This is a genomic window from Mycoplana sp. BE70 (assembly GCF_031455855.1).
Lineage (GTDB): Bacteria > Pseudomonadota > Alphaproteobacteria > Rhizobiales > Rhizobiaceae > Mycoplana.
In genome coordinates this window covers 1-114,691 of the sequence record NZ_JAVDTM010000008.1, presented here as the reverse complement: position 1 = coordinate 114,691, position 114,691 = coordinate 1, and the positions used below count along the sequence as shown (strand labels likewise).

The 114,691-nt window shown below is 63.8% G+C and carries 98 protein-coding genes, 1 tRNA gene and 1 pseudogene (1 of these 100 cut by a window edge); 47 read left to right on the top strand and 53 right to left on the bottom strand.

The window, feature by feature from the left end; translation table 11 throughout:
• Window positions 1–307, bottom strand: partial view of an ABC transporter substrate-binding protein gene (locus J2Y48_RS16180; protein WP_310420345.1) — the start only. Its footprint begins 908 nt before the window's first position; only the first 307 of its 1,215 coding nucleotides appear in the window; its start codon is at window positions 305–307; the stop codon falls past the left edge of the window.
• Between the two features lie 411 nt (window positions 308–718).
• On the opposite strand from J2Y48_RS16180, the gene J2Y48_RS16175 reads away from it, so the two are divergent.
• Window positions 719–1,738 carry a LacI family transcriptional regulator gene (locus J2Y48_RS16175; protein WP_310420343.1) on the top strand — a complete coding sequence of 340 codons (1,020 nt, stop codon included), beginning with the start codon at window positions 719–721 and terminating at the stop codon, window positions 1,736–1,738.
• Between the two features lie 44 nt (window positions 1,739–1,782).
• Here the strand turns inward: J2Y48_RS16175 and J2Y48_RS16170 are convergent, their stop codons facing one another.
• The 5 genes from J2Y48_RS16170 to J2Y48_RS16150 are packed head-to-tail and all read right to left on the bottom strand — an operon-like array spanning window position 1,783 to window position 7,729.
• A complete protein-coding gene (locus J2Y48_RS16170) occupies window positions 1,783–3,291 on the bottom strand; it encodes an aldehyde dehydrogenase family protein (protein WP_310420022.1) in 1,509 nt (502 codons plus the stop codon).
• The gene (locus J2Y48_RS16165; protein WP_310420020.1) at window positions 3,291–4,070 is read right to left on the bottom strand and encodes an enoyl-CoA hydratase/isomerase family protein; all 780 of its coding nucleotides are present in this window, start codon (window positions 4,068–4,070) and stop codon (window positions 3,291–3,293) included. Before J2Y48_RS16165 ends, J2Y48_RS16170 begins: the two co-directional genes overlap by 1 nt.
• Window positions 4,063–5,676, bottom strand: a complete 1,614-nt coding sequence (locus J2Y48_RS16160) for an acyl CoA:acetate/3-ketoacid CoA transferase (protein WP_310420018.1) — start codon at window positions 5,674–5,676, stop codon at window positions 4,063–4,065. The genes J2Y48_RS16165 and J2Y48_RS16160 overlap by 8 nt, the downstream gene beginning before the upstream one ends.
• 8 nt (window positions 5,677–5,684) lie before the next feature.
• Window positions 5,685–6,686: a Gfo/Idh/MocA family oxidoreductase gene (locus J2Y48_RS16155; protein WP_310420016.1), complete on the bottom strand. Its 1,002-nt coding sequence runs from the start codon at window positions 6,684–6,686 to the stop codon at window positions 5,685–5,687.
• A complete protein-coding gene (locus tag J2Y48_RS16150) occupies window positions 6,683–7,729 on the bottom strand; it encodes a LacI family DNA-binding transcriptional regulator (RefSeq protein WP_310420014.1) in 1,047 nt (348 codons plus the stop codon). Before J2Y48_RS16150 ends, J2Y48_RS16155 begins: the two co-directional genes overlap by 4 nt.
• 538 nt (window positions 7,730–8,267) lie before the next feature.
• Here J2Y48_RS16150 and J2Y48_RS16145 point away from each other — a divergent pair.
• Window positions 8,268–9,434: a dihydrodipicolinate synthase family protein gene (locus J2Y48_RS16145; protein WP_310420012.1), complete on the top strand. Its 1,167-nt coding sequence runs from the start codon at window positions 8,268–8,270 to the stop codon at window positions 9,432–9,434.
• Window positions 9,435–9,642: 208 nt separating this feature from the next.
• Here the strand turns inward: J2Y48_RS16145 and J2Y48_RS16140 are convergent.
• From J2Y48_RS16140 to J2Y48_RS16130, 3 genes and pseudogenes are all read right to left on the bottom strand, one after another.
• Window positions 9,643–12,824 (bottom strand): annotated as a pseudogene (locus J2Y48_RS16140) (efflux RND transporter permease subunit).
• Complete coding sequence (locus J2Y48_RS16135; protein WP_310420010.1) at window positions 12,821–13,783, bottom strand: efflux RND transporter periplasmic adaptor subunit; 963 nt, start codon at window positions 13,781–13,783, stop codon at window positions 12,821–12,823. Before J2Y48_RS16135 ends, J2Y48_RS16140 begins: the two are co-directional and overlap by 4 nt.
• 104 nt (window positions 13,784–13,887) lie before the next feature.
• Window positions 13,888–14,088 carry a DUF2892 domain-containing protein gene (locus J2Y48_RS16130; protein ID WP_310420009.1) on the bottom strand — a complete coding sequence of 67 codons (201 nt, stop codon included), beginning with the start codon at window positions 14,086–14,088 and terminating at the stop codon, window positions 13,888–13,890.
• 231 nt (window positions 14,089–14,319) lie between these two features.
• On the opposite strand from J2Y48_RS16130, the gene J2Y48_RS16125 reads away from it, so the two are divergent.
• Window positions 14,320–14,613: an ArsR/SmtB family transcription factor gene (locus tag J2Y48_RS16125; protein WP_405030242.1), complete on the top strand. Its 294-nt coding sequence runs from the start codon at window positions 14,320–14,322 to the stop codon at window positions 14,611–14,613.
• 206 nt (window positions 14,614–14,819) lie between these two features.
• Window positions 14,820–15,515, top strand: a complete 696-nt coding sequence (gene ung, locus J2Y48_RS16120) for a uracil-DNA glycosylase (protein ID WP_310420004.1) — start codon at window positions 14,820–14,822, stop codon at window positions 15,513–15,515.
• 3 nt (window positions 15,516–15,518) lie between these two features.
• Here the strand turns inward: ung and J2Y48_RS16115 are convergent, their stop codons facing one another.
• The 6 genes from J2Y48_RS16115 to J2Y48_RS16090 form a co-directional block, all read right to left on the bottom strand.
• Window positions 15,519–16,472 carry a nucleoside hydrolase gene (locus J2Y48_RS16115; protein ID WP_310420002.1) on the bottom strand — a complete coding sequence of 318 codons (954 nt, stop codon included), beginning with the start codon at window positions 16,470–16,472 and terminating at the stop codon, window positions 15,519–15,521.
• Window positions 16,473–16,503: 31 nt separating this feature from the next.
• On the bottom strand, window positions 16,504–17,742 hold the full coding sequence (locus J2Y48_RS16110) for an FAD-binding oxidoreductase (RefSeq protein ID WP_310420000.1): 1,239 nt from the start codon (window positions 17,740–17,742) through the stop codon (window positions 16,504–16,506).
• Window positions 17,743–17,906: 164 nt separating this feature from the next.
• Window positions 17,907–18,770, bottom strand: coding sequence for a metal ABC transporter permease (locus J2Y48_RS16105; protein ID WP_310419998.1), 864 nt, complete (start codon window positions 18,768–18,770; stop codon window positions 17,907–17,909).
• On the bottom strand, window positions 18,767–19,597 hold the full coding sequence (locus J2Y48_RS16100; RefSeq protein WP_310420341.1) for a metal ABC transporter permease: 831 nt from the start codon (window positions 19,595–19,597) through the stop codon (window positions 18,767–18,769). Before J2Y48_RS16100 ends, J2Y48_RS16105 begins: the two co-directional genes overlap by 4 nt.
• 32 nt (window positions 19,598–19,629) lie before the next feature.
• Window positions 19,630–20,526, bottom strand: coding sequence for a manganese/iron ABC transporter ATP-binding protein (locus J2Y48_RS16095; protein ID WP_310419996.1), 897 nt, complete (start codon window positions 20,524–20,526; stop codon window positions 19,630–19,632).
• A complete protein-coding gene (locus J2Y48_RS16090; RefSeq protein WP_310419994.1) occupies window positions 20,523–21,377 on the bottom strand; it encodes a metal ABC transporter substrate-binding protein in 855 nt (284 codons plus the stop codon). Before J2Y48_RS16090 ends, J2Y48_RS16095 begins: the two co-directional genes overlap by 4 nt.
• 302 nt (window positions 21,378–21,679) lie before the next feature.
• On the opposite strand from J2Y48_RS16090, the gene J2Y48_RS16085 reads away from it, so the two are divergent.
• Window positions 21,680–22,327, top strand: a complete 648-nt coding sequence (locus J2Y48_RS16085; RefSeq protein WP_310419992.1) for a hypothetical protein — start codon at window positions 21,680–21,682, stop codon at window positions 22,325–22,327.
• 181 nt (window positions 22,328–22,508) lie between these two features.
• On the opposite strand, the gene lysS is transcribed toward J2Y48_RS16085, so the two are convergent.
• The 5 genes from lysS to J2Y48_RS16060 all read right to left on the bottom strand — a co-directional run bounded on the left by lysS (window position 22,509) and on the right by J2Y48_RS16060 (window position 29,392).
• A complete protein-coding gene (gene lysS / locus J2Y48_RS16080; protein ID WP_310419990.1) occupies window positions 22,509–24,005 on the bottom strand; it encodes a lysine--tRNA ligase in 1,497 nt (498 codons plus the stop codon).
• Between the two features lie 88 nt (window positions 24,006–24,093).
• Entirely contained in the window at window positions 24,094–25,557 is a 1,464-nt protein-coding gene (gltX, locus tag J2Y48_RS16075) for a glutamate--tRNA ligase (protein ID WP_310419988.1), read from the bottom strand.
• A 182-nt stretch (window positions 25,558–25,739) separates the two neighbouring features.
• A complete protein-coding gene (locus tag J2Y48_RS16070; RefSeq protein ID WP_310419986.1) occupies window positions 25,740–27,512 on the bottom strand; it encodes an SLC13 family permease in 1,773 nt (590 codons plus the stop codon).
• A 265-nt stretch (window positions 27,513–27,777) separates the two neighbouring features.
• Window positions 27,778–28,536 carry a TerC family protein gene (locus J2Y48_RS16065; RefSeq protein WP_310419984.1) on the bottom strand — a complete coding sequence of 253 codons (759 nt, stop codon included), beginning with the start codon at window positions 28,534–28,536 and terminating at the stop codon, window positions 27,778–27,780.
• A 115-nt stretch (window positions 28,537–28,651) separates the two neighbouring features.
• On the bottom strand, window positions 28,652–29,392 hold the full coding sequence (locus J2Y48_RS16060; protein WP_310419981.1) for a TetR/AcrR family transcriptional regulator: 741 nt from the start codon (window positions 29,390–29,392) through the stop codon (window positions 28,652–28,654).
• Between the two features lie 152 nt (window positions 29,393–29,544).
• Between J2Y48_RS16060 and J2Y48_RS16055 the strand changes: the two genes are divergently transcribed.
• From J2Y48_RS16055 to xylA, 6 genes are all read left to right on the top strand, one after another.
• Window positions 29,545–30,744: an HlyD family secretion protein gene (locus J2Y48_RS16055; RefSeq protein ID WP_310419980.1), complete on the top strand. Its 1,200-nt coding sequence runs from the start codon at window positions 29,545–29,547 to the stop codon at window positions 30,742–30,744.
• A 101-nt stretch (window positions 30,745–30,845) separates the two neighbouring features.
• On the top strand, window positions 30,846–32,429 hold the full coding sequence (locus J2Y48_RS16050) for a DHA2 family efflux MFS transporter permease subunit (RefSeq protein ID WP_310419978.1): 1,584 nt from the start codon (window positions 30,846–30,848) through the stop codon (window positions 32,427–32,429).
• Between the two features lie 154 nt (window positions 32,430–32,583).
• Complete coding sequence (locus J2Y48_RS16045; protein ID WP_310419976.1) at window positions 32,584–33,639, top strand: metallophosphoesterase; 1,056 nt, start codon at window positions 32,584–32,586, stop codon at window positions 33,637–33,639.
• A gap of 318 nt (window positions 33,640–33,957) precedes the next feature.
• Window positions 33,958–35,022 carry a LacI family DNA-binding transcriptional regulator gene (locus J2Y48_RS16040; RefSeq protein ID WP_310419974.1) on the top strand — a complete coding sequence of 355 codons (1,065 nt, stop codon included), beginning with the start codon at window positions 33,958–33,960 and terminating at the stop codon, window positions 35,020–35,022.
• Window positions 35,023–35,031: 9 nt separating this feature from the next.
• Window positions 35,032–36,486: a xylulokinase gene (gene xylB / locus J2Y48_RS16035; RefSeq protein ID WP_310419972.1), complete on the top strand. Its 1,455-nt coding sequence runs from the start codon at window positions 35,032–35,034 to the stop codon at window positions 36,484–36,486.
• Window positions 36,487–36,693: 207 nt separating this feature from the next.
• Window positions 36,694–38,004 (top strand): xylose isomerase, encoded by a 1,311-nt coding sequence (gene xylA / locus J2Y48_RS16030; protein WP_310419970.1) that lies wholly within the window; start codon window positions 36,694–36,696, stop codon window positions 38,002–38,004.
• Here xylA and J2Y48_RS16025 read toward each other — a convergent pair.
• A complete protein-coding gene (locus J2Y48_RS16025; protein WP_310419967.1) occupies window positions 37,988–38,917 on the bottom strand; it encodes a LysR family transcriptional regulator in 930 nt (309 codons plus the stop codon). The two genes, xylA and J2Y48_RS16025, sit on opposite strands and share 17 nt — an antisense overlap.
• 180 nt (window positions 38,918–39,097) lie before the next feature.
• Between J2Y48_RS16025 and J2Y48_RS16020 the strand changes: the two genes are divergently transcribed.
• The gene (locus J2Y48_RS16020; protein ID WP_310419965.1) at window positions 39,098–40,012 is read left to right on the top strand and encodes a DMT family transporter; all 915 of its coding nucleotides are present in this window, start codon (window positions 39,098–39,100) and stop codon (window positions 40,010–40,012) included.
• A 53-nt stretch (window positions 40,013–40,065) separates the two neighbouring features.
• Here J2Y48_RS16020 and J2Y48_RS16015 read toward each other — a convergent pair whose 3' ends face one another.
• Entirely contained in the window at window positions 40,066–41,103 is a 1,038-nt protein-coding gene (locus J2Y48_RS16015; RefSeq protein ID WP_310419963.1) for a LacI family DNA-binding transcriptional regulator, read from the bottom strand.
• Window positions 41,104–41,269: 166 nt separating this feature from the next.
• Here J2Y48_RS16015 and J2Y48_RS16010 point away from each other — a divergent pair, with 166 nt between their 5' ends.
• From J2Y48_RS16010 to J2Y48_RS15995, 4 genes are all read left to right on the top strand, one after another.
• A complete protein-coding gene (locus J2Y48_RS16010) occupies window positions 41,270–42,796 on the top strand; it encodes a sugar ABC transporter ATP-binding protein (RefSeq protein ID WP_310419961.1) in 1,527 nt (508 codons plus the stop codon).
• Window positions 42,797–42,870: 74 nt separating this feature from the next.
• The gene (locus tag J2Y48_RS16005; protein WP_310419959.1) at window positions 42,871–43,881 is read left to right on the top strand and encodes an ABC transporter permease; all 1,011 of its coding nucleotides are present in this window, start codon (window positions 42,871–42,873) and stop codon (window positions 43,879–43,881) included.
• Window positions 43,882–43,993: 112 nt separating this feature from the next.
• Window positions 43,994–44,944, top strand: coding sequence for a substrate-binding domain-containing protein (locus J2Y48_RS16000; RefSeq protein WP_310419957.1), 951 nt, complete (start codon window positions 43,994–43,996; stop codon window positions 44,942–44,944).
• 158 nt (window positions 44,945–45,102) lie between these two features.
• Window positions 45,103–46,155: a sugar phosphate isomerase/epimerase gene (locus J2Y48_RS15995; protein WP_310419954.1), complete on the top strand. Its 1,053-nt coding sequence runs from the start codon at window positions 45,103–45,105 to the stop codon at window positions 46,153–46,155.
• Window positions 46,156–46,157: 2 nt separating this feature from the next.
• On the opposite strand, the gene J2Y48_RS15990 is transcribed toward J2Y48_RS15995, so the two are convergent.
• A complete protein-coding gene (locus tag J2Y48_RS15990; protein ID WP_310419952.1) occupies window positions 46,158–46,793 on the bottom strand; it encodes a CatB-related O-acetyltransferase in 636 nt (211 codons plus the stop codon).
• A 189-nt stretch (window positions 46,794–46,982) separates the two neighbouring features.
• On the opposite strand from J2Y48_RS15990, the gene J2Y48_RS15985 reads away from it, so the two are divergent.
• Complete coding sequence (locus tag J2Y48_RS15985; RefSeq protein WP_310419950.1) at window positions 46,983–48,167, top strand: Gfo/Idh/MocA family oxidoreductase; 1,185 nt, start codon at window positions 46,983–46,985, stop codon at window positions 48,165–48,167.
• 199 nt (window positions 48,168–48,366) lie between these two features.
• On the opposite strand, the gene J2Y48_RS15980 is transcribed toward J2Y48_RS15985, so the two are convergent.
• The 6 genes from J2Y48_RS15980 to J2Y48_RS15955 form a co-directional block, all read right to left on the bottom strand.
• Window positions 48,367–49,122, bottom strand: coding sequence for a DUF1194 domain-containing protein (locus J2Y48_RS15980; RefSeq protein ID WP_310419948.1), 756 nt, complete (start codon window positions 49,120–49,122; stop codon window positions 48,367–48,369).
• 168 nt (window positions 49,123–49,290) lie between these two features.
• Window positions 49,291–49,674, bottom strand: coding sequence for a VOC family protein (locus tag J2Y48_RS15975; RefSeq protein WP_310419946.1), 384 nt, complete (start codon window positions 49,672–49,674; stop codon window positions 49,291–49,293).
• Between the two features lie 146 nt (window positions 49,675–49,820).
• A complete protein-coding gene (locus tag J2Y48_RS15970) occupies window positions 49,821–50,285 on the bottom strand; it encodes a cupin domain-containing protein (RefSeq protein ID WP_310419944.1) in 465 nt (154 codons plus the stop codon).
• Between the two features lie 195 nt (window positions 50,286–50,480).
• Window positions 50,481–51,425: a rhodanese-related sulfurtransferase gene (locus tag J2Y48_RS15965; protein ID WP_310419942.1), complete on the bottom strand. Its 945-nt coding sequence runs from the start codon at window positions 51,423–51,425 to the stop codon at window positions 50,481–50,483.
• Window positions 51,426–51,487: 62 nt separating this feature from the next.
• The gene (locus tag J2Y48_RS15960) at window positions 51,488–52,390 is read right to left on the bottom strand and encodes a CHAD domain-containing protein (protein ID WP_310419940.1); all 903 of its coding nucleotides are present in this window, start codon (window positions 52,388–52,390) and stop codon (window positions 51,488–51,490) included.
• Window positions 52,365–52,862 (bottom strand): CYTH domain-containing protein, encoded by a 498-nt coding sequence (locus J2Y48_RS15955; RefSeq protein ID WP_310419938.1) that lies wholly within the window; start codon window positions 52,860–52,862, stop codon window positions 52,365–52,367. Before J2Y48_RS15955 ends, J2Y48_RS15960 begins: the two co-directional genes overlap by 26 nt.
• A 181-nt stretch (window positions 52,863–53,043) precedes the next feature.
• Between J2Y48_RS15955 and J2Y48_RS15950 the strand changes: the two genes are divergently transcribed.
• The 4 genes from J2Y48_RS15950 to J2Y48_RS15935 all read left to right on the top strand — a co-directional run bounded on the left by J2Y48_RS15950 (window position 53,044) and on the right by J2Y48_RS15935 (window position 55,564).
• On the top strand, window positions 53,044–53,682 hold the full coding sequence (locus J2Y48_RS15950; protein WP_310419936.1) for a 2-dehydro-3-deoxy-phosphogluconate aldolase: 639 nt from the start codon (window positions 53,044–53,046) through the stop codon (window positions 53,680–53,682).
• Between the two features lie 153 nt (window positions 53,683–53,835).
• The gene (locus tag J2Y48_RS15945; RefSeq protein ID WP_310419934.1) at window positions 53,836–54,552 is read left to right on the top strand and encodes a tellurite resistance TerB family protein; all 717 of its coding nucleotides are present in this window, start codon (window positions 53,836–53,838) and stop codon (window positions 54,550–54,552) included.
• Between the two features lie 107 nt (window positions 54,553–54,659).
• A complete protein-coding gene (locus J2Y48_RS15940) occupies window positions 54,660–55,349 on the top strand; it encodes a GNAT family protein (RefSeq protein WP_310419932.1) in 690 nt (229 codons plus the stop codon).
• Window positions 55,349–55,564, top strand: coding sequence for a hypothetical protein (locus J2Y48_RS15935; RefSeq protein ID WP_310419930.1), 216 nt, complete (start codon window positions 55,349–55,351; stop codon window positions 55,562–55,564). Before J2Y48_RS15940 ends, J2Y48_RS15935 begins: the two co-directional genes overlap by 1 nt.
• Before the next feature lie 6 nt (window positions 55,565–55,570).
• On the opposite strand, the gene J2Y48_RS15930 is transcribed toward J2Y48_RS15935, so the two are convergent.
• From J2Y48_RS15930 to J2Y48_RS15920, 3 genes are all read right to left on the bottom strand, one after another.
• The gene (locus J2Y48_RS15930; protein ID WP_310419928.1) at window positions 55,571–56,644 is read right to left on the bottom strand and encodes a nickel/cobalt transporter; all 1,074 of its coding nucleotides are present in this window, start codon (window positions 56,642–56,644) and stop codon (window positions 55,571–55,573) included.
• Window positions 56,638–57,279 (bottom strand): DUF1007 family protein, encoded by a 642-nt coding sequence (locus J2Y48_RS15925; RefSeq protein ID WP_310419927.1) that lies wholly within the window; start codon window positions 57,277–57,279, stop codon window positions 56,638–56,640. The genes J2Y48_RS15930 and J2Y48_RS15925 overlap by 7 nt, the downstream gene beginning before the upstream one ends.
• A gap of 111 nt (window positions 57,280–57,390) precedes the next feature.
• Window positions 57,391–58,305 carry a LysR family transcriptional regulator gene (locus tag J2Y48_RS15920; RefSeq protein ID WP_310419924.1) on the bottom strand — a complete coding sequence of 305 codons (915 nt, stop codon included), beginning with the start codon at window positions 58,303–58,305 and terminating at the stop codon, window positions 57,391–57,393.
• A 556-nt stretch (window positions 58,306–58,861) separates the two neighbouring features.
• Between J2Y48_RS15920 and odc2 the strand changes: the two genes are divergently transcribed.
• The 4 genes from odc2 (at window position 58,862) to J2Y48_RS15900 (ending at window position 62,000) form a co-directional block, all read left to right on the top strand.
• Window positions 58,862–59,995, top strand: a complete 1,134-nt coding sequence (gene odc2 / locus J2Y48_RS15915; protein ID WP_310419922.1) for an ornithine/lysine decarboxylase — start codon at window positions 58,862–58,864, stop codon at window positions 59,993–59,995.
• 93 nt (window positions 59,996–60,088) lie between these two features.
• Entirely contained in the window at window positions 60,089–60,679 is a 591-nt protein-coding gene (locus tag J2Y48_RS15910) for an N-acetyltransferase (protein WP_310419920.1), read from the top strand.
• 112 nt (window positions 60,680–60,791) lie between these two features.
• On the top strand, window positions 60,792–61,196 hold the full coding sequence (locus tag J2Y48_RS15905; RefSeq protein WP_310419918.1) for a hypothetical protein: 405 nt from the start codon (window positions 60,792–60,794) through the stop codon (window positions 61,194–61,196).
• Between the two features lie 366 nt (window positions 61,197–61,562).
• A complete protein-coding gene (locus tag J2Y48_RS15900; protein WP_310419916.1) occupies window positions 61,563–62,000 on the top strand; it encodes a glyoxalase superfamily protein in 438 nt (145 codons plus the stop codon).
• A gap of 113 nt (window positions 62,001–62,113) precedes the next feature.
• Here J2Y48_RS15900 and J2Y48_RS15895 read toward each other — a convergent pair whose 3' ends face one another.
• The 3 genes from J2Y48_RS15895 to J2Y48_RS15885 all read right to left on the bottom strand — a co-directional run bounded on the left by J2Y48_RS15895 (window position 62,114) and on the right by J2Y48_RS15885 (window position 65,151).
• The gene (locus J2Y48_RS15895) at window positions 62,114–63,103 is read right to left on the bottom strand and encodes a WD40 repeat domain-containing protein (RefSeq protein ID WP_310419914.1); all 990 of its coding nucleotides are present in this window, start codon (window positions 63,101–63,103) and stop codon (window positions 62,114–62,116) included.
• Between the two features lie 58 nt (window positions 63,104–63,161).
• Window positions 63,162–64,265: a GTP-binding protein gene (locus tag J2Y48_RS15890; protein ID WP_310419912.1), complete on the bottom strand. Its 1,104-nt coding sequence runs from the start codon at window positions 64,263–64,265 to the stop codon at window positions 63,162–63,164.
• A gap of 91 nt (window positions 64,266–64,356) precedes the next feature.
• Window positions 64,357–65,151: a creatininase family protein gene (locus J2Y48_RS15885; protein ID WP_310419910.1), complete on the bottom strand. Its 795-nt coding sequence runs from the start codon at window positions 65,149–65,151 to the stop codon at window positions 64,357–64,359.
• A gap of 81 nt (window positions 65,152–65,232) precedes the next feature.
• On the opposite strand from J2Y48_RS15885, the gene J2Y48_RS15880 reads away from it, so the two are divergent.
• From J2Y48_RS15880 to J2Y48_RS15865, 4 genes are all read left to right on the top strand, one after another.
• On the top strand, window positions 65,233–65,754 hold the full coding sequence (locus J2Y48_RS15880; RefSeq protein WP_310419908.1) for a MarR family transcriptional regulator: 522 nt from the start codon (window positions 65,233–65,235) through the stop codon (window positions 65,752–65,754).
• Between the two features lie 52 nt (window positions 65,755–65,806).
• A complete protein-coding gene (locus J2Y48_RS15875) occupies window positions 65,807–66,841 on the top strand; it encodes a LacI family DNA-binding transcriptional regulator (RefSeq protein ID WP_310419906.1) in 1,035 nt (344 codons plus the stop codon).
• 31 nt (window positions 66,842–66,872) lie between these two features.
• Window positions 66,873–67,829 (top strand): 2-hydroxyacid dehydrogenase, encoded by a 957-nt coding sequence (locus J2Y48_RS15870; protein WP_310419904.1) that lies wholly within the window; start codon window positions 66,873–66,875, stop codon window positions 67,827–67,829.
• A gap of 100 nt (window positions 67,830–67,929) precedes the next feature.
• The gene (locus tag J2Y48_RS15865; RefSeq protein WP_310419902.1) at window positions 67,930–68,349 is read left to right on the top strand and encodes an AprI/Inh family metalloprotease inhibitor; all 420 of its coding nucleotides are present in this window, start codon (window positions 67,930–67,932) and stop codon (window positions 68,347–68,349) included.
• A 93-nt stretch (window positions 68,350–68,442) separates the two neighbouring features.
• Here J2Y48_RS15865 and J2Y48_RS15860 read toward each other — a convergent pair whose 3' ends face one another.
• Complete coding sequence (locus tag J2Y48_RS15860) at window positions 68,443–69,222, bottom strand: gamma-glutamyl-gamma-aminobutyrate hydrolase family protein (RefSeq protein WP_310419899.1); 780 nt, start codon at window positions 69,220–69,222, stop codon at window positions 68,443–68,445.
• Between the two features lie 520 nt (window positions 69,223–69,742).
• Between J2Y48_RS15860 and J2Y48_RS15855 the strand changes: the two genes are divergently transcribed.
• The 6 genes from J2Y48_RS15855 (at window position 69,743) to J2Y48_RS15830 (ending at window position 76,452) form a co-directional block, all read left to right on the top strand.
• On the top strand, window positions 69,743–72,055 hold the full coding sequence (locus J2Y48_RS15855; RefSeq protein WP_310419897.1) for an EAL domain-containing protein: 2,313 nt from the start codon (window positions 69,743–69,745) through the stop codon (window positions 72,053–72,055).
• 170 nt (window positions 72,056–72,225) lie between these two features.
• Window positions 72,226–73,005, top strand: coding sequence for an N-acyl amino acid synthase FeeM domain-containing protein (locus J2Y48_RS15850; RefSeq protein ID WP_310419895.1), 780 nt, complete (start codon window positions 72,226–72,228; stop codon window positions 73,003–73,005).
• Window positions 73,006–73,172: 167 nt separating this feature from the next.
• Entirely contained in the window at window positions 73,173–73,397 is a 225-nt protein-coding gene (locus tag J2Y48_RS15845) for an aa3-type cytochrome c oxidase subunit IV (RefSeq protein ID WP_310419893.1), read from the top strand.
• A gap of 85 nt (window positions 73,398–73,482) precedes the next feature.
• Window positions 73,483–74,634, top strand: coding sequence for a Re/Si-specific NAD(P)(+) transhydrogenase subunit alpha (locus tag J2Y48_RS15840; RefSeq protein ID WP_310419891.1), 1,152 nt, complete (start codon window positions 73,483–73,485; stop codon window positions 74,632–74,634).
• A complete protein-coding gene (locus J2Y48_RS15835) occupies window positions 74,634–75,044 on the top strand; it encodes an NAD(P) transhydrogenase subunit alpha (protein WP_310419890.1) in 411 nt (136 codons plus the stop codon). Before J2Y48_RS15840 ends, J2Y48_RS15835 begins: the two co-directional genes overlap by 1 nt.
• A 10-nt stretch (window positions 75,045–75,054) precedes the next feature.
• Entirely contained in the window at window positions 75,055–76,452 is a 1,398-nt protein-coding gene (locus tag J2Y48_RS15830) for an NAD(P)(+) transhydrogenase (Re/Si-specific) subunit beta (protein ID WP_310419888.1), read from the top strand.
• Window positions 76,453–76,772: 320 nt separating this feature from the next.
• Here J2Y48_RS15830 and J2Y48_RS15825 read toward each other — a convergent pair whose 3' ends face one another.
• Both J2Y48_RS15825 and rpsU read right to left on the bottom strand, forming a co-directional pair.
• A complete protein-coding gene (locus J2Y48_RS15825) occupies window positions 76,773–77,657 on the bottom strand; it encodes a tetratricopeptide repeat protein (RefSeq protein ID WP_310419887.1) in 885 nt (294 codons plus the stop codon).
• 270 nt (window positions 77,658–77,927) lie between these two features.
• On the bottom strand, window positions 77,928–78,155 hold the full coding sequence (rpsU, locus tag J2Y48_RS15820; protein WP_037155834.1) for a 30S ribosomal protein S21: 228 nt from the start codon (window positions 78,153–78,155) through the stop codon (window positions 77,928–77,930).
• A gap of 327 nt (window positions 78,156–78,482) precedes the next feature.
• Here rpsU and J2Y48_RS15815 point away from each other — a divergent pair, with 327 nt between their 5' ends.
• The 4 genes from J2Y48_RS15815 to J2Y48_RS15800 are packed head-to-tail and all read left to right on the top strand — an operon-like array spanning window position 78,483 to window position 83,666.
• Complete coding sequence (locus J2Y48_RS15815; protein ID WP_310419883.1) at window positions 78,483–79,736, top strand: sarcosine oxidase subunit beta; 1,254 nt, start codon at window positions 78,483–78,485, stop codon at window positions 79,734–79,736.
• A gap of 54 nt (window positions 79,737–79,790) precedes the next feature.
• Window positions 79,791–80,135 carry a sarcosine oxidase subunit delta gene (locus J2Y48_RS15810; RefSeq protein ID WP_310419881.1) on the top strand — a complete coding sequence of 115 codons (345 nt, stop codon included), beginning with the start codon at window positions 79,791–79,793 and terminating at the stop codon, window positions 80,133–80,135.
• The gene (locus tag J2Y48_RS15805; RefSeq protein WP_310419880.1) at window positions 80,132–83,125 is read left to right on the top strand and encodes a sarcosine oxidase subunit alpha; all 2,994 of its coding nucleotides are present in this window, start codon (window positions 80,132–80,134) and stop codon (window positions 83,123–83,125) included. The genes J2Y48_RS15810 and J2Y48_RS15805 overlap by 4 nt, the downstream gene beginning before the upstream one ends.
• Window positions 83,118–83,666 carry a sarcosine oxidase subunit gamma gene (locus tag J2Y48_RS15800; protein WP_310419878.1) on the top strand — a complete coding sequence of 183 codons (549 nt, stop codon included), beginning with the start codon at window positions 83,118–83,120 and terminating at the stop codon, window positions 83,664–83,666. Before J2Y48_RS15805 ends, J2Y48_RS15800 begins: the two co-directional genes overlap by 8 nt.
• A gap of 36 nt (window positions 83,667–83,702) precedes the next feature.
• Here J2Y48_RS15800 and J2Y48_RS15795 read toward each other — a convergent pair whose 3' ends face one another.
• The 10 genes from J2Y48_RS15795 to J2Y48_RS15750 all read right to left on the bottom strand — a co-directional run bounded on the left by J2Y48_RS15795 (window position 83,703) and on the right by J2Y48_RS15750 (window position 98,792).
• Window positions 83,703–84,191, bottom strand: coding sequence for a MaoC family dehydratase (locus J2Y48_RS15795; RefSeq protein WP_310419876.1), 489 nt, complete (start codon window positions 84,189–84,191; stop codon window positions 83,703–83,705).
• Window positions 84,192–84,322: 131 nt separating this feature from the next.
• Window positions 84,323–86,317: a glycogen debranching protein GlgX gene (gene glgX, locus J2Y48_RS15790; protein WP_310419874.1), complete on the bottom strand. Its 1,995-nt coding sequence runs from the start codon at window positions 86,315–86,317 to the stop codon at window positions 84,323–84,325.
• A gap of 1 nt (window position 86,318) precedes the next feature.
• Window positions 86,319–87,947 (bottom strand): alpha-D-glucose phosphate-specific phosphoglucomutase, encoded by a 1,629-nt coding sequence (locus J2Y48_RS15785; RefSeq protein WP_310419872.1) that lies wholly within the window; start codon window positions 87,945–87,947, stop codon window positions 86,319–86,321.
• Window positions 87,948–87,950: 3 nt separating this feature from the next.
• Complete coding sequence (gene glgA / locus J2Y48_RS15780; protein WP_310419870.1) at window positions 87,951–89,390, bottom strand: glycogen synthase GlgA; 1,440 nt, start codon at window positions 89,388–89,390, stop codon at window positions 87,951–87,953.
• Window positions 89,391–89,402: 12 nt separating this feature from the next.
• On the bottom strand, window positions 89,403–90,665 hold the full coding sequence (gene glgC, locus J2Y48_RS15775) for a glucose-1-phosphate adenylyltransferase (protein ID WP_310419867.1): 1,263 nt from the start codon (window positions 90,663–90,665) through the stop codon (window positions 89,403–89,405).
• A 19-nt stretch (window positions 90,666–90,684) separates the two neighbouring features.
• The gene (gene glgB / locus J2Y48_RS15770; RefSeq protein ID WP_310419866.1) at window positions 90,685–92,889 is read right to left on the bottom strand and encodes a 1,4-alpha-glucan branching protein GlgB; all 2,205 of its coding nucleotides are present in this window, start codon (window positions 92,887–92,889) and stop codon (window positions 90,685–90,687) included.
• Entirely contained in the window at window positions 92,889–95,351 is a 2,463-nt protein-coding gene (locus tag J2Y48_RS15765) for a glycogen/starch/alpha-glucan phosphorylase (RefSeq protein WP_310419864.1), read from the bottom strand. The genes glgB and J2Y48_RS15765 overlap by 1 nt, the downstream gene beginning before the upstream one ends.
• A gap of 211 nt (window positions 95,352–95,562) precedes the next feature.
• Window positions 95,563–96,822, bottom strand: a complete 1,260-nt coding sequence (locus J2Y48_RS15760) for a pilus assembly protein (RefSeq protein ID WP_310419862.1) — start codon at window positions 96,820–96,822, stop codon at window positions 95,563–95,565.
• Window positions 96,823–97,183: 361 nt separating this feature from the next.
• Window positions 97,184–97,951 (bottom strand): VOC family protein, encoded by a 768-nt coding sequence (locus J2Y48_RS15755; RefSeq protein WP_310419860.1) that lies wholly within the window; start codon window positions 97,949–97,951, stop codon window positions 97,184–97,186.
• Between the two features lie 121 nt (window positions 97,952–98,072).
• A complete protein-coding gene (locus J2Y48_RS15750; protein WP_310419858.1) occupies window positions 98,073–98,792 on the bottom strand; it encodes a thioredoxin family protein in 720 nt (239 codons plus the stop codon).
• A 303-nt stretch (window positions 98,793–99,095) separates the two neighbouring features.
• Here J2Y48_RS15750 and J2Y48_RS15745 point away from each other — a divergent pair, with 303 nt between their 5' ends.
• Both J2Y48_RS15745 and J2Y48_RS15740 read left to right on the top strand, forming a co-directional pair.
• Window positions 99,096–100,163, top strand: coding sequence for an SDR family oxidoreductase (locus tag J2Y48_RS15745; RefSeq protein WP_310419856.1), 1,068 nt, complete (start codon window positions 99,096–99,098; stop codon window positions 100,161–100,163).
• 87 nt (window positions 100,164–100,250) lie between these two features.
• Entirely contained in the window at window positions 100,251–101,174 is a 924-nt protein-coding gene (locus tag J2Y48_RS15740) for a glycosyltransferase family 92 protein (protein WP_310419854.1), read from the top strand.
• A 105-nt stretch (window positions 101,175–101,279) separates the two neighbouring features.
• On the opposite strand, the gene ilvD is transcribed toward J2Y48_RS15740, so the two are convergent.
• Complete coding sequence (gene ilvD, locus J2Y48_RS15735) at window positions 101,280–103,115, bottom strand: dihydroxy-acid dehydratase (RefSeq protein WP_310419852.1); 1,836 nt, start codon at window positions 103,113–103,115, stop codon at window positions 101,280–101,282.
• Window positions 103,116–103,665: 550 nt separating this feature from the next.
• On the opposite strand from ilvD, the gene speB reads away from it, so the two are divergent.
• Together speB and J2Y48_RS15725 are read left to right on the top strand one after the other, a co-directional pair.
• A complete protein-coding gene (gene speB / locus J2Y48_RS15730; RefSeq protein WP_310419850.1) occupies window positions 103,666–104,628 on the top strand; it encodes an agmatinase in 963 nt (320 codons plus the stop codon).
• A gap of 554 nt (window positions 104,629–105,182) precedes the next feature.
• Window positions 105,183–106,865, top strand: a complete 1,683-nt coding sequence (locus tag J2Y48_RS15725; protein ID WP_310419848.1) for an arylsulfatase — start codon at window positions 105,183–105,185, stop codon at window positions 106,863–106,865.
• A gap of 160 nt (window positions 106,866–107,025) precedes the next feature.
• Here the strand turns inward: J2Y48_RS15725 and J2Y48_RS15720 are convergent, their stop codons facing one another.
• Window positions 107,026–107,292, bottom strand: coding sequence for a hypothetical protein (locus J2Y48_RS15720; protein ID WP_310419846.1), 267 nt, complete (start codon window positions 107,290–107,292; stop codon window positions 107,026–107,028).
• A gap of 146 nt (window positions 107,293–107,438) precedes the next feature.
• Window positions 107,439–108,968, bottom strand: a complete 1,530-nt coding sequence (locus J2Y48_RS15715) for an altronate dehydratase family protein (protein WP_310419844.1) — start codon at window positions 108,966–108,968, stop codon at window positions 107,439–107,441.
• A 205-nt stretch (window positions 108,969–109,173) separates the two neighbouring features.
• Here J2Y48_RS15715 and J2Y48_RS15710 point away from each other — a divergent pair, with 205 nt between their 5' ends.
• The 4 genes from J2Y48_RS15710 (at window position 109,174) to J2Y48_RS15695 (ending at window position 113,268) form a co-directional block, all read left to right on the top strand.
• Window positions 109,174–109,932 (top strand): FadR/GntR family transcriptional regulator, encoded by a 759-nt coding sequence (locus J2Y48_RS15710; protein ID WP_310420339.1) that lies wholly within the window; start codon window positions 109,174–109,176, stop codon window positions 109,930–109,932.
• A gap of 74 nt (window positions 109,933–110,006) precedes the next feature.
• On the top strand, window positions 110,007–111,155 hold the full coding sequence (gene dgoD / locus J2Y48_RS15705) for a galactonate dehydratase (protein ID WP_310419842.1): 1,149 nt from the start codon (window positions 110,007–110,009) through the stop codon (window positions 111,153–111,155).
• 229 nt (window positions 111,156–111,384) lie between these two features.
• Complete coding sequence (locus J2Y48_RS15700) at window positions 111,385–112,623, top strand: alpha/beta hydrolase (RefSeq protein WP_310419840.1); 1,239 nt, start codon at window positions 111,385–111,387, stop codon at window positions 112,621–112,623.
• A gap of 420 nt (window positions 112,624–113,043) precedes the next feature.
• Window positions 113,044–113,268 carry a hypothetical protein gene (locus tag J2Y48_RS15695; RefSeq protein WP_310419838.1) on the top strand — a complete coding sequence of 75 codons (225 nt, stop codon included), beginning with the start codon at window positions 113,044–113,046 and terminating at the stop codon, window positions 113,266–113,268.
• 147 nt (window positions 113,269–113,415) lie between these two features.
• Here the strand turns inward: J2Y48_RS15695 and J2Y48_RS15690 are convergent, their stop codons facing one another.
• A complete protein-coding gene (locus J2Y48_RS15690) occupies window positions 113,416–113,784 on the bottom strand; it encodes a hypothetical protein (protein ID WP_310419836.1) in 369 nt (122 codons plus the stop codon).
• A 420-nt stretch (window positions 113,785–114,204) separates the two neighbouring features.
• Window positions 114,205–114,279 (bottom strand) — tRNA-Val (locus tag J2Y48_RS15685).
• Window positions 114,280–114,691 lie beyond the last annotated feature (412 nt).

Sequence of the window (114,691 nt, the reverse complement as noted above, 5' to 3'; positions counted from 1 at the left end):
AGCCTTCCTTGCCGGCGATGTCGTCGAGGTTGCCGAGCGCGCCTTCCTTGGCCCAGTCGAGAATGTCGAAGCCGAGCATCTGCACGGCCGTCGGCGCGTTGCCGGCGGTGACGCGGGCGCGCAGGACGGTCATCGCCTCAGTGCCGCCGCCGCCGGCGACCGGCATGTCGGTCCAGGTGATGCCCTTGGATTCGAGGTCCTTCTTCAGCACGTCAAGCGCCGCGGCCTCGCCGCCGGACGTCCACCAGTGCAGGACCTCGACGTTTTCCGCAGCGCGCGCGGAAACGCCGCCGCCGAGTGTCATCATCACCGCGGCAATTGCCGTTGTCGTTACGAACTTGCGCATCGATTTCCTCCCGTTTTGCAAGTTTCTCTGGCGGGATCCTCCTCCCGCCCATCTCAGCCGCCGCCGGACCTCCGGCGAAGACGTTGGAGCCACGGCCTCACGCCGCTGGCTCAATTTAAAACGTTATAAGTCCCGCCAAGTCAAGCACGCCGCGACCGCCGCCGGCGATCCTTCGATATGCCGTGAATTTCCAAGTTTAATCGTCATGTGACGATGCGGACGGAAAGATGTGCAGGGCACCCGATTGGATTTAAATCGTTTGCAGTGCAGGATTGCCTCAGGCCCAGCCTGTTTGTAATGTGCCGCCGAATTTGCGACCTCAAGCTGAAGAAGAACGACGTGCCACGCCGAGCAACGCTTTCCGACACCGAGATGACGAAGACCGGCTCGCGCGGCGGAAAGCCGACCCTGAAAACCATCGCCGATTTGACCGGGCTTGCTGTCACGACCGTTTCGCGCGCGCTCGGGAATGCGCCGCAGATCTCGGAAGCCACGCGCAAGCGGGTGCACGAAGTGGCAAGTCAGATCGGCTATCTGCCGGATCGCGCCGCGCAGCGCCTGAAGACCGGGCGCACCAACGTCATTTCCGTTCTGCTCGACCCACACGAGGAAATCCTCGGCTACGGCACGTCGCTGATGCATGGTCTGGCGCGCGCCCTGCAGTCGACGCCCTACCACCTGATCGTCACGCCGAACTTCATCAGTGGCAGCAATGTCGACGCCGTTAATTACATCATTCGCAACGGCATGGCCGACGGCCTGATCTTCTCGCGGACCGAGCCATTTGACCCGCGTGTGCGGCTGCTGCTGGAGAACGGCTTTCCCTTCGTCACCCACGGACGGACGGAGTTCACGACACCGCATCCCTATGTCGACTACGACAACTACACCTTCGCCTATGAGGCGGTGCGCCGGTTGATCACCAAGGGCCGCCGCAAGCTGGTACTCATCCCGCCACTGAAGCGGCTGACCTTCTATCAGCACATGCTGCACGGCTTCATGACCGCGGTGCGTGAGGCAGGGGTCGCCTTCGATGTTCCGGAGGCCATCGACCTCGACTGCCCGCCTGACCAGATCCGCGATCATATGCGCAGGCGCGTGACGCAGGCCGACGCGCCGGACGGCATCGTCTGCCCTGGCGAGGTCTCCGCGCTGGCCTCGATCACCGGCATGAGCGACTGCGGCCTTTCGCTCGGCGTCGAGTATGACATCGTTGCCAAGCAGACATCCCGATTGCTGACGCAGATCCAGCCCAAGGTGGAGACGATCTATGAGGACCTGACCGCGACGGGTGAGGCGATGGGCGACATTCTCCTCAGGCGCATCGCCGGCGAGGATGCGACGGACCTGCATGTGTTGCTGGCGCCGCAACTGAACTTCCCGACGCCCTGAAGGGGCGCAGGCGCCTCCCGCGATGAGGGTCGGAAGCGTTGCGTTCATCGCGGCATCCACCAATTCGTGCGGGCGCCGATGTGCATGTTGAGCGTCTTAGTCTCGGTGTAGTCCTCGACCGCATGCCGGCCGAGCTCGCGTCCGAGCCCGGACTGCTTGTAACCGCCGAAGGGCAGTTCGGAGGCGCCGTCCATGAACGTGTTCATCCAGATGGTGCCGGCGCGCACCCGGCGGCCGATCGTCAGGCAGGTGTCGAAGTCGCGGCTCCAGACGCCGGCGGAAAGCCCGTAATCGATGGAATTGGCGATGCGGATCGCCTCGTCGGTCGTCTCGAAGGTCAAAACGGAGAGGACCGGCCCGAACACCTCTTCGCGCGCCACGGCCATTTCCGGTTTGACGCCGGACAGGATCGTCGGCGCCATGAACTGGCCGAGGCCGAGATCGAGTGCTTCGCCGCCAAGGGCGACGTCGGCGCCGGCATCCCGGGCGCCGGACACGTAGCCGGCAATCTTTTCCAGGTGCAGTGGCGTGATGATCGCGCCGACCTGCGTCGACGGATCGAGCGGGTCGCCGACCTTCACCTTCTTCGACAGCTCGGCGATGCGGGCCGTCACCTCGTCGGCGATGTCACGGTGCAGGATCAGCCGCGAGCCGGCGTTGCAGCATTCGCCGGCGTTGAAATAGGCGCCGAAGACGGCGGCGTCCACGAACTCGTCAAGGTTGGCGTCCGGGAAGACGATCTGCGGATTCTTGCCGCCGAGCTCGAGCGAGACCTTCTTGAGCGTCTGTGCGGCGTTCGCCATGGTCAGGCGGCCGACGCCGGTCGAGCCGGTGAAGGAGACCATGTCGACGTCCGGATGCGTCGTCATCGGGGCGCCCACCTCGGGGCCGGTGCCGGTGACGATGTTGACGACGCCCGAGGGTATGCCGGCCTCGGCCAGGATCTCGCCGAGCACCAGCGTCGATCCCGAGGTGAGTTCCGACGGCTTGACGACGGTCGTGCAGCCGGCCGCGAGCGCGAACGGCAGCTTCTGGCTGACGATCAGGAAGGGGAAGTTCCAGGGCGTGATGATCGAGACGACACCGATCGCCTCGCGCAGCACGACACCGAGCGTGCCCTGTCCGAGCGTGTTGTAGCTCTCGCCGTGCAGGTCACGGGCCAGCGCTGCGGCATAGCGCCAGATGTCGACGGCGCCACCGAGCTCGGCCTTGGCCTGGCTGATCGGTTTGCCGGATTCGATGGCGTCGAGATGGGCGAGTTCATCGGCGCGCGCGGCAATCAGGTCGGCGGCCTTGAGCAGGAGGTTGGAGCGTTCGGCGCCGGTCATGTTCGGCCACGGACCGTCGTCGAAGGCGCGGCGGGCGGCGGCAATGGCGCGCTCGGCATCGGGTTTCGTGCCGGCCTGGTAGCGGCTGACGATGACGCCGTGGCCGGGGGCGACGCGCTCCAGCGTGCTGCCGTCTTCGGTCTTGACCCAGTTGCCGTCGATCAGCATACGGAAGTCGCGCGCCTTGTAGTTCGTCAGCGCCTTCGGCTGCACCGTGACCGTCATCACCATTCTCCCTTGAATTCGGCGGGGCGCTTTCCGGTGAAGGCGGCGACGCCTTCCTTCAGGTCGCCGGTCTTGGCGACGAGGATCGAGCCGAGGGCTTCCACCGCGCTGCCATTGTCCTCGCCGTTGGCGACGGCGATCATCAGCTTCGAGATTTCCGTCGCGGCCGGGCCACGCGCGGCGATCCGCGCCGCATACTCCCGTGCAGCCTCGACGGACGTACCGGTGTCCACTACCCGGTCGACAATCCCGAGCTTCTCAGCCTCCGCCGCCGTCAGCACCTCGCCGCCGAGCAGCATGCGGCGCACGGCTTGCGCGCCAAAACGCTTCACCAGCCGCTGCGTGCCGGACCAGCCGGGCACCATGCCGAGCCCAGCCTCCGGCAGGCCGATCTTTACCTGGCTTTCGGCGATGCGGATGTCGGCGGCGGCGGCAAGCTCCAGCCCGCCACCGAGCGCATGGCCGTTGACAGCGGCGACCAGCGGCATGCGCAGGCTCGCCAGCCGCTCGAACACGCGGTGGCCGAAGCGGACCCAGGCATGGCCGAATTCGTTCGGCTCCATGCCGGCCCAGGCGCGGATGTCGCCGCCCGCGGAAAAGGCCTTGCCTTCGCCGGTGAGGATGGCGACGCGCACGCCGGCGTTCGCCTCGATCGCATCGCAGGCAGCGGCAAGCTCCTTCAGCATGTTGATGTCGAAGGCGTTCAGCTTTTCCGGCCGCGCCACGGTCAGCGTGGCGATCGGGCCGTCGATTTCGATGCGGATGCGCTCGTCAGCCACGCTCGCCTCCTGCAATCTGTCGCACGGCCTTGGCCGGCAGTTCCAGCCCCAGCGGCGCCTCGTGGAACAGGGCCGCATCCATCGTATTAAGCTCGTCGGAAACGATCAGCGGGAATTCCGACTGGTCGAGGACATGCGTTTTGAGGTTGACGCCTGGCGCGATCTCGGTGAGCACGATGCCCTTGCCCGTCAGCTTCATCACGCAGCGCTCGGTGACATAGGTGATGTCCTGTCCCTGCTCGATGGCGCGGCGGCCGGAGAAGGTGACGTGCTCGACCTCGTTCACCAGCTTCTTCAGCTTGCCCTCCTTCTCGATGACGAGCTTGCCGTCCGCAGCGGCGAGCTTGGCACCCGCATTGAACATGCCGGAGAAGACGATCTTCTTCGCCCTTGCGGTGATGTCGACAAAGCCGCCGGCGCCGGCGGTCACATGCGGGCGGAACGAGAGCTTGGAGACGTTGACGGAACCATCGCGGCCGATTTCCAGGAAGGAGAGCAGCGAAGCGTCGAAGCCTGCGCCCTGGAAGTAGGTGAACTGGTAGGGCGAGGGCATGAAGGCGTCGGCGTTCGAGGCGCAGCCGAAGGCGAAGTCGAGCAGCGGCACGCCGCCGACGGCGCCCTGCTCGATCACCCAGGTAACGGCGCCATGCAGGCCTTCCTCCAGGAGGATGCGCGGCACGTTGGCAGAGATGCCGAAGCCGAGATTGACGCAGCTTCCCGCCTCAAGCTCCTGCGCGACGCGGCGGGCGATCACCTTCTGGATATTGAACTCAGGGACGCGGAACGTGTCGAGCGGACGCATGATCTCGCCGGAGATCGCCGGGTCGTAGAGGGTCTGCGTCGTCTGCTTCTGGTCGGGGTCGACGACGACATAGTCGACCAGCATGCCGGGCACGCGCACGTCATGGGGGCGCAGCGAGCCGGCCTTGGTGATGCGCTTGACCTGGGCGATGACGATGCCGCCGTTGTTGCGGGCGGCGAGCGCCTGGTCGAGCCCGCCGAGATAGGCGCCCTCGTGCTCATAGGTGAGGTTGCCGCGCTCGTCGGCGGTGGTGGCGCGGATGATCGCCACCTGCGGCAGGATCGCAGGGAAATACAGCCACTCCTCGCCCTCGAATTCGATCTTCTTCACGACCGGCTCGGCGGCGGCCTTGTCGTTCATAGCGCAGCCCTGCCGGGTCGGATCGACGAAGGTATCGAGGCCGACCTTGGTCAGCACGCCGGGACGCTTCGCTGCCGCCTCGCGATGCATATCGAACAGGATACCGGAGGGGATGTTGTAGGCCGGGATGTCGTTGCCGGTGATCATCTGCCAGATCAGCGGCGGCTCGGCGGAGGAGGGGCCGGACGGATAGGAACCGCCGATGATCCTAGCAAGCAGTCCCTTCCTGGCGATGTAATCAACGCCCTTGATGCCGCTCATGTCGCCGGCGGCAATCGGGTGCAGGGTGGTGATGTTCTTTGGGTGGCCAGACGCCTCGAAGCGCTCGCCGATCGCCTTCAGCATCAGGTCCGGGCAGCCGAGGCCGGACGACGACGACACCGAGACAATGGCACCGTCAGGGATCAGCTTTGCCGCTTCGGCGGGGGAAATGTGCTTGCTCATGATGCTACTCAAAGTCCGGGTTCGATCTTGACGGCCTTGCCAGTCTGCGCCGCCTCGACGACAGCAAGGCCGGTCGCCAGCGACCAGACGCCGTCCTCGCCGGTGGCGGCGGGTTTGCCCTTACCGGCGATGGCGGCATGGAAGGCGGCAAGCGCCGTCTCGTAGAGATTGCGGTGGTCGAGCGGCAGGTCCTGCTCGCCCTCGGCATTGCGCAGCGTCACGGTGCCGACCGGCCGCTGGGTCATCACGTTGCGGCCGATCAGCGAACCGTCGGTGCCGTGGACCTCCAGTCCGGTCTCGGCAAATTTGGTGGTGAAGCCGTCATGGAACTGGGCGATGACGCCTGACTTGAAGCGCAGCACGCCCATCACCGCGTCCTCGAGGCCGGCCTTGCCCAGGCCGGCCATCTGCGAAAAGGCGATCGCCTCGACCGGGTCGTCGCCGAGGATGAAGCGCAGCGTGTCGGTGTCGTGGACGGTGATGTCGAGGATGACGCCGCCGCCGGCCTCCGGCCGCTCGAGGCGCCAGCCCTGCAGGTGCGGCGGCAGGTAGACGGCATGGAAGACGCGGGCGGCCAGCGGCTTGCCAATCCGGCCCGCCGCAATCGCATCGCGCATGGCGCGATGGGTTGCGGCGTTGCGCAGGTGGTGGTTCGTCGCCATGACGACGCCGGCCTCCTTGGCCGCCTTCACCATCGCCTGCGCATCGCTCAGGGAGGTCGCCAGCGGCTTTTCGCAGAGGATATGCTTGCCGGCGCGGGCGGCGGCGATGGCCTGGTCGCGGTGCAGCTCGTTGGTCGTGGAGATATAGACGGCGTCGACCTGCGGATCGCCGACGAGATCGGCGGTGGTCGTGACGGCTTTGCCGATGCCGTGGTCGGCGGCGTATTTCTGGCCGCGTTTGGCGCTGGTGCTCATGACGGAGACGATGTCGCCGCCGGTGGCCCGGATCGCCCCGATCACCCATTCATGCGCGATCGTGCTCGCGCCGATCAGTCCCCATCGTGTCATCCGATGTTCCTCCGTCCCATGTCTTTCATCGCCGCGCCGCAACTCTGGCGCACCACCAGCCGAACCGAGGAGACGATCGCCTCGGCCTCGACCCGGCCGGAATTGATCTGCTTCAAAAGCATCTGCGCCGCTCGCCGGCCCATGCCTTGCGGATCGACGGAGACCGTCGTCAGGGCGGGTACGGCCGATTCCGCCTCGATCACGTCGTCGAAGCCGACCACCCCGAAGTCTCGGCCCGGCTCGAGGCCGCGGGCGCGCAGGCCGTCACAGACGCCGAAGGCGACCGTGTCGTTGAAGCACAGCGCCGCCGTCGGGCGATCGGGCAGGAGCATGGCACGCTCGATCGCGGCAACGCCGCCGGCGCGCGAGGGTGCGGAATTGACGACGAGGGCGTCGCCGACGTTCCCGCCGGCGTCCTTGAGCGCGTCGCGATAGCCCTGCATGCGCTCGCCGGAGACGGCCGTGTCGGCGAAGCCCCCGAGGAAGGCGATGCGGCTGTGGCCGAGCGAAATCAGGTGCTCCGTCGCCTCGCGCGCGCCGACATAGTTGTCCGATGTCAGCGAGGAGACCTTGGCGCCGGCGATGTTGCGTACGACGACGACGACCGGGATGCCGGCGGCCGTCAGCGGCTTGAAATCGGCGGCCTCGGTACCGCGCGCCGGCGAGATGATCAGGCCGGAAACGCCGTGCTCGCGCATCGAGGCGATCACCTCGCGCTGGCGGTCGACGCTTTCACCGGTGTTGGCCAGGAACTGCACGAAGCCGGCCGACTGCATGACCATGTCCATGCCGACGGCGAGCTCGGCGAAGAAGGGGTTGGTGAGGTCGTTGACGACGATGCCGACGATCTTCGAGGCGGCCGTCTGGCGCAGGTTGGCGGCGCCGCGATTGTAGACGTAGCCGAGTTCGCGGATGGCGGCGTTGACCTTGGCGCGGGTCTGCTCGTTGACGAGCGGGCTTGCCTGCAGCACGAGCGAAACGGTCGACTTCGACACGCCGGCGGCGCGCGCAATATCGACGACGGTCACCCGGCTCTTGGTCACGACTTCCTCCCGTTCGGGCTTTGCCCCTGTTCTTGAATTTAAGAATAATTGGATCGTTCCAAACTTGTCAAGCGGCTTGTTGGAGGCGCAGCAAGGGGCGGTGGAGCGAGGTGCAGGGGCAGATGCTTCCTCCGATTACCATGAGCGCCTTCGGGTGATCGACAGATTGTGCAGGGCGAGACGCGGCTCTCCGGTGCGAGAGTGCGTGTTTCGCTCATCCTCCCATTCCTCTCCTCGGGTCTGCGCGAGAATCAGTTCCGTTGAAAGACGACGGAATATCAAGGCATTACGGAGGGTGGAGTTTTCAATGCGCGGATCGGGCCGAGCACGACGGAGGGCAAGGACGGTAGCGCCACGGCGAGCAAGGCAGCGGCGAGCCAGGCAGGGGAGGCTGGGAGCGTTCCTCCCGAGTCCAATTTTTTGTCGCCGGTCAGATTGCTGCGCCTGCCCGTATAGATGTCGTCGTCGCTGCCCAATCCGCCCTTGATATTTGGAACGATCTAAATTATGCACAGCCGAAACCGTGGAGGAGGTTCCCATGTCGACAGTTACCCTGCCGAAGGCGGACGGCACGACCGAACGCTACCTGCTTGTCGGAACGCCGACCGACAGACCTTCCCGCCCGCCGGCGTTCAATCGCATCGCCTATGCGGCTGCTCACGTGGTATCCGATCCGTGGCGCGACGCACGGCCATGGAACGATCCGGCGATCGACTGGGACGCGACGATGGCTTTTCGCCATCACCTCTGGTCGCTCGGCTTTCGCATCGCCGAGGCGATGGACACCGCCCAGCGCGGCATGGGGCTGAACTGGGCCGGCGCACAGGAACTGATCCGCCGCTCGCTTGCCGAGGCGCGCACGGTGCCGGGCGCCGATCTCGCTTGCGGGGCGGGCACCGACCATCTCGCGCCCGCCGATGCGCGGTCGCTGGACGATGTGATCGCCGCCTATGAGGAGCAGGTCGGCTTCGTCGAGAAACATGACGGCCGGGCGATCATGATGGCGAGCCGGGCGCTGGCGCGGGTCGCGCGGTCGCCGGACGACTACCGCAAGGTCTATGGCCGCATTCTCGGCCAGGCGAAGGACAAGGTCGTGCTGCACTGGCTCGGCGACATGTTCGATCCGCAACTCGCGGGCTATTGGGGCTCGAAGGATTTCGAGGGCGCGCTGGAGACGGTGCTGTCGGTCATTGAAGAAAACCGGGGCAAGGTCGAGGGCATCAAGATCTCGCTGCTCGACAACGCCAAGGAAGTTGCGCTGCGGGACCGGCTGCCCGAGGGCGTGCTCTGCTTCACCGGCGACGACTTCAACTACGCCGAACTGATCGAGGGCGACGGGCAGAAATACAGCCATGCGCTGCTCGGCATCTTCGACGCTGTGGCGCCGCAGGCGTCGAAGGCGCTGGCGTCACTGGCGGCCGGCAACGTCTCGACCTTCCGTGCCGTGATCGCGCCGACCGTGCCGCTGTCGCGAAAAATCTTCGAGGCGCCGACGCAGTATTACAAGGCTGGTGTCGTGTTTCTCGCCTGGCTCAACGGCCATCAGGACCATTTTACGATGCCGGCCGGCATGCAGTCCGCTCGCGGTGTGCTGCATTACGCCGACATCTTCCGCCTCGCCGACCGCGCCAACGTGCTGGACAAGCCGGAGCTTGCAGCAACGCGGATGAAAAGTTTTCTGGCGGTGCAGGGGATCGCGGAGTAGCGCCGGAGGGCGCCACCGCATTCGCTATTGTACCGGAACGAAACCTTTGTCCAGACGTGCGCGGCGGGGGAACGACATAGTCGGCCGGAGCACTCCCAGCGCCGCACGGTTTGAGGTCGCTCCTGATGCCAGGGCATGTCTCCCCGGTTTCGGGAGACATGCGAAAGGCGAAGGACCTGGGGCGCGGCAAGCGATCTGAAGACGTCACTCAGGTCCTGAGCACGCGATAGATGGCCGGGATGACCAGCACCGTCATCAGCGTCGAGGACGCAAGGCCGAAGAGCAGCGAGATGGCCAGCCCCTGGAAGATCGGATCGGCGAGGATGACCGCCGCTCCGATCATTGCGGCAAGTGCCGTGAGCAGGATCGGCTTGAAGCGGATCGAACCCGCCTCGATCAAAATTTCCGTCAACGGTCGGTCACCGGCATCGGCGTGGCGGATGAAATCCACCAGCAGGATCGAGTTGCGCACGATGATGCCGGCAAGCGCAATGAAGCCGATCATCGAGGTGGCCGAGAACGGGGCCGCAAACAACCAGTGGCCGCCAAGGATGCCGATGAAGGTGAGCGGGATCGGCGTCAGCACGACCAGCGGCACCTTGAACGATCCGAACTGCGCCACGACGAGGATGTAGATGCCGAGAAGGGCGATCATGAAGGCCGCGCCCATGTCGCGGAACGTGACCCAGGTCACCTCCCATTCGCCGTCCCACAGCAGGGTGACCGCACTTTCGTCCTCAGGCTGGCCGTGCAGCGACACGACCGGTTTTGGCAGGTCTGTCCAGTCCTGCGCGTCGAGTGCTTCCTGCACGGCCATCATGCCGTAGAGCGGTGCCTCGAACGCGCCGGCGAGCTCTGCGGTTACCATTTCGGCGGCGCGGCCGTTGTGGCGGAAGACGGGCAAGGAGGTGCGTTCCTCCGCGACCCGCACCACGTCGCCCAGTTCGACCACGCTGCGATCGCCCGGCAGCACGTTGGCCGGTATGGGCGTCGTCAGGAATCGCTCGTCGAGGGTGCGTTCCCCCTTCGGCCGCTCGATCCGCTGCGATGCGAATACCCGATCGTCTTGCCGCCATTGAGGATGGCGACGGTGTCGAATACGTCGCCTTGCTTGACCTGAAACAGTTCCAGGTCGTCGGTCGAGATCGTCATCCGCAGGCGGCGCGCGGCCGTTCCGTAGGAATTGTCGGTGTCGACGATGAAGGGGACGGCGCGGAACGCCGCCTCGACCCGCTCCGCGACCCGGCGGCGCGTCTCGGCGTCGGGACCGTAGATCTCGGCCAGAAGCGTTGCCATCACCGGCGGGCCGGGCGGCGGCTCGACCACCTTGAGGCTGGTTCCGTCGGGTGTCGCCACCGCGGCGATCCGCTCGCGGATGTCGAGGGCGATCGCGTGGCTGGAGCGGTTGCGCTCGCTCTTGGGCAGCAGGTTGATCGCCACTTCGCCCTGATGCGGATCGGTGCGATAGAAGGCATGGCGCACGAGGCCGTTGAAGTTGAAGGGGGCGGCGGCGCCCGCATGGGCCTGGACGGATCGAACCTCATCCATCGCGAGTGCGATGCGCGCCACCGCCTGCGCCACCGCGTCGGTGGCTTCGACCGACGAGCCTTCGGGCAGGTCAATGGTGACGGAAAGCTCCGACTTGTTGTCGAACGGTAGCAATTTCACCGTGACGTCCTTGGTGTAGAACAGCACCAGCGAGCCCAGCGTCAGAGCGCCGACGACGAGAAGGAAGGCCCAGCTTGTGGCCTTGGACGACAGGATCGGCCGCGCGACCGAAGCGTAGATGCGCCCGAGCATGCCACCATGCCCGTGGTTGTCATGGGTGTGAACCGGCCTCCCGCCCGCAATCTTCAGCATCAACCAGGGGGTTACCGTGACTGCGACGAAGAAGGAAAAGATCATCGCGGCGGACGCATTGGCGGGAATCGGGCTCATGTATGGACCCATCATCCCCGACACGAACAGCATGGGCAAAAGGGCGGCGACCACCGTCAGCGTTGCCACGATGGTCGGGTTGCCGACCTCGGCCACCGCCTCGATTGCGGCCTGCTGCCGCTTGCGGCCGTCGCCCATGCCCCAGTGCCGGGCGATGTTCTCGATCACGACGATGGCGTCGTCGACAAGGATGCCGATGGAAAAGATCAGCGCAAACAGCGAGACGCGGTTGAGCGTGTAGCCCATCACCCAGGATGCAAACAGCGTCAGCAGGATGGTGACGGGAATGACGATCGCGACGACGAGCGCCTCCCGTCGCCCGATCGCGACCCAGACAAGCAGGATGATCGACACCGTGGCGAGTCCGAGGTGGAAGAGCAGCTCGTTTGCCTTCTCGTTGGCGGTCTCGCCGTAGTCGCGCGTCACCTCTACGGCGATCTGCTCCGGGATCAGCGTTCCCTGCAACTGCTCGACCCGGTGCAGGATCGCCTCGGCGACGGTTACGGCATTCGAGCCGGCGCGCTTGGTGACGGCGAGCGTGACGGAGGGCACGCGGACAACGCTGCCGGTCTCGCTGCCACGCGTGACGGTCGAGACGAGCGCATCGGTCGTGTCGGTGGCGAATTCGATCGCAGCGACGTCACGTACATAGACCGGCCGGTCGTCGCGCGAGGTGAGAAGCAGATTGCCAATCTGCGCCGGCGTGGCGAGCGTCTCGCCGGCGACCAGCGTGATCTGCTCGCCGTCCTGGCGTAGCCGGCCCGCCGGAAAGGCACGGTTCGCGTTGCCGACTGCTTCTGCGAGCTGCTGGAGGGTAACCCCGTAAAGGGACAGCTTCGACGGGTCGGGGGCGACGCGGATGATCTCGTCGGTCGCGCCAACCAGATAGGCAAAGCCAACATCCTCGATCTTTGTCGTTTCCGTCCTCAATTCGCGGGCGATGCGCGTCAGGTCGTTGGCGGAAATGTGATCCGCCGCCCCGGGCCTCGGCGACAGCGTCAGCGACACGATCGCGACGTCGTCAATCCCCCGGCCGACGATCTGGGGCTCCGGTATGCCGACGGGGATGCGGTCCATGTTGGCGCGCACCTTGTCATGGACACGGAGCACGGCGGCATCCGCCGAAGTGCCGACGAAAAAGCGGGCGGTCACCAGGACATTGTCGTCGCGGGTCTGCGAATAGACATGCTCGACCCCGTCGATCCCCTTGACGATCGTCTCCAGCGGTTCGGTGATGAGCTTTACGGTATCTTCCGCTTTCAGCCCGTCTGCGCGCACCAGGATGTCGACCATCGGAACCGATATTTGCGGCTCCTCTTCGCGCGGCAGGGCAAGCAGCGCGACGAGCCCGAAGGCGAAGGCTGCGATGAGGAACAGCGGTGTGAGCGGCGAGGAAATGAAGGCACGCGTCAGCCACCCGGCCAGTTCGAGCCTGAGGGACGACGGCGTCATGGCGTAACGACCTTTTCTCCGGCGGAAAGGCCGGTCAGTATCTCCACCATGGGCTCGCCGGCGTGGTCCAGTCGTTCCCCCGGCACCACCGCCCGCAGGACAGGCTTGCCGTTGTCGAGGACCGTGACGAAATCGATTCCCGAGCGTGTTTCCATCGCCGCGGCCGGCACAAGGAGTGCATCCCTCTGTCCGACTGGCAGTTGCACGAGGATACGCGCATTGACGAAGGCTTCGTCTAGTTCCGCGACTTCGACGTCGGCGACGACGCGCCCGTTCTCGATGCGGGGATAGATCTTGGCGAACCGGCCAACCATCTCGGTGCCGCCTGCCTGGATGCGGATGTCTGAATCCACTCGCAGCATCTGAGCGTGGCGTTCCGGAATCGCCAGCCGCAGAAAAAAGCCGCCGCTGCCGACCGTCGCGACGGTCTCACCGGCCAGCGCCACGGCGCTGCGGGTCGTCGGGACGGTCAGGACACGTCCGGCGGCGGGAGCGAGCACCTCGCCCTCCTGCTGTTGCCGGACGACCACCGACCGCTGCGCCTCTGCGGCCGCGATCTGGTTCGTCGTCACGTCCAGTTCCGCCTGGAGCTGTTCGAGCCGCTGGACCGTAATCACACCGCGTTCGATCAGGGATTTTCCGCGGCTCAGCTCGGACCGGGCCCGTTCCTGCTGCGAGCGCAGCGCGGCGAGCTGGGCGTCATAGGAGGAGATCTGATACGTGATCTTGTCATCCTGGATGCTGGCAATGCGCTGGCCCGGCTCGACGCTGTCGCCCTCACTGACGAGCAGCTCGGCGATCGTTCCGCCGATCCGTGCCCGCGCCGGGACGAGATCGCGCGTCTCCACACGGCCATAGACCGGCTTCCACTCCGTGATGGCGGTCGTGGTGATTGTCATTTCCCCAGCGGTCGCCGGGCCCGCCCCCAGGAGGAGGGCAGCCAAGAAGATGTAGCGCATTGATGGCCTCGGTCGTGTTCAAAGCATGTCGCCCGAAAGGGGGCCCGTTTCGGGAGACATGCGAAAAACCAAAGAGCGGATGAGTGTGAAGCAGCGAAACGCGCTTAGAAGGCGGTCCCGGACTTGACGCCCAGTTTCTTGAGCAGCTTCGCTGCCGGGCAGAATCCGGTGAAGGCGGACTGCAGCAGGTTGGCGCCGACGAAAACGGTCAGCCAGACGAAGAGCGGCGACACCCAGACTGTTAGGGCAACGGACAAGAGAACCATGAAGCCGGCAAAGGCGAGAATGGACTTATCGAGAGACATGACGTTTTCTCCGTGTTTGATAGATCTGTATATACGTAGTATGGTATATTTACGCAAGACCCCTTGCGAGACGTCGATCGACAGGGGCGCTCGGGCCCCATCAAGCGGGTCGCCGGGCAAGCAGCCGATGCGCCGCATCGGCAGACCAGCCGCTGAACGGAGCTTCGTTTGATGTTGACGATATATGCAAATAACCGTAGATGCATAGGCGTGAAACTAGATGCCGATCTGATGCAGGCCGCGGCCGACGAGGCAAGCGAGCTCTTGAAAGCGATGTCGAACCGGCATCGCCTGCTGATCCTGTGCCAGTTGATCGAAGGCGAGAAATCGGTCGGCCAACTGGCCGAATTCCTGGGCATTCGCGACTCGACGGTCTCGCAGCACCTGGCGCTGTTGCGCAAGGACCGCCTCATCGCCGGACGGCGCGATGGGCAGACCATCTGGTATCGCATCGAAAGCGAGCCGGCCCGCAACGTCGTCGGGGCACTGTACAAGACATTCTGTTCTCCCGGCGCCGCGACCTGATCCGAAGGTAGACGAGATCCGGGCGGCATCGCGCCATTGGCCGGGCGGTGTGCGCGCCGCAATTTCCTCGTGGTTCCCTTTTGGCGTTCTGGCGCTTTTCGAGCATGTGCAGGGCTGCACAAGTTCTGAAATCGGCGCCGGCACCGATTTCAGTTTCCACATGCATGCGCTATCCAGAACCAAAGGCTCAATACGGAGAGAGCGGTATGTCGGTAGCGGAAGTTCGGATCGGGGAGAGCTGGAGGGGGCCGCTCTCGGCAGAGTTCGACAGTCCCTACATGGCGGGACTGAAGGGTTTTCTTGTCCGCGAGAAGGAGCAGGGCAAGCGCATCTTTCCCAAGGGGACCGAATATTTCCGCGCGCTTGACCTGACCGCGCTGGAGGACGTCAAGGTCGTGATCCTTGGTCAGGACCCCTATCACGGCGAGGGCCAGGCGCACGGCCTCTGCTTCAGCGTGCGGCCCGGCGTGCGCATCCCGCCGTCGCTCGTCAACATCTACAAGGAAATCGAGGCCGATCTCGGCATCCCAAGGGCGCGTCATGGCTTTCTGGAGCACTGGGCGCGGCAGGGCGTGCTGCTGTTGAACAGTGTTCTGACTGTGGAAATGGGCCGTGCCGCCTCGCATCAGGGGCAGGGCTGGGAGCGCTTCACCGATGCGGTCATCCGCGCGGTGAACGAAAGCGACAAGCCGGTCGTCTTCATGCTCTGGGGTTCCTATGCGCAGAAGAAGGCGGCGTTCGTCGACCCGCAGCGCCATCTTGTGCTGCGCGCACCGCATCCCTCGCCGCTCTCCGCCCACAGCGGCTTCCTCGGCTGCCGGCATTTCTCCAAGGCGAATGCGTTCCTGGAAAGCCGCGGACGCCAGCCGATCGACTGGCGCCTGCCCGCCAGTCCGGATTAGGTCTCAGGCCGGGCGGGAAAGCGTCTCGGCAATCAAGGCCAGCACCGCGTCGGCATCGATGCCGATACACGCGTATTGGCTCGGCAACTCGTCCCAGTTGCCCGGCGGAAAGGTGCGGCCATCCGGCTTCTGGATCGTCTGGCCGTCGGCAATGCCGCCGGCGACGACACGGATCGTACCGCTGCGGGTGGAGAACAGTTCCGGCGCCACCAGGTAGACGCAGGCGCAACTGTCGTGCACGACCATGCCGTCCTTCACGTGCCGGCCGTAGAAGTCGATGTACAACTGGGAGATATCGGAAAGCAGCTTTGCCCGCGCGCCGCCTTTCGCGACAATCTCGTTCAGCAGCGTGCGCGTCATCACCGTCTTCATCGTCACGTCGAGCCCGACGACCGTCACCTTCCAGGGTGCCGTCATCACGACATCGGCCGCTTCCGGGTCGCCGTGGATGTTGGCTTCGGCTGCGGGTGTGATGTTGCCGGGCACGTCGAAGGCGCCACCCATGATGATCACCTGCTTCACCAGCGCGGCGATTTCCGGATCCTCCTTCAGCGCAAAAGCGAGGTTCGACATGCGGCCGACGGCGATCAATGTTACTTCGCCCGGGTTTTGCCGCACGGTGTCGATGATGAAGCGGTGGGCGGGGCGGGGATCGATCGGCAGGTCGATCGTCTGCGGCACATCGATATTGCCGAGCCCGTCATGGCCATGGATCATCACTGGCCAGTCGGTCGGATTGCGCATCGGGTTGAAGGCCTTGCCGTCGCCCTTGGCGACGGGAGCGGCAATCATCCACTCGCGCTTCAGGAACAGCGCGTTCCGCGTCGTCGTCTCGACCGAGGCGTTGCCGAAGACGGTGGTGATGCCGATCAGGTCGATGTCGGGATGCTGGTGCAGGAAGAGCAGAGCCATGGCATCGTCGATGCCGGGATCGGTGTCGAATATGACCTTGTGCATGGTGGCGGTTCTTTCGAGGTCTGCAGTGCGTCTACTGGAACCGGCGGATCGAGAAAGCGTCGAGTTCCGGGCTGGCCTGGCCGGCAAAGAGGGCGGCCACGTGGCGCCCGGTGGCGGCCGACAGCGTGAGGCCGAGATGGCCGTGGCCGAAGGCAAAGGCGATGCGCGGGTCACCCGGGTGCAGGCCGATGACCGGGATGGAATCCGGCGTCGAGGGGCGGCGGCCCATCCATTCCGTGCCACCGTCGTCCGGCAACTCCGGAACGTAGCGGCGCATCTTCTTGCGCATTGCGGCGGCGCGCGCGTAGTTGGCGGCGGTGTCGGGTTTGGCCATTTCCACGGCGCCCCCGACGCGTAGCATGTTCTCGAACGGCGTTGCGACAAAGCCATGTTCGGAGAAGAACACCGGCATCTCCAGCGTCACCGACGGATTGACGAAGGTGGTGTTGTAGCCACGCTCGGTCTCGAGCAGCACCTGCAGGCCGAGCCGCTCGACGAGCGCCTTGGACCAGACACCGGCAGCGACGACGACCTTGTCGAAGCGATGGGTGTTCTGGGCCTCGGTGCGAACCGATATGCCCTGATCGTTCCATTCGATCGATGAAACGGCGGCATCGATGAAGGCCGCGCGCTCGCGAATCGATGCCTGCAGGCGGCGCAGGAAGGTGAGGGGATACTCGAAGGTCTGATAGCCCTGGTTGAACACGGCGCCGGCGAAATTGCCGCTCAGCGCCGGAACGCGGCGGCGCGCCTCGGCCGCATCAAGCTTCTCGATGTCGAACCCGCCAAGCAGGCGGGCGTTTTCGACCTCATGAGCGAAGGCCTTGTCGCGGGCGGCTTCCGTATCGAAGATCGTCAGCGCTCCAGTCTTGCGGATGTAGCCGGAGATGCCAGCCATCTTCGCCATGGAGGCGTGATCGGCCGCCGCGGTTCGCATCAGGAATGTCAGCGCCCGTCGGGATTGCTCGACCTGACCCGGCCGTGAGGACAGCAGGAAGCGCGTCAGCCAGGGCAGGAGAGAGGGGAGGTCCTTCCAGCGCACCGTCAGCGGTCCGAGCGGATCAAGCAGCCAGCCCGGCGCCGACAAGAGCATTCCGGGCCGCGCGATCGGGTCGATTTCGGGAGCGGCGAGGATGCCGGCGTTGCCGACGGAGGCCGGCAATCCGCCCGCGTCGCGCTCGATGACCGTCACCTGGTGGCCGCGGTCGAGAAGGTGAAGTGCTGTGGCGCAGCCAATAATGCCGCCGCCGACGATGCCGATATGTGCCATGCCTGTCCTGCTAGGTCCGCGCGGTGGCTCGCCATAACGGGAGGCCACCTCCTGATCGGGGCGGACGATAGACGGAAAAGAAAGGCCTGTCGACCGCGCCCCGGGCGGTCACGCACAGCTGGTTTCGGCCGTCGCCACCGCCCGCGACATCGTCTGCCCCATGGTCAGTGGCGCGCCGATGGCCCTGGAATCTCATTCGCCGTCTGCCGGCTGCGCATGGTCTGCACGACGAAGGCAGCGACAAACAGAACCGTCATGAGAACGACGATCGTGGGTGCCGGGGCGCTGTCGAGGAAGAAACTGAGAAAGATTCCCGCAAGCGAGGCAGTGACGGCTATGGCCACGGCGGTCGCGAGCATGGTTGCGAATCGCCGCGTCAGAAGCGCGGCGATCGCGCCCGGTGCCACCAGCAACGCCACCGACAGGATAATGCCGACCGCCTTAAGTGCGCCGACGACAACCAGCGACAGCACCGCCAGCAGGCCGTAGTGCAGCAGGTTGACGGGCAGGCCGATCGCCGCAGCGTGCTGCCGGTCGAACGCCTGCACCAGTAGGTCCTTGCGGAAGAACAGGATGAAGGCAGTGCAGGCGAGTGCAATCAGCCCCGTTTCGACGAGGTCTGAGGGCGCGATGCCGAGCATGTCGCCGAACAGGATATGGTCGAGGTGGACGTCGGATTCGATCGCCACATAGAGCACGATGCCGAGCCCGAACATGCCGGAGAAGACGATGCCCAGCACCGTGTCCTCCTTCACCCGGCTGTTGGTGCGGATGTAGCCCGCCGCAAGCGCGCAGAAGAGACCGGCAACGAAGGCGCCGACGGCAAAGGGGAGGCCGACGACGTAGGCGATCACGACGCCCGGCAACACCGCATGGGAGACGGCGTCGCCCATCAGCGACCAGCCCTTCAAAACGAGATAGCACGACAGCAGCGCCATCGGTACGGCGATCATCAGTGTCACGGCGAAGGCGTATTGCATGAAGCCGAGGCGGAACGGCATGAGGGCAAGGTCAAGGAACTCGCTCATGCAATGCCTCCGCGCTGTTCGATGGCAAGCCTTCCCTTGCGACGAAGCGCCAGCACCCCGTGCTTCGGGGCGAAGGCGAAGGCGGTCAGGAATATCAGCGTCTGCAGGACGACGATGATGCCGCCGGTGGCCCCGTCGAGGAAATAGGAGGCATAGGCGCCGACCAGGCTGGTGCCGGCGCCGAGCAAAGCGGCGATCACGATCAGCCGCTGGAAGCGGTCGGTCAGAAGATAGGCGGTGGCGCCGGGGGTGACGACCATGGCGATGACGAGGAAAGCGCCGACCGTCTGCATGGCAGCGACGGTGGAGGCGGAAAGGAGCGTGAAGAACAGGAGCTTCAGCGCCAGCGGCTTCAGCCCGATCGAGCGGGCATGGTTCTCGTCGAAGAAGGTGACCATCAGGTCCTTCCATTTCAGGAGCAGGATCAGCAGCGTGACGCCGCCGATAATGGCGAGCTGCAGCGTGTCGGAAGGCGTGATGGCGAGGATGTTGCCCAGCACGATCGTCTGGATGTTCACCGAGGTCGGCGACAGCGAGACCATGAACAGGCCAACGCCGAAGAAGGAGGTGAAGATCATGCCGATGATCGCGTCCTCCTTCAGTTTTGTGCGGTGGTTCAGGAACAGCATGGCGCCGGCGGCGAGCCCGCCGGAGAGGAAGGCGCCGAGCGAAAACGGCAGCCCGAGCATGTAGGCGCCGGCGACGCCGGGCACGATCGAGTGCGAGAGTGCGTCGCCGATCAGCGACCAACCTTTCAGCATCAGATAGGCCGACAGGAAGCCGCAGATGCAGCCGACCAGCGCGCTGACCCACATGGCGTTGACCATGTAGCCGTAGCCAAAGGGTTCGAGGAGCAGGGTCACTTTCCGGCCTTCTCCGTTTCTGCTGTCTCGGTCGTCTCGCTGCTCTTCTCGCCATAGATAACGAAAGGCCGCTCGTCGTCGGTGATCACCTTCACCTGGCGCGGATCCGCATCTTCGTGCAGGTCGTGGCCGGAGAGGATGAAATGGCGCAGCACGCCGCCGAAGGCGCGCTCCAGGTTGGCCTCGGTGAATGTCTCGGCGGTCGGGCCGGAGGCGATTACCGTGCCCTTGACGAAGACGGTGCGGTCGCAGAAATCCGGGACGCTGCCGAGGTTGTGGGTGGAGACGAGCATGACCCGACCCTCGTCGCGCAGCGTGCCGAGCAGTTGGACGATCTGCTCCTCGGTGGTCACGTCGACGCCGGTGAAGGGCTCGTCGAGCAGGATCACCTGGCCCTCCTGGGCGAGCGCGCGGGCGAGGAAGACGCGCTTGCGCTGGCCGCCGGAGAGCTCGCCGATCTGGCGCTTGCGGTAGTCGCTCATATTGACCCGGGCGAGCGCCTCCGAAACCATCTCGTGGTCGCGTTTCGTCGGAATGCGCAGCCAATTCATGTGGCCGTAACGGCCCATCATCACGACGTCCTCGACGAGGACCGGAAAGGTCCAGTCGACCTCCTCGGCCTGCGGCACGTAGGCGACGAGGTTCTTGCGCAGCGCCTCGCGCACCGGCATGCCGAGAATCGTCACCTTGCCGCCGGCGAGCGGCACGAAGCCCATGATCGCCTTGAAAAGGGTGGACTTGCCGCTGCCATTGACGCCGACAAGGGCCGTGATGGTGCCCCGTGGCACCGAGAAACTGGCATGCTTCAGCGCGGTGACGCCGGTGCGGTAGGTGACGGTGACGTCCTCCGCAACGATGCCGTCGGCCAGTTTCCTGCGGTTGCCCATCATCATTGCGAGAGGCCTTTCACGATCGTTTCCGAGGTCACGCGCAAAAGGTCGAGATAGGTCGGGACCGGGCCGTCGGCTTCGCTGAGGCTATCGACGTAAAGAACGCCGCCGTAGGCCGCGCCGGTTTCGGCGGCAACCTGCCGGGCCGGCTTGTCGGAAACGGTGCTTTCGGAGAAGACGACGTGGATGTTGTGCTCGCGCACGGCATCGATCACCGCTTTCACTTGCTTGGGCGTGCCCTGCTGATCGGCGTTGATCGGCCAGAGGAACAGTTCCTTCAGGCCGAAATCGCGGGTGAGGTAGGAAAAGGCGCCCTCGCTGGTGACGAGCCAGCGCTTGTCCTCCGGCAGTTTGCCGAGTTCAGCCTTGATGTCGACGGAGAGGGCCTTGATCTTCTCGCCATAGGCCTTGGCATTCGCCTCGTAGACAGCGGCATTGGCCGGATCGATCGAGATGAGCGCCCTTCTGATGTTTTCGATATAGATCAGCGCATTGTCCGGGGACATCCAGGCATGCGGGTTCGGCTTGCCCTCGTATGGGCCCTCGACGATGCTCATCGGCGCGATGCCGTCCGAAACGACGGCACTCGGGACATCGCTGAGATTGGCCAGGAATTTTTCGAACCAGCGCTCGAGGCTGAGGCCGTTCCAGAGCACCAGCGTCGCATCCTGCGCCTTGAGAATGTCGCGCGGGGTCGGCTGGTAATTATGGATCTCGGCGCCGGGCTTGGTGATCGACTCCACGGTCGCGGCGTCGCCCGCCACGTTGCGGGCCATGTCGGCGATGACGGTGAAGGTGGTGATGACTTTCGGCTTTTCCTGGGCTGCGGCTGCCGCGAACCCTCCGAACGTCATGAGCGCTGTTAGAAGGGCTGCTTTAGCCAACCGGGCAATCATGTGAAATCCCAAAACGCTATTGCAAATGATTTGCAATAACGTATCGGCGGTGCGGCGGGCTGTCAATGCAATTGCAAATCATTCTCAATTATGGCGGGTGTTAACCATTCGAGACGACAAGCGGGGGCGGACGTCGGATATTGGCCGCGCGCAGCCATTCTTTAAGATTTCGGAAACGCCCCGCGACCTAGGCTGAGCTAGGGTCCTGCGCCAGTTGAGGCCTGCGTTTTTTTCTTCACGATATAGAGTAGTGCGTTCCGGTGAAGTTCATCCCCTCGAAGCTGCGCCTGCCCAAGAAGGTGCTGATTCTCCTCGCAGGCGTCGTTGTCCTGACCGGGGCATCAGGAGCCGTGGCCGCGCTCGTCGGACGTGAAGCCATTCTGGGGCCGCGACCGGAGCGCATCTCCGGCGTAGCCTGCACGACGGTCTTGACGCAGCGCCAGGAACAGGATGGCCAGCGCTGGATCCGCCACTACATTCGCGCCAAGGCCGAGGACGGCGATGTGCGGATCAAGACGGCGCTGCGGGTGGCCGGCGCGCTCTCCAACAAGGAGCAGGCAGATCTCTACCAGGTCGTTCTGCTTGACGAGGCAGGTCCTGCTCAGCGGGCGGATATGCGGGGTCGCGCGATCGGCGCGGAAGTACTGTTTTCCCGCGATCCCGGTAAGGTTCCTGGCATGAACGCACCATTCCAGGCGAGCTATGCCGAAGGCACGGCCGCGGAAAACGGCGAGTTCTACGGCGAGCGCAAGGCGCTCGATCTCGACGAGATCAAGGGCATCGTCACGGCGATGGCGGAGCGGGCGGAGTGCGCAGATCCTGCGGCCGAAGGCGGCGAAGTGGCGAGCGCAGGAGAGGCCGCCCCCGCTACAGAAGGCTCCCACGAGGTCGCGGCGAACGGACACTGACGCGCAACGTCAGGCGCGAAGCGTTCCCCTTCGTCACGCCGGCCTTGAGCCGGCATCCAGCTGCCGCGTGTCGACGCGGTGAAACGGCTCATAGTCCTTTAGCATTCTTCGCGCCGCAGACGTGGCGTTGTCGGACACCCCGGCTCAAGACCAGGGTGACCAAATGCCCGAGCTCATGAACTCAGTCGTTTTTTGCCCGGCGGGCCGGGAAGAGGATGACGTCGCGGATCGACGGCGCGTTGGTGAGTAGCATGATCAGGCGGTCGACGCCGATGCCGAGGCCACCGGCGGGCGGCATGCCCTGGTCGATCGCGTCGAGGAATTCTTCGTCGAGCTGCTTGGCCTTCTCGCCGCGGGCATGCGCCTGCTCGAGCTGTTCGACCATGCGGGCGCGCTGCTCTTCCGGATCGTTGAGTTCCGAGAAGGCGTTGCCGAGTTCCCAGGTGTTGCAATAGGTCTCGAAGCGCTCGACCAGACGCGGCTCGCCCGGCACTTCCTTGGCAAAGGGCGAGATGTCCTTCGGGAAATGGGTGACGTGCGCGGGCTGGATCAGCGTCGGCTCGACCTTCTCCTCGAAGATGAAGGCCAGGCACTCGCCCCAGGTCCAGTCCTTCTCGACCTCGAAGCCGGCGGCCTTGGTGGCGGCGCGGGCTTCCTCGTCGGTCTTGATCGACAGGAAGTCGATGCCGGTCACCTCCTTGACGGCGTCGGGCATCGGCACGCGGCGGAACGGGCCCTTGAAGGAGATTTCCTTGTCGCCGTAGGCAAATTCGGTCGAGCCGTGGATCTTCACAGCCAGTTCAGCGAACATCCGCTCGACGAGGTCCATGATGTCCTCGTAGTCGGCATAGGCCCAGTAGCACTCCATCATCGTGAACTCGGGGTTGTGCCGGGTCGACACGCCCTCGTTGCGGAAGTTGCGGTTGATCTCGAACACCTTGTCGGTGAGTCCCGAAACCAGCGTGCGCTTCAGGTACAGTTCCGGCGCGATGCGCAGGAACATGTCGAGCTTCAGCGTGTTGTGGTGCGTCTTGAACGGTTCGGCGGTGGCGCCGCCGTAAACCGAGTGCAGCATCGGCGTCTCGACTTCCATGAAGCCGTCGTTCTCCATGAAGCGGCGGATGCCGGAGACGATCTTCGAGCGCTGCTGGAAGCGCAGCTTCGATTCCTCGTTGGTCATGATGTCGAGGTGGCGCTTGCGATAGCGGATCTCGACGTCGGAGACGCCGTGCCACTTCTCCGGCATCGGCAGCAGCGACTTCGTCAGCATGATGATTGCTTGCGCGTTGATCGTCAGCTCGCCGCGCTTGGTGCGGCGGACAATGCCGGTGACGCCGATGATGTCGCCAATATCGATCATCGGCAGCAGGCCACGGGCCTCTTCTGGCGTCGTGTCCCTGTGGCTGAAGATCTGGATCTTGCCGGAGGCGTCATGGAGGTCCATGAACATGCCGGAATTGCGCGAGGAATAGACGCGGCCGGCAACGGTGACGACGTCGCCGCTCTCGGTGTCCGGCTCCAGGCCTTCGTATTTCTCCGCCAACTCGGCATTGGTCATCGTCCGGTGGAAATGCGCCGGATAGACGTCGCCGATCTGCTCGCGCAGAAGGTCGAGCTTCTGGCGGCGCACTTCGGTGGCGTCGGAGGAGAGGGCGGTGTCGGTCTTGGTGTCGGTCATTGTCTGTCTCGCCTTTTCGGGCTTTTGATCTGGGTCGCCGGAGCGGCAGGCGCTGCAATCCCTCCCCACCAGGGGAGGGGCTTCGCCCTCATTTTCCGCTGCCGACCATCGAGGCCACCACCTGCGCGGCCACCTTCAGGCGCTGGCGCACGACGGAGCGGCCGAGGATCGCCATGGAATCGAACAGCGGCAGCGAGCGCGACGAGCCGGAGACGGCGACGAACAGCGGCGCCAGCACCACCTTCAGCTTCTTGCCCATGCGGTCGGCGATCGCGCGCAGTTCCGCCTCGATGCTCTCGACGTTCCACTCGAAGATCTTCTCCAGGTCCGGCTGGACCGTGTTGAGGACCTCCAGAATTTCTTCCGGCGTCGATTTGATCTTGGCGAAGGCGGCGGGCTCGAGGCCAAGGTCGGACTTCAGCAGGAAGCCGGCGAGATCCGGAAGCTCGCCGAGCTTCGTGATGCGCGACTGCGACAACTTCAGGCCTTCTTTCAGCCGGTCGTTCTCCATCGCCCAGGCGAGTACGCGGGCGGCGAATTCCTCTTCCGAGAATTTTTCGCGCAGCCAGCGGCCATTCAGCCAGTCGAGCTTCTGGATGTCGAAGATGGCACCGGACTTGGACAGATTGTCGGGATCGAACTTCTCCGACAGCTCGGCCATCGTCATCAGTTCCTCGCCCTCGGCGATCTGGATGAAGAACAGGCCGAGGAAGTTCATCAGCGCTTCTGGCGCATAGCCGAGCGCGGAATAGTAGGAGATCGAGGTCGGGTTCTTGCGCTTCGACAGCTTCGACTTGTCGGCATTGCGCATCAGCGACAGGTGCATGAACACCGGCTCGTCCCAGCCGAAATAGCGGTAGAGCAGGATGTGCTTCGGCACCGAGGCCAGCCATTCCTCGCCGCGCGCCACATGGGTGATCTTCATCAAATGGTCGTCGATGACGTTCGCCATGTGGTAGGTCGGCATGCCGTCGGCCTTGATCAGCACCTGCATGTCGACGGAGTCCCACGGGATCGAAACGTCGCCATAGACGCCGTCGCGGAAGTCGCAGGAGCCCTCGGCCGGGATCTTCATGCGCACGACGGAGGGTTCGCCGGCAGCCATGCGTGCGGTCACTTCCTCGGCCTTCAGGTTGAGGCAGAGGCCGTCATACTTCGGCTGCTTGCCTTCGGCGCGCTGGGCGTTGCGCATCTGCTCGAGCCGCTCGGGCGTGCAGAAGCAGCGGAAGGCGTGGCCCTTGTCGAGCAGATCCTGGGCATAGGGCTGGTAGAGGTCCTTGCGATCGGACTGGCGGTAGGGACCGTAGGGACCGCCGATATCAGGGCCTTCCGCCCATTCCAGCCCGCACCACTTCAGCGCGTCCAGCACCTTGGTCTCGAATTCCGGCGTCGAGCGGGTGGCGTCGGTGTCCTCGATGCGCAGGATGAAGGTGCCGTTGTGCTTCTTGGCGAACAGGTAGTTGAACAGCGCGATGTAGGCGGTGCCGACATGCGGCTCACCGGTCGGCGAGGGGGCGATGCGGACGCGTACGTTCGTTGCGGAGGTGGTCATGGGTTGCTCGGTCCGGTCGAATGCTCTGACGCCGTTCGCCGGAGGAGTTCCTGCGTGATCGGCTCATGCTTTATGGGAGGGAAAGCCCGATATGCCGCCAAATTGCGGCGGAGACGGAGTTTTCCATTTGGTCAGGGGTGAGACCATATTCGATCCGGTGCGTCAAGAGATTGTCGGCTCTTCTAGCGCACCGGCCAGACGTAGAGCAGGGCTGGCACGGCGACGAGGACGACGAGCAGCGACAGCGGCAGGCCGAGGCGCGGATAGTCGCTGAACCGGTAGCCGCCCGGCCCCATGACGAGCGTATTGCACTGGTGGCCGATCGGGGTGAGGAAATCGCTGCCGGCGCCGATCGCCACCGCCATCAGGAAGGCTTCCGGTCGGTAGTCGAGCGCCGCGGCAAAGCTGACGGCGATCGGTGCCATGACGAGCACGGTAGCGGCGTTGTTGAGGAACGGGGTCACGGCCATCGCCGTCACCAGGATCAGCGCCAGCGCGCCATAGACCGGCATGGCCGAGGCGACGTCAGCGAGCCAGCCGGCGATCAGTTCGCTGCCGCCGGTGGTCCGGAGTGTATCCGAGACGGGGATGAGGGCCGCGAGCATGACGAGGATCGGGCCGTCCACCGCCCGGTAGGCGTCGGCGAGCGGGATCACCCGACAGAGCAGCATGGCGATCGCGGCGGCGAAGAAGGCGGTGGCGACCGGCACCGTTCCGGTGGCGCTGGCGAGCATTGCCGCGGCGAGGATGATCACCGGCACGATGGCGCGCCGCTTTGTGCCGAGCAGGATCTGGCGCTGGGCGAGCGGCAGCAGGTTCAGTTCCTGCAGGGTCGCGGGCAGGGTCTTCATTCCGCCTTGCACCATCAGTACGTCGCCGGGGGCGAGGCTCACCTCACTCAGGCGCTCCGTCAGCCGCTTTCCCTGCCGGCTGACGGCGAGCAGGTTGATGCCGTAGCTGTGGAACAGTGCCAGCCGCCTAGCCGACAGCCCAACCAGGCGGCTGTCGTTTCCGACGACTGCTTCGACCGCAGCGATCTCCTCGCCGGTTGCGGGTGCCTCCTTGATCGGTTTCCCCGACAGCTCGAGGCCGGCGGCTGACGTAACCCGATCGAGCGCCTGCGGCGTTCCTTCAAAGAGGATCGTATCGCCGACCCGAACCGTCACGTCCGGAAGCGGTGCCAAGTGGCGACCGTTGCGGATGATCGCGGTGGCGGTGATATCGCCCTCGCCGGGCTTGAGGGTGGCGCTCAGCGACTTGCCGGCAGCGCCGGAATTCGCCGTGACGGTGGCGTCGGAGGAATAGGGGGCGAAGTCGAGCGCTTCGTCCAGCGAAGGGTTCTGGTTGATGCGGGCTGGAACAAGTCGATTGAAGACGATCAGGAAAAGGACGCCCGCAATCGTCAGGATTCCGCCGACCGGTGTGAAGTCGAACATCGTGAAGCTCTCACCGGTGATCTCCTGGCGCATGCGCGACACGACGATGTTCGGCGAGGTGCCGATCTGCGTCATCAATCCGCCGAGCAGGGCGGCAAACGCCATCGGCATCAGATAGCGCGATACCGGCACGCCTGAGCGCCGGGAAAACTGGAAGGCCATCGGCATCATGATGGCAAGCGCGCCGATGTTCTTGATGAAGGCGGACATCACCGCGACGGTTATCAGGAGCAAGAGCATCTGCGGTGTGAAAGTGACGAGGCTCGGAAAGAACCGCTGCACGGCGGTGTTGATGATGCCGGAGCGGGCGACGCCCGCACTGACCACCAGCGCGCTGCCGACGATGATGACGATGTCGTCGCTGAAGCCTGAAAAAGCCTTGTCATAGGGAACGATGCCGACGGCGACCGACACCAGCAGCGCCAGGCAGGCGACGATGTCGTAGCGAAGACGTCCCCAGATAAAGCCGGCCATCATCAAGAGGATGACCGCGAACGCCAGCATCTGCTCCGTCGTCATTTCTCCCCCATCGTCCCTGCGAGGGGTGCGGCCTCGCAATGCATGGAAAATTCCAGCGTTGGCAAAAGGTTCCGGAGCCTTCGGCAGGTGACTTTCCGTGTGGGATGCCAACGGACAACACGGATGGGGACTGCGGGGATGTGCCTATTTCGTCCTGCAGCCAACAAAAGAAACGAGCGACTTAAACCCGGCCGGCCTAAGACTCTTCTTCCTTTTGGCCGGCGAGCGATGCGCGCCGGCCCGTTCTGGTCCGATCGGCAGGCGCTCAGTGGAGCGTCTGCGCGTCGGCCTTCTTCCGCCGCCTCGCATTGCGCGCCAACATGTTGAGTGCCTCGACCAGCGCCGAGAACGCCATGGCGGCGTAGACGTAGCCCTTCGGCACGTGGAAACCCATGCCTTCGGCGATCAGCGTCATGCCGATCATCAGCAGGAAGGCGAGCGCCAGCATGACGATGGTCGGGTTCTTCTCGATGAAGTTGGCAAGCGGCGTTGCCGCCAGCAGCATCACGGTGACAGCGACGACGACGGCTGCGACCATGATCGGCAGGTGCGGCGTCATGCCGACGGCTGTAATGATGCTGTCGACCGAGAAAACGAGGTCGAGCAGCAGGATCTGGCCGATTGCGGCGGTGAACGAGGCGACCGCGGCGGTGCCGAGGAATTCCTCGTTGTGACTGGCCGGATCGACGTTGTGGTGAATTTCCTTGGTCGCCTTCCAGACGAGGAAGAGGCCGCCGGCAATCAGGATGACGTCCTTCCACGAAAAGCCGTGGCCGAAGATCTCGAACACCGGCGTTGTCAGCCTGATGATCCAGGCGATCGTGCCTAGCAGCGCCAGTCGCATGATCAGCGCCAGGCCGATGCCGATGCGCCGTGCCGAGACGCGATGTTCGGACCGCAGCTTGTTCGTCAGGATCGAGATGAAGATCAGGTTGTCGATGCCCAGCACCACTTCCATGACGATCAGCGTCACAAGGGCAACCCAGGCTTCAGGGCTTTGCATCAGGACAAGGATGCTGTCCATGCGATCTTCCTCTCCAAATCGGAACGTCAATGACGTCGGTATGTATGGAGAATCAGAGTGCTTACAAGGCAGCAGCTACAGATAGGATGCGAAAAAAGCTTGCCGTCCGATGCGTTTATCCGATTTGGCTGGCGGATTTTGGGTCGTCGGATTCCTGGGGCTGCAAAGACAGGCGAGCTTCGGATGCGCTCCGTTCGTAGGCTGCCAGGAAGACTTTGGTGCCGCTTGCCACGATCCGCTCGACCTCGGAAGGGGGGGGCGGCGTCTCCATTGAACCGAACAGGCGGTGCTTGAAGATGCCGGCCGTCGCCAGTTCCAGGAATTGCCGGCTGGCGAGTTCGGTATCGTCAATTGCAAGCCGTCCATCCTCGACCTGCCGGTCGAGATAGGCCTTCAGAACCGAAACCGGGTTCATCGGGCTGGCGGAAAGGAAATTGCAGGCCAGCAGCGGCATGCGCTGGTTGACGGCGATCACCATGCGCATGGCCTTGATTGTATAGTCCGCCGAAATGTGCGTGGCGAAAAGGATGCCGAAGTCGTGCAGGGCCTCGGCCACCGTCAGGTTTTCTTTGAGAGCGCCGCGGGCCGATTCGGTAATGCGCAGTCGTTCGCGCTGGATCAGTTCACCGAACAGGTCTTCCTTGTTCTCGAAATAAACGTAAATCGTCCCTTTGGACACGCCGGCCGCCCGCGTGATATCGTTCATGCTCGCCGCATCGAAGCCTTGTTCCATGAAAACGCGCTTGGCACCGTCCAGGATCTGTTCGCGTTTCAAGGGGTCCGCGCCCGCGGCACGTCGCCCGGTCGGGGTGTTCGGGCAGGTCTCGTCGCAAGTTGCCGTTAACTTCGTTTCCATCGCGCCTTGCAGAAATTCCTCTTGCTACTTGCTTTTCGAACCGCGCGGTTCGATTTCGCCTTGATATGGAACATATTTGGTACTATGTCAAATCGAACTGAACGGTTCAGTTCGATTGCATCATCGCTGCCATGCCATTTGCGGGTGAACATATGTCAGTTTCCAAGACATCGAGCAAAGCCAAGGTGCGTCCAGTCGACGATGATTTCGTCGCAGAAGCGCCGACCGCGCCCGCGCCGGAGGCACCGGCAACCGTCGAGCCAGCGCCGGTGCCGGCTACCAAATCCGCCAAGGCAGGACGCAAGCGCCGTGTTCTGCCCGTGCTGTTTCTGGCATTGCTCGCCGGCGGCGGCTGGTACGGCTACGACTGGTGGACGACGGGACGGTTCATGGTCTCGACCGACGACGCCTATATCGGCGGCGATATCGCCACGATCTCGCCGAAGGTGACGGGCTATGTCGCCCAGGTTCACGTCGCCGCCAACCAGCAGGTCAAGGCTGGCGACGTGCTCGTGACCCTCGACAGCGGCGACTACCAGAACGCCCTCGATCAGGCGAAAGCGCGGATTACGACCGCTGAGCTCTCCCTGCATCGGATCGATGCGCAAATCGACGGAGCGAAGGCCTCGCTTGCCCAGGCGGAAGCAACGAAGGTGGCGCTTGATGCTGCCGTCCGCGGTGCCGAAATCAATCAGCAACGTGCGAGCACCTTGCAGTCGAAGTCCGTCGGTACGACGGCCGAACTTGACAGCGCCAATGTTGCCCTTGACCAGGCCCGGGCGAACCTGGCCGGAGGCGAGGCCAACATCATTGCCGCCAAGGCCAATATCGCGTTGCTCGAAGCACAGCGAAAGGAAACCGAGGGTACGATCCGGACCCTGGAGATCGAGCGTGACAAAGCCGCGCGCGACCTGGGTTTCACCGTGTTGAAGGCGCCCTATGACGGCGTCGTCGGCAACCGCTCCGTCCAGGTTGGCGATCTGGTTGCGCCGGGGCAGCGGCTGATGGCGATGGTGCCGACCCGCGAACTCTATGTCGATGCCAACTTCAAGGAAACGCAGCTGAAGCGCCTGGTGCCCGGCTCGAAGGTCAAGGTCTACGTCGATGCCTATGACGACGACGCTATTCAGGCCACCGTGGAGTCCATCTCGCCGGCATCCGGCTCGGTCTTCTCGCTGCTTCCGCCGGAGAATGCGACCGGCAACTTCACCAAGGTGATCCAGCGCGTGCCGGTACGCATCGCGCTGCCAAAGGACGCGCTCGACAGCGGCCGCCTCCGGGCGGGCCTGAGCGTCGTCGTCGATGTCGATACCCGCACGGCTCCCGAGGCAGGCGCCGCTGCGGCTAATTGAATGTTGCGCGTTCTCCGGACGCGCAACATTCCGCAATCCTCTTTGATCCAGTATCCGGACGCCGGACGTGTCCCGGGTAGCATTGACCGTCGGAGTCGGCCATGTCAGCCACAACCGTTATTTCGGGCTCGGCCGCTCCGAACGCCTCAGAGACTATGGACCCGAAGCGCCTGATCGCTTTTTTCGCCATGGTGCTCGGCATGTTCATGGCGATCCTCGACATCCAGGTGGTGTCGGCCTCGCTATCCGAAATCCAGGCAGGCCTGAGTGCCGGGTCGGACGAGATCGCCTGGGTGCAGACCTCCTATCTGATTGCCGAAGTGATCATGATCCCGCTTTCGGGAACGCTCGCCCGGATCATCTCCACCCGCTACCTGTTCACCATCTCCGCCGCCGGCTTCACGCTCGCTAGCATTCTCTGCGCGACCGCAACGAACATCGAGCAGATGATCGTCTACCGCGCGATTCAGGGCTTTATCGGCGGCGGCATGATCCCGTCCGTCTTCGCCGCCGCCTTTACGATCTTCCCGCCGTCGAAGCGCAGCATCGTCTCGCCCATCATCGGCCTGATCGCAACCCTGGCGCCCACCATCGGGCCGACCGTCGGCGGCTATCTCAGCCATGCCTTTTCCTGGCACTGGCTGTTCCTGATCAACGTCATCCCGGGCATCATCGTCACCATCGTCGCGTGGAACTTCATCGATTTCGACAAGCCGCAGCTGTCATTGATGAAGAGGTTCGACTGGTGGGGGCTTCTCTCCATGGCCGTCTTCCTGGGGGCGCTTGAATATGTGCTGGAAGAGGGCAATGCCAAGGACTGGTTCAACGACGAGCACATCGTCATGGGCGCCGTCGCCTCGGCCATGGGTGCTGCCGTCTTCTTCTACCGTGCCTTCAAGGTCGAGTTCCCGGTCGTGGATCTTCGCGCCTTTTCCGATCGCAACTTCGCTTTCGGCTCGATGTTCTCCTTCATCATGGGCATCGGCCTCTACGGCCTGACCTATCTCTATCCGGTCTATCTCGCCCATATCCGTGGCTACGATTCCTTGATGATCGGCGAGACCATGTTCGTCTCCGGCCTGGCGATGTTCTTCACCGCACCGGTCGCCGGCATATTGTCGAGCAAGCTCGACCTGCGGGTGATGATGGCGATCGGCTTCATCTCCTTCGGTGCGGGTACCTACATCATGACCGGGCTGACGGCGGATTGGGACTTCTACGAACTGTTCATCCCGCAGATCCTGCGCGGTGTCGGGCTGATGCTGTGCATGGTGCCGATCAACAACATCGCGCTCGGCACCCTGCCGCCGGCGCGTATTCCAAACGCCTCCGGCCTCTATAACCTGACCCGTAACCTTGGCGGCGCCGTCGGTCTCGCGATCATCAACTCGATGCTGACGACGCGGCAGGACGTCCACTACATGCGGCTGCGCGAGCACATCGACTGGGGCAACCCGGCGGCTGTCGAACAGCTGAAGAACATGGCCGCCAACTATTCCGCGCACGGGCTCGATGGCGCGACGATCGCCATCAAACAGATGGTCGGCATCGTCCAGCGGCAGGCGATGATCATGTCGTTCAGCGACGTGTTCCTGCTCCTGACCGTGCTCTTTGCCGGCATGCTGGCCTGCGTGGTGCTGATCAAGAAGCCCGGCGCCCATGCAGGCGAGGGCGGCGGCCACTGACCGCTTTGCCCGCGGGGGCTGTATTGGAGCGCCCGCTTTCGCTAGGATGCCGTGCCGACGGATCAATTCGGATCATTGCATGGCATTCGAACGACGGTCATGGCTTTCACGGCGCGCCTTGTTGGGCGGGATCGCTGGCCTCGGAGCAGCGCCGATGCTTCGCAGCCTCCCGGCGCGCGCGGAGAATCCCTGGCCGGCGATCGATTCGACCTTCATCTTCGCCGCCGACGTGCATGCCTGCCTTGTCACCGCGGACACGCTCAGTCCGCATTGCGAACAGGAGGGCAAGACCGACGCCAATCTCGTCCGTCACGTCCGGGCGATCAACCAGATCGAGCACAAGGACTGGCCGCGCAACATCGACGGCATCGACACTGGCCTTCACAACGCCGGCAAGCCGATGGGTCGTCCGCACGGTGTAATCATGGGCGGCGACATGACCGACGATGGTGGCGGACAACTGAAGGTCCCTGGCGTCGGGTGGCAGTTGCAGCAGTTCGCCAGCCGCTACCGGCAGGGCACCGGCCTCGACGAGGTGCACTACCCGGTCTACAACGGCCTCGGTAACCACGATCTCGACCAGGATGGCGTAGCGCCGCATGTCGACTTCTACCGGCGCGCGATGCGGGACTACGTGGAACTGAACCACCGCATGTCGGTGTTCTACAAGCCGCCGGTGCCGGTGACGAACTTCCACGTGCCTTCCGACAGCTACTCCTGGGACTGGGGCGGTCTGCATCTCGTCCAGTTGCAACGCTTTGGCGGCGACGAGGCGAAGGGGGCGGTCAGCGGCCTGTCCTGGCTGCAGCAAGACCTCGCCGCCTATGCCGTCGATGGACGGCCCGTCGTGCTTTTCCAGCACTATGGCTGGGACCCGTTCTCGATCGAGCGCTGGGATCCGTCGAAGATGGCCTTCAATGATCAGGGCACCGGAAAGGCCCATTGGTGGACCGAGGAGGATCGCCAAGCCCTGCTGGCGACGCTGAAGGGCTACAACGTGATCGGCCTGTTCCATGGCCACGAGCACGACACACCGATGATCTACCGCCGGGATGGCCTGGACCTGTTCAAGCCGATCGCCGCCTACAAGGGCGGCCTGGCCGTCGCCCGGGTCACCGACGAGCGTTTCGAGGTGGTGCTGGCGAAAGCCTATGGCGAGCGCGGCGACGTGGTCTTCACCCACGCCTTCAGCAAGCCGCTGGGCAGGTGACGGGTCTGTCCGCGTTCTTTTGGCTGGTGCGGAGAGGGTTGGCTCGGCGATCAGCAAGGCTCTCCCGTCATGCCGGGCTCGACCCGGCATCCAGGGTGCGCAAGTCCTTGCGCGCAAAAGGAGTCTTGTTGCGCCGCAGACGTAGCCGCTGGATCCCGGCTCAAGGCCGGGATGACGGCAAAGATGGTTTGGTGGCAACAAAAAGTGCCATTTGACCGGCCCTCCCAGGGCAACCGCCGCCGGCCCTAAACTATCCGCTGCCAGTTTCTGATTTACGTACATCAAAAACTCCGCTACAGCTCGCCGCCGGAGGAATTGATGCGACCCACCGTTCATGACATCGCGGCAAATGCCGGCGTCAGCCTGGCCACCGTCGATCGCGTCCTCAACGGCCGCCCCGGCGTGCGTGCCGTCACTCGCGCCAGGGTCGAGGCGGCGATCCGGAAGCTCGGCTTTGTCCGCGACGTGGCGGCGGCCAATCTCGCCAAGGGGCGAGTCTATCCGCTTACCTTCATTGTGCCTCACGGCGAAAACCCTTTTATGCGCGGGCTGGAGCGAGAGGTGCTAGACGCGGTCGATCGCTCTTCTTTCGAGCGAACGCGGATTTCGATCGTCAACGTTCCTCCCTTCAATGCAGGCGCGCTCGTAACGGCTATCGATGCGGCGATTGCCGATGGCGTGGCGGGGGTCGCCGCCGTCGCGGTCGATGCGCCGGAAGTCGCCGCGGCCATCGCGCGGGCCAATACGGCCGGTATCCCCTTCGTCACGCTGGTTTCCGATCTGGCCGCCTCGCAACGCGACCACTTCTGCGGCGTCGACAACGTGGCCGCCGGCCGCACCGCCGGCAGCCTGATGGCGCGGGTTCTCGGGACGCGCACGGGACCCGTCGCCGTCCTCGCGGGCTCGATGCTGGTGCGCGACCATCGCGAGCGCCTGGAAGGGTTTCGTGCGGTCATGGCAGAAGCAGGCGGCGGGCGACCGGTGCTCGACGTCCTGGAAGGACAGGACGATCCAAAGCTCGCGGGAACGCTGATCGCGAAGTGCCTGAAGGGCAACCCGGATCTCGTTGGCATCTACAGCCTCGGTGCCGGCAATGGCGGCCTGGTCGCCGCGCTCGCAGCCGCTGGCAGGGACAACCTTTGCGTCATCGCTCACGAATTGACGGCTCCGACGCGGGCGGGGCTGGAAAGCGGCCTCATCGATGCGGTGCTCAACCAGGATGCCGGTCACGAGGTGCGCAGCGCCATACGCATCCTGCGCGCCAAAGCCGACGGCCTGCCGGTGGTCGAGGCGCAGGAGCGCATCCGCATCGATATCTTCATCAGGGAAAACCTGCCGCCGGAGGGCGGAGAAGCCGGGCTGTCACAGCCGGGCGAAGCTTAGGAGCCTGCCATGTATCTCGGAATCGACCTTGGAACGTCGGGCGTAAAGGCGATGCTGATCGATGCCGACCAGCGGATTGTCGGCTCGGCCAGCGGCGCGCTCGACGTCTCGCGCCCGCACCCGGGCTGGTCGGAACAGGATCCGGCCGACTGGATCGCCGCCGCCGAAGAGGCGCTCGATGCCCTTAGGGCCGCCCACCCGGCCGAGCTTGCCACCGTGCGCGGTATCGGCCTCTCCGGCCAGATGCACGGCGCGACGTTGCTCGACGACAACGACCGGGTGCTGCGCCCCTGCATCCTGTGGAACGACACCCGCAGCCATCGCGAGGCGGCGGCGCTCGATGCCGATCCGCGCTTCCGCGCCATCACCGGCAATATCGTCTTTCCCGGCTTCACGGCCCCAAAACTCGTATGGGTGAAGAACAACGAGCCGGAAATCTTTGCCAAGGTTGGCCGGGTCCTGCTGCCGAAGGATTACCTGCGCCTGTGGCTTACCGGCGAGCACATGTCGGAAATGTCTGATTCCGCCGGCACCTCCTGGCTGGATACGGGCGGGCGAAAATGGTCGCCCGAGCTCCTCGCTGCAACCGGGCTCGAGGAGCGGCAGATGCCGAGCCTTGTCGAGGGCACCGACAGCGCCGGCACGCTTCGCGCCGAACTCGCCGCGCGCTGGGGCCTCGGCGCGGGCGTCGTCGTCGCCGGCGGAGCAGGGGACAATGCGGCGTCGGCATGCGGCATGGGCACGGTGCGGGATGGCGCCGCGTTCGTCTCGCTCGGCACCTCGGGCGTGCTGTTTGCCGCGAACGGGCGCTATCTGCCGAACCCGGAAAGCGCCGTGCACGCCTTCTGCCATGCGCTGCCGAACACCTGGCACCAGATGGGCGTGATCCTGTCGGCCACCGACGCGCTGAACTGGCATGCCCGCGTCACCGGCGTGAGCGCCGCCGAACTCACCGCCGAACTCGGCGAGACGTTGAAGCGACCCTCTGGCGTCACCTTCCTGCCCTATCTGTCCGGCGAACGCACGCCGCACAATGACGCTACAATCCGCGGCGCCTTCGCGGGTCTCGGTCACGAGAGCGACCGCGCGGCGCTGACGCAGGCGGTGCTGGAAGGCGTTTCGTTCGCGATCCGCGACAGCCTCGAAGCGCTGCGGCTTGCCGGCACGGAACTGACGCGCGTCACCGCGATCGGCGGCGGCTCGCGCTCGCGCTACTGGCTGAAGTCGATCGCCACCGCGCTGTCACTGCCAGTGGACGTGCCGGCCGACGGCGATTTCGGCGCTGCCTTCGGGGCGGCGCGGCTCGGGCTGATCGCGGCGACGGGAAGCGATCCGGTGGCAATCTGCACGCCGCCTTCGACGGCCGAGACGGTCGAGCCAGACGCGGCGCTGAGCAGCGCGTATGAGACGGCTTACGAGCGCTACCGCCGTCTCTACCCGGCGATCCGCGATGCGATGGTTTGAAGGCGGGGTTTGCCCCTCACCCTAACCCTCGCCCCGCAGGCGGGGAGAGGGGACGTGGCACGCGGAGCGTCCCTGATGAGACGGATCGTCTCCAGAAGGTGAGGGACGCGGCATATCCCTTCTCCCCGCTCGCGGTGAGAAGGTCGCGGCAGCGGGATGAGGGGCGTCCGCTGCAACCAGGTTCAGTTATTCAAGGAGGAGACACCCATGAGCACCGGCTTTTTCGGCGACATCGCCAAGGTGAAATACGAAGGCTCGGAGAGCACCAATCCGCTGGGCTTCCGCCACTACGACAAGGACGAAGTCGTGCTCGGCAAGCGCATGGAGGATCATCTGCGCTTTGCCGTCGCCTACTGGCACAGTTTCGTCTGGCCGGGCGGTGATCCGTTCGGCGGGCAGACCTTCGAGCGGCCGTGGTTCAAGGACTCGATGGACGCAGCGAAGCTCAAGGCCGACGTCGCCTTCGAGTTCTTCCAGCTGCTCGGCGTGCCCTTCTACTGCTTCCACGACGCCGACGTGCGGCCGGAGGGCAAGAGCTTCGCCGAGAACACGAAGAACCTCAACGAGATCGTCGACCATTTCGAAAAGAAGCAGGCGGAGACCGGCGTCAAGCTGCTGTGGGGCACGGCGAACCTGTTCTCCAACCGCCGCTACATGGGCGGGGCCGCGACCAATCCGGACCCGGACGTCTTCGCGTTCGCGGCGGCGACGGTAAAGACCTGCATCGACGCCACAAAGCGGCTCGGCGGCCAGAACTACGTGCTCTGGGGCGGGCGCGAGGGCTACGAGACGCTGCTCAACACCGACATGAAGCGCGAGCTCGACCAACTCGGCCGCTTCGTCAACCTCGTCGTCGAGTACAAGCACAAGATCGGCTTTACGGGCACGATCCTGATCGAACCGAAGCCGCAGGAGCCGACCAAGCACCAGTATGATTTCGACGTCGCCACCGTCTATGGCTTCCTGAAGAAGTACGGGCTGGAGAACGAGGTGAAGGTCAATATCGAGCAGGGCCACGCGATCCTCGCGAACCATTCCTTCGAGCACGAGCTGGCGCTGGCCAACGCGCTCGGCATCTTCGGCTCGATCGACATGAACCGCAACGACTACCAATCCGGCTGGGACACTGACCAGTTCCCGAACAACGTGCCGGAGATGGCGCTGGCCTATTACCAGGTGCTGGCCGGAGGCGGTTTCAGGACCGGCGGCACCAATTTCGACGCCAAGTTGCGCCGCCAGTCGATCGATCCGGAGGATTTGCTGATCGCCCATATCGGCGGCATGGACTGCTGCGCCCGCGGCCTGAAGGCGGCGGCAAGGATGATCGAGGACAAGGCGCTGTCGAAGCCGCTCGAGGAGCGCTACGCCGGCTGGAGCGTGCCGGAAGCGAAGAAGATGCTCGACGGCGGCTTCTCCCTCGAGGAGATCGAGGCCTGGGTGCTGAAATCCGACCTCAACCCAAAGCCGCGCTCCGGCAGGCAGGAATTGCTGGAGAACGTGGTCAACCGCTACGTCTGAGCTGGGCGGTGTCGACCGCTACGTCAGGCCCGATCCTCAGGCAGCCGTAGCGGTCGGTCTCGCGTTTGATTTCTGCGATGAGGACATCCAGGGCGGGATTGCGGGATTTTCGGGCGCGTCGCACGACGTAGGCGACCGATGGTGGCTGCGGCAGCCGGCCGGCAACGCGTTCCATCTCCTGAGAGAGATGGCGGCTGCTGACGATGGCGACGCCGAGCCCTGAGGCGACGCCTGCCACGATCCCCGCAGCACTCGTGCACTCCAGCACGGTCTCGAAAACCAAGTCGCTGTCTTTTGCGATCTCGAACGCCCATTGCCGGTAGAAGCACGCGTCATCGAACGACAGGAAGGGTATCGGGCCGGCGTCCGGCAAGGAAAGCTCCGGCGACTTCACCCAGTGGAGGTCCTCGCGAAACAGCACCACGTCCGAGGGGCGAACTTCATGCGCAAACACCTGGATGATGGCGGCATCGAGCCGTCCGTCGTCCAGCATGGATCGAAGCGTCAGGCTCATCTTTACCTGCGCCCTGACCGACACTTCCGGATGCAGCCGGCGAAACCGGCCCAGGATGCGCGAAAGGTCGGTGCAGGTCGTATCCTCGGTCATGCCGAGCGTAATTCTCCCCGCAAGCGAACTCTTGGACAGGCTGAGAAGCGCTTCGTCGTGCAGGCTCAAAATGCGTTCGGCATAGTCCAGCAGTTCCTCGCCCAGTTCCGTGAACAGCGGAGCGTCCGGTTTTCGGCTGAGCAGTTCGCAGCCGATATTGGCTTCCAGTCGCCTTATCTTGTGGCTGACGGCCGATTGCGACAGCCTCAGGGCCGCCGCCGCGCGCGTGACGCCACCGTGAAGCCGGATAGCCTGGAGAGCCCGAAGCGCGTCGACATCCAGACGCCTGGCGTTCAGTTCGGTCATGGTTCCTGTCCAGCAAAATCAACTGCGGCCAGAATGACAAATCTTGGCGGCCGCATACAGTCTTCAATCCAGATTTCGTTGAGCATTCATTGCATGATCGAAATTTGTCATGTGATCTCGTCCGGGTTTGCGCGTATTCGGCCGGGACCGTCATCACACTGAACCACGTTCCGGGCGACCATGGCTGACACGACTGCTGCATCCTCCCCTGTTTCTGGCCACCGCCTTCTTTGGCCGCTTCTGGCTACCGTCCTGGTTGTGGGTTGGAGTTCGGGGTTCGTCGGAATCCGCTACGCCAGCGAACAGGCAGGTGTGATGCTGGTGCTCTTCTGGCGCACCCTGTTGTCCGGGGTCATCCTGCTGCCGTTCGCTTTGCTCGTCGGGCCGCGCATATCGTTCGGGGCCGTCGGTGTGCAGATGATCTTCGGCGTGATGATTGTCTTCCTGTATCTGGGCGGATTCGCCTTGGCGATCGAGCAACGGGTGCCGACGGGTCTCGTCGCGCTGATCTCGGATCTGGTGCCGCTGGCGATCGCTGCCCTGTCGCACACGCTCCTGGGCGAGCGGATGAGCCTGCGCCAATGGGCCGGCACAGCAATCGCGATCGCCGGGGTGCTGATCGTGTCGTTCGACAGTCTGAGCCTCGGCACCGCGCCGGTGTGGGCCTATGTGGTGACGGTCGCCTCGATGGCAGTGTTTGCGCTCGCGACCGTTCTCCAGAAGCGCTTTGGCACGCTGAAGATGCCGATCCACCAGAGCCTCTGCATCCAGTTTCTGACCGGCGCGGTGCTGTTCGGGGTTGTCGCCAATGCGCAGGGCGGGCTGCTGCCCCCGGCCGACCGCGGCTTTGCGGTCGGGATTGCCTGGCTCGTGCTGGTCGCGACGTTCCTCTGCTACACGACCTACTATATGAGCCTGCGCCTGTTTCCGGCCGCCAAGGTCAGTGCCGCGATCTATCTCAGCCCGCCTGTCACGATGATATGGGCCTGGGCGCTGTTTTCCGAGCCGCTCACCGTGTCGATGTTCGGCGGGCTGTTCGTCACTCTTCTCGGGGTCTGGCTCACCTCGTCGACGGGCGGCGCCAAGCACGGCTAGCTCGCAGGGGAGGCATTGGCCGTGCAGGTGCCTTCAGAACCCGAGCGAACGCCTCAACGTCCCGCCCGCTGCCTTGACGGCGCCGCCACCGAGTTGCGCACCACGAGATCCGGCCGAAGCAGGATCTCGGTCTCCGTTTCCGCCGACGTTCCATCCGACAGCATTTCCAGGAGCAGCGCCATGGCACGCTTGCCGATGGCGGTGCGGGGTTGGCGGATCGTGGTCAACGATGGTGTCATGAAGCTCGCTTGCGGGATGTCGTCGAAGCCGGTGACGGAGAAATCGCTGGGAATGTCGTAGCCGCGGGCCTTCAGGCCGATCGTTACACCGAGCGCGGTCTGGTCGTTGACGCACATGAAGGCGGTCGGCAGGTCGTCGCGCATGAAAAGCTGCTCGAGCGCCAGGCGGCCGCTTTCGATCGTGCCGTCGCCCTCCATGACGATCCGGCCCTGCGGTGGCACGCCGGCGGCATCGAGACCGGCCTCATAGCCGGCGCGGCGGCGGGTGTGGGCGAGCTTCGTGCGCGAATCGCCAATGAAGGCGATCTTTCGGTGGCCTTCGGCGATCAAAAGATCGACCGCCTTGCGCGCGCCCTCCACGTCGTCGACACCCACATAGGGAATGCCGCCGTTGAAGACCGGCTCGAAGACGCCGACACAGGGCGGCAGGCGCGCCGTCATGGCCCGGTGACCGAAGGGCAGGATGCCCGTGAACAGGATCAAACCGGCCGCCTGGTTGGAGTTGAGGAACTTCAGGTATTCCAGACCGCGCTGCGGCTCGTTCTGCGTATGGCCGATCAGGACGCCGTAGCCATGCGCGCGGGCCTCGTTCTCCAGGCCGACCAGGATGTTGGAGAAGTTCGGGTCGCCGATGTCGGGCGCCACGACCAGGATCATATTGGATCGACCGAGCCTGAGGCTGCGGGCCATCGCGTTGGTGGTGTAGCCGGTGACCGCGATCGCCTGGTCAACTTTCAGCCGTGTCGACTTCGCCACCTTCTCCGGCGTGTGGATCGCCCGCGAGACGGTCGCGATCGACACTTCGGCGATCCGGGCGACGTCTTCGATTGTTGCGGGGGAGGAATTCGACACTGCGTTCTGCCTCGGCTGCTTTGCGGGCGACACTACACAGACTTGTCCGGTGGTCAAACGCCACTGCGCAAAAATCCCCGTACAACCGTCAATGTAAACCTTTACATTTGGCGATGTAAAGGTTTACATCAGTCTGCGCGGTGGGGAGACCGCACGGGAGGGTTTCATGGTTTCGGATGTCGTCGACGGCGCTCCCGTCGTCCTGACCGCGCGGCGCATCAGCAAGTCGTTCAGCGGCGTGCAGGTGCTGTTCAGCGTCGATTTCGAGCTGCGTCAGGGCGAGATCCACGCGCTGATGGGCGAGAACGGCGCCGGCAAGTCGACGCTGGTGAAAATCCTTTCCGGTTTCGAGCAGCCCACCTCCGGCGAGATCCTCCTCGATGGCCAGCCGGTGAAGCTGCCGCCGAACGGCGCCGCCGAAGCGCTCGGCATCGTCATCATCCACCAGGAATTCAACCTCGCGGACCACCTGACCGTCACCGAGAGCCTTTTCCTCGGCCGCGAGGTGACGCGCTTCGGCGTGCTTGACCGCAAGTTCATGCGCACCGAGACGCGGCGCGTGCTCGACCTGCTCGGCTCGCATGTGGACGAGAACGCGGTGATCGGATCGCTGTCGATTGCTGAGAAGCAGATGGTCGAGATTGCCAAGGCGATCAGCCGCGACGCGCGCGTCGTGATCATGGACGAGCCGACGGCCGTGCTGTCACGCGAGGAAACCAACTTCCTGTTCCGTCAGGTTCGGAAGCTGCGCGAGCAGGGCACGAGCTTCGTCTTCGTCTCGCACAAGCTCGACGAGGTGATGGAGCTGACCGACCGCATCACCGTCCTGCGCGATGGCCAGTGGATCAAGACATCGCCGACGGCGATCCTCGATGGCGAGGCGATCGCCCAACTGATGGTCGGCCGCGAACTCTCCAGTCTCTATCCGGCGAAGACCGAGCCTGATGTGGACGAGGAGGTGGCGCTGCGGGTCGAGGGGGTTTCGACCGGCTATGTGCGCGATGCGAGCTTCGAGGTCCGCAAGGGCGAGATCCTCGGCTTCTCCGGCATGATCGGTTCGGGGCGGACCGAGCTGATGGAGGCGATCGTCGGCCTCAGGCCGCGCCACTCCGGCGAGGTTCTGGCGAAAGGCCAACCCGTTCCGTCCGGTGATGTGCACGCGGCCAACCGGAGCGGCCTTGCCTATATGACGAAGGACCGCAAGGCCAAGGGGCTGCTTCTGAACGCCGGCATGATGGCGAACCTGACCCTGCAGTCGCTCGAGCGTCACACCAAGCTCGGCTATCTCGATCCGGCCAGCGAGACCGCCGCGCTCGTCAAGGCGCGGCGCCGCTTCGACATTCGCGTGCGGGACGCCAGTGTCGTGGCCGGACGCATGTCCGGCGGCAACCAGCAAAAGCTCCTGCTGGCCAAGGTCATGGAGACCGATCCGCAGATCATCATCATCGACGAGCCGACGCGCGGCATCGACGTCGGCACCAAGCAGCAGATCTATCATTTCATTTCCGCGCTCGCGCGGGATGGCCGGTCGATCATCGTCGTGTCGTCGGAAATGCCCGAAATCATCGGTCTGTGCAGCCGCGTGGCGGTGATGCGCGAGGGCCATATCGTCGGCATGCTCGAGGGCGACGAGATCACTGAACACGAGATCATGCGCTATGCCGCCGGCCTGAAAAGGAAGGCTGCGGCCTGACGACAACGTCGCCGCAGGCGCCGGCAACGAGAGACATTTCCCGCGGGAGCGGGACGGGAGGATTGGACTTGGACATGAGCGTGAATGAGGAAAGCAGCCAGGGCGGCATCCGCCGTCGTAGTTGGCGGGATGTCGATCTGAGGGCCGTGGCCCCCTTTGCCGCGCTGGCCTTGCTCCTGGTTATCGGGGCCCTGGTCAATCCGAATTTCATCGGCATCAATAACCTTGCCAATGTCGCCACCCGCAGCGCCTTCATCGCCATCATCGCCGTCGGCGCGACCTTCGTCATCTCCGCCGGCGACCTCGACCTTTCGGTCGGCGCGATGGTGGCCTTCATCGCCAGCCTGATGATCCTGTTCATGAACTCCGGCGTCATCGCCGATCCGGCGCTGATGCTGGCGGCGGCGGTCGCCTTCGCCATTGCGGCCGGTGCCGCCTGCGGCCTTGCCAACGGCCTGATCACCACGGTCGGCAAGATCGAGCCCTTCATCGCCACGCTCGGCACGATGGGCATCTATCGAGGGCTGACCACCTGGCTGTCCCAGGGCGGGGCGATCACGCTGAAGGAGCCGCAGCTGCAGGAGATGTACCGGCCCGCCTATTTCGGCTCGATCCTCGGCGTGCCGGTGCCGATCGTCGTCATTCTGACGGTCACGGTAATTGCCGCTTTCGTCCTCTACCGCACCCGCTATGGCCGGCACGTTGTCGCCGTCGGGTCCAACAGCGACGTGGCGCGCTATTCCGGCATCGCTGTCAACCGCGTACGCACCGTCGCCTTCGTCATCCAGGGCCTGTGCGTCGCCGTCGCCGTCCTGCTCTACGTGCCGCGCCTCGGCTCCACCTCGGCCACCACCGGCATCCTGTGGGAACTGCAGGCGATCACCGCCGTCGTCGTCGGCGGCACGGCGCTGAAGGGCGGCGCCGGGCGGGTCTGGGGCACGATCTGCGGTGCCTTCATCCTCGAGCTGGTCGGCAACATCATGCTGTTGTCGAACTTCGTCAGCGAATACCTGATCGGCGCCATCCAGGGGGCGATCATCATCATTGCGATGCTCGTCCAGCGCTCGCTGGTGCGAAAGTCGTGAAACCAAGCAACTCCGGCGGAACTGCGAAGCGGTGCGTCCGGAATTGCGAGGAAGGAGCCGGGTCAACAGGTCTCCCGGCATAAGAGACTGACCTGATATTGGGAGGAACCTAATGCGCAAGAAATTTCTGGCCCTGACGGTCGCGGCCGTGGCGGCCTTGGCTGGCGTCGGCCATGCCCAGGACAAGAACGTGACGATCGGCGTCTCGATCCCCGCCGCCGACCACGGTTGGACGGCCGGCGTCGTCTTCCATGCCGAACGCGTCGCCAAGCTCCTGATGGAGCAGCACCCCGGCCTCAACGTCATCGTCAAGACGTCGCCGGATCCGGCCAGCCAGGCCAACGCCGTGCAGGACCTCGAGACGCAGGGCATCGACGCGCTCGTGATCCTGCCGACCGACCCAGACCCGCTGGTCAACGCCATCAAGGAGGTCAAGGGCAAGGGCACGTTCGTCGCGCTCGTCGACCGCGCGCCGTCCGTCAACGACAATTCGGTGCGCGACCTCTATGTCGCCGGCAATAACCCAGCGCTCGGCCAGACCGCCGGCGAGTACATCAAGGCGACGACGCCGGATGCCGAAGTGGTCGTCATCCGCGGCCTGCCGATTCCGATCGACCAGCAGCGCCAGGACGGCTTCGACAAGGGCATCGAAGGCTCGAACGTCAAGATTCTTGACCGCCAGTACGGCAACTGGAACCGCGACGACGCCTTCAAGGTCATGCAGGACTACCTGACCAAGTACCCGAAGATTGACGTGGTCTGGTGCCAGGACGACGACATGGCCGTCGGCGTGCTGCAGGCGATCGACCAGGCCAAGCGCACCGACATCCAGTACGTCGTTGCCGGTGCCGGCTCGAAGGACATGGTCAAGAAGGTCATGGACGGCGACAAGATGATCCCGGTCGACGTGCTCTATCCGCCGGCAATGGTCGGCACCGCACTCGAGATGACCGTCGCCAACTTCTATGGCCAGGTGCCGGTACGTGGCGTCTACACGATTGATGCGACGCTGATCACCAAGGACAATGCCAAGGACTTCTACTTCCCGGATTCGCCGTTCTGATCCGGACCGCATGACACCGCCCGGGCCGAAATGGCCCGGGCGATTTTCGATCGACATTGCCCGGCGGGGGAACTCGGGCCGCAGGGCGCGGGATGGCGGGCAGGTAATTTCAGGACGCGGGGCCACGGGACGGTCCATGCGATGGGAGGAAACATCAGATGAAGACGATCAAGGGACCGGCGCTGTTTCTGGCCCAGTTCGCCGGCGACGCGGCGCCGTTCAACTCCTGGGACTCGATCACCAAATGGGCCGCCGATATCGGCTACAAGGGCGTGCAGGTGCCGTCCTGGGACGGCCGGCTGATCGATTTGAAGAAGGCGGCGGAATCGAAAACCTACTGCGACGAGTTTACCGGCAAGGCGCGCGAAAACGGCGTCGAGGTGACCGAGCTTTCCACCCATCTGCAGGGACAACTCGTCGCCGTGCATCCGGCCTACGACGAGGCCTTCGACGGCTTTGCCGCCCCCGAAGTGCGCGGCAATCCGAAGGCGCGGCAGACCTGGGCCGTCGAACAGGTGAAGATGGCGCTGACCGCTTCCAAGAACCTCGGTATCGGCGCACATGCGACGTTCTCCGGCGCGCTCGCCTGGCCGTTCGTCTATCCGTGGCCGCAGCGCCCCGCCGGGCTCGTCGAGACCGCCTTCGACGAACTCGCCCGTCGCTGGAAGCCGATCCTCGACCATGCCGAGGACTGCGGCGTCGACGTCTGCTACGAGATCCATCCCGGCGAGGACCTGCACGACGGCATCAGCTACGAGATGTTTTTGGAGCGCACCGGCAACCATGCGCGCGCCTGCATGCTCTACGATCCGTCGCACTACGTGCTGCAGTGCCTCGACTATCTCGACAACATCGACATCTACAAGGACCGCATCCGGATGTTCCATGTCAAGGATGCGGAGTTCAACCCGACCGGCCGGCAGGGCGTCTATGGCGGCTATCAGGGCTGGGTTAACCGGGCCGGGCGCTTCCGCTCGCTCGGCGACGGCCAGGTCGATTTCGGCGCGGTCTTCTCGAAGATGGCTGCGAACGATTTTGCCGGCTGGGCGGTCGTGGAATGGGAATGCGCGCTCAAGCATCCCGAGGACGGCGCGCGCGAAGGCGCCGAGTTCGTCAGGCACCATATCATCCGCGTCACCGACAAGGCCTTCGACGACTTCGCCGGTGCCGGCACTGACGAGGCGGCCAATCGGCGCATGCTGGGGATCTGAGCTCAGGCGGAGCGTAGGGCAACCAGATCGGCACTTTCGAGCGCAGCGATGTTGCGCTCGATCCTTTCGGGGTCCCAGTCCCACCAGGCAAGGTCAAGGAGGGTCGAAATCACCTCATCGCCGAAGCGCTTGCGGATGGGGGCGCCAGGATTGCCGCCGACGATCGTATACGGTTCGACGTCGCGCGTGACGACTGCACCAGCCGCGACAATCGCGCCTGGACCGATCGTGACGCCGGGCATGACCTGCGCGCCGTGGCCGAGCCAGACGTCGTGTCCGATCACCGTGTCGTTAAATGGAAGATCGGCATAGCCGCCGGTCGCGGCGAGATTGAAGATGCGGAAGGGATAGGTCGTGAAGCCGTCCATTGGATGGTTCGCCGAACTCGTGATGAAGCGCACGCCGTGAGCGATCTGGACGAACCGGCCGATCACGAGCTTCTCCTGGCTGAAATCAAAGAGATAGGGCGCGAGCGTCGCGGCCCAGTCGTCGGGGCAGCTGAAATCGCTGGCATAGGAATAGTCACCGACCTCGATCCTGGGGTGGTCGATGACATTGCGGAGATAGACGGTGTTCCTGATGACAGTGCCGTCGGGTGCGGTGATCGGGTGGGCAAGCGTGGAATTAAGCAATGGCATGAGCAAGATCTCTCAACACAAGAATGGCGCGCCCGCCCGAAGGCGTACGCATTTGATTTGTGATGGATGCCTCGATCGAGGCGGATCTTACTTGTTCATCGGCGTGGGCTCCGCAAAACGGGGACCGATATAGAGGCAAAGTCGCAATATTCCAAATCCCGTGCGGGGGTTAAGGCAAGGAGGAACCCAATGGCAATTGAAGGAAGCACGAGCGAGGCGCGGCAGTCGCGGATCCGGCTCGGCATGGTGGGCGGCGGATCGGGCGCCTTCATCGGCGCGGTGCACCGCATCGCAGCCCGGCTCGACGACCACTACGAGCTTGTCGCTGGCGCGTTGTCGTCGACGCCGGAAAAATCCGTCGCCTCGGGCCGTGAACTCGGTCTCGAGCCGGCGCGCTGCTACGGCAGCTTCAAGGACATGGCGATCCGCGAAGCCAAGCTGAAGAACGGCATCGAGGCGGTTGCGATCGTTACCCCGAACCACGTCCACTACGAGGCGGCGAAGGAATTTTTGAAGCGCGGCATCCATGTCATCTGCGACAAGCCGCTGACCTCGACGCTCGGTGACGCCAGAAAGCTGAAAAAGGTCGCCGACGAGAGCGACGCGCTGTTCGTGCTCACCCACAACTACACCGGTTATCCGATGGTGCGCCAGGCGCGGCAGATGGTTCGGGACGGGGTGATCGGCCCGGTGCGGCTGGTGCAGATGGAGTACCCGCAGGACTGGCTGACGGAGAATATCGAGCAGACCGGCCAGAAGCAGGCGGCCTGGCGAACCGATCCGGCGAGATCGGGTGCGGGCGGCTCGACCGGCGACATCGGCACGCATGCCTACAATCTCGGTTGCTTCGTCTCCGGCCTCGAGCTTGCGGAACTTTCCGCCGACCTCGACAGCTTCGTTCCGGGCCGCCAGCTCGACGACAACGCCCATGTGATGATGCGCTTTGCGGAGAAGGATGGCGTGCGCGCCAAGGGCATGCTGTGGTGCAGCCAGGTGGCGCCGGGCCACGAGAACGGCCTGAAGGTGCGGGTCTACGGCACCAAGGGCGGACTCGAGTGGGTCCAGGCCGATCCGAACTACCTATGGTACACGCCCTTCGGCGAACCGAAGCGTCTCATCACCCGCGCCGGTGCCGGCTCCGGTGCAGACGCCGCCCGCGTCAGCCGTGTTCCGTCAGGCCATCCGGAAGGCTATCTCGAAGGTTTTGCCAACATCTATTCGGAAGCTGCACGCGCCATTTACGCCAAGCGCAAGGCCGCGAAGGTCGATCCGGCCGTGCTCTACCCGACGGTCGATGACGGCCTAAAGGGCATGGTGTTCGTTGATGCCTGCGTGCAGTCTTCGAAGAGGAACGGCGCCTGGGTGAAGGTCTGATCGCCGGCTCTTTCTTCCGGAAGGGCCAAGGTGTTTCGTAAGGACAGGATATGGGGGACGTGCGACGCGTCCCGCATATGCCCTTTGTGCTAATCCTGGTTGCGGCAGCGGCAACGCTGCGTTCGGCGAAGTTGCCACCATTGTCGCCTTCCGGCGCGATGAACTGGGGTCGGCCTGGAATGAGAAAGCACGGGAACGACTACTGCCCTATCCGGCGCTCCTGCATCTCTTCGCCCACAAAACAATTGTAGCCTTGGCGGTCAACAACCCTTCTCAGCGGCAAATCGATCGGCCGCAATTCGCTCACCTCCGCCCCCAATATCTCGACAACGAGCTTGCGGAGAATCGCGTCCGCAAAATGGCTGACGTCGGACACCTTCAATAAAAAGGCGCCGTCTCCGCCGATTACGCACTCCTCATAGTAGACGTCGAGGTCCGGTATCGATGCAGAATCCGGGTGCATCAGCATGATGGGAAGGCCATCGATCACGATGCCCTGGGCGACAGTCGAATTGCGCGCGACGGGTGCCGGAACGCCAGCGTTGTTCGGGCCATCGCCGGATATGTCGATGACGCGCCGCGTTCCCTGGAACGGGCCGATTTGAAAGAGTTGCCGCGCAAATATCAGGGTGTTGGAAATCGAGGTGAAGGAAATTCGTCGGATCGGCTGCCGGCGCAGAGCTTCTGCAAATTGAGCCGCAGCGCCTGGCCCGTCGATCAGAGTCCAGGGCAAGACCTGGACGGCGGAGCCGCCCCATTCGACATAGGTCACGGCAATCCTGCCGAGCGGCCCGCTTTGCAAGGCGCTGATGAGTTCCGGCTGAAGAAATGCGTCGACATAACCTTGACGCTGGATTTGCTGTTCGTGCATCTCCATTGAGTAGGAGACATCCACGGCGAGAACCAGTTCAAGATCGACGGCAACCGGATCAGGTCGGGCGGGTGTGCTTCCCACCAGAACACCACAGCAGACAAGAAGTGCGCATCGCAGGTTCATCGCGACAACAAGCCAAGAGCGCGATGATGATACATCTATTCCGGGTGTTCGCAATGCAGGGTGCGAGCATGCAAAGTCGCTCCGCATCGATGTTTCCGGGACGCCGCAGACGCCACTCCAGTGGGATCACCCGCGCGCCGGCTGAAACAATTCGACGAGGTTGCCGGACGGATCCACCAGCAGGATCTGCGCGCCACCGGGCCCGGTGACGATGTCGTTGCGGAACCGGACGTTGGCAGCGCGCAGCCGCGCCACCTCAGCCGGCAGGTCGTCAACGATGAGGTGGATACGATTCCAGCCGCCGGGTCGCGGCTGCTCGCCATCCGGCATCGGCCGCCCCGCCGAACTCGTCGGCCCGCTAAGCAGGAGCCGCAAGGCTCCGCGCCGCACGTCCGCGAACGCCGGAGCGTGGTTCGACAGAAGCGAAAAGCCAAGGTGGGCCGTATACCAGGCGATTGCGGCTTCCACGTCATCGACCATGTAGCGGACATTGACAGTCGTCTCGGACATTCCTTGTCCTCCAAAGGGGACCCGGCGCGATCCGGTCCGAACCGCGCCTCTGCCGTCCCCGCCGCTTTTCATCATTTAGGCGTTGATGCACCGGTGCCCCGTCGCGCACGGCGACGGGGCGATCGGCTTTTCAATATTGCGGCTGCCTAGTTTGACGGATCGTCCGCCGGATTGACGTACTTGATGCCCCACGGGCCGTTGGTGGTGACTTGAACCACCGTCTCCTCGTCGAAGTAGACGTAGTGTGCCATGCCAGGTGGCAGCGCGAAGAAACTGCCAGCAGGCAGTGCCTTGGTGGCGCCCCGATCGGCGGTTTCGCCCATCCCAAGGTTGGTCGCCCCGGATATGACGGTGACCACTTCATAGGCAGGATGCGTGTGGGGCGGGATCGCATAGCCCGCCGGCACCTTCAGCCGAAGGGCGAACAGGCCTTCCTTGGTCGGATCGCCGAACAGGACCGCCGCTTCGGCGCCGGCGGGAAGCATTTTGGGGGCGGGAGCCCACTTGATGTCATTGGGAGCAACCATCGTGTGCGCACCCTCTGCCAGGGCAAAGGAGGCGATTGCGCAGAATCCGATCCAGCCGACTGCAAATATCGATGCGGTTCTCATGACAAACCTCCCTCTGTCGCCAAGCCTCTCATCTCGACCACGCGCTGGGACAGGCTGGCGAAACGCACAAAATACGTCCGCAGGCCACGTGGAGGCAAGCAATCAGGGCGCTGCATTGGGCGCCGGTTGTCCGGACCCCGGGCGAATTCCGGCGAAGATCCTTGCCGCTCGGTGATGGGCGAAGGGAATGTGTCGCTATTTGCCGAGGTGCCGCTCGCCGCGCTTGCGGGCGAGGCCCATCTGCTTCTGTCGCTCTCGGAAGCGCGCCCGGTCCTCATCGGTCCGGCTCGCGAAGCAATGCGGGCAGGAGACTCCGGCTTCGTAGGTCGACGCGGTGACCTCCTCCGCCGTCAGCGGATGCCGGCAGGCGCGGCAGAGCGTGTGTTCGCCCTCTTCGAGGCCATGGGTGATCGAGACGCGCTCGTCGAAGACGAAGCAGGCGCCCTCCCACAGGCTCTCTTCGGCCGGCACCTCCTCGAGATATTTCAGGATGCCGCCCTTGAGGTGATAAACCTCGTCGAAGCCCTGCTCCTTCATGAAGGCGGTCGCCTTCTCGCAGCGGATGCCGCCGGTGCAGTACATGGCGATCTTCGGCTTGTTGTGCAGGCCGGTGTGGTTGCGCACCCAGTCCGGGAACTCGCGGAACGTCTTCGTCTGCGGATCGACCGCGCCCTTGAAGATGCCGATGGCGGTCTCGTAGTCGTTGCGCGTATCGATGAGGATCGTGTCTGGATCGGAGATCAGCGCGTTCCAGTCCTTCGGTGCAACATAAGTTCCGACCACCTGGTTCGGGTCAATGTCCTCGACCCCCATGGTGACGATTTCCCTCTTCAAGCGCACCTTCATGCGCAGGAACGGCATTTCGGCGGCGCCGCTTTCCTTGTGCTCGAGCCCGGCGAATTCCGGCTGAGCGCGCAGGAAGGCGAGCACGGTGCGAATGCCGGCCTCGGGACCGGCGATCGTGCCGTTGATGCCTTCATGGGCGAGCAGCAGCGTCCCGCGCACGCCATTGTCCTCGCACAGCGCCTGCAATGGCGCGCGCAGGTCGGCAAAACGCGGCACGGAAACGAAATGATAGAGGGCGGCAACGAGGAACGATGCCTCGTTCGGATCCGGGATGCTGGGGGAGATGGCTGTCATGGCCGCTGGAATACAGCTTTGTGCGCTGCGGCGCAATTGGACGGCTGCGGCAAGTCTCATGCTCAGGCAGCGTGCCGCCACAATAATACGATGTGTTCGGCGTCCTGCCTGGCGTTCCGTGGAAACAGCATCGCCGCCAGGGGCAGGGCTTCCGCCCGCATTCGGGCTTCTTCGGCGGTCATCACGGCGGTTAGATGCGCCAGGTCGTCCAGCGGGCCGATTTCGTGCGGGTGCGCATCGGCAAAGTCGGACAACAGGGCGATATCCTGGTTCTCGCCGAGAAGCGCCGCAAGGTGCTTTGCATGCTGGCGTGTGCTGGACAGTGCAGCGGGCCAGGCCTCGGTGAGGAAAAGGCAGTGGACCCAGCGGTCCTGCGTCCGCTTGCGCAGCGAATGAAAACTGTCGGCTGCGCCGGTCGCCTTGGCCTGCCGAAGCGCAACCGCGGCCTTCCTGCCTGTCCTGCGCCATCCCTCGCCGAGAATGTCAGCCGCCCGCTTCGGGCCTGCGTCGAGGCGGAAGCGAGCGACGGCCTCCTCGGCGTCGTCGCAGGTGGCGATGGCCTCCCTGATCAGGTCGTCCGTCGTTGCGGTGCTGGCGACGGAGTCGCGGCGGGCGACGAGCCGCTGATGGATGCGGTTCACCGCCATGCGCTCCTCTGCCGTGGAGGCCGCGTCCACAAGCCTGTGCGCGGTTTCCACAAGCGAGGTCGCATCCCGGCTTTCCCTGAGGTGGCGGCCAAGCGCACCGATCCGTTCGTTTTCCTTTTTCTGAAACGCCCGGTCTGCGGTCGCGACCAGCCGGTAGAGGCTTCTGACGCGCTTGAACTGCTTGCGGGCGGTATGGATGGCCTCGTGGGGACCGTCCGGCTGTGCTTCGAGCACGGACTTGGCCCGCACCAGGTAGCTGGATGCCACCCGTCGCACTTCGCTGTCGAGCGGCTTATCCGCTTTGAGAGTGAGGCTCATCAAGGGGTCCGGTCGTTGCTGCGGACAGGGCCATTGCCTGGTTCGAGTAGCGGTCGTCGCCTGTCACCTCGTGTCCCACCCAATCGGGGATTTTCGGCAGATCGGCCTCGCTGTCGAGTTCGACTTCGGCAACAACGAGGCCGCTGTAACGCCCGCCATATTCGTCAACCTCCCAGGTGAACCCCTCATGCTCCACCTCGTAGCGGACCTTCTCCAGGACCGTTCCGACGGCATGGTGAAGCATGTCGGTGGCGGTCTCGGCGTCGATGTCGAATTCGTACTCGTCACGGGAAAGCGCGGTCTTGCCAATCTTCAGCGTCAGGCAGGCATGACCGTCGTCATAGGTGCGCACGCGCAACGAACGATCGTCCATAGCGACAAGATAGCCCTGCTTGATGGCGACACCCGCGTCGGCGAAATGCCGCCAGTGCTCGCCGGAAACAAGGAACTTTCGTTCGATCTCTTTCGCCATGCCACTCGCTTTCGCATTGTGGATAGTCGGGCAACAAAACTCTACACGACGGGACGTCCATGACAAGGAGCGAAAGGGCGCGACTCGGGATGGCGTGCGCGACCTGCCCAATCCTTTTTGCTCGACAGCGACGGAGCGAGGGAGTATTCACCGCAAATTCAATCGTTTTAAGAGGTGCCCCATGTCCGGCAAAACCGAAAACCTCCTTACCGTGCTGAACCTGCAGCCGGTCGTTCCGGTTCTTGTGGTGGATGACGCGGCCAGTGCCGTGCCGCTGGCGCGCGCTCTTGTCGCCGGCGGTCTGAAAGCGATCGAGATCACGCTGCGTACTCCAGCCGCACTGGAGGCGATTCGGCTTGTGGCCAACGAGGTCGAGGGCGCCGTCGCAGGTGCCGGCACCATCCTGAACGCGGCCCAGTTCGACCAGGCCGTCGAGGCAGGCTCCCAGTTCATCGTCAGCCCCGGCACCACACGGGAACTGCTGGATGTTGCGGCGCAATCGCCGGTGCCGCTCCTGCCGGGCGCCGCAACGGCCAGCGAGGCCATGGCGCTGCGGGAGCAGGGCTACAAAGTGCTGAAATTCTTCCCGGCCGAACAGGCGGGTGGCGCGGCCTATCTGAAGGCCCTCTCGTCGCCGCTTGCCGGGACGCTGTTCTGCCCGACAGGCGGGATCTCGCTTGCCAATGCAAAGGACTATCTGTCGCTTCCGAACGTTGTCTGCGTCGGCGGGTCATGGGTGGCGCCGAAGGAGTTGGTGATGCGGGAGGACTGGGCGGGAATCACCAAACTGGCGGCCGAGGCGGCAACGCTGAAAAACTAGCCGGCTAAGGAAATCGGCCCGCAAATGTTCGCCGCCGGGTGCCGCTGGCGGTGTTCTCATCCTGCAAGTCGGATTTGTATTCCCCCCGTCGCATTCCTATGTCTCATCCGGATTCAACACGGCCGGCTTCGACACGGCAGGGGAGAGAACACGATGTTTGATGCGAAGAAGTTGCTGGACCAGTTTCTCGGCTCGCAGATCCCGGGTGCCGGCGGCACGGTGCGCGAGCGGGCGGGACAGGCGGGCCAACTGGCGAAGGACAATCCGCTCGCGGCCGGCGCCATCGCGGGCATTCTGCTCGGCACCAAAAGTGGCCGGGAGGTCACCGGGGCAGCGCTCAAGCTCGGCGGACTGGCGGCAATCGCAGGCCTGGGCTACCAAGCCTACAAGAACTATCAGGCGGGACAAGCGCCCGCCACCGCTTCGTCGCCGGCCGAGAACCAGCCTGAACTACTTCCGCCCCCTGAAAACTCCGGGTTCGCCACGCAGGCCGTCAGCGCCGATTTTGCGCTCACCCTGGTCCGCGCCATGATCGCCGCCTCGCGCGCCGACGGCCACATCGATGATGCCGAGCGCGCACACATCATGGACAAGCTGAAGGTCTCCGGCATCGGCGGCGATGCGGCCGCCTTCCTGGAGCAGGAACTCGCCAATCCGATCGACCTCGACGGTATTGTCGCCGCCGCCAAAACCGAGGAGCAGCGGGTCGAACTCTATACCGCCTCGCGGTTGACCATCGAGCCCGACAGTCGCGCCGAGCGTGGCTACCTCGACCTGCTCGCCGGCCGCCTTGGCCTGGACGATGCGCTGGTCGATCACATCGAGGCGACGGTGACAACGGCAAAGGCGCCGGCCGGCCCCTGGGCGTGATCGGTCGATCACGACTTTGCGTTTGTGTCGACGCAGGCTCTGGCCTATTGCTGGGGAGCAACCAAACCGGCTCCGGCCGGTAGAGCGCACGACACGAGGGGGACACGATGCGAGACCTGAGCCACTGGAAGGGCTGCCCGGCACCTGAGCCGGTGACGCTGGACGGCCGGTTCGTTCGTGTCGAACCCTATGAACGCGCCAAGCATTTGCAGGCCCTCTGGGATGCCTTCGGCGGCACGGCGATCAACCCGCTGCTCCAGTACTTCACGCAGGACGATTTTGGCGGCATCGGAGATTTCGATGCGTGGTCCGAGGCGGTCATCAAGTCCGGCTGGATTCGCGAAGTAATGGTCGACAAGGCGAGCGGCGAGGCCGTGGGAATGGCGCACTACATGCGGCCGGATCCGGCAAACGGCGTTGTCGAGATCGGCGGCATTGCCCATGGTCCGGCGATGGCCCGCTCGCCCGTCTCCACCGAAGCGCAGTATCTGCTCGCCAAGCATGTCTTCGAGGATCTTGGCTATCGGCGCTACGAATGGAAATGCCACAACGAGAACAAGCCCAGCAAGCGGACCGCCGAGCGGTTGGGCTTCACCTTCGAGGGCGTCTTCCGCCAGCACATGTTGTCGAAGCACGCAAACCGGGACACGGCCTGGTTCTCGATCATCGACGGCGAATGGCCGGCTCTCGCGCAGTCCTTCGAGCGCTGGCTCTCGGCGGACAATTTCGACGTCCAAGGCAGGCAGAAGCGGCGGCTCGAAGACATCCGTGCGGAAATGAAGGAATTGGTATCGTAATGAGCAACAATCCGGGCACGAGCAGCCGCTCCGCCGCCATCGCCGCAGCCGTGATTCTGCTCATCACGGGGCTTGCCTTTTTTGTCCTGCCAAACGTGATGATTTGGCTCGGCCAGACCTCGCCATGGCTCGCTGCGGCGGCGGGGGCAGCTCTCGTGCTTGCCTTCTTCCTGGTGTTCTGGCTGCGGGCCCGCTACCAGCGCAGGGGCGAGTAGCGTCGCTCAGCTCTGGAGCGACGCGCCGAGCAGCACCAGTCCGAGAACGAGCACCAGCAGCGCACCGAGGATTTCGATGGCATTGCCGACACGAAGCGCCGCGCTGTTGCCGCCTGCGAGGCGCATCGCCGCGCCCTTGGCCGTCACAGCCAATGTTGCCAGAATTGAGACCGTGATCGCCGTGCCAATCGACATGGCGACGACCGACAGGATGCCGCCGAGATAGAGCCCGTTCAGCAGCGCGAAAGAAAGCACGATCAACGCACCCGAACACGGGCGAAGGCCCACGGCGACGATCGCCGACCAGGCCTCGCGTAGCGCAAACCTGTCCCCCTTCAGCAGCGCCGGGTCCGGCGCATGGGCATGGCCGCAGCTGGCGCAGACCTCGCCGGGGGCGTGCGAATGGCCATGATTGTGGCCAAGCGAGTGATCGTGATGATGGCCGGCGGCGGGGCTGGTGTGGGCATGATGACGGTGGCCATGTCCAGCGGGCTCGGACTGGGCCATCGCAAAGACCTCGACGGGTGCCGGGCGGCGGTTCCGACCCCAGAGCTTGCGGTAAAGCAGCCACGCGCCAAAAGCCGCGATCAGCGCGTAGCTAAATGTCTCCAGCGCCTTTGTCGCCTCGGTCATCGAAATCGACGTTCCGCGCAGAAGCAGATAGGCGGCGCCGACGAGCAGGATTGCGACGACGCCCTGCATCAGCGATGACAGGAAGGAGAGCAGAACCCCGCGCTTCAACTCGATTTCGTTGGCGAGCATGTAGGAGGAGATCACCGCCTTGCCGTGACCGGGGCCTGCGGCGTGGAACACGCCATAGGCGAAGGATAGGCCGACCAGCGTCGAGGCCGCCCAGGGATTGTCGCGCATGTTCTTCAAGGCGCCGGTCAGCATGCGGTAGAACGCCTGCTGCTCGCTGTTGATCCAGGCAAACACGCCACCGAAGAGGCCGGTCGTCTTGAAGGCAGGCTCGGCGCTGCCGATGCCGAGCGGCGACTGGGCGTGGGCTGCGGTCAGGACAGCCAGGAAGAGGAGCACAGCGACGGCTGCGATGTGCGGGATCGTTCGGCGCGTCAGCATGTGACCTCCAGCCGCGTTGCGAACAGCTTCGTCATGTCGGTTCCGGCCGGGTCGTTCCAGAACGCGTCGGTCAATGTGCCCTGGTTCTGAGCGAGAACCTCGTCAGGATCCGGGCGCACGACCTCGTGCTTGCAGGCGGCGAATTTCTCGCCGACGACAACCAGGTCTCCATCGGTGGCGAAATCCATTGCCGCATACATCGTCGGGTCATAAACGCCGAAGGTGAGCTTCCCTTTCAGCGCCAAGGCCTCTCCGGGGCTAACCTTGAAGAACATCAGCAGTTGGCCGTCCTGGAAATCGACGTTTATAGCCTCCGGCTTGGCAACCTTGATGGTTCTCCCGTCCTCGGTGATGGAGGTGTAGTAGCTGAATTCCTCCAGCGATTCGAGCACCGTCTGGCCGACCTCGGCCAGTTCATCGGCATCAAGCTTGAGATTGGAGTTCTTGTCGAATTCGAGCACGACGCTGGACGAGAACATCTCATCGAAGCGCCAGACGTTTCGTAGTTCGGCGATCGTTCCGTCATCGCCGGCGACGACCTCAAGGCGCGCCTCGGCAAAGATGTGCGGGTGGGCAAGGGCCACAGCCGGCAGCAGCCAAACGGCGCCTGCGAACAGAAGGGCGGTGGACTTCATGCGCGCAGGTTTCCTCTCATCTATGGCATTTGCGGACACGCAGCCAAGTGTACAGAAATTGGGCCGGATTTGGGACGATGGCCGAGGCGCGAATTGTCGCGCCCACCCTTCTCAGCTCCGCGCGTCGGCGCCGTTGCCGTGTTTCTTGAACCAGTTGTGCAGGAAATCGACGAAGGTGCGCACCTTCGCCGGCAGATAGCGGCGATGCGGATAGATCGCGTAAATGCCGCGGTCAGCGGGAAGATAGTCGTCGAGGATCGATATGACCTTGCCCGAATCGAGGCTGGCGCGGGCTATGAATTCCGGCACCTGGGCGATGCCGAGGCCGCTTGCCGCCGCCCTGACGGCGGAGGCCGGGCTGTTGACCTCGATATGCCCGCTCACCGGAACGCTGAAGTTCGTGCCCTTTGCGTCGATGAAGCGCCAGTTGCTGTGCGACTTCCCGTTGGTGTCGATGACGCAGGGCAGGCGCGACAGCTCCGACGGGTGGCCGATCGGCCCGGTTCGTTCGAGAAAGTCCGGCGAGGCGCAGATCTTGAGGTAGAAGTCTCCGAGCTTGCGGGCGATCAGGGTGGAATCCTCAAGCCGCGTGATGCGCACCGCCACGTCGAAGCCCTCCTCGACGAGATCGACAAAACGGTCGTCGGAAACGATCTCCAGCGACAACTCCGGGTGCTCGCGGCCGAAATCGATAAGCGATTGGCCGATGTCCGCGTCGACGAAGGTGCGCGGTGCCGAGATCTTCAGCTTGCCCTTCAGGTCGGCGTTGTTCTCGCGGACCAGGTCGGCGAGGTTGTCGATCTCTTTGAGGATTTCCGAGGCCGTCCGGTAGTAGGTATGACCGGCCTCCGTCATCGAGAACTGCCGGGTCGTCCGGTTCAGGAGCAGAGCGCCAAGCTCGTCCTCCAACTCGCGCACATATTTGGACAGCAGCGCCTTTGACTTGCCGACCTTGCGAGAGGCGGCCGAGAAGCCTTCTGCATCCACGACGTCGATATAGGCGCGAATGCGGGTGAGCGTGTCCATCAAGTATCCTTCCTGCCGGATGGTAACGAAATCCGTTCCGAATCCGGGCAACGGCAATGTCGTGGGCGGTCGAATTTTTTTCAATAGCGGTATCGAAAAACTCTTGATTGCGACAGGGAATCTTCTTATCTCCGCCCTTGCCCAAAGTCGCACGTGCCTGTGGGTGTCCGCCGACCCTCGAACTGGGAACCATCCCTAAGGTGAGGTTATCGGTAAGGTACCTGGATCTAACCGCTCCAGTCGCTATTCCGGCCAACCGGGAAATGCGAGGACATCTTGAAGCAACGACGGTGCGGGCCTTTCTGGTGTCTGCCGGCTTTCCATCAGCCGGGGTTACTGAAGAGGCACACCTTCATTGCCGGAAGTGCGGTTGGGTCATCCCCTCCAATCCATGGCAGACAAAGCCGAATCCGAGCCTCGGCGGGCTCAGGTTCATCGTTTGGCGCATCGTGCGCATGCTTGGTTCCGGGGTCTCCACCGGCTGGTTCCATCGCATGTTCGCGTCGCCCTTTGTCCTCCGGATTTTCCGGAGCATCTGATCACGGGGATTGGCAAGATGACCACTGCACGCATTATCGACTTCCTGAACACCCGACGACCCGATGGCCCTTGCCTGGTGGTCGACCTCGATGTGGTGCGCGACAATTTCAAGGCTTTCCGCCACGCTCTGCCGGACAGCTCGATCTACTACGCTGTCAAGGCCAATCCGGCGCCGGAGATCCTGCGCCTGCTCGCCAGCATGGGTTCCTCCTTCGATTGCGCGTCCGTCGCCGAAATCGAAATGGCGCTCAATGCCGGCGCCACCGCGAGCCGCGTCTCCTTCGGCAACACGATCAAGAAGGAGCGCGACATTGCCCGCGCCCACGCGCTCGGGGTCAACCTCTTTGCGGTCGATAGCCACGAGGAAGTCGAGAAGATTTCCCGTGCCGCACCCGGCGCCCGCGTCTTCTGCCGCGTGCTGACCGATGGCGAGGGCGCCGAGTGGCCGCTGTCGCGCAAGTTCGGCTGCGTGCCGCAGATGGCTGTCGACGTACTCGTCTACGCCCACCAGCTCGGCCTCGTTTCCTACGGCGTCTCGTTCCATGTCGGTTCGCAGATGACCAAGGTCGACGCCTGGGATTCGGCGCTCGCCGATGCCAAGCGCGTCTTCGTCCAGCTTGCCAAGCAGGGCATCGAGCTGAAGATGGTCAACATGGGCGGTGGTTTCCCGACGAAGTACCTGAAGGACATTCCTTCCGCGGAGGCCTACGGCCAGGCGATCTTCGGCGCGCTGAAGAAGCACTTCGGCAACCACATTCCGGAGACGATCATCGAGCCGGGCCGCGGCATGGTCGGTAATGCCGGCGTGATCAAGGCGGAAGTCGTGCTGGTGTCGAAGAAGTCGGACAACGACGCGCACCGCTGGGTGTTCCTCGACATCGGCAAGTTCGGCGGTCTTGCCGAGACGATGGACGAGGCGATCCGCTACCCGATCCGCACCGCGCGCGACGGCGACGCGATGGAGCCCTGCGTGCTCGCGGGCCCCACCTGCGATTCGGCCGACGTGCTTTACGAGAAGAACATGTACCCGCTGCCGATCACCCTTTCTATCGGTGACGAGGTGCTGATCGAGGGCACTGGCGCTTACACGACGACCTACTCGGCCGTCGCCTTCAACGGCTTCGAGCCGCTCAAGGCCTACGTGATCTGAACCGATCCGGGCGCTCCCGCGACAGGCGGGAGTGCCACTCACAATGAGATCCGATGACCGCTTGTGGCGGCAATTGAAGTTCGGGAGGCCGCAATGGCCACTGTTCTTGGTTCTGTCCGCGCATTTTTTGCGCAAACCGCCTTTTCCATCGATCAGGAGAATCCGGGCGACGTCGTCGCGCGCGAACGCCTGCTCGACCGCGCGATGGGCGAGGGGCGCTTCCGGAAGTCCTCCGAAAAGCTGCGCCGAGATCGTGTGCCGGCAGACGGTTTAGCGCTCGTTGCGCGTGATCCGGACGGCCAGGTGATCGGCACTGTGCGGTTGTGGAACGTCGAGGCGGGCGTCGATCCCTCGGGCAATGCGGTGCCGGCGTTGCTGCTCGGCCCGCTCGCGGTCGATCCGGACCATGAAGGCAAAGGCATCGGCTCCGCGCTCATGCGCGCCGCCGTCACCGAGGCAGCGACACGCGGCCACGGTGCCGTGGTCCTGGTCGGCGATGCGCCCTATTACGAGCGCTTCGGCTTCTTCGCCGACAGGGCGAAACATCTCGTCATGCCCGGTCCCTTCGAGCGCGACCGCTTCCTCGCGCTCGAGCTGAAGGAGGGCTGGCTCGAAGGCGCGGCCGGCGTTCTCGTCGCCTCCGGGCGCCGGCTTGGTCGCGCTAGGCTTCACAAGGCGGCCTGACGAATCGCAAACATCGACGGTAACCTGCGGTTGTCGCGATGGAATTTTCCCCGGCCGGTGTTATTATCGGCCGGCGGCGCGAGGGGCGCCGCCTTAAACAGGGGAACCACTCATGCGCAGACTTGATGACTCCTACATTGCCTGCGGGCTGCTTTGGCTGGTGTTCGGGATGGCTTACGGCATCTGGATGGGCATCGCGATGCAACTGAACTTCGGCAATTCGCACGCCCACGCCAATCTTCTCGGTTTTGTTGCGTCCGTCCTGTTCGGTCTGATCCTGCGCGCCTATCCGGCGATGCGGGAGGCACGGCTGGCCCTTCCACAGTTCCTCGTCTACCAGATCGGCGCCGTACTTCTCGTGGCCGGCAAGATGCGGATCGATGCCGGCGGGGATCCGACACTCGCCAAGATCGGCTCGCTCGTCATCATCGTCGGTGCCCTCGGCATGGTCGGTCTCTTCGTCATGCGGCGCAATGGGCAGGGGGCACTCGATGGCCGGGCCAGTCCGGCTGCCTGACGACATCGGCGGCGTGCCTCTCCGATCTTGACGTCACAAACGAGTTCGGTGCGCCGCTGCCCGGCTGTCCCTGGCTGACCGGCACGGGGGGCGTTTGGCACTTCCGATTGAAGGAACTCTGCCGGACCACGCGGAAAGGCGCGTGGCCGAGCTTAGCGATGGAGGGGGCGTCAGGATCGACGTCCCCTTTGACAGGCGGCGTTCGCCGGTGTACCGGATTGGCTCGGGTGAGAGCCCCGGCCGTCCGCGAGCGCAAGCTTTGGTGAAGTCTCTCGTCTTCTGACACGGTTATCCAGCCCTCAAGGCATGCGAACCGGTGGCAATGCGGACCCCCCGACATGACGCATGCAGAGACTGGAGAAACCCATGCGTCCATCGACGCCGCTTCCTTCGCTGGAAGGACTGAAAGACCAGGCGAAACGCCTGCGGGCGCGCTTTGCGACCGATGACCAGCCCATCAGCCATTCCCGCGCGCTCGAGCTCGTGGCCGCCCAATACGGCTATCGCGACTGGAACACGCTGCACGCCGCCGTCGGCAACCGACCGCCCTTCGATCCGTGGCAGTTAGGCTCGCGCGTTCGCGGACATTATCTGGGGCAGCCTTTCGACGCGAAGGTGCTCGGCGTGCAGGCGATGTCGCCCGGTCGCTACCGGCTCACGCTGCATTTCGACGAGCCGGTCGACGTCGTCACGTTCGAGAGCTTTTCCGCGTTTCGCCAACGCGTCAACTGCACGGTGGACGAAACCGGGCGGACCGCCGCCAAGACCTCGGATGGCCGCCCGCATCTCGAACTAGAGTGGTAGGCCATCGCGCGGCTTGCGTGAATGTCGACGCTCCGATGCGGGCGTGGCCGGTCGCGGAGTGTCCCTCCGCGCCGGCCCAAGGGTGACACCGGCGAATACCGGCCGCGCCCTGCTCAGGCGCTGATATCGACGACGCCGCAATCGCCCGCTTCGGACGCGAAGGCAAGCTGGCGGCCGTTCCCGCTCCAGGCCATCGACGAGATTGCGCCCTTGCCCGGCCGTCGCAGCAGCACCTCGCGGCTGTCGGCAAAGCGGGCCGCGAGGACCATGCCGTCCGAATAGCCGATCGCGACGACCTCTTCCGCCGGATGGCAGGCAACGGAGGTCACCATCACGTCGGCGCGGGTGCCAAGCTCCAGCGGCGCCTTGCCCATCGGCCCGTCCTTGGAGGCGAAGGGCCAGACGATCGCGGCCGGTGCCCCCGAGGAGGCGAGCCACTTGCCCTTGGCCGACCAGGAGAGCGACTTCACTTTCGCCGGATAGCCAGTCATGCGCATGTGACGGGTCTCGGCGCCGGCCTTGCTGTCGAGCTTCCAGCCGTGCAGGGCGTTCTCCTGCATGCTGGTGACGACGAAGCGCCCGTCCGGCGAGAAGGTGACGCCCGTGTGCGCGCCCTTCCATTCGAGATCGACCGGCTGGCCTGCGGTCGCCACCCAGTGCATCGAGACACCGTTGTAGCGGGCGACGGCGATGCGCAGCCCCTTCGGCGCGAAGGCAATGCCTTCGACCGTGCGCTGCTCGGGAAATTCCTTCAGCGTGCCGTCGGCAAGGCGGACCCGGGTGGTGCGACCTTCGGCGAAGGCGACGATGCCTTGCGGCCCGGCGGCCACCACGGAGATCCACTTGCGCGGCACTTCCGAAAGCAGCGTTGCGGTGCCGTCGGCGGCGATCCGGAAGACCTTGCCGTCTTCGCCGCCGGTGACGAGCGTGTCGTTCGCCTCGTCGCGCACGCAGGCGAGCAGCCCGTCATTGGCCTCGGTGACCTTGTGGCCGTGGTCGAGGCGGTGGATGGCGCCGATCGCGGTTGCGAAGAACGGCACGTCGCCAAGGAAATACGTCGCGACGACGTGGCCGTCGAGATCAAGGGGGGCAACGGTCGGCATCAGTGCGTATCTTTCGTCTGCATGACGTTGTCCGAAAACCGCTTCGCACGTTTCGGCGTCATGCTTTTGCCTCGCAGGCCTTGAAGGTACGCTCGATCTTCTCGCGGTCGAGGTCGCGGCCGATGAAGACGAGGCGGCTTTCGCGCTTCTCGCCGTCCTTCCAGGCGCGCTGGTGGTCGCCCTCGACGATCATGTGCACGCCCTGCACCACATAGCGTTCGTCGTCGCCGGCAAAGGCGATGATGCCTTTCAGGCGCAGGATGTTCGGCCCGTCCGTCTGGGTGATCTTCTGGATCCAGGGGAAGAAGCGGTCCGGGTTCATCTCCCCGCCGCGCAGCGAAATCGACTGCACCGTCACGTCGTGGATCGGCGAAGGGCCATGGTCGTGGTGATGATGGTCGTGATCATGGTCATGATGATGGTGGTGGTCATGATCGTGATGGTGGTGGTCATGCCCATGGTCATGGTCGCAGCCCGGGCCGCAGACGTGGTCCTCATGGTCATGGTCGAGAAACTGCGGATCGTTCTCGAGCGCGCGCTCCAGGTTGAAGGCGCCTTGATCCAGGACCTTGGCCAGGTCGATGTCGGAGCGGGTTGTGCGGTAGATGCGGGCCGACGGGTTGATGGCGCGCACCGTTACCTCGACCTGCTCCAGCTCTTCCGGGGTGACCAGGTCGGTCTTGTTCAGCAGCACGACGTCGGCAAAGGCGATCTGGTCCTCGGCCTCGCGGCTGTCCTTCAATCGCAGCGGCAGGTGCTTGGCGTCGACGAGCGCCACGACGGCGTCTAGCTCGGTCTTGGAGCGCACGTCATCGTCCATGAAGAAGGTCTGGGCCACCGGCACCGGATCGGCCAGGCCGGTGGTCTCGACGATGATCGCATCGAAGCGGCCCGGGCGGCGCATCAGCCCCTCGACGACGCGGATCAGGTCGCCGCGAACGGTGCAGCAGATGCAGCCGTTGTTCATCTCGTAGATTTCTTCGTCGGACTCGACGATGAGGTCGTTGTCGATGCCGATCTCGCCGAATTCATTGACGATGACGGCGTACTTCCGGCCGTGGTTCTCGGTGAGAATCCGGTTCAGGAGCGTGGTCTTGCCGGCGCCGAGATAGCCGGTGAGGACGGTGACGGGAACGGGCTTTTGCGTGGCGGTATCGGTCATGAGAGCCTCGAGAACGGTCGGGGATGCGGTCGGCACCCGGTTGGCGTCTGATATAGGAGATCGAAGGCGACAGCGCAAACGCTGAGCGCGCTCAGCGCAGCACCGCAACGTCGAACGCGTTTACGTCTTCAAGCAGCTCGGCAAGGCCGGATATTGCATGCGCCAGCAACCGTTCCCCGCGCTCGGCGGTCGCGGCGGTTGCGTTGCCGGCAGCACCTTGCGCGTTCAGGTCCGACATCTTCCAGCCGAAGGCGTGCGGGCCATAGGCGCGCAGGTGGCGGAACCGGCCGGCGAAATCCGTTTGGCGCGATGGGAAATTGGCGGCCTTGTCGCGCTTCACCAATTGCGGATGGATTGCGAGCATCACCGACGTTTCGATGTCGCCTCCATGAATATCGACGGCTTTTTCCTGCGGCGCGATCCAGCCGTCGGGTTGGCCGAAGCGGGTCCAGCTCGTCGCGACCGCCAGCACATCGTAGCGGATGCGCGCCTCGGTTGTCACGATTGTCATCAGCGGCGAGTTGCCACCATGGGCGTTAAGCATCACGAACTTGCGGACACCCTGCGCGGACAGGTCGGCGGCGATGCCGAGCCAGCGCTCCACGGCTTCGTCATAGGCGAGCGATTTCGTGCCTTCGACGTCAAGATGCTCGGGCGAGTAGCCGATCCGTTCGGTGGGCAGGAAGGTGACGGGCAGGTCCGCCGGGAGGGCTGCGATGAGCCGGTCGACGATCGCGTCGGCGATCAGCCAATCGGTCTCGAGGGGCAGGTGCGGGCCGTGGCCTTCATGGGCGCCAAGGGGAAGGATGGCAATCCAGTCGGCGCGCGCCGCAGCATCGAGCGCAGGGTCGTTGTCTTGCCAGCGTCTGGCCGGGCGGACGCGCATCGGGCCTCTTCCTGTCTTGTCGTCAACGGGTCGTCTCTGTCATACAAGGTGAGTTCGGCGAAACAAGATCGGCGGGGACGCATGGGCAAGAAAAAAAAGGAAGAGAAGAAAGAAAAGGCCAAGAAGAAGGAGCACGCTCCGATCGGATCGACCGACGTTTCCGGTGCCATCGTCCAGGCAGCACGCTCGATCCGCACCGTCCTCTCCCGAAATCTTCTTTCCAGCGGTCTTTATGCCGGTCAGGATGGCGTGATGCTGGCGCTGGCCGACAACGGTGGGATGACCGCAGGCGCGCTCGCCGCCCGCCTCGGCGTCAAGGCGCCTACCATGACCCGCACCATCGGCCGCCTGGAAGCGCAGGGGTTTGTCGAGCGCAAGCCGGACACGGCTGACGGGCGGCTTACCGTTGTCGAGCTGACGCCAACAGGGCGCGCCTCGCTCGCCCTTATTGCGCAAGCCTGTGATTTGAGCGAGCGCCAGGCACTCGATGGCTTGAGCGACAAGGAGGTCCGCACGCTCCTGAAGTTGCTGCGCACCGTAGATGGAAATCTGCGCGGCGTCGCGGCGCAAACCGGTGAGAAGAACGTTGCGGAGCAGATTTAAATAGTTTAAATAAACGATTTAAATAACGCGTTTGTCAGATCCGGGGAAGGTCATGGCGCAGAAGGTCAAACTGTCCACGATCGCGGAAACGCTCGGGGTATCTACCGCAACCGTGTCCCTGGCCCTGCGTGACAGCCCGCTCGTTGCGGTCGCCACCCGTGACCGGATCAAGGAGCAGGCGCGCGCGCTCGGTTACATCTACAATCGCCGTGCCGCCAGCCTGCGCACGTCGCGGTCGGGCATCATCGGCGTCGTCGTGCACGACATCATGAACCCGTTCTACGGCGAGATCCTCAAGGCGATCGAGAGCGAACTCGACCGCGATCGCCAGACCTTTATCCTCTCCAACCACTACGACTCGGTCGAAAAGCAGCGCAATTTCATCGAGACGCTGCTCCAACTCGGCGGCGACGGCGTCATCATGTCGCCGGCGATCGGCACGCCGCCGGAGGATATCCTGCTGGCGGAGGACAACGGCATGCCGGCGATCCTGATCGCGCGGTCGATCGACGGTATGGACGTGCCGATCTTCCGCGGTGACGACGCCTATGGCATCTCGCTGGCGACGAACCACCTGATCGGGCTTGGTCACCGCGTCATCGCCATGGTCGGCGGCACCGACCAGACCTCCACCGGGCGCGACCGCTATCAGGGCTATGTGAACGCGCTGCGCAAGGCCAATATCGAGGTCGATCCGGGCTTGCGCATTCCCGGTCCGCGCTCCAAGCAAGGCGGGTTCGAGGCCGCGGTGAATTTTCTGTCGCTGCCGCAGAAGCCGACAGCCGCCGTCTGCTGGAACGATCTCGTCGCGATCGGTCTCATGAACGGAATCGCCCGCGCGGGCCTGGTGCCGGGCCGCGACGTTTCGGTGACCGGCTATGACGATCTGGAGGAAGCCGCGATCGCCACGCCTTCGCTCACGACCGTCTGGAATGGCCAGTCGGAGGTCGGGCGCAGTGCCGCCCGGGCGCTGCTCGACAAGCTTTCCGGCAGCCATGAGCCGGACGGCATTCACCTGATCAAACCGGAAATGCGCATTCGCCAGTCGACCGGTCCCTTGAAGCACAACGGACACGACGCCGCCTGAGGGCGAACGATGCCACAGCAGGGGGCAGCCCATGTCTGGAAGGCCGAAAGTTCTTTTTGTCGGGAAAGTCAGGGAGCGTGTCGCCGAGCGGCTCGGTGATGCGGTGGAACTGATCCGTTGCGCAGCCCCGCTCGTTTGCGGTGTCCTTGATCCCGAAACCGCGGCCAGCATCCGCGGCGTTGCAGTCTCCAACAATTTCGATGGCGCAGCGTTCGACTGTCTGCCGAACCTTGAAATCATCGCCAATTTTGGCGTCGGCTACGACGGCATCGATGTCGGCAGCGCGGCTGCGCGCGGCATTGTCGTGACCAACACGCCGGACGTGCTGAACGACGAAGTTGCCGACTCGGCGATCGCGCTGCTTCTGAACACGTTGCGGCGGTTCCCGGACGCGGAGTCCTGGTTGCGCAAGGGGCGCTGGGAGCGAAGCGGCCCGTTTCCGTTGTCGAAACTGACACTGCGCGGTCGCTCGGTCGGCATCTACGGGCTAGGCCGGATCGGACTGGCGATCGCCAGGCGGCTTGTGGGGTTCGGCGTGTCGATCAGCTATCACACCCGCACCAGAAAGTCCGATGCGCCGTACATCTACCATCCGTCATTGCTTGGCATGGCCGCAGCCGTCGACACACTGATTGCGATCGTCCCAAAGACCCCGGAAACCTACAAGGCGATCGACGCAACGGTGCTGTCGGCGCTCGGCCCGGACGGCGTTCTTATCAATGTCGGCCGCGGCTGGACCGTGGATGAGCAGGCGCTTGCGGAAGCGTTGGAGGCAGGTACGATCGCCGCCGCAGGGCTCGACGTGTTCCAGGATGAGCCGCACGTGCCGGCTGCGCTGCTCGCCGCGCCCAACACCTGCCTGCTTCCGCACGTCGCCTCGGCTTCCGTCGCCACGCGTGACGCCATGGCCGATCTGGCCGCGGACAACCTCTTGGCCTGGTTTGACTCCGGCAGGCCGTTGACACCGGTGCCGGAAACGCCGCGCTGAAGCGGTGGATCCTTTCGAAACGGCCAGACTGTGTCGTTAAGATGTCGTCAACGATACGGGCGCAAGCTTTCTTCGAATCGCCCCGCTTCGGAGAGAGCCCATGCGAAAAGTGATGCTTCCGGTTGGCTGCGCCCTTGCCCTTTTTGCCGGGATCTGGTCGCTGGATGGGGGAAGCCCTCCGGACGTGGACCCGGTTATTTCCGGCTCAATCCCTCAGATTGATGCGCCCGCGGGTGACAGATTTTTATCCGTCACAAATGTCGAAGCAGAAACGGCCTGTGCGGTATCGCGCGGCGAAAAACTGACCAACAGAAGCATGCGTCTTACCGCGGCCAGGGGCTGCGAGCAGGTCTGGCCCGGCTTGTCGCACGTGGCAACCTGGACCGAGAACGGCGACGGAACGGTCGTCCTGTCCAATGCTACGGGTGACGCCGTACTGACGCTGGCCGAAGGCGACGGGATGGCCTACGAGGCCATCGACCCGCCAAACGCGGTGATCACGCTGAACGCTGCGGATTAAGGGCTGCAGCGATCTATTCAGATCGCCTGTGCGCGTCGCCTAGGCCCTCCGCAGGCTTGCCGCGAAGCTGGCCGCCCCTTCCGGGAGACAGATTTAGCCGGCAGCTTGGTGCGCCGGCCGGACCATCTTCGAATCCGCGTAGGCGCGGACGGCCTCGCCAAATGCTGCAAACAGCTTGTTTGATGGTTCGTCGGAGCCGACCCAGTACTCGGGATGCCACTGGACACCGACGGCAAACGCCTTCGAGCCGATGACCGAAACAGCCTCGATCGTGCCGTCTTCGGCCAGAGCCTCGACGGCGAGCTGCGGAGCATTCTTCGAAATTGCCTGGCGGTGCAGGGAATTGACACGCACGGTCCCGGGGCCGATGACCGAAGCCAGGCAGCTTCCTTCCTTGACGATCACCTCCTGGCGTATGCCATAGGCCTCGTCGAGGTCCGTCGTGTTCGGCTTGCGGTGATCCCAGTTCCCAGGGATTTCCTGGATCTCGTTTGCCAATGTTCCGCCGAGCGCGACGTTCAATTCCTGTAGCCCGCGACAGATCGCAAGCAGCGGGATGCCGCGCTCCAGCGCGCGCTTGATGAGGGGAAGTGCGGTGGCGTCGCGGGCGAGGTCGAACGGCCCGTCCGCCTCGGTCGCTTCGCTGCCCCAATAGGACGGATGCACATTGGTTCGCGAGCCGCTGACCAGAAGGCCATCCACGCGGTCGAGGATTTCATCGAAGTCGTGCCCGCTTTCCAGCGCCGGCACCAGGAAAGGGATGACGCCGGCGCCCTTGACGGCGGCGCGGACATACTGGTTCGGAGTGGCCTGCCAGACATTGCCCTCGATCTCGCGGATGTCGGCGGGGATGGCGACGACAGGTTTCGGCATGCTGAACTCCGATCGAAATGGCTTGTCGATGCCGCGGCAAATTCGATCAAGCCTTGTCCAAGTGCAAGCGATCGCGCATTGCGCAACACGCATATCCGATGGGTTTGCCGATAAATCGCAACCCAGTCAATTCCCAAGCTTGGAGCCGTACGAGAAATATCGCGACTGCGGCCTGCGGCTGGAGCGTAATGGTCGAGGAGAGGCCAAATCCGGCCGGCCAAAATTGACCTTTGGTTCATCATGTTCCAAGAAACCCGAAGTCCGGCAATGAGATTGCCGTGAGGCCTGCCGCGCGCGCCGTCCGTGCCCGAAGTGCGATTTCTGCAACATTCCGCTATGTGGGGTTGCGTTTTGGGCCGATCCTGGAGTGTTCAGCGCAAGAGAGGGTTGAACAGGTGTGCAAAAGCAAGGACAAAGCAGCGAAAGGCCGGTGCTTACTACGCGCAATCGGACAATTTCGCGAAATCATTCATTAAAATTTCGCCTGTAACGCTCGCCCGTCAATGGGAGCGCCGAATCCATGAAGGATCGAGGTCAAAGCACGCTGCCGGCGGATGTGTATCTGTCGTTCGTCAGTTCGCTTTACGGAAACCGCCAGACCCTGTTCGTCGGCATGATTTCCCATGTCGTCACATTCGCGTTCGTCTATGCAAAGACCGCCGATCCGTTCTTCCTCGCCTGTTGCGCTGCGGTCGTCCTTATCTGGTCGCTGCGCGCCCACGGCATGCGCCGTTTCGACCGCGTCGATCACTCCGCACTCGACAATGATGGAATCCGGTACTGGGAAAACTGGTACAATACCGGCGCAGTCGGCACGACGCTCGTGCTCGGCATGGCGAGCGGCTACAGCCTGCTGGTCAGTCGCGACAGTTTTGCGGAACTCGCCTGCATTTCCGTGACGCTCGCTACCATGGTGTCGGTGGTGGGTCGCAACTGCGGCTCGAGCCGGGCTGTCGACTACATGAGCTTTTCGGCCTGCTTTCCGATGGTGGTGGGCTTTCTCGGCCTGCAGGACTTCTACCACGCCGTGCTGGCGGTGCTTATTCTGCCCTTTATCCTGACGACCAGGATCATGGCGAACGGCGTACGCAGCTTCCTGCACAAGGCCGCGCTGGCCACCCGCGAAATCAAAATCATCGCCGACCGTTTCGACGCTGCGCTCAACAACATGCCGCATGGACTGTTCATGCTGGATGCGGACCAACGAATCCTCGTCGCCAACCGTCGTGCCTGTGAACTGCTGCAACTCGGTGACAAGGATCGGCTGAAGGATTGTCACCTCGACGTCGTGCTGCGCTATGGCGTGCGAAACACCTTCCTGAATGCGGAACAGAGCAGGGGGGTGCTGCGACAGCTCGACGAACTGTTGAAGGGCGAGCGCTCCCGCGCGCTCGTGCAGATAACCGACGATTTCTACCTGGAGTTCACCGCCAGCCGCCGTGAAAACGGCGGTGCCGTCCTGATTTTCGAGGACGTGACGGCCCGCATGCGGGCGGAGAACAAGATCCTTCACATGATCCGTTACAACAGCCTGACCGGGCTGCCGAACCGGACCTATTTCGGCGAACTGGTGCAGGCCGCGCTGGCGGAGCGCAAGCGGCCGGGCACCGTGGGCTTCATGGTGCTGGACGTTGACGAGTTCAAGCACGTCAACGACATGAAAGGGCACGTCACCGGCGACCGGTTGCTCTGCCTGATCGCGGAGCGCATGCGAAAGGCGGCCGGCGACAAGGCGATCGCCGCCAATCTGATGGGCGACGAGTTCATCCTGTTTTTCCCGAACGAGAACGACCGCAAGGACCTCGAGGAGCGCATGCGTCGGATGCACCAGCAGGTGCGCGGCTCTTATGAACTGGACGGAATGACCTTCAACGTGTCGCTGAGCGCCGGATGCGTGCTCTGCGACAGCGAAGACTTTCGCATGGAAGACATGCAGATCAAGGCCGATCTGGCCTTGTTCGAGACCAAATCGCGGGCCAAGGGCGGCTTCACCACATTCGAGGAGGAGATGGACGCCCGCTATGTCGATCGACAGAAGCTCAAGGCCGACCTGCGCGAGGCGGTTGCCAAGGACGAGCTGTCGGTCGCTTACCAGCCGATGTTCCAACCCGACGGATCGCGCATCGAATGCTGCGAGGCGCTGGCGCGATGGACGCATCGCGAACGCGGGCCGGTTTCGCCCACGATCTTCATCCAGATCGCCGAGGAGATGGGGATCGTCTCCGAGATCACGCGTCTGATGATCGAGCGCGCCTGTATGGACTGCGTCGGCTGGCCCGAGCACATGGGCGTTTCGATCAACCTGTCGGTGCAGGACCTGCGCAACGCCGAGATCGTCGGCGTTGTCACGGATGCGCTGATCTCGTCCGGCCTCAAGCCGTCCCGACTGCACCTGGAGGTGACCGAGAGTTGCCTGATGGAGGAACCGGTCAAGGTCAAGGCGGTGCTGCAGGAACTGCGCGCGCGCGGTATTACCATCGCCATCGACGACTTCGGCACGGGTTACTCGAGCCTCAGCTATCTCGACGCGCTGCCGCTGGACGTCATCAAGATCGATCGATCCTTCGTGCGCAACATCGCCGAGGATGCGCGTCGCTTCAAGCTGCTGCGCGGCACGGTCAATCTCTCGCGCGAACTCGGCCTCAAGATCGTCATCGAAGGTGTCGAAACCCGTGAACAGCTGGCTCTGATCAACCAGCATCGATGTGCCGATCTGGTCCAGGGATATGTCTTCGCCGCACCGATGTCTTCGGCCGCGCTCATGGACCTGACAGAAACCCTGGCCCGTACCGCCGCCGACACACGCGCCCGGCGCGGACGCCACTTCGCCTGATACCTCTCAGGTCCCGGCAATCCTCAAGCTTCCCCTAAAATACTGATTTCCTTATACGACGAAAAGTCTGTTAAGGTTAATAGATGGCAATTTACACAAATTGATCGAAATGATTGAGTGTGTGCCTGCGGTGCTGCGGCCGCGGTCATTCAATCGGGGATTTGTGTCTTATGGCCAGCGTACAATCGGCGACCAATCGGTTCTCGGACAAGCTCATGCAGTTGCTCGACCGGGTGGAGTACCGCCGGGTGGAATCCGGGGAGGACATGGAGGAGGTCGCCCGCATCCGCTACAAGGCCTACAAGGCCGGTAGCGTCATGCAGCTGGGCGACGAGTCGCCGCTCCTGATCGACGAAGCCGACTTCGACAGTCACGCCTATGTGTTCGGGATCTACTACGAGGAGCGACTAATCTCGACCGTCCGTCTGCATCACGTCACGCCCGAGCATCGCGTTACCTCCTCCGGCAAGGTGTTTCCCGACGAGATCAACGCCTTTCTCGATGCCGGCATGACGCTGATCGATCCGGTCCGCCTGGCCGCCGACCCGGAGGTCTGGAGCGAAATGCCGGCGATCCCCTATCTCACGCTGCGCCTGGCCACGATGGCGACCGACTATTTCCAGGCCGATCGCTGCCTGCAGATGGTCAAGCCTGCGCATGCGGCCTTCTACAAGCGGGTGTTCGATGCGGATTTCGTCGCCTCGCCGAAGAGCAACCATGGCAAGTTCATCATCGATCTCATGCTGCTTGCCACCCGCGTGAAGGAGGTTCTGCCGTCGCTCTATGTGCGCTTCCCCTTCTTCAAGTCGGAAGCGTTCGAGCGGCGGATGTTGTTCGGGCGCGGCGAAGACATGCTTTTCAGCCCGCTGACCGTGCGCCCGACCGCCCGCCTTGCGCATTTCGGTGCCGCCAGCCGTATCCAGATCGGCGAAGCAGGCCTGCGCGCCTGATCCGCGCGTGCCGTGTCGCAACTCGAGCGACAAATGTCGAGGTGCGACTCTGTCACGCGTTGCGCTTTGACAAGCCATTGTGTAAGCGATGGCAACAGGGGCCTTGTGGCCCGCGTTGATGAATGCGCCCTCTAAGCGCCGGGCGCAGACAAACAGGAGACGATAGCATGGCTGAACTTCATACCGGACCGGTCGAAATGGGTGCTCCGATGGACTACGCAGAGCATGAGAAGACCTACGTCTTCTTCCTCAACGCGGCCAAGTACGTAACGATGTTCTGCGTGACGCTGATGATCGCAATGGCTGCCGCCTTCTTTACCAGCGCCGGGTTCTTTTCCGGGCTCGTCCTCCTGATCGTTCTCAACGTCCTCGGTTTCATCGCTCTGCGCTGAACGCTCTCTAGCGGACGACAGAATACCGCGACCCCTGCCGGGGGCGCCTCTGCATAGCGCTGCCGAACTGGGGGAGGATTGGCGTGTGAGTGGAATTGTATTCGTTGCGCGGGAGGTGGATCCTGCGGAAAGCCGGGTTGCTGCGTCGGTCGAGACGGTGAAGAAGATGAAGGGGCTCGGCTTCGACGTGATCGTCGAAGGAGGGGCAGGCCTTTCGTCCCGTATTCCCGACACGGATTTTGAGGCCGCAGGAGCCAGGATCGGCTCGGCCGCAGACGCAAAGGGCGCCGACGTGGTGCTCAAGGTACGTCGGCCGATCGACAAGGAAATCAAATCCTACAAGTCCGGTGCGCTCGTCATCGCGATCATGGATCCCTACGGCAACGATAAGGCGCTTGCCGCGATGGCCAAGGCGGGCCTCACCACGTTTGCGATGGAATTGATGCCGCGCATCACCCGCGCGCAGTCCATGGACGTGCTCTCCTCGCAGGCGAACCTCGCGGGCTACCAGGCGGTGATCGATGCGGCCGCCGAATACGACCGCGCCCTGCCGATGATGATGACGGCGGCTGGCACCGTTCCGGCCGCAAAGGTCTTCGTCATGGGGGCAGGCGTTGCCGGCCTGCAGGCGATCGCGACGGCTAAGCGCCTCGGTGCCGCCGTCTCCGCCACCGACGTTCGTCCTGCCGCCAAGGAGCAGGTCGCTTCTCTCGGCGGCAAATTCATCGCCGTTGAGGACGAGGAGTTCAAGGCCGCCGAGACGGCCGGCGGCTACGCCAAGGAAATGTCCAAGGAATACCAGGCGAAGCAGGCTGCGCTCGTTGCCGACCACATCGCCAAGCAGGACATCATCATCACGACCGCTTTGATCCCCGGTCGCCCCGCACCGAAGCTTGTCACCCGTGAGATGCTGAAATCGATGCGTCCGGGGGCGATCGCCGTCGACCTCGCCGTCGAGCGTGGCGGCAACATCGAGGGCTCCGAGGCCGGCAAGGTCGTCGAGGTCGAGGGCGTCAAGGTCATCGGCTATCTCAACATGCCGGGCCGTATCGCCGCCTCCGCGTCGCTGCTCTACGCGAAAAACCTAGTCACCTTCCTGGAGACGCTGGTCAACAAGGAAGCAAAAACGCTCGCCGTCAATCCCGAGGACGAACTGGTCAAGGCGACGATGCTGACCCGCGATGGCGCGGTCGTCCATCCGGCCTTCGCTGCTGCCGAGAGCAAGGAGAACGCGTGATGGCCAACGAACTCCTGGACAAGGCGCTCACCGATCTCGAGCGCGCCGTCGAAGCGGTCCGCACGGCGGCCGAGTATGCCCCCGAGGCCGCCAGCGCTGTCGCGCATGGCGTTTCCGGCGGAGCGATCGATCCGTTCGTCTTCCGGCTGGCGATCTTCGTGCTGTCGATCTTCGTCGGCTACTACGTCGTCTGGTCGGTGACGCCGGCGCTGCACACGCCGCTGATGGCCGTCACCAATGCGATCTCCTCGGTGATCGTCGTCGGCGCACTGCTCGCCGTCGGCATATCCCTCTCGGGTATCGCCACCGGCTTCGGCTTCGTCGCCCTGGTGCTTGCCTCCGTCAACATCTTCGGCGGCTTCCTCGTCACCCAGCGCATGCTGGCGATGTACAAGAAAAAAGAGAAGTGAGGGCCTGCTGATGTCTCAGAATCTCGCAGCCTTCCTCTATCTCGTCTCGGGCGTGCTGTTCATCATGGCGCTGCGCGGCCTGTCGCACCCGACCACCAGTCGGCGCGGCAACATGCTCGGCATGACCGGCATGGGCATCGCCATCGTCACGACGCTGATCCTGGCTTCGCCCTCCTTCGGCGGATTCATGCTGATCGTCGTCGGCCTGGCCATCGGTGGCGGCGTGGGCGCCTATATCGCCCGGTCGATCCCGATGACCTCGATGCCGCAGCTGGTCGCCGGCTTCCACTCGCTGGTCGGTCTCGCCGCCGTGCTCGTCGCCGCCGCCGCGCTCTATTCGCCGGCCGCCTTTGGCATCGGCGAGGTCGGCACGATCCATGGCCAGGCGCTGGTGGAAATGGCGCTCGGCGTCGCGATCGGCGCGATCACCTTCACCGGCTCGATCATCGCCTTCCTGAAGCTCGACGGTCGCATGTCGGGCAAGCCGATCATGCTGCCGTCGCGGCATCTGATCAATGCCGCGCTGCTAGCGCTGATCGTCTTCTTCATCGTCGGGCTGGCGCTGACCGAGAGCCACTTCAACTTCTGGGCGATCGTGCTGCTGTCGCTGGCGCTCGGCGTGCTGATCATCATTCCGATCGGCGGCGCCGACATGCCCGTCGTCGTCTCGATGCTGAACTCCTATTCGGGTTGGGCGGCAGCCGGCATCGGCTTCACCCTCGGCAACCTGGCGCTGATCATCACCGGCGCGCTGGTCGGCTCGTCGGGTGCGATCCTGTCCTACATCATGTGCAAGGGCATGAACCGTTCGTTCATCTCGGTCATCCTCGGCGGCTTCGGCGGCGAGACGGCCGCGGTTGTGGACGACGGCATCCAGCGCACGGTCAAGCAGGGGTCGGCCGACGACGCCGCCTTCCTGATGGCGAACGCCTCCAAGGTCATCATCGTGCCGGGCTACGGCATGGCGGTGGCGCAGGCCCAGCATGCGCTACGCGAGCTTGCCGACAAGCTGAAGGCGAACGGCGTCGAGGTGAAATACGCGATCCACCCGGTGGCAGGCCGCATGCCCGGCCACATGAATGTGCTGCTTGCCGAAGCGAACGTGCCCTATGACGAAGTGTTCGAGTTGGAGGACATCAACTCGGAGTTCTCCCAGGCCGATGTCGCCTATGTCATCGGGGCGAACGACGTCACCAACCCGGCCGCCCGCGACGACAAGTCCTCGCCGATCTACGGCATGCCGATCCTCGACGTCGACAAGGCCAAGACCTGCCTGTTCGTCAAGCGCTCGCTCGGCTCCGGCTATGCCGGCATCGACAACACGCTGTTCTACAAGGACGGCACGATGATGCTACTCGGCGACGCCAAGAAGATGACCGAGGACATCGTCAAGGCGATGAACCACTGAGCCGACGCAAATCGGCGAAAAGGGGCCCGCGAGACGATCGCGGGCCCCTTTTTTGTTTGGTTCAAGGCCGGTTCCCAGCCCCTCGTCCGCCTGCCGGCCACCTTCTCCTCGCTTGCGGGGAGAAGGGCACTCGCGGCGGTGGGCCCGCCGTTCTTGGCAAGCAGGGTGGAGACGGCGCGGCATATGTCCTTCGTCCCGCTCGCGGGAGAAGGTGGCCGGCAGGCCGGATGAGGGGCCGTTTCAGCCGACGATGCAATGAAAAAGCCCGCGATCGTCTCGCGGGCTTGGCCGAATCTCTTCGCAGTCTGGAAGGCTGCCCGTTATGCCGACTTGCCGCGGGTGCGGGCGAGGCCGTCCTTGGCCGGCTGGTACTTGGGGTCGAGCTGGAGCGCGTGCGAATAGGACTTCGCAGCCTTCGCCATGTCACCCTTACGCTCGTAGATCAGCGCCTGGTTCGCCCAGGATTCGGCAATCTTGCCATCGAGCGTGATCGACGTGTTGAAATCGGCAAACGCGTTGTCGTCGTCGCCCTGGGCGGCATAGGAGAGGCCGCGGCCGTTGTAGGGCTCGGGCGAACTGGGCGAAAGGGAGATCGCCTTGGAGAAGTCTTCGATCGCCGGACCGTGCTGGCCGCGCTTCTGGTAGATGAGTCCGCGGTTGTGGTAGGCGCGCGGATCCGTCGTGTCGAGCTGGACCGCCTTGTTGAAGTCGTTGAACGCGTCGTCCATGCGGCCGGCCTGGCGGTAGAGGTTGCCGCGGCCGATATAGGCGACGTCGTAGCTCGGGTTGATCTGCAGCGCCATGTTGTAGTCGGCGGCAGCCTCGGCCTGGTTGCCCATGTTGCGTTGAACCAGGGCGCGGTTGGCGTAGGCCTGGTAGAAGCGCGGGTTGAGCTGGACCGCCCGGTTGAAGTCCTCCAGCGCGTCGCGGAACTGGCCGGCGCGGCCGTACGCGGAGCCGCGGACGTTATAGCCTTCCGGATCCTGCGGATTGGCGGCGATCACGCTCGACAGCGAGGAGATGTTCTCCGACGAGCCCTGCGCGCGCTCGACGCGCATGACGTCGGAGGTGCTGTTGCTCTGGCAGGCGGTCAGCAGCCCGGCCGAGGCAAGGGTGAGAAGGGCGACGGCAACGGGCCTGCGAAGGTTCGTGGCATCAGCGAAGCGTTTCAGCGTGGAGGTGGAATGCGCCGTATTAGCTGCCATTAAGATCTGATCCCTCAATAAAGCGCGTCGCGCCCATCGTGCATCCCCTCGCGCCGGCGTGACCTGCCACCGCTGGGGGCTCGTTCCCTTGGACAGCATGGCAACGCTGATGCGCCGGCTGCCCAGCGGCGCGATCGGCACCCACCTTGCGGCGGATTGGAGCAATGCGCGGGTCCCCAGGCACAATGCCCGACGCGCATCAAAAAAGGCGGTGGCGATCCTATCGCCCCCGCCAGACCTTGCATCTGAAAACGTCGAAAAAACGACGGATCAACGGCCCGTGCGGCCGCCGGCAATCAGGCCTTCGCGCTGTGCGCGCTTGCGAGCCAGCTTGCGGACGCGGCGGACGGCCTCGGCCTTCTCGCGGGCACGCTTCTGCGACGGCTTTTCGTAGTAGTCCCGCATCTTCATTTCGCGGAAGATGCCTTCGCGCTGCATCTTCTTCTTGAGAGCGCGGAGCGCCTGATCGACGTTGTTATCGCGGACTAGTACCTGCACGAGTATCCCGTTCCTTTGTTTGTGTTGGACGCCTCGGGGATCCAGGTCGACGAGGCAAACAAAAATAGTTTCGCAGCCCAGCAGGCACGCGAGTGGGAGGTCGGATACCAGAACATTGGGCGGAAGTCCAGACGTCCGGCTCGAAACCACGGGAAAAATCACCGGGCAGCGGTCGGAACAAGGGCTGTCACGTACGTTATCGTACCGATGTCGCAAGCCGCGCAAGCCGCGCCGGAATGCGTCGCAAAGAAAACGTTGTAACTGCCCCAGATTTGCTTTCTATCGGCGACACGGAAATCGAGCCGGACACATACGGAGTAGAGGCGGATGCGCAAATATTCGGTCTTTGCCGTCGCACGCGAGGCGTTGCGCGGCCACACGGGATGGGAGCCACAATGGGCGTCGCCCGAACCGCGCAAGGAGTATGATGTCATCATCATCGGCGCGGGCGGCCATGGCCTTGGAACCGCCTATTATCTCGCCAAGGAGCACGGCATCACCAATATCGCCGTCCTTGAAAAGGGCTGGCTCGGCGGCGGCAACACCGGCCGCAACACGACCATCATCCGCTCGAATTACCTCTATGACGAAAGCGCAGGTCTTTATAACCATGCCCTGAAGCTGTGGGACGGCCTGTCGCAGGACCTGAACTACAACGTCATGTACTCGCCACGCGGCGTGATGATGCTGGCCCACAACATCCACGACGCGCAGGGCTTCCAGCGTACTCTCCACGCCAACCGCCTGAACGGCGTGGACAATGAATGGCTGACGCCGGAGCAGGCCAAGGAATACTGCCCGCCGCTCGACATTTCCCGTTCCGCCCGCTACCCGGTGGTCGGCGCGACGCTGCAGCGCAAGGGCGGTACCGCCCGCCACGATGCCGTCGCCTGGGGCTACGCCCGCGGCGCGTCCGACCGCGGCGTCCACATCATCCAGAACTGCGAGGTCACCGGCATCCGCCGCAATCCGGACGGTTCCGTCGCTGGTGTCGAGACGACGCGCGGGCCGATCAACGCCAAGAAGGTCGGCGTGGTTGCGGCCGGGCACACCTCGGTCGTCATGCAGATGGCCGATATCCGCATGCCGCTCCTCAGCTTCCCGCTGCAGGCGATGGTCTCCGAGCCGGTCAAGCCGATCTTCCCCTGCGTCGTCATGTCGAACACGGTGCACGCCTATATCTCGCAGTCGGACAAGGGCGAACTGGTGATCGGTGCCGGCACCGACCAGTACCAGTCCTATTCGCAGACCGGCGGCCTGCACATCATCACCCACACGCTGGATGCGATCTGTGAACTGTTCCCGATGTTCACCCGCATGAAGATGATGCGCTCCTGGGGTGGCATCGTCGACGTGACGCCGGACCGCTCGCCGATTCTGGCCAAGACGCCGGTCAAGGGCCTGTACGTCAACTGCGGCTGGGGCACCGGCGGCTTCAAGGCGACGCCCGGCTCCGCCCATGTCTTCGCCCACACGATCGCCCGCGACGAGCCGCATCCGATCAATGCGCCCTTCACGATGGAGCGGTTCCGTACCGGCCGCCTGATCGACGAGGCAGCCGCCGCCGCCGTGGCTCACTAACTTTCTTAATCGCCTGCGCTCTCCGGTGGAGGGTGGCAGGCAGGAGACGACAAGATGCTGCTGATCCATTGCCCCTACTGCGAGGAAGAGCGCCCGGAACTGGAGTTCCGCGGCGCCGGCGACGCCCATATCCTGCGTCCGACCAACATCGCTGACATCTCGGATGAAGAGTTCGAGGCCTTCTTTTTCCTGCGCGACAACGTCAAGGGTCTCGTCTACGAGCGCTGGCGCCACATCCATGGCTGCGGCCGCTTCTTCAACGCCGCGCGCGACACCGTGAGCGACAAGTTCGTGACGACCTACAAGGCGGGCCAGCCGCGTCCGGATCTTTCGCCGGCGCCGGCAGCGACGGAAAGGACCGTCGAAACCTATGAAGCTACGGAAGGAGTGGCAGGATGAGCGGGGCAAATCGTATCACGGGCGCCGGCCGCCTGACCCCTGCCCGCCAGGCAAGGTTCACATTCGACGGCAAGAGCTATGAGGCGCTGGAAGGCGACACGGTCGCCTCGGCGCTGCTGGCCAACGGTGTCCATCTCGTCGGCCGCTCGTTCAAGTACCATCGTCCGCGCGGCATTCTGTCGGCGGGCGCCGAGGAACCGAATGCGCTGATCGACGTCGAGCGCGACGCCGCCCGCAAGCAGCCGAACGTGCGGGCGACCGTGCAGGAGGTGTTCGACGGCGCGACGATCTCGTCGCAGAACCGCTGGCCGTCGCTCGCCTTCGATGTCGGGGGCGTCAACAACCTGCTGTCGCCCTTCTTCGCGGCCGGCTTCTACTACAAGACCTTCATGTGGCCGAAAGCCGCCTGGGAAAAGTTCTACGAGCCGCGCATCCGTGCTGCCGCCGGCCTCGGCGTCGCGCCGACGCAGGCCGATACCGACCACTACGCCAACCGCTTCGCCCATTGCGACGTGCTCGTCGTCGGTGCCGGCATCGCCGGCCTTTCGGCAGCCCTTGCCGCGGCCGAGAGCGGCGCACGCGTGATCCTCTGCGACGAGCAGCCGGAAGTCGGCGGTGCGCTGCACTACGACAAGTCGGTCACGATCGACGGCCAGGACGGCTTCGACTGGGCGCAGGCCACCGCGGCCCGCCTCGCTGCGATGGACAACGTCACCGTCCTCACCCGCACGACCGCCTTCGGCTACTATGCGCAGAACTTCGTCGTGCTGGCCGAACGGGTCACAGACCACCTGTCGCGTCCGGACCGCAAGCTGCCGCGCGAGCGGATGTGGCAGGTGCGGGCGAAGCGGGTCGTCCTGGCGACCGGCGCGATCGAACGCCACATGGTGTTCGCCAACAACGATCGTCCCGGCATCATGCTGGCGTCCGCCGCGCGGACCTACCTCAACCACTTCGGCGTTGCCGTCGGCAAGAAGGTGGGCGTCTACACCGCCAACGATTCGGCTTACGAGGCGGCCTTCGACCTGGCGCGTGCCGGTGTCCGGATCGCTGCGATCGTCGACAACCGCACCAAGCCGGGCGAGGCGGTCCTCGCCGAAGCCCGCAGCCTTGGCATCGAAGTGCTGACCGGCCATTCCGTGATCGACACCAAGGGGCATCGCCGCGTCAATTCCATGACGGTCGCCCGCAACGGTGGCGGCGGAAAGCGCACCATTGCCGTCGATGCGCTGATCATGTCGGCCGGGTGGACGCCGTCCGTTCACCTGTTCTCGCAGTCGCGCGGCAAGGTCGCCTACAACGCCGAAGCCGGCCAATTCCTGCCGGGCACCTATGCGCAGGACTGCCTGTCGGTCGGCGCCTGCAACGGCACCAATGGCCTGCAGGCAACCGTCGAGGAAGCGCTCGCCGCCGGTGAACTGATGGCGCGCGCGACCGGCAGCAATTCCGGCGGCAAGGTTGAGATCCGTGCCGAGAATGCCTTCGAATGGACCGGCGGCATGGCCGGTGCAGCCGAAGGGGCAGGCGCCAACGACAACGTCAAGGCATTCATCGACTTCCAGAACGACGTCTGCGCCAAGGACATCCGCCTCGCCGTGCGCGAGGGCATGCACTCGATCGAGCACATCAAGCGCTTCACCACCAACGGCATGGCGACCGACCAGGGCAAGCTGTCCAACATCCACGGACTGGCGATCGCCGCCGAGACGCTGGGTCGCGACATCCCGAAGGTCGGCCTGACGACCTTCCGCGCGCCGTATACGCCGGTGACATACGGGACGATCATCAACCACTCGCGCGGCGAGCTCTTCGATCCGACCCGCAAGACGCCGATGCACGCCTGGGAAGAGGCGCATGGCGCCGTGTTCGAGGACGTCGGCCAGTGGAAGCGCGCCTGGTACTATCCGCGTGCCGGCGAGACCATGCATGAGGCGGTCAACCGCGAATGCAAGACGGTGCGTGATGTCGCCGGCCTGTTCGACGCCTCGACGCTCGGCAAGATCGAGGTGGTCGGCCCGGATGCGGCCGAGTTCCTCAACCTGATGTACACCAACGCCTGGGATACGCTGAAGCCCGGCCGCTGCCGCTACGGCATCATGCTGCGCGAGGACGGTTTCGTCTATGACGACGGCGTCGTCGGCCGCATCGCCGAGGACCGCTTCCACGTCACCACCACGACCGGCGGCGCGGCGCGGGTGATGAACCACATGGAGGACTACCTCCAGACCGAGTTCCCCCACCTCAAGGTGTGGCTGACCTCGACCACGGAGCAGTGGGCGGTCATCGCGGTGCAGGGGCCGAAGGCGCGCGAGATCATCGCACCGCTCGTCGAGGGCATCGACCTGTCGAACGAGGCTTTCCCGCACATGAGCGTGCGCGAGGGCAAGATCTGCGGCGTGCCGACCCGGCTGTTCCGCATGTCGTTCACCGGCGAGACCGGCTTCGAAGTCAACGTCCCGGCCGACTACGGCCAGGCCGTCTGGGAAGCGATCTGGGCCCGAGCCGAGCCGATGGGCGCCTGCGCCTACGGCACCGAGACGATGCACGTCCTGCGCGCCGAGAAGGGCTACATCATCGTCGGCCAGGACACCGACGGCACGGTGACGCCCTTTGACGCGGGCGTCGGCTGGGCTGTCTCGAAGAAGAAGACCGATTTTGTCGGCATCCGCGGCCTGAAGCGCCCGGACCTCGCCGCCGAGGGCCGCAAGCAGCTGGTCGGCCTCAAGACCAAGGACCCGACGGTGGTGCTGCAGGAGGGCGCGCATATTGTCGCCGATCCGAACCAGCCGATCCCGATGAAGATGCTCGGCCACGTCACTTCGTCCTACTGGTCGTCGAATTGCGGCCATTCGATCGCCCTGGCGCTCGTCGCCGGCGGCCAGGCCCGCATGGGACAGACGCTCTACGTGCCCATGAGCGATCGCACGATTGCCGTCGAGGTCACGGACATGGTGTTCATTGACAAGGAAGGAGCACGCCTCAATGGCTGACCAAGCATTGCGAAAAGCGCCCCTCGGCGGCTTTCACGGCGGCTCCGGCGCCGCCAACGTCTCCGCGGCCGGTCCGGCGACCCGCCTGTCATTGCGCGCCCGGCCCGAGGCCATCACCGCATTGTCCCGCGCGCTCGGCGTCGACCTGCCGACGGACCCGAAGACATCGTCCACCAAAAACGGGCGTCATGCGCTCTGGCTCGGCCCCGACGAATGGCTGCTAATCGACGAGAACGGCACCGACCTGGCCGCTGCGGCAGCCAAAGCGGGCACGCTGCATTCCGCTGCCGATATTTCCCATCGCAACACGGCGATCCTGGTCGCCGGACCGAAGGCGGCGCTGGCGATCGCTTGCGCCACCCCGCACGACCTTTCGCCGTCGGCGTTCCCGGTCGGCGCCTGTGCACGGACCGTGCTCGGCAAGATCGAGGTGGTCATCTTCCGGACCGGCGAGGAGGAGTATCGGGTCGAGTGCTGGCGGTCGTTCGCCCCCTATGCGTCCGCGATGCTCGCCGAGGGAGCAGAAGACGCCGGGCTCTGAGCCCGCGTCTGCATCCTTGCGATATAGACTGGCCGGTTACGCATCCTCCGGCCGGTCCTTCGGGTCGAACTGGATGATCGTGATCCAGTTCGCCGTCAGTGCCGGCTTGCGTTCGTTCTCGATGTCGACGGTCACCTCGTAGGTGACCATCAGCATGCCGGCACCGCGAAAGCGAGCTTCAGCCATGGTGAATCGGCCGCGAACGCGCGCGCCGCTCTTAACCGGTGCCATGAAGCGCAACTTGTCGAAGCCGTAATTGATGCCCATCGTCTGCTCGATGACGCGCGGCAGGCAGTCATAGTTCATCGCCGAAAGCAGGGACAGCGACAGGAAGCCATGCGCGATCGTGCCGCCGAACGGCGTTTCCGCCGCCGCGCGAACGGGATCGGTATGGATGAACTGGTGGTCTTCGGTCGCCTCGGCGAAACGGTCGATCATGGTCTGGTCGACGGTGAACCATTTCGACACGCCGATCTCCTCGCCGACAAGGTCCTTGACGTCGGTAAGGTGGATTTCGGGTGGCATCGGCAGTCCTTTCGTTCGGCGCGCAGCGAAGCTTTTTAGCGATGTTTAACGCATAGGTCGCGAAATCGTAACCGGTTTTCACAAACGTTGTTCGAGCGCGCCATCTAACCGTCTTTGAGAAGAGTGGCCGGTCAACTCTGAGAGATCAGGAAGTCCACACAGCGTGGCGCCACTTCCGTCACCGTTGATCCAGCCTTTGTCAGCAGGCCGCGCCATTTTCCGCCGGTGACGGCGGGCAGGGAAAGCGGCAGCGGTTCGTGGCTTCGGTTGAAGCAGACCGCAAGCTGCACCGTTTGCCAGCTTTCGGTATCGAGGCTGGTGAGTATCATGGCCAGCGATGACGTTGACGGGGTTTCCCAGTCCCGGACCTGCATCGGCGTACCGTCCAGCCGTAGCCACTCGACGTCTCCCTTGCCGTAGTAGAAACTCGGGTCGGAAAAGATGGAGAACCGCCTACGGATGGCCGCGAGCGCGGCAACATGGGCGATCATGTCCTCGTCGAGTTTCGCCCAGTCGAGCCAGGTCAGCGCGTTGTCCTGGCAATAGGCGTTGTTGTTGCCCTGCTGGCTGCGCCCGCCCTCGTCGCCGGCCGTGAGCAGCACCGTTCCCTTCGAGGCAAAGAGGCTGGAAAGCAACGCCATGACGTCGCGTTTGCGCGCTGACAGCACGGTCTTGTCGCCTGTTTCGCCCTCCACGCCATTGTTCCAGGAATGGTTTTCGTCGTGGCCGTCGCGGTTGTGTTCGCCGTTGGCCTCGTTGTGCTTGCCGGCATAGGAAACCAGGTCCAGAAGCGTGAATCCGTCATGGGCTGCAATGAAATTGACACTGCGCGTCTGCGTCGCCCCATCGTGCAGGAAAGTGTCGGCGGAGCCTGAGAGAACGGTCGCAAACGCGCCGAGCCTGCCGGCATCGCCGCGCCAGAACAGCCGGGTGTCGTCGCGGAAGCGATCGTTCCATTCGAGGAAGGGCGGCGGAAAACTGCCGAGCTGGTAGCCCCCCAAGCCAATGTCCCAGGGTTCGGCGATCAGGATGCGGTCGGAAAGGATGGGGTCGGTCCGCATTTCCGAAAAGAGCGCCGCCTTGGGCTCGAAGCCGTTGGCCTCGCGTCCGAGTACCGTGGCGAGATCGAAGCGAAAGCCGTCCACGCCGGCGTTCAGCACGAAGTGGCGCATGCTGTCGAGGATCAGCCGCCGGACGACCGGATGTTCGCAGGCGATGGTATTGCCGCAGCCTGTGTCGTTGACCAGTTCGCCGGGCCGGCGGGGCACATGGCGATAGTAGGTGAGGTTATCGAGGCCACGCATCGACAGCGTTGTGCCGAAGCGATCGCTTTCGCCGGAGTGGTTGAAGACCAGGTCGAGGATCACGCCGATGCCCTCGGCGTGCAAGGCAGCGACCGTCGAAGCCAGTTCCCTCATGCCGCCGGGCGCAAGCATCGGATCGAGCGCCATCAGCGCGACCGGATTGTAGCCCCAGCTGTTGTGCAGCCCGAGCGGGGGGAGGTGGCGCTCGTCAATCCAGGCGACGATCGGCATCAGTTCCACCGCATCGACGCCGATGCGTTTCAGATGGGCGATTACGGAAGGATGGGCGAGCGCGCCGATGGTGCCACGGGCCTCTTCCGGAATGTCGGGATGCAGCATGGTGAAGCCGCGCACCGCAATCTCGTAGATCAGGCCGCCCGGACGAAACTGCGGCGGGGCGGGCGGCACCAGCGCGTCGATCGTGACAATGGCCTTCGGCACAAGATCGGCGGTGTCCTCGCCATAGTGGGTGAGGCGGACGTCATGGACGAAGCGCCGGTCCAGTTGCTTGGCATAGGGATCGACGAGCAGCTTGCTCGGATCGAACCAGAGGCCGTGATCAAGCGAATGGACGCCGTCGGCCCGATAGCCATAGCGCGTGCCGGAGCCGGCGCCTTCGACGAAGAGCCGGTGCACGTTGTCCGCGTCGCGCCGCATCGGCAGCCGCCGCATCTCTTCCTTGCCATTGTCGTCGAAGAGGCAAAGATCGACGCGCGCGGCATCGCGGGAATGAACGGCGAAGGCGACGCCGCCATCCACGACGGTTGCGCCGAGCGGTGCTGCCCCCTCGGGCTCAGAGGCGGCCTGAGGCGCCAAGGTCATCTCAGGTGATCACGCTCGGCGCGCTGCGGCCGGTGCGGGCCCTGATGCCGGCGATGTCGTCGGCGATGGCGATGAGGTCGGCCAGCGCCTCTTGCGTTTCGATGTCGTGACGCGCGGCGTCCGGCTCGAAGCGCTCGATATAGACGCGCAACGTCGCACCTGAGGTGCCGGTGCCGGACAGCCGGAAGACGATGCGCGAGCCGCCGACAAAGAGGATGCGGATGCCCTGATGCTTGCTGACGGACTTGTCGATCGGATCGTGATAGGCGAAGTCGTCCGCCATCTCGACCACGCGGCCGTCGAATGCCTTGTTGGGAAGATCGGCAAGCCGCTTGCGCAAGTCTTCGATGAGGCCGTTCGCGGCTTCGGTATCGACCTCTTCATAGTCGTGGCGGGAATAATAGTTGCGGCCATAGGTCGCCCAATGCTTCTGGACAATGTCGAGCACGCTTTCCTTGCGCACCGCAAGGATGTTGAGCCAGAGCAGCACGGCCCACAAACCGTCCTTCTCGCGCACGTGGTTGGAACCGGTACCGGCACTTTCCTCGCCGCAGATCGTCACTTTGCCGGCGTCGAGCAGATTGCCGAAGAACTTCCAGCCCGTCGGCGTCTCGTACATGCCGATGCCAAGTTTTTCGGCGACGCGATCGGCCGCGCCGCTGGTCGGCATCGATCGGGCAATGCCGGCAAGCCCTTTGCTGTAGCCGGGCGCGAGGTGGGCGTTGGCGGCAAGAAGCGCGAGGCTGTCGGACGGGGTGACGAAGATGCCGCGACCGATGATCAGGTTGCGGTCGCCGTCGCCGTCCGACGCCGCGCCGAAATCGGGTGCGTCGTCGGCCATCATCGCCTCATAGAGGGCGCGGGCGTGGACGAGGTTCGGATCGGGGTGGTGCCCGCCGAAGTCCGGCAGCGGCATGAAGTTCAGCACCGAGCCCTTTGGGGCGCCGAGGCGGTTTTCCAGGATCTCCTTGGCGTAGGGACCAGTGACTGCGCTCATGGCATCGAACACCATACGGAAGCCGCCGGCGAACATGCGGCGGATCGCGGCGAAATCGAACAGTTGCTCCATCAGTTCGGCATAGTCGGTGACGGGGTCGATGACCGTCACGGTCATGTCTTCGACCGTACTTGTTCCTTCGAGGTCGAGATTGATATCGGCAGCATCGGCAATCTTGTAGCTGTCGATCACCTTCGAGCGGGCGTAAATCGCATCGGTGATCTTTTCGGGTGCGGGCCCGCCGTTGCCGATGTTGTACTTTATGCCGAAGTCTTCGGTCGGTCCGCCGGGATTGTGGCTGGCCGACAGGATGATGCCGCCGAAGGCCTTGTACTTGCGGATCAGGTTCGAGGCGGCAGGGGTCGAAAGAATGCCGCCGCGGCCGACCAGCACCTGCCCAAAGCCGTTCGCTGCCGCCATCTTGATGGCGATCTGGATCACCTCGCGATTGTAGTAGCGACCGTCGCCACCGATCACGAGTGTCTGCCCGGGAAAGCCCTCCAGCGAATCGAAGATCGACTGGATGAAGTTCTCCGCATAATTCGCCTGCTGGAACACGGGCACCTTTTTGCGCAGACCGGAAGTGCCGGGTTTCTGATCGTCGTATGGCTTTGTTTCTACAGTCGTAATCATGGCTTACACTCTCGCGAGGAGGCTGGAATAAAGGCTAACATAGCGTTCGGCGCTTTTCTTCCAGGAAACGTCGGACTTCATTCCCTGATTCTGCAATCGGGCCCAGACCTTTGGGTCCCTAAATGCGGTGAAAGCGCGGCGAAGGACGTGGCGGAATGCGTCGGTCGTGACCGGCGCGAACTGGAAACCGGTCGCGACTCGGGCGGAGAGTGCGGCCTCGTTGGCATCGATCACCGTGTCGGCAAGCCCGCCGGTGCGGGCGACGATCGGCACGCAGCCATAGCGCAGGCCGTAAAGCTGGGTGAGGCCACAGGGTTCGAATCGCGAGGGGATGAGGATGGCGTCGGCGCCGGCCTGCATCAGGTGTGACAAGGGCTCGTCGTAGCCGATGATGATGCCGACGCGCCCGCGATGGCGCGACGCAGCGGCCAGCAGCGCGCCCTCCAGACCCTGATCGCCGGTTCCCAGCACTGCCAGCGTGCCACCTTCGGCGACGATCCAGTCGGCGACTTCGGCAATGAGGTCGATCCCCTTTTGCCAGGCGAGGCGGGAAACGACGCAGAACACCGGCCCGCCGCCGTCCGCCAGTCCGAAACGATCGAGCAGCGCCTGCCGGTTCTTCGACCGGGCGCGCAGCGCGCCGGGACCATAGTTGGCGGCGATGTGCGGATCCGTCGTCGGGTCCCAGACGGCGGTGTCGACACCGTTGACGATGCCCATCAGCTCGCCTGCACGGGCGTTGATGAGGCCGTCGAGCCCCATTCCGAACTCGGGCGTCCTGATTTCCTGCGCGTAGGTCGGGCTGACCGTCGTCACTTCCCAGGCCGTCCGCAGACCGCCTTTCATGAAGCTGACGTCCCCATAATATTCGAGCCCTTCGACGCTGAAGGCTTCCGGCGGTAGGCCAAGTTCGGGAAAGATTTCCGGGCCGAACTGCCCCTGGAAGGCAAGGTTGTGCACCGTCACGATGCTGGGGATGTGCCCGAGACCGGAATAGCGCATGTAGACAGGGGTCATCGCCGCCTGCCAGTCATGCGCATGGACGATGTCGGGCGTCCAGTCCGGCAGCAGGCCGCGCGCGATCTCCGCGCCTGCTTGCGAAAGGACGGCAAACCGCTTCCAGTTGTCAGGATAGTCCTTGCCGGTCGCATCGACATACGGCCCACCGCTGCGGTCGAAATAGACGGGCGCGTCGAGGACGAACAGGTCGAGCCCGGCATGCTGCGCAGCAAGGATCCGCATCTCATCGCCGAACACGCTCGGCAGCGTCGCGATCTTGCGCGGTTTTGTCAGTTGCTGCATCACCGCCGGATAGCCCGGCAGCAGGGTTCGCATTCGCACCCCGTTGGCGTCGAGCGCAAGCGGGAGCGCGCCGGTCACGTCGGCAAGGCCGCCCGTCTTGATGAGCGGGAACACCTCGGATGCCACCGAAAGTACGTTCATTGGTAACAGATCCTAGAGTTCCAGCCGGTCGATCATCGGCTGCGTGATCAGGCAAATGCCGCTGTCGGAGCGGCGAAAACGCCGGCCATCCAGTTCCAGGTCCTCGCCAACGATCAGCCCCTCCGGAATCGTCACGCCGCGGTCGATCACCACGTTGGTCAGTTGCGCGTGCCGGCCGATGGTCACATCGGGAAGGACGACGGCGCCTTCGAGGCGAGAATAGGAGTTGGCGCGCACGCCGGTGAAGAGCAGGCTCCGATGCAGCGATGAGCCCGAGATGATGCAATTGCCCGAGACGAGCGAGGAGATCGCCGAGCCGCGGCGGTCCTCGTCGTCATGGACGAATTTCGCCGGCGGCGTGATCTCGGCATAGGTCCAGATCGGCCAGGTCACGTCGTATATGTCCAGTTCCGGCGTCACGTCGGTCAGATCGATGTTGGCCTGCCAGTAGGCGTCGATCGTGCCGACGTCGCGCCAATAGGCCTCACGCTCGAAATCAGAACGCACGCAGGAAGCGGTGAAGCGATGGGCGACCGCTTTGCCGTTCTCGACAATGTAGGGGATGATGTCCTTGCCAAAGTCGCGGGAGGAATTGGGATCGGCCGCGTCGCGGCGCAGGATGTCCATCAGGAACTTCGTGTGGAATACGTAGATGCCCATGGAGGCGAGCGCCATGTCCGGGTTCCCGGGAATGCCGGGCGGATCGGCCGGCTTCTCGACGAAGGCCATGATCTCGTCCTTTTCATCGACCTGCATGACGCCAAAGCCGGTGGCTTCCTTCCGGGGCACTTCGAGACAGCCGATCGTCACCTGGGCGCCGGAATCGACGTGCTGCTGGAGCATCAGCTCGTAGTCCATCTTGTAGACGTGGTCGCCGGCCAGGATGACCATGTATTCGACGCCGTAGTCCTCGATGATGTCGATGTTCTGGTAGACCGCGTCGGCGGTGCCTTCGTACCATTGCGTCTCGGAGACGCGCTGGCTGGCGGGCAGGATGTCGAAGCTCTCGTTACGCTCGGGGCGGAAGAAGTTCCAGCCGCGCTGCAGGTGGCGGATCAGCGAGTGGGCCTTGTACTGGGTGGCGACGCCGATACGGCGGATGCCGGAGTTCAAGGCATTGGAGAGGGCGAAATCGATGATGCGTGCCTTGCCGCCGAAATAGACCGCCGGCTTGGCGCGGCGGTCGGTCAGTTCGTTCAGGCGGCTACCGCGCCCCCCGGCAAGAACATAGGCCATCGCGTCGCGCGCGAGGGGTTGAATCCGCTTCTGCTCCATCGTGTCCTCCCGACATTCCTCATGCATCCTGTTCCAGCATCAGCGTCGCCAGTGGTGGCAGCGTCACCGAAGCTGAAACGTTCCCCCTGTTGTCCCGGGTCGCCTGAACGGCGCCTCCATTTCCCTTGCCCGATCCACCATAGATCTCGGCATCGGTATTGAGAATCTCCTTCCACCGTCCTTCAACCGGCAGCGGAATGCGATAGCTTTCCCGATAGGTTGGCGTGAAGTTGGTGACGATCGCAATCATCTTTTCGCCGGGCGCCTTGCGCAGCCAGGTGAACACGGAGTTATCGCGATCGTCGGCGAGCAGCCACTCGAAGCCTTCGCCCTCGCAGTCTCGCCCGTGCAGCGCCACCTTCCGCCGGTAGGTGCCGTTGAGATCGCGAACCAGCCGGCGCATGCCCTCGTGCAGGGGGTACTCAAGGAGGTTCCAGTCGAGCGCGCGGTCCTCGTCCCATTCCCGCCACTGTGCGAATTCCTGTCCCATGAACAGCAGCTTCTTGCCGGGATAGCCCCACATGAAGGCGTAGTAGGCTCTCAGCGTCGCGAACTTTTGCCAGTCGTCGCCGGCCATCTTGGCGATCAGCGAGCCCTTGCCGTGCACGACCTCGTCATGGGAGAGCGGCAGCACGAAGTTCTCGGAAAACGCATAGAGCAGGCCGAAGGTCATGTCGTTGTGGTGGAACTTCCGGTGCACGGGCTCGCGCTTGAGGTACTGCAGCGTGTCGTGCATGAAACCCATGTTCCACTTGAAGCCGAAGCCCAGTCCGCCCTCGTGCACCGGATGGGAAACCTTTGGCCAGGACGTCGATTCCTCGGCGATCGTCATTACGCCCGGCCGGGTGCCGTAGAGGCGGGAATTCATCTCCTGCAGGAAGCGCACGGCCTCGAGGTTTTCGTTGCCGCCATACTCGTTCGGCACCCACTCGCCGTGCTTGCGCGAATAGTCGAGGTAGAGCATCGAGGCGACCGCATCGACGCGCAGCCCGTCGATGTGGAACTTCTCCGCCCAGTAGAGCGCGTTGTTGATCAGGAAGGCGAGGACTTCCAGGCGGCCGAAATTGTAGATCGCCGTGTTCCAGTCGGGATGAAACCCCTTGCGCGGGTCGGCGTGTTCGTAGAGCGCGGTGCCGTCGAACCAGCGCAGGCCATGCTCGTCGGTCGGGAAATGCGCCGGCACCCAGTCGAGGATGACGCCGATGCCGACCTTGTGCGCGCCGTTGACGAAGCGGGCGAAGCCTTCGGGTTCGCCGAAACGGGCGGTGGGCGCGTAGAGGCCGGTCGTCTGGTAGCCCCAGGACGGATCGTAGGGAAACTCCGAGATCGGCAGGAATTCGATGTGGGTGAAGCCCATGTCGACGCAATAGGGGATCAGCCGGTCGGCAAGCTCGTCCCAGGACAGCATCTCGCCATTGTCGCGCCGCTGCCAGGAACCGGCATGCACCTCGTAGATGGAGATCGGCTGGCGACGCGGATCGGCCTTCGACCAGAAGGCGCGGTGGGCGTCGTCTTCCCAGACCTGGGCGATTTCGACGGTCGTCATCGAGGCAGTTCGCGGCCGCAGTTCCGAGCGCCGGGCAAAGGGATCCGCCTTCAGCGGCAGCAGTTCGCCGTTCTTGCCGACGATCTCGTACTTGTAGGCCTGGCCGGCGCTGACACCGGGAAGGAAAATCTCCCAGATGCCGGTGTCGCGGCGGAGCCGCATGACGTGGCGGCGACCATCCCACTCGTTGAAGTCGCCGACGACGGAGACCCGCTGTGCGTTCGGCGCCCAGACGGCGAAGTGGAAGCCATCGACGCCTTCCAGCGCCAGCGGATGGGCGCCCATCCGATCGAAAAGCCGCAGGTGGGAGCCTTGGCGAATGTAATAGTCGTCCATCGGTCCCAGCACCGGGCCGAAGGAGTAAGGGTCGACAACGATCCACTCGCCGCCGGAATTGCGGGCACGATAGCAGATCGGTTGCTGCTTGCGAACGGACACCGGGCCGGCAAAGATGCCGGCGGGATCCAGGCAGTCGAGCGCGCCGATCACCTTGCCGGCTATCGTTTCGGCCGTGACGGTTTCGGCATGAGGGATGAAACAGCGGGCAACGAAGGTGTCACCGACTTGCTGGACGCCCAGCACCGAGAAGGGATCTGCGTGCCGGCTTTCAACAATTGCCTCGATATCGGCCTTCAGAAGACCCGTCGATTGTTGGTCCAGCGGGTCCTTTCTCGTCATCAAACGCCCCAGATCTCGGTCGCGTATTGGCGGATCGTCCGGTCCGACGAGAACCAGCCCATGCGCGCCGTGTTGAGGATGGCCTTGGTGTTCCAGCTGGCCTTGTCGACCCAGAGACTGTCCACGTCGCGCTGCGCCTTCGCATAGGCATCGAAGTCGGCGGCGACCATGAACCAGTCGTGATTGTAGAGGCCGTCGATGAGCCCGGAAAAGCGGTCGCGGTCGTCGGGGGAAAAGACGCCGGAGGAAATGGCGAGCAGCGCCTGCGACAGCTCGGGTGAACTCTCGATAATGGCGCGGGGGTTATGCCCCTCGGCGCGCACCCGGGCGACCTCGCCCGCCGTCATGCCGAAGATGACGATGTTGTCCGCGCCGACATGGTCGCGCATTTCCACATTGGCGCCGTCGAGCGTTCCGATGGTCAGCGCACCGTTCAGGGCGAATTTCATGTTGCCGGTGCCGGACGCCTCCATGCCGGCGGTGGAGATTTGTTCAGAGAGATCAGCGGCCGGAACCATCACCTCGGCCAGCGAGACGTTGTAATTCGGCACGAAGACCACCTTGAGAAGCCCGCGCACGGCCGGGTCGTTGTTGATCACCCGCGCCACGTCGTTGGCGAGCTTGATGATCAGCTTGGCGTTGTGATAGCTCGGCGCCGCCTTGCCGGCGAAAAGCTTTACCCGCGGCACCCAGTCCCGCTCCGGGCGCGAGCGGATCTGGTCGTAAAGCGCCACCGCCTCGATGATGTTGAGAAGCTGGCGCTTGTATTCGTGGATGCGCTTGATCTGGATGTCGAACATCGCGTCGGGATCGAGGCGCACGCCGAGCCGGGCCTGGACGAGATGGGCGAGCTTGACCTTGTTCTCCCGCTTGATGGCGGCAAAGCGCTCCCGAAAGGCGGCATCGCCGGCGAAGATGTCGAGCGCCTTCAGGCGCTCCGCGTCGTCTTCGAACGAGGTGCCGATCGATTCGCGGATCAGGTTGAACAGGCCGGGATTGCACTGCATCAACCAGCGGCGCGGCGTGATCCCGTTGGTCTTGTTGTTGATGCGGTCCGGATAGAGCCGGTGAAGATCGGCGAAGACCGTTTCCTTCATCAGTTCGGTGTGCAGCGCCGAGACGCCGTTGACCGAATGCGAGCCGACGAAGGCGAGGTTGCCCATGCGCACGCGGCGCTCGCCGCCTTCCTCGATCAGCGAGATGTTGCGGATCTTCTGGTCGTCGTAGCCGCGGTCCCTGCGGGCTTCGAGCAGGATCTTGGCGTTGATCGCATAGACGATCTGCATGTGGCGCGGCAACAGCCGCTCGAACAGCGGCACCGGCCAGCTTTCCAGCGCTTCGGGCAAAAGTGTGTGGTTGGTGTAGGCGAAGGTCTTGCGGGCGATGTCCCAGGCGGTGTCGAATTCCAGCCCGTGCACGTCGGTCAGCAGGCGCACCAGTTCGGCGACGGAGACGGCCGGATGGGTGTCGTTCAACTGGATGGCGACCGCATCCGGCAGCGAGGTGAAATCCGGATATTGCTGCAGATGGCGGCGTAAAATGTCCTGCAGCGAGGCGGAGGAGAAGAAGAACTCCTGCCGAAGCCGCAACTCCTGGCCGGCGGGCGTGGCATCCGCCGGATACAGCACGCGGGTCAGGCTTTCGGCCTTGTTGCTCTCGCGAAGCGCGCCGATATGGTCGCCGGCATTGAAGGCATCGAGCAGGATCGGGTCGATCGGATGGGCGGACCACAGGCGCAGCGTGTTGACGCGCTTGGCGCGCCAGCCGACGGCAGGCGTGTCGTAGGCGGTGGCGATGACGCGCTCGGCCGGCTTCCAGACGAAGCGCTGCTTGTTTTCGCCGAGGTCGAGCGTCTCGACGGCGCCGCCGAAGCCGATCTCATAGGAGCTTTCGCGGCGCTCGAATTCCCAGGGGTTGCCGTGCGCCAGCCAGGTCTCCGGCAGTTCCACCTGCCATCCGTCGGCCATTTGCTGGCGGAACAGGCCATGCACGTAGCGGATTCCGTAGCCGTAGGCCGGCACGTCGGTCGTCGCCATGGATTCGATGAAGCAGGCGGCAAGCCGGCCGAGACCGCCGTTGCCGAGCGCTGCATCCGGTTCAAGCTCGGCAATCACGTCGATGTCGACGCCGAGCGAGGCGAGCGCCTCGCGCATCTCGTCCATGATGCCGATATTGGTCATGGCGTCGCGCATCAGGCGGCCAATGAGAAACTCCAGCGACAGGTAATAGACCCGCTTCGCGCCGGTGGCGTAGGTGCGTCGGGTCGAATCCATCCACTTGTCGGTGATGCGGTCACGCGCCACCAGGATGGCGGCGGTCAGCCAGTCATGCGGCTTGGCGACCTTCGGATCCTTGCCGATACGGTACTTCAGGCGTTCCAGAAGTTCGGTGGCAAGCTGCGACGGCTCGGTGGAGCGCAGGGCCGGGGCGGGGATTTCGTTGGAGGAGACCCTGTTCATCATGGGCGGTAACGAACCCCTTCATTGCAATCGGCGGCCGTCAGAACTCAGCCTGCCATAATTTTGCATCGATCCGAAGCGCTTGCAATACGAGTTCACCGGATAGGAGGCATGCGGTGGGCGCAGGGGCGTTCAATCAGAAATGCCAAATCCGCCGCACCCCGGGGCGCGGCGGATTTGCAGAAGCAACAGGAACGAACCTAGATCGTCGGGTTCAGTGCGTCAGGCGGGCGATAGTCTTGGCCGCCTGTTGGCCGATCTCGATAAAGGCGGCATCCAAATCTTTGCTAGTAACAGCGGAAAAGAACTTGCCCCCTTTAGTTTCGTTTGCGCATTGCTCCAAAAAGGCTTCGGGGCCGTCTTTGGGCGCCATAAATGCAATGCTAAATATGATTATTCCTGCTTTTCCTGCTTTTTTACATACATCCAGCGTCAACACGTCGTCGTTGCTGTTATTATTGATCCCATCCGTCATGAAGACGATGTATTTTGTTGGAATCTGGCCGTTTATATTGATGTGTGTTTTGTTTTCTTTGATCAGTCCATCGCTGCCTTTTTCGGTCAGCTTGGTGTATGCAGCATTCATTGCGGCCGTCGAACTTGTGCCGCCATCGGCTTCAAGTTTGTTGACCTGCGTGCGCGCGCCATTCGTGCCCCAGGCCGTACTGGATGATGTTCTCATCGCGCTATCGTAGGATGCGGTGCCGGTGCGCACATAAGTCGAACTCGGATTTCCATCTGCTTTGTAGCTTGGATCGGCACCATTCAGGTAGTCGAACAGTAGGCCTGCAGACGTCTTGAGTTTTTCGATTTTCTTGACGTAGCAGGGGCTTTTGTTCTGATAAATTCTTTTCTGGTTATTGTTGTACTCATCGCAACTCGTCTGCTTGCTTAGTTCCGTGGTGGGCGCAAGCATCGATCCGGACTTGTCCAGCACGAGATACATGGAAAGGGCGCTCTTCGATTCCGTCGAGCTCTCAGCTGACGTATTGGCCGTGATCGCCGCCTTGTCCTTGACAAGAAGGCGCGTCAGCGGGTTCAGGTCCATGTCCGTCCTGGCGGTGACATTGATGACCCAAGACTTGCTGCTCTTGCCCGTGGCAGTCTCCTGGATATCAATGGTGGAACTGGCAAAGGAGGACGGTTCATTGCTGTCCGGATTCTTGGTGTCGGTCCCTTCGCCATCGACGTTGCCGCCGCTTCTCATCTGGGTCTCGATAAACCGCAATGCCAGGAGCTTGGCTGCGTCGACGCTGTAGCCATCGTTGGCAAGCGCCGACGCCGCTGCGAGCGCCGCCGCATCGGCGGCATCCTGCAGCCGGTTCTTCGTCATCATCATCTTGGTGACATCGATCGAGATCCCGCCGGCGCCCAGAAGCACCGGCAGCAACAGCGCCGTCATCATTCCGAAGTTGCCACGTCGGTCCCGTGCCAGGCGGGAAAGGACGCCCTGCTTTTCCGTTGCCAGTTTCATCTGTCGCCACCCCATCATCATAATGTTGGGGCGGACGGTAGCGCGGAAAAATTATTTTCCCGTTTCGGTAGTAGCTACAATTTGATCGAAACCATACCGATACTGGAATTGCAGCCGCTGTGCGCTTGTTCGCCTGTATGGAAACGGGACTCGCACTGAAAAGCGCAGCGCGAAAGTGCCACAGCCTCGATCTCGGCGGGGAGCCGGATGGCGGGGTCAGGGGAGGCGAGACGCGTGGGGGCGGGGCCTGGTTCCCACTTTCACTCTCGACCGGAACCGATGCCGTCGGGTCCGGCCGAGCTTCTCCCCGCGACGAGCCTTGGCGCGGTGCGGGGAGCTGTTGCAGTGCATTGACAAGCCGTCAGCGCTTCGGTGCGACGAGCGAGAAGTGGGCGCCCTGCGGGTCGACGCCGTTGATGATCCAGCTTCCGCCGGGGACCTCCATTGGTCCCATTACCACCTTGCCGCCGCCGGCGGTGACGCGCTCGACAGCCGCGTCGATGGCGTCGACATTGAAGTAATAGCCCCAGTAGGGCGGTGCCGGCAGGTCCTTCGGCTTCGTCATCATGCCGCCGGACGTCTGGCCATTGATCTTGAAGAGCTGGTAGACGCCCATCTCGCCCATGTCGAGCGCCTGGTCCTTTTCCCACCCGAAGAGCGAGGAATAGAAAGTCCAGGCGGTGTTCAGGTCACCGGCCATCAGTTCGTGCCAGCCGATCTGGCCGGGTGCTGCGCGATCAGCATCCTGGCTCTCTTCGCTGGTCGAGCTGAACAGGCAGAACACGGCCCCGGTCGGATCGCCGACGACGGCGAAGCGGCCGACGCCCGGGATATCGTCCGGCTGGCGATAGACCTTGCCGCCCTTCGCGGCGACCGCCTTCGCGGTCGTATCCACGTTATCGGCGTAGATGTAGCCAATCCAGCCCGGCGGCATGCCCTCGGCCTCCTTCGGTGTCGTCATCAGCCCGGCGACCATCCGGTCACCGGCGGAGAAGAGCGTGTAGGTCATGTCCGGCATGCCGGCATCCTTGGCGGTCCAGCCGACGACGGATTTGTAGAACCGCTCGGCCGCGGCCGTGTCGGTGGTCATCAGCTCATACCAGACGAATTTTCCTTGGTTCGTGGACATTGGTTCCTCCGGTTTCATTTGGCCCAACAAGCAAGTGCGGAGATAGGACGGCGCCGGCCGCAGTCAATCACGCGCGGACGGCAGCCGGCTTCCCCGACCTCCGCGGTCAGCCGCAGCAGGGCTATGCCCGCGGCGCGTCGTCGTATTCGTCGTGCCGCTTGACGAAGCTCAGCGTTCCGGTCTCGTTGCGGCCCTTCGGCGCCCGGTCGAGGACCATCAGCGTGCCGAGGATTTCTTCTCCGCCGCGCGCGTATTCCGAGTAAGTGTGGTAGACGGTGCCGTCTTCCGCGCGGAAGAAGGCGCTCATGCCCGGCAGTTCGTCATGAGCGTCGGCCGAGGGTGTCTCGCGGTAGTTGTAGAAAACCTTACCGCCCGCCAGCTCCTCCTTGGTGAAGGAGACCTGGTAGTCGAAGTTGAAGTCGCTGCCGTACGAGGAGTACCACGGGAACTCCCACCCCATCCGCTTTTTGTAGGCCCCGATCTTGTCGAGCGGCGCCCGCGAGACGCAGATGAAGGTCACGTCGTGATGATTCAGATGCGGCAGCATGCCGTCGATGTGGTCGGCCACGAAGGAGCAGCCGGGACATCCTGCTTTCCAGTCCGGCCCGTACATGAAGTGATAGACCATCAACTGGCTGCGGCCGTCGAAGAGGTCGGCCAGCGTCTTTTTTCCCTCGGGCGTGTCGAACGTGTAGGGCTTGTCAACCTTGACCCAGGGCAGGGCCAGGCGTTCGGCGCGCACCTTGTCGCGCAGTTTCGTTTCTTCCTTCTCCATGGCCAGAAGCGCCTTGCGGGCCTCGAGCCATTCGTCGCGGGAGACGATGTCGTGGTTTGGTCTCATGCACGTAACTCCTCTTTACCGCGTTCGACGTCAGGGTTGATATTAACGTTCAGTGGACGTGCCACGTTCCACGATGCAGGCGATTTCGCAGCTTCGAATTGTTGACGAAGCATGGGACAGCATTCCGACAGCGCTATGTCGAAAAACGCAATTTTTCGCGCGGCGCTGCGATCGTTCGCGAGAAAGCCAAGGGCTTGCCTGCAGTCACTGCTTTGTGGCAATTGACGCTACGGTTGATTTTCCGGATATGTTGCTCGCCGCCAGGTTACGTGCATCAGGCCCGCCAACACGGAGAAAGCGGCAATGGCGTGGCGGGGCTTGCTGGACCGTGCTGCGCTCGATCTCGAGCGGAGTGCATTGGTGAGCTTCAAGTGGATAGACCAGAGGGAGGTCTCGGAAGACCGGAATATCCTCATCACCGGTGGTGCCGGCTTTCTCGGTTCGCATTTGGCCGAGCTCCTTGCTTCCCGCGGCAACCATGTTTTTTGCCTCGACAATATCCACACCGGACGCTGTGAAAATTTCGCCAATCTGGAGGCGAGCGCTCGTCTGACCGTTGTCCGGCACGACATCATCGACGGCATTCCCGACACCCTTCCGGCGTTCAGCGAAATCTACAACTTCGCCTGTGCGGCGTCGCCGGTCCACTATCAGGCCGATCCGGTCTCGACCGCGCTCGTCAATTCCACCGGTGTCTGGAACGTCCTTCGTAGGGCCGAACGGGACGGCGCGCGCGTCTTCCAGGCCTCCACCTCGGAGGTCTATGGCGACCCGCACGTCCATCCGCAACGCGAGGATTATTGGGGCAATGTGAACTCCATCGGGCCGCGCGCCTGCTACGACGAAGGGAAGCGCTTCGCCGAGACGCTGTGCACCGATTTTGCCAGGGCACGCGGCCTGACGCTGAGGATGGCACGGATCTTCAACACCTACGGGCCTAGGATGCGTTGGGACGACGGCCGCGTGGTGTCGAACTTCATTGTGCAGGCACTGCTCGGCCAGCCGCTGACGCTCTACGGTGACGGAACGCAGACCCGATCCTTCTGTTACGTCGACGATCTGGTCCGCGGCATCGACCGGTTGATGCAGAGCCCGACCGCCGAGGGGCCGGTCAATCTCGGTAATCCCGTCGAGTTCACCATAGAAGAGCTTGCCCGGCTGGTTCTCGACATCACGGGCTCCAACTCCCCGATCATTCGCCTGCCGCTGCCGACCGACGATCCCAGACGACGCAGGCCGGATATCGGCAAGGCGACCCGGCTGCTGGACTGGCAGCCGGAAACCGCATTGAGGGACGGTCTTGTCAAGTCGGTCGAATACTTCAGGGGCGAACTTGGTCGGCACCCCGCTGGCATCAATGCGGCCGAATGACAGGATCTCCAACTCAGCCATGACTTCCGGAAGCAACCATCCACGGCGTTCCGCCGCCATCGACAACGCTTTCGCCGGGGGCAGGGCATGAGTTGGTTTCGATGGAAGAAGAAGGGCATCATCGCCCTCTCATTTGCACCGCCGGCGCCGAAACCGGGCCGGCACGGCATCGCTATCGTGGCCTGCGTCAAGAACGAGGCGGCCTATATCGCCGAATGGCTGCGTTTCCACAGGGCGGTCGGCATCCGCCATTTCATTCTCTACGATCATGGATCAACCGATGAAACGGCCGAAGAGATCCGCCGCGCGCTGCCGCCCGAGGCCTTCACGCTGCTGCCTTGGAGCGGTGGTGTTGTCGCACCGAAGCTGGACCGGCTGATCGACTGGCAGGTCGTGGCCTTCGCCCACGCCATCCAGAACTTTGGTGGCGACTATCGACACATGGCGTTCATTGATGCCGATGAGTTTCTCTTGCCGAAACAGGGATCGACGGTCGAGGAAGCGCTCGCTGCGACCGGCGGCTTTCCGAATGTGGCCCTGCCCTGGCACATGTTCGGCACGAGCGGGCACAAGACGAAACCGGACGCCCCGGTGACGGTCAGCTACACGATGCGCAGCGCGGACCCGATGAGCCGGCTGAAGCACGCGAGCAATTTCAAATGCATCGTCGATCCGTGCGAGGTGGTCCAGGCCAGCGTTCACAGTTTCAAGACGCGCTCATACGGCAACATCGCCTGCAATGACGCCGGCAAACGGGCTGCGGGCAAGGAGCGCGAACAGCCGGGCTTCTACTCCAATGCCTTCCTGCAACTGAACCACTACTACAGCAAGTCGGAAGAGGAGTTCGCGGCGAAGCTGGCGCGCGGCGCGATCTACACGCTGACCAGCAAGCTGATTACCGATCGAATGACCACGACCATCCGCAATATCCAGCTGTCCCAGGTCGAGGACCGCGCCATGGCGGATTTCGTCGAGCGTCGCGGCATCGCTTTGGGGGACGGCGCGGGTTGAATTCGGCCCACATGGGGTTTTGGTTGCAACTGCTTCGCCTATGAAGAAAGGGCAGCTGAGTTTCCTCAACTGCCCTTCGAATGCATCTGAAATCACCGACGACGATTACTCCGGCAGGATGCGCACGGCGCCGAGGTCGGCGGAGCTGGCGAAGGCGGCGTAGGCCTTCAGCGCCGTCGTGACGTTGCGCTTGCGCGGCTGCGCCGGCTTCCAGCCGAGCTTGTCCTGTTCGGCGCGGCGGGCGGCGAGTTCGGTTTCCGACACCGCCAGGTTGATCGTGCGGTTCGGGATGTCGATCTCGATGATATCGCCCTGACGCACGAGGCCAATCGCGCCGCCCTGCGCCGCTTCCGGCGAGGCGTGGCCGATCGAGAGCCCCGAGGTGCCGCCGGAGAAGCGGCCGTCGGTGACGAGCGCGCAGGCCTTGCCCAGCCCCTTCGACTTCAGGTAGCTCGTCGGATAGAGCATTTCCTGCATGCCGGGGCCGCCCTTGGGGCCTTCGTAGCGGATGACGACCACGTCGCCGGCCTTGACCTCGCCGCCGAGAATGCCCTTGACCGCCGCGTCCTGGCTTTCGAAGACGACGGCGGGGCCGGTGAACTTCAGGATCGATTCATCAACGCCTGCGGTCTTCACGATGCAGCCGTCGAGCGCGATATTGCCCTTCAGCACCGCCAGCCCGCCGTCCTTGGAGAACGGGTGCTCGACCGAGCGGATGACACCGTTCTCGCCGTCGGCGTCGAGTTCGTCCCAGCGGGCTTCCTGCGAGAACGCAACCTGCGTCGGGATGCCGCCCGGTGCCGCGCGAAAGAAGGTGCGCACCGTCTCGCTGTTGGTGCGGGTGATGTCCCAGCGGTCGATGGCGTCGCCAAGGGTCGCGGCATGCACGGTCGGGCTGTCGCGGTGGATCAGGCCGCCGCGCTCGAGTTCGCCGAGGATGCGCATGATGCCGCCGGCGCGGTGGACGTCCTCCATGTGCACGTCGGCCTTGGCAGGCGCGACCTTGGAGAGGCACGGCACCTTGCGCGACAGCTGGTCGATGTCGTCGAGCGTGAAGTCGATCCCGCCCTCGTACGCCGCCGCCAGGATGTGCAGCACGGTGTTGGTCGAACCGCCCATGGCGATATCGAGCGACATGGCGTTCTCGAAAGCCTTCTTGTTGGCGACGTTGCGCGGCAGCACGCTCTCGTCGTCCTGCTCGTAGTAGCGGCGGGCGAGGTCGACGATCAGGTGGCCGGCCTCGACGAACAGGCGCTTGCGGTCGGCGTGGGTGGCGAGCGTCGAGCCGTTGCCGGGCAGCGACAGGCCGAGTGCCTCGGTCAGACAGTTCATCGAGTTGGCGGTGAACATGCCCGAGCACGAGCCGCAGGTCGGGCAGGCGGAGCGCTCGATCGCCTTGACGTCCTCATCGGAGACGCTGTCGTCGGCAGCGGCGACCATGGCGTCGACGAGGTCGAGCGCCTGGGTCTTGCCGTGCAGCACGACCTTGCCGGCCTCCATCGGGCCGCCTGAGACGAAGACGGACGGGATGTTGAGGCGCATGGCGGCATTCAACATGCCGGGGGTGATCTTGTCGCAGTTGGAGATGCAGACCATGGCGTCGGCGCAGTGCGCGTTGACCATGTACTCGACGCTGTCGGCAATGATCTCGCGCGAAGGCAGCGAATAGAGCATGCCGTCGTGGCCCATAGCGATACCGTCGTCGACGGCGATCGTGTTGAACTCCTTGGCGACGCCGCCGGCGGCTTCGATCTCGCGGGCGACCAGCTGGCCGAGGTCCTTCAGGTGCACGTGGCCCGGCACGAACTGGGTAAACGAGTTCACCACCGCGATAATTGGCTTACCGAAATCCGAATCCTTCATGCCGGTAGCGCGCCAGAGGCCGCGGGCGCCGGCCATGTTGCGGCCGTGGGTGGTGGTTCGGGAGCGATAGGCTGGCATCGATGGTTCCTCACTTCCAGTCGGGCAGGGATTGGCAGCCGGGCACGAATCCGCGGCGTGCGCGCCGCCATTCCTGCCGGGTCAGGGGTTCCCTATCGCAAATCCCCCGCCGCGTCACGAAAGGAATGACATTATTTGCGCCGCAACGCGGAATTTCCTGTCGCAGGCGGCGGTCAGTGACCGTTGTCGGCAGGAGCCATTCGTGGGACTATCGCGGGGCGAGTGATGCGATGGCAAGGAGGGGACGCCGACAGCGCAGCAGAGGCGCTCGGGCGTCACATCGCAATTTCGCTACTGAAGGTGATCGGGCGGGTGGCGGCATTTCGCCAGACGCATCGGCCGGAGGTACGGGTGTGTTCGAGTGAGATCGGGTAGGGGCGGTGGCGGACGAAATGCCGTTCCCTGACGTCGGCTCGTTGTGACAAACGAAAGGTTGTCGTTGACAGCTGCCCCTATTTGAATAGCGTGGGACGAAGCCGAGAAACGGAGGCTGCCAACAGGCAAATCATTGTCGGTGTCGGCCGGTCGACATCTCCAGAGGAGATGTCCGTTGTCCGGAATCGAATCATCGTCCATCATTACATCCGAGCAGACTTTCACCACCGCGCGGACATTTCTGCGCGTTCCCATTGCCGATAGCGCCGCAGGCGCTGATGTTGCCTTCCTTGGCATCCCATTTGATCTCGCCACGTCAAACCGTCCGGGTACACGATTGGGACCAGGCGCCATTCGCGCCGCCTCAGGGCAGCTTGCAGAATTGCCATCTTACCCCGGTGGCTTCGACCCGCTTCAATATGTGAAGGCCGTGGATCTTGGCGACGTGCTTCTCCATTACGGAGACTCGCAATCCATCCCTGGAACAATCGAAGCCGCTGCGGCCGAAGTAATCGCGACCGGCGCAACTCTCTTCGGCCTTGGGGGTGACCATTTCATCTCTTACCCCTTGCTCAAAGCGACTGCGGCGCATCACGGCAAGCTGGCCCTGATCCAGTTTGACGCGCACACAGACACTTGGCGCGACTCCAAAGCGGCGCCGGGGCAGTTGGTCATGGATCACGGCACGATGTTCCGCGCCGCCGTCGAGCACGGTATCATCGATCCTACAAGGTCGATCCAAGTTGGTATCCGCACGTGGGTCGACGATCCAATGGGCATCACCATCCTTGACAATATCGCTTGTGAGGACGCCACACCCGAGGCTATCGCGGCGGCCATCTGGAAGACCGTGGGCGAAGGCCCATGCTACCTGACGGTCGATATAGACTGCCTTGATCCGGCTTATGCGCCCGGAACGGGAACGCCTGTCGTCGGCGGTCTTGCGCCGCTAAAACTGCTGCGTATCCTGCGCGCGCTCTCCACCATCGACATTGTCGGCTGCGATGTCGTGGAGGTTTCGCCGCCCTTCGACGTGGCCGGCATTACTGCGTTGAATGCCGCAACGGTCATGTATGAGCAGGTATGCCGGGTAGCCCGCAGAAAAGGCGCCATCGACCAGAGTTACGCGATGGCCTAGCGCGCATGTTGCGCGCAACGTCATGCATAGAAACAAGGACCTAAAGCGCGTCGCGTTAATGCGTTTGAACGCGATGCGCTTCAGGGCGTTGCCTGGAGGGCTGGTCCCGGAAATGCAGATGCCGCTCCTTCGTGCTGCCGGGAAGGCTTCACTCTACTTCCTTCCCGAAGCCGTCGCGAGAACCGGAAGATGCCGTAGCCGACCACCTCGGTTCTCGGTATCGGATGCATCGACCGGGAGGGGCCCGGGGGTATGTGATCGAGATGCGGCGGCGGTGGAGGTGCGGAGCCGCCGCACCGCGAGGGTTTCAATGAAACAACGCTGACGGGAATGACTGAATATGCTATACAGGCTGCCGGTGACGACCAGTATTGTCGCCCCTGAAGGAATTTGATCCTCAAGCCGTCAGCATTCCGATGAGCGCATAGCGAAGCGTTCATTGATACCTGTAAGAGCATACATTGTCGGTCGTTTTTCTACTCCGGTGCCAAGTCTCCGGTGAGTGGGTGCATGCGCTTTCCTTTGCCTTAGCAGCCTCAAGAGGAGCGTGAACCATGAATGTCATGCAGAAGCTATATGTTGGACTGCTATCATCAGCACTCGCCACAATTGTCGCGGCGCCCGCCGTAGCGCAGGAGCCGGCGAAACCCAACATCGTCGTGATCATGGGCGACGACGTGGGCTGGTTCAATCTCGGGGCCTATCACCGCGGGATCATGTCCGGAAAGACACCGAACCTCGACAAGCTGGCCTCAGAGGGCATGATGTTCACCGACTACTATGCCGAAGCGAGCTGCACCGCCGGGCGGGCGAGCTTCATCACCGGCGAGATCCCGCTGCGCACCGGATTGACGACGGTCGGCCAGGCGGGTGCGGACGTCGGCATGCCCGACAAGGCGGCCACCATCGCCTCTGCCCTGAAGGTGCAGGGCTACGCGACCGGCCAGTTCGGCAAGAACCACCTCGGCGACCTCAACAAGTATCTGCCGACGCTGCATGGCTTCGATGAATTTTTTGGATATCTGTATCACCTCGATGCGATGTCTGACCCGTACTGGTATTCGTTCCCGAACGACCAGTCCTACCGCGACAAGGTCGGCCCCAGAAATCTGGTGCATAGCTTCGCGTCGGATACTGACGACACCTCCGAGATGCCGCGTTGGGGCAAGATCGGCAAGCAACGGATTGTCGACGAAGGTCCGCTGGCGCCATACCCGGACATGACCAATGTGCCCAACATGCACGACATCATGCCCAAGGCCAAATACGACATGACCACCTTCGACGAGGTGCTGGTCAAGGCTTCCTGCGACTTCATGGACAAGGCCAAGACGGACGGCAAACCATTCTTCCTCTGGCACAACACGACGCGCATGCACGTCTGGACCTTCCTGTCACCCAAATACCAGGCGCTCATGAACAGCGACACCAACTACGGGCTTGAGGAAGCCGGCATTGCCCAGCTCGACGATAGCGTAGGCGCCCTCATGAAGTGCATTGCGGATTCGGGTGAAGCCGACAACACCATCGTCATCTTCACCACCGACAACGGCGCGGAAGTGTTCACCTGGCCCGACGGCGGCATGACGCCGTTCAAGGGAACAAAGGGAACCGTGATGGAAGGTGGCTTCCGCGCGCCCGCCATCATCCGCTGGCCGGGCAAGGTCAAGGCCGGCGCGGTCGAGAACGGCATCTTCTCGGCGCTGGACTGGTTCCCGACGCTGCTTGCAGCGGCAGGAAACCCGGACATCACCGGCCAGTTGCTGAAGGGCGTGCAACTCGGTGATCGTACCTACAAGAACCACCTCGACGGCTATAATCAGATGGACCTGCTGACCGGGAAAGGGCCGTCGGCGCGCCAGGAGTTCTTCTACTTCGGGGGCCCGCAGCTCGGTGCCATTCGGATCGGTGACTTCAAATTCCAGTTCTATCAGCAGCCGGAAGGGTGGCCCGGAGCGAAGGTGACGACCGACATGCCCACCATGGTCAATATTCGCCAGGATCCCTTCGAAAGAACGCCGTCGATCGGCGGCCAGAGCCTCAATGATCTGGGTGGCGGCTACATGAACGACTTCTATGCTCGAGAGTTCTGGCGGTTCGTCTCCGTGCAGGATGAGGTTAAGAAACTGGCCCTTACCGCGGTCGATTACCCGCCCATGCAGGACCCGGCCTCCTTCAACCTCGATGCCGTCAAGAAGCAGATTGACGACGCGATCAAGAACAAGCCGGGGAATTAGCTGAGCGTCGATGCGGGTGGCCGTTCAGCCACCCGCCATACTCCCAATTTCCGGGGGATCATTTGAGCCAGAAACCGACGTTGCCCAAAGGCCCACCCGCCGTCCGATCCTGTTGCGGATGGACGTGAGACCGCAAAGGTCGCGGCACACTGCTGAAACATTACGACTCGACGAGGATCACCAGGGATTCCGGCACCACGCCGTCAAAGGCCATCGCCTCGGCAGCGGCGTTGCTCTGCATGGCCTTTTCGAGGGCGTCCATGTCCGGGACGTCCATCAGTATGGCCACGCGGGTTGGATCTCGCGGGTCGACGAAAGTCCGAACGCTCTTTATGCCAAGTTGGCCAAAAAACTCCGTGCGCTTCGGTGAGTTGAGCCAGTGTTGCGCGCCTTTGGTGATGTTGTGGTGGGCAATAATCGTCGGCATTGAATCGTCCCTCCAGTATCGTGGACGTTCTCAGTCAACCGCTGGTGCTGAGAGCCTTTCGCGTTGACCACGGAACGCCCTGACAGCCGGGCTGTCAAGCATCGCCGTGCAACGATTTGCAGCCTGTCTCCCCTCCCAAGGGGCCGTCACGTGATCGCGCCGACCTGCCAGGGCACGAACTCGTTGTCGCCGTAGTCGAAGACTTCGCTGGCGGTCTTTCTGCCCGAAGCTGTGTCGATGACGAATTCGAAGATGCGGCGGCCGGCCTGTTCGATCGTCTCGGTGCCGTCGACGATCGTGCCGCAGTTGATGTCCATGTCCTCCCTGATGTGCTCGTACATGGGCGTGTTGGTGGCGATCTTGATGCAGGGAGCGGGCTTGTAGCCGGAGACCGAGCCGCGGCCGGTGGTGAACGCGACAAGGTTGCAGCCGCCGGCGATCTGGCCGGTGACGGCGGCGGGGTCATAACCGGGCGTGTCCATGAAGACGAAGCCGCTTTCCTTTACCTCTTCCGCATATTCATAGACGGCGTTGAGCGGCATCGAGCCGCCCTTGGCGACGGCGCCGAGCGACTTTTCCAGGATGGTCGTCAGGCCGCCGGCCTTGTTGCCGTGCGAGGGGTTGTTGTTCAGTTCGGCATCGTTCCTCGCCGTGTACTCGCGCCACCAGTCGATGCGCGACAGAAGCTTCTCGGCCACTTCTGGCCGGGCGGCGCGGCGGGTGAGCAGGTGCTCGGCGCCGTAGATCTCCGGCGTTTCCGAAAGGACGGTGGTCGCCCCTTCCTTGACCAGAAGATCGGAGGCGATGCCGAGTGCGGGGTTCGCGGAGATGCCGGAATAGCCGTCCGAGCCGCCGCATTCGAGCGCCAGCTTGATGCCGGACAGCGGCTGCGGCGTGCGGCGGATCGCGCTCACGTCGGGCAGCATGTCGTCGATCATTTCGCAGGCGGCCTCGATCGTCTTGCGCGTGCCGCCCTGGTTCTGGATCATCATGGTGCGAAAGGTCTTGCCTTCCTCCAAGCCCGCCTCCTCGACCAGCGGGCCGTACTGGAACGTCTCGCAGCCAAGCCCGATCATCAGGATGCCGCCGAAGTTCGGATTCTTCGCGTAGCCCTTGAAGGTGCGGGTGAGGATGCGGCCGCCCTCGGATTTCAGGTTCAGTGCGCAGCCGCCACCGTAGGTCAGCGCCACGACGCCGTCGATATTGTCGCGGCCGATCTCGCGGAATTTTCGCGCATAGTGCTCGGCGACGTAGCGCGAGACCGTGGCGGAACAGTTCACCGTCGAGAGGATGCCGATAAAGTTGCGCGTGCCGATGCGGCCGTTGCCGCGGTCATAGCCGTCGAAAGTCCGGCGGTCAGCCTCCGGCACCAACCTAGGCGGGGCATTGTCGACGCAGAATTCGTGCCTCAGCGCGACGTCGTGGATCGCAAGGTTCTGCAGGTGGACGTGCTCACCCGGTCGGATCGGCCGCGTCGCATGGCCGATGATCTGCCCGTACTTCAGCACCGGCGCGCCTTCTGCGATTGGCGCAAGGGCCACCTTGTGGCCGCGCGGTATCCGTTCGGCGGCGACCACACCATTCAACAGTGGGCGCCCGGCATCGAGATTGGCAGGCACCACGCCGACATTGTCTTTGGGGTTGAGGACGAGGACGGCTGGCAATTCGGCTGGCATCGCACACTCCTGCAGCACGGATCGGCGCATTATGCACAATGCCGGCAAAATCGACAGCGTTGCAGGCGCCCCGCAGTCAGAACGTAATTCATCATACACTAGACGACTATTGTATGATGAATTACGTTGCGACAGGATGCGGCCGGAGTGATCGGGCGGTGATTTGGAGCGGGGTAGGGTGGCTAGGAAGAGCGGACAGTTCGAGATTGACGGCAGGGCGGCGGGCGAGGCGCAGCAGGTCAGGCGTCCGCGCGTGCAGAAGAACGTTACCGCGGCCATCGGCCTCGACATTTGTTCCGAGCGCTACCCCGTCGGCAGCGTGATGCCGAAGGAAAACGATCTGTGCGACCTGTATGGCGTCAGCCGCACGGTGATCCGCGAAACACTGAAGGTTCTCGCCACCAAGGGGCTCGTCCATAGCCGCCCGCGCGTCGGCACGGTGGTCTGTGCGAAAGCGGAATGGAACATTCTCGACGCGCAGGTCCTCGAATGGATGGGGCCGCGTATCCAGGAGCTCGATCTTCTCGGCTGCATCCTCGAGACGCGCCGCACCGTCGAGCCGGTCGCTGCCGAATTCGCGGCCGAGCGCGCCACCGCCCAGGAGATCGCCGACCTGGAAGCCGCCTGGGTGCGCATGCGTGACGCTGATGCCGACGGCGACACAGAGGCCTTTACCCGCGCCGACGTGCAGTTCCACGAGATCCTGCTGAAGGCTAGCCACAACCTAGTGTTCCATCAACTCGCCGCCATCATCCATGCAGCGCTGAGGTATTCGCTGCATCGCTCCAACGAGGTCGTCGATCGCCGCGACGAGGCGCTGGACGTCCATCGCCAACTGGTCGAGGCGCTGCGCCTGCGCGACAAGGAGGCGGCCCGCGCCTGCTCGCACCGGATGCTTGACCTGGCCGCCCGCGACCTGGCACCGGCGATGCGCCAGCGCGGCCAGGCGCCCGAAACTCCGTGAACATAAGCCCGTGAACTGGCGGCCAAGCCGACAGCCCAAGCACTCCAACCCTCCTTCGAACGGACCTCGCGACCATGAAGATCACCAAGCTCACCACCTACATCGTCCCGCCGCGCTGGCTGTTCCTGAAGATCGAGACCGACGAGGGCATCACCGGCTGGGGCGAACCGGTCGTCGAGGGGCGCGCGCTGACGGTCGAGGCGGCCGTGCATGAGCTTGCCGATTATCTCGTCGGCAAGGACCCGATGCTGATCGAGGACCATTGGCAGGTGATGTATCGCGGCGGCTTCTATCGCGGCGGCGCGGTGCACATGTCGGCACTCGCCGGCATCGACCAGGCGCTGTGGGACATCAAGGGCAAGGCCTATGGCCAGCCGATCCACGCACTGCTCGGCGGCCAGTGCCGCGACCGCATCAAGGTCTATTCCTGGATCGGCGGCGACCGGCCTTCCGACGTCGCCAACAACGCCAGGGAGGTCGTCGCCCGCGGCTTCAAGGCGATCAAGCTCAACGGCTGCGAGGAGATGCAGATCGTCGATACCTGGGACAAGGTGGAGAAGGCGGTCGAGACGATCGCTACCATCCGTGAGGCGGTCGGCCCGCACATCGGCATCGGCGTCGATTTCCACGGCCGCGTCCACAAGCCGATGGCCAAGGTGCTGGCGAAGGAACTCGAGCCCTACAAGCTGATGTTCATCGAGGAGCCAGTGCTCTCCGAAAACCGGGAGACGCTGAAGGAGATCGCCAACCACTGCTCGACGCCGATCGCCCTCGGTGAGCGCCTCTATTCGCGCTGGGACTTCAAGTCGGTGCTGTCGGACGGCTATGTTGACATCATCCAGCCGGACCTGTCCCATGCCGGCGGCATTACCGAATGCCGCAAGATCGCGGCGATGGCGGAGGCCTACGACGTGGCGCTGGCGCCGCATTGCCCGCTCGGCCCGATCGCGCTCGCCGCCTGCCTGCAGGTCGACGCCGTCGCCTACAACGCCTTCATCCAGGAACAGAGCCTCGGCATCCACTACAATCAGGGCAACGACATTCTCGACTACATCGCCAACAAGGATGTGTTCCACTACGCCGACGGCTTTGTCTCGATCCCGCAAGGCCCCGGCCTCGGCATCGAGGTGGACGAGGCCTATGTGATTGAGCGCGCCAAGGAAGGCCATCGCTGGCGCAATCCGGTCTGGCGGCATGCCGACGGCAGCGTCGCCGAGTGGTGAGGCGAGCGCGCGGCGACACTAGCGGGGCGACGGCGGTGCCCGCGCCGCACCTGTGTCTGAAACGCAGCGGTGTGCGGCGCTAATGGTGCCGAGTGATGCCCGGGCCGCGATATCTGATTGCCTGCCTGGGTAACGCCCGTTAATTCTTGTATGGGGATGCGGCCGTTCCGCTGGCAAGCGGAGGTCGAGGAGGTCGCCATCGTGCGGCAAAATCAGGGGGAGTGCCGGAATGCGTTGTGCGTGGCATGTAGCAGTCGTCCTGTCTCTTTCGGTGGCTCTGGCGGCTTGTGGCGGCAAGAAGGGCTACATGACGCCGATCGCCGAGACCGCCCCCGTGCCGGGCACCTCGACCGTTGACATGCTGGTCGCGACCACGCGCCTGCCCTCCGGCGACCCGAATACGCTCTTTTCCGGCGAACGCAGCGCCCATCCCTATCTGACCGATATTGCCGTCTCGATCCCGCCCGCCAGCAAGCGCAAGGTCGGCTCCGTCCAGTGGCCGACGAAGATGCCGCCCGATCCGGCGACGGATTTCGCGGTCTTGCGGGTGGAGCAACTGTCGTCGATCGAAGCCGGCGAGGGGTGGTTCCGCGCGCACAACCGGAACGGCCATGTGATGGTCTTCGTGCATGGCTTCAACAACCGCTACGAGGACGCCGTCTTCCGCTTTGCCCAGATCGTCCACGATTCGAAAGCGGACGTGACGCCGGTCCTGTTCACCTGGCCCTCGCGTGCCAGGGTGTTCGACTATAACTATGACAAGGAGAGCACGAACTACTCGCGCAGCGGCCTGGAGCGGCTGCTGCACGTGCTCCAGGACGACAAGGGCGTCAAGGACATCACCATCCTCGCCCATTCGATGGGCACGTGGCTGGCGATGGAATCCCTGCGGCAGATGTCGATCCGCGACGGCCGGGTCGCGCCGAAAATCGAGAATGTCGTTCTCGCCTCGCCCGATATCGACATCGACGTCTTCGCGCGGCAATGGTCGGAACTCGGCGGCAAGAAACCGAATTTCACCATCTTTGTCGCCCAGGACGACAAGGCGCTCGCCCTGTCGCGGTTCATCTCGGGCGACATACAGCGGCTCGGCCAGATCAACCCGGCTGATGAGCCCTACCGCGCGCAGTTCGAAAAGGCCGGCATCACGGTCGTCGATCTGACCAAGGTGAAGTCCGGCGATCGCCTCGCGCATGGCAAATTCGCCGAGAGCCCGCAGATCGTTCAGTTGATCGGCGAGCGGCTCGTCAACGGCCAGACGCTGACGGATTCGAACATATCGCTCGGCGAGGGCATTACCGCGGTGGTCGCCGGAACCACGGGCGGGATCGGCAGGATCGCGGCGACGACGGTTGCAACGCCCATCGACCTGCTGACGCTGACGCCGCAGCAGCAACGGATCGGCGGCGGTCCGGACCGCGCGCTGGTCTTCGACCAGGCGGAGCAGCCGGCCGCGCCGGCGCGGTAAAGCACTCCGGCTTTGCGGAGATTGCCAGCCGAAAAGCCATGAGACGCCCCCATTTGGGATTGCCGCACCGTGCGGGGACGCGCCGGGACGCATGTCGACGCCGTTCGTGCCATCCCCACGCCCGTTGGATTTGCGCACAATGCCGACGTCCATAAGTGTGCAGCGGTTTCGGGATATAGACGCGGAGCGAACAAAGACTCGAAGCAGAGCGCGCGGATCCTACGCGATCGGGTTGGCACGAACGAATCCTGTGGGTCCGGCTATCGGCGCTGCGTTTCGCTTCGACCTTGAGCGCTGACAGGGGCCGACAATCGGTTGCATTAACGCCAAGTTCCCACATTTTTGTGGTAATGTGTGTGAAGTTGTGTATATCATAAACACATAAAGCAGCCGACAAAGTCACGCGCAAAGGGGAATTCCATGGCTCGAACGCCGGAGGAATGGGGGGCGCTGCTTGGCAGTACCCTGGCGAAGATGCAGGCTACCGATCCGAATTTTCTGTTGCCGGCCATGTCGCCGGACTGCTGCCGCATCATCACCGACACGATCGCCGTCATCATCGCCGAGGCTCGCTCGCAGGGGCGCGACGACGCTTTGCGCGGCCGGTCACGCCCGATCGCCGCCAACGATCGTCTCTGCGCCTGATCTGCGGTCCGCAGGCACCAGTTTGCCCGGCAGGGATGGGGCATCACAAAAGGTTTCACGAGATCGGCCCAAGGCGTTCGACGTGCGGGAATGAGTATCGCGTTACCCCGTCGAAGCCTTGGTGCCGAGCCTTTCGTGAAAAAGCGCTCAATCCGGCTTCGTTTGTCGTTCAGTGGGTTGCGCGGTCAGGCGGCCGCGCGAGCGGGAGCGGTTGGCATTCGCCAGCCGTTGGCGCGCTTCCTTCAGTTCGTCGTGGGAAAAGAGCGCCTGAAAGTCCGGCTGCAACATCGTCGCCTCCATCGAAAGCTCCGTCCTGCCGAGGTCGACGAGGCGCTCCAGCCCGGTCGTGCCCGGCTTGAAGATCAGTTCCTTGGCTGCGGCGACGCCGCCGTTCAAAATCACGTAGCGCCGGAACAGCACCGGCCGGAAGCCGAGCGCGGCGCAGGCGTCGTAGAGCGCCAGCATCGCCTGGTGAAACTGATCTTCGGGGCGGCTGCCGGTCGAGCCTCGTTTCATGGATCTCATTTTCTGGCGACCTTGCGCGAAAAGACAAAGGGGCAACGGTTATCCGCGAAAGCTTGAACGCGAGTGGCGGCCTTTCGTCAACCGACCGTGAGCACATCGATGCCGGCGCTCGTCCTTCTCCAGAGACGACCGCCGGCGTCGGTATCAGAGACCGAAGCCTGCCTTGCGCGTGGGTCAGGCTGAGGTCGCGCTGATCGAAAAGCCGGCCTTGCCGTCGCCGCCGGCTTTGGTTGAGGATGTTGGCCGCAGCGATATCGCTTTCGGAAACCGAAGCAGGGTGGGAGCGAACGGTCGGATGCGCTGCAACAGCGAACAGTAAATCCAATCCAGCGGGGCCGTTAGTCCGCCGAAAAGCCCCTGAAACGGAAAAATCCGCCGAAGCGGATTTCTCAACGTTTTCAGAGAATTGGATGGTGGGCGTGACAGGGATTGAACCTGTGACCCCTACGATGTCAACGTAGTGCTCTCCCGCTGAGCTACACGCCCATCCGATGTGGGCGCATAGACCAAAAAAGCGGCGCGGCGTCAATAGCATTTGTGAGGCTTTTTTCATTGTCATCCGGCGATTTCCCGCAAGCTCCGGATTTCCGCGGCTCGCGGCTCCAAAATGCCGGGTGGATAAAATGGGGATCGCACTCTTTGCCGGAAAATGGCACCCTGTTCCCATGTTGACGCTTTGGGAGGGGCGTTGCCGGATTCGCAGAAATGGCACTGGTGGAGGGCGCCGCCGTCGTTTGCGTTCCTCTTTCCATCCGGCAGTATCGTGCGTCCATCCCAGGGTGTCCTCAGGTGGAGGACCTGACCATGTATACAGCCGGAATGAGCTTCGGGCTCGGCGAGGACATCGAGGCGCTACGGGAGACCGTGCGCCGCTTCGCCACCGAACGGATCGCGCCGA

Bases quoted from the DNA above. Each gene is read 5' to 3' on its own strand.
- J2Y48_RS16175 (WP_310420343.1), top strand. From the start codon at position 719: ATGACGAAGACCGGCTCGCGCGGCGGAAAGCCGACCCTGAAAACCATC.
- J2Y48_RS16170 (WP_310420022.1), bottom strand. From the start codon at position 3,291: ATGACGGTCACGGTGCAGCCGAAGGCGCTGACGAACTACAAGGCGCGC.
- J2Y48_RS16160 (WP_310420018.1), bottom strand. From the start codon at position 5,676: ATGAGCAAGCACATTTCCCCCGCCGAAGCGGCAAAGCTGATCCCTGAC.
- J2Y48_RS16155 (WP_310420016.1), bottom strand. From the start codon at position 6,686: ATGACACGATGGGGACTGATCGGCGCGAGCACGATCGCGCATGAATGG.
- J2Y48_RS16145 (WP_310420012.1), top strand. From the start codon at position 8,268: ATGTCGACAGTTACCCTGCCGAAGGCGGACGGCACGACCGAACGCTAC.
- J2Y48_RS16135 (WP_310420010.1), bottom strand. From the start codon at position 13,783: ATGCGCTACATCTTCTTGGCTGCCCTCCTCCTGGGGGCGGGCCCGGCG.
- J2Y48_RS16130 (WP_310420009.1), bottom strand. From the start codon at position 14,088: ATGTCTCTCGATAAGTCCATTCTCGCCTTTGCCGGCTTCATGGTTCTC.
- J2Y48_RS16125 (WP_405030242.1), top strand. From the start codon at position 14,320: ATGCAGGCCGCGGCCGACGAGGCAAGCGAGCTCTTGAAAGCGATGTCG.
- ung (WP_310420004.1), top strand. From the start codon at position 14,820: ATGTCGGTAGCGGAAGTTCGGATCGGGGAGAGCTGGAGGGGGCCGCTC.
- J2Y48_RS16115 (WP_310420002.1), bottom strand. From the start codon at position 16,472: ATGCACAAGGTCATATTCGACACCGATCCCGGCATCGACGATGCCATG.
- J2Y48_RS16110 (WP_310420000.1), bottom strand. From the start codon at position 17,742: ATGGCACATATCGGCATCGTCGGCGGCGGCATTATTGGCTGCGCCACA.
- J2Y48_RS16105 (WP_310419998.1), bottom strand. From the start codon at position 18,770: ATGAGCGAGTTCCTTGACCTTGCCCTCATGCCGTTCCGCCTCGGCTTC.
- J2Y48_RS16100 (WP_310420341.1), bottom strand. From the start codon at position 19,597: ATGGTCAACGCCATGTGGGTCAGCGCGCTGGTCGGCTGCATCTGCGGC.
- J2Y48_RS16095 (WP_310419996.1), bottom strand. From the start codon at position 20,526: ATGATGATGGGCAACCGCAGGAAACTGGCCGACGGCATCGTTGCGGAG.
- J2Y48_RS16090 (WP_310419994.1), bottom strand. From the start codon at position 21,377: ATGACGTTCGGAGGGTTCGCGGCAGCCGCAGCCCAGGAAAAGCCGAAA.
- lysS (WP_310419990.1), bottom strand. From the start codon at position 24,005: ATGACCGACACCAAGACCGACACCGCCCTCTCCTCCGACGCCACCGAA.
- gltX (WP_310419988.1), bottom strand. From the start codon at position 25,557: ATGACCACCTCCGCAACGAACGTACGCGTCCGCATCGCCCCCTCGCCG.
- J2Y48_RS16070 (WP_310419986.1), bottom strand. From the start codon at position 27,512: ATGACGACGGAGCAGATGCTGGCGTTCGCGGTCATCCTCTTGATGATG.
- J2Y48_RS16065 (WP_310419984.1), bottom strand. From the start codon at position 28,536: ATGGACAGCATCCTTGTCCTGATGCAAAGCCCTGAAGCCTGGGTTGCC.
- J2Y48_RS16060 (WP_310419981.1), bottom strand. From the start codon at position 29,392: ATGGAAACGAAGTTAACGGCAACTTGCGACGAGACCTGCCCGAACACC.
- J2Y48_RS16055 (WP_310419980.1), top strand. From the start codon at position 29,545: ATGTCAGTTTCCAAGACATCGAGCAAAGCCAAGGTGCGTCCAGTCGAC.
- J2Y48_RS16050 (WP_310419978.1), top strand. From the start codon at position 30,846: ATGTCAGCCACAACCGTTATTTCGGGCTCGGCCGCTCCGAACGCCTCA.
- J2Y48_RS16045 (WP_310419976.1), top strand. From the start codon at position 32,584: ATGCTTCGCAGCCTCCCGGCGCGCGCGGAGAATCCCTGGCCGGCGATC.
- J2Y48_RS16040 (WP_310419974.1), top strand. From the start codon at position 33,958: ATGCGACCCACCGTTCATGACATCGCGGCAAATGCCGGCGTCAGCCTG.
- xylB (WP_310419972.1), top strand. From the start codon at position 35,032: ATGTATCTCGGAATCGACCTTGGAACGTCGGGCGTAAAGGCGATGCTG.
- xylA (WP_310419970.1), top strand. From the start codon at position 36,694: ATGAGCACCGGCTTTTTCGGCGACATCGCCAAGGTGAAATACGAAGGC.
- J2Y48_RS16025 (WP_310419967.1), bottom strand. From the start codon at position 38,917: ATGACCGAACTGAACGCCAGGCGTCTGGATGTCGACGCGCTTCGGGCT.
- J2Y48_RS16020 (WP_310419965.1), top strand. From the start codon at position 39,098: ATGGCTGACACGACTGCTGCATCCTCCCCTGTTTCTGGCCACCGCCTT.
- J2Y48_RS16010 (WP_310419961.1), top strand. From the start codon at position 41,270: ATGGTTTCGGATGTCGTCGACGGCGCTCCCGTCGTCCTGACCGCGCGG.
- J2Y48_RS16005 (WP_310419959.1), top strand. From the start codon at position 42,871: ATGAGCGTGAATGAGGAAAGCAGCCAGGGCGGCATCCGCCGTCGTAGT.
- J2Y48_RS16000 (WP_310419957.1), top strand. From the start codon at position 43,994: ATGCGCAAGAAATTTCTGGCCCTGACGGTCGCGGCCGTGGCGGCCTTG.
- J2Y48_RS15995 (WP_310419954.1), top strand. From the start codon at position 45,103: ATGAAGACGATCAAGGGACCGGCGCTGTTTCTGGCCCAGTTCGCCGGC.
- J2Y48_RS15990 (WP_310419952.1), bottom strand. From the start codon at position 46,793: ATGCCATTGCTTAATTCCACGCTTGCCCACCCGATCACCGCACCCGAC.
- J2Y48_RS15985 (WP_310419950.1), top strand. From the start codon at position 46,983: ATGGCAATTGAAGGAAGCACGAGCGAGGCGCGGCAGTCGCGGATCCGG.
- J2Y48_RS15975 (WP_310419946.1), bottom strand. From the start codon at position 49,674: ATGTCCGAGACGACTGTCAATGTCCGCTACATGGTCGATGACGTGGAA.
- J2Y48_RS15970 (WP_310419944.1), bottom strand. From the start codon at position 50,285: ATGAGAACCGCATCGATATTTGCAGTCGGCTGGATCGGATTCTGCGCA.
- J2Y48_RS15965 (WP_310419942.1), bottom strand. From the start codon at position 51,425: ATGACAGCCATCTCCCCCAGCATCCCGGATCCGAACGAGGCATCGTTC.
- J2Y48_RS15960 (WP_310419940.1), bottom strand. From the start codon at position 52,390: ATGAGCCTCACTCTCAAAGCGGATAAGCCGCTCGACAGCGAAGTGCGA.
- J2Y48_RS15955 (WP_310419938.1), bottom strand. From the start codon at position 52,862: ATGGCGAAAGAGATCGAACGAAAGTTCCTTGTTTCCGGCGAGCACTGG.
- J2Y48_RS15950 (WP_310419936.1), top strand. From the start codon at position 53,044: ATGTCCGGCAAAACCGAAAACCTCCTTACCGTGCTGAACCTGCAGCCG.
- J2Y48_RS15945 (WP_310419934.1), top strand. From the start codon at position 53,836: ATGTTTGATGCGAAGAAGTTGCTGGACCAGTTTCTCGGCTCGCAGATC.
- J2Y48_RS15940 (WP_310419932.1), top strand. From the start codon at position 54,660: ATGCGAGACCTGAGCCACTGGAAGGGCTGCCCGGCACCTGAGCCGGTG.
- J2Y48_RS15935 (WP_310419930.1), top strand. From the start codon at position 55,349: ATGAGCAACAATCCGGGCACGAGCAGCCGCTCCGCCGCCATCGCCGCA.
- J2Y48_RS15930 (WP_310419928.1), bottom strand. From the start codon at position 56,644: ATGCTGACGCGCCGAACGATCCCGCACATCGCAGCCGTCGCTGTGCTC.
- J2Y48_RS15925 (WP_310419927.1), bottom strand. From the start codon at position 57,279: ATGAAGTCCACCGCCCTTCTGTTCGCAGGCGCCGTTTGGCTGCTGCCG.
- J2Y48_RS15920 (WP_310419924.1), bottom strand. From the start codon at position 58,305: ATGGACACGCTCACCCGCATTCGCGCCTATATCGACGTCGTGGATGCA.
- odc2 (WP_310419922.1), top strand. From the start codon at position 58,862: ATGACCACTGCACGCATTATCGACTTCCTGAACACCCGACGACCCGAT.
- J2Y48_RS15910 (WP_310419920.1), top strand. From the start codon at position 60,089: ATGGCCACTGTTCTTGGTTCTGTCCGCGCATTTTTTGCGCAAACCGCC.
- J2Y48_RS15905 (WP_310419918.1), top strand. From the start codon at position 60,792: ATGCGCAGACTTGATGACTCCTACATTGCCTGCGGGCTGCTTTGGCTG.
- J2Y48_RS15900 (WP_310419916.1), top strand. From the start codon at position 61,563: ATGCGTCCATCGACGCCGCTTCCTTCGCTGGAAGGACTGAAAGACCAG.
- J2Y48_RS15895 (WP_310419914.1), bottom strand. From the start codon at position 63,103: ATGCCGACCGTTGCCCCCCTTGATCTCGACGGCCACGTCGTCGCGACG.
- J2Y48_RS15890 (WP_310419912.1), bottom strand. From the start codon at position 64,265: ATGACCGATACCGCCACGCAAAAGCCCGTTCCCGTCACCGTCCTCACC.
- J2Y48_RS15885 (WP_310419910.1), bottom strand. From the start codon at position 65,151: ATGCGCGTCCGCCCGGCCAGACGCTGGCAAGACAACGACCCTGCGCTC.
- J2Y48_RS15880 (WP_310419908.1), top strand. From the start codon at position 65,233: ATGGGCAAGAAAAAAAAGGAAGAGAAGAAAGAAAAGGCCAAGAAGAAG.
- J2Y48_RS15875 (WP_310419906.1), top strand. From the start codon at position 65,807: ATGGCGCAGAAGGTCAAACTGTCCACGATCGCGGAAACGCTCGGGGTA.
- J2Y48_RS15870 (WP_310419904.1), top strand. From the start codon at position 66,873: ATGTCTGGAAGGCCGAAAGTTCTTTTTGTCGGGAAAGTCAGGGAGCGT.
- J2Y48_RS15865 (WP_310419902.1), top strand. From the start codon at position 67,930: ATGCGAAAAGTGATGCTTCCGGTTGGCTGCGCCCTTGCCCTTTTTGCC.
- J2Y48_RS15860 (WP_310419899.1), bottom strand. From the start codon at position 69,222: ATGCCGAAACCTGTCGTCGCCATCCCCGCCGACATCCGCGAGATCGAG.
- J2Y48_RS15855 (WP_310419897.1), top strand. From the start codon at position 69,743: ATGAAGGATCGAGGTCAAAGCACGCTGCCGGCGGATGTGTATCTGTCG.
- J2Y48_RS15850 (WP_310419895.1), top strand. From the start codon at position 72,226: ATGGCCAGCGTACAATCGGCGACCAATCGGTTCTCGGACAAGCTCATG.
- J2Y48_RS15845 (WP_310419893.1), top strand. From the start codon at position 73,173: ATGGCTGAACTTCATACCGGACCGGTCGAAATGGGTGCTCCGATGGAC.
- J2Y48_RS15835 (WP_310419890.1), top strand. From the start codon at position 74,634: ATGGCCAACGAACTCCTGGACAAGGCGCTCACCGATCTCGAGCGCGCC.
- J2Y48_RS15830 (WP_310419888.1), top strand. From the start codon at position 75,055: ATGTCTCAGAATCTCGCAGCCTTCCTCTATCTCGTCTCGGGCGTGCTG.
- J2Y48_RS15825 (WP_310419887.1), bottom strand. From the start codon at position 77,657: ATGGCAGCTAATACGGCGCATTCCACCTCCACGCTGAAACGCTTCGCT.
- J2Y48_RS15815 (WP_310419883.1), top strand. From the start codon at position 78,483: ATGCGCAAATATTCGGTCTTTGCCGTCGCACGCGAGGCGTTGCGCGGC.
- J2Y48_RS15810 (WP_310419881.1), top strand. From the start codon at position 79,791: ATGCTGCTGATCCATTGCCCCTACTGCGAGGAAGAGCGCCCGGAACTG.
- J2Y48_RS15805 (WP_310419880.1), top strand. From the start codon at position 80,132: ATGAGCGGGGCAAATCGTATCACGGGCGCCGGCCGCCTGACCCCTGCC.
- J2Y48_RS15800 (WP_310419878.1), top strand. From the start codon at position 83,118: ATGGCTGACCAAGCATTGCGAAAAGCGCCCCTCGGCGGCTTTCACGGC.
- J2Y48_RS15795 (WP_310419876.1), bottom strand. From the start codon at position 84,191: ATGCCACCCGAAATCCACCTTACCGACGTCAAGGACCTTGTCGGCGAG.
- glgX (WP_310419874.1), bottom strand. From the start codon at position 86,317: ATGACCTTGGCGCCTCAGGCCGCCTCTGAGCCCGAGGGGGCAGCACCG.
- J2Y48_RS15785 (WP_310419872.1), bottom strand. From the start codon at position 87,947: ATGATTACGACTGTAGAAACAAAGCCATACGACGATCAGAAACCCGGC.
- glgA (WP_310419870.1), bottom strand. From the start codon at position 89,390: ATGAACGTACTTTCGGTGGCATCCGAGGTGTTCCCGCTCATCAAGACG.
- glgC (WP_310419867.1), bottom strand. From the start codon at position 90,665: ATGGAGCAGAAGCGGATTCAACCCCTCGCGCGCGACGCGATGGCCTAT.
- glgB (WP_310419866.1), bottom strand. From the start codon at position 92,889: ATGACGAGAAAGGACCCGCTGGACCAACAATCGACGGGTCTTCTGAAG.
- J2Y48_RS15765 (WP_310419864.1), bottom strand. From the start codon at position 95,351: ATGATGAACAGGGTCTCCTCCAACGAAATCCCCGCCCCGGCCCTGCGC.
- J2Y48_RS15760 (WP_310419862.1), bottom strand. From the start codon at position 96,822: ATGAAACTGGCAACGGAAAAGCAGGGCGTCCTTTCCCGCCTGGCACGG.
- J2Y48_RS15755 (WP_310419860.1), bottom strand. From the start codon at position 97,951: ATGTCCACGAACCAAGGAAAATTCGTCTGGTATGAGCTGATGACCACC.
- J2Y48_RS15750 (WP_310419858.1), bottom strand. From the start codon at position 98,792: ATGAGACCAAACCACGACATCGTCTCCCGCGACGAATGGCTCGAGGCC.
- J2Y48_RS15745 (WP_310419856.1), top strand. From the start codon at position 99,096: ATGGCGTGGCGGGGCTTGCTGGACCGTGCTGCGCTCGATCTCGAGCGG.
- J2Y48_RS15740 (WP_310419854.1), top strand. From the start codon at position 100,251: ATGAGTTGGTTTCGATGGAAGAAGAAGGGCATCATCGCCCTCTCATTT.
- ilvD (WP_310419852.1), bottom strand. From the start codon at position 103,115: ATGCCAGCCTATCGCTCCCGAACCACCACCCACGGCCGCAACATGGCC.
- J2Y48_RS15725 (WP_310419848.1), top strand. From the start codon at position 105,183: ATGAATGTCATGCAGAAGCTATATGTTGGACTGCTATCATCAGCACTC.
- J2Y48_RS15720 (WP_310419846.1), bottom strand. From the start codon at position 107,292: ATGCCGACGATTATTGCCCACCACAACATCACCAAAGGCGCGCAACAC.
- J2Y48_RS15715 (WP_310419844.1), bottom strand. From the start codon at position 108,968: ATGCCAGCCGAATTGCCAGCCGTCCTCGTCCTCAACCCCAAAGACAAT.
- dgoD (WP_310419842.1), top strand. From the start codon at position 110,007: ATGAAGATCACCAAGCTCACCACCTACATCGTCCCGCCGCGCTGGCTG.
- J2Y48_RS15700 (WP_310419840.1), top strand. From the start codon at position 111,385: ATGCGTTGTGCGTGGCATGTAGCAGTCGTCCTGTCTCTTTCGGTGGCT.
- J2Y48_RS15695 (WP_310419838.1), top strand. From the start codon at position 113,044: ATGGCTCGAACGCCGGAGGAATGGGGGGCGCTGCTTGGCAGTACCCTG.
- J2Y48_RS15690 (WP_310419836.1), bottom strand. From the start codon at position 113,784: ATGAAACGAGGCTCGACCGGCAGCCGCCCCGAAGATCAGTTTCACCAG.